At 62.0% G+C, this 96096-nt stretch carries 91 protein-coding genes and 2 tRNA genes (2 of these 93 cut by a window edge); 60 read left to right on the forward strand and 33 right to left on the reverse strand.

Translation table 11 applies throughout. The features are described 5' to 3' along the window. A protein-coding gene (locus FFI94_RS02110) for a Mur ligase family protein (protein WP_138871532.1) crosses the window boundary here: on the reverse strand, window positions 1–397 show its beginning. It extends 857 nt beyond the left edge of the window; only the first 397 of its 1254 coding nucleotides appear in the window; its start codon is at window positions 395–397; its stop codon lies off the left edge, out of view. 25 nt (window positions 398–422) lie between these two features. Then, window positions 423–1364, reverse strand: a complete 942-nt coding sequence (locus FFI94_RS02115) for an EamA family transporter (RefSeq protein ID WP_138871533.1) — start codon at window positions 1362–1364, stop codon at window positions 423–425. Window positions 1365–1436: 72 nt separating this feature from the next. Between FFI94_RS02115 and FFI94_RS02120 the strand changes: the two genes are divergently transcribed. Beyond that, on the forward strand, window positions 1437–2330 hold the full coding sequence (locus FFI94_RS02120; RefSeq protein ID WP_138871534.1) for a LysR family transcriptional regulator: 894 nt from the start codon (window positions 1437–1439) through the stop codon (window positions 2328–2330). Between the two features lie 72 nt (window positions 2331–2402). Here FFI94_RS02120 and FFI94_RS02125 read toward each other — a convergent pair whose 3' ends face one another. Continuing rightward, window positions 2403–2783 carry a PLDc N-terminal domain-containing protein gene (locus FFI94_RS02125; RefSeq protein WP_138871535.1) on the reverse strand — a complete coding sequence of 127 codons (381 nt, stop codon included), beginning with the start codon at window positions 2781–2783 and terminating at the stop codon, window positions 2403–2405. 210 nt (window positions 2784–2993) lie between these two features. Continuing rightward, window positions 2994–4802 carry a 2-isopropylmalate synthase gene (leuA, locus tag FFI94_RS02130; protein WP_138871536.1) on the reverse strand — a complete coding sequence of 603 codons (1809 nt, stop codon included), beginning with the start codon at window positions 4800–4802 and terminating at the stop codon, window positions 2994–2996. A gap of 47 nt (window positions 4803–4849) precedes the next feature. On the opposite strand from leuA, the gene FFI94_RS02135 reads away from it, so the two are divergent. The 5 genes from FFI94_RS02135 to FFI94_RS02155 are packed head-to-tail and all read left to right on the forward strand — an operon-like array spanning window position 4850 to window position 8762. Continuing rightward, window positions 4850–5068 (forward strand): hypothetical protein, encoded by a 219-nt coding sequence (locus tag FFI94_RS02135; protein WP_138871537.1) that lies wholly within the window; start codon window positions 4850–4852, stop codon window positions 5066–5068. 4 nt (window positions 5069–5072) lie between these two features. Next, the gene (locus FFI94_RS02140; RefSeq protein ID WP_138871538.1) at window positions 5073–5441 is read left to right on the forward strand and encodes a hypothetical protein; all 369 of its coding nucleotides are present in this window, start codon (window positions 5073–5075) and stop codon (window positions 5439–5441) included. A 38-nt stretch (window positions 5442–5479) separates the two neighbouring features. Then, window positions 5480–6406, forward strand: a complete 927-nt coding sequence (locus tag FFI94_RS02145; protein ID WP_260683811.1) for a hypothetical protein — start codon at window positions 5480–5482, stop codon at window positions 6404–6406. 49 nt (window positions 6407–6455) lie between these two features. Then, complete coding sequence (locus tag FFI94_RS02150) at window positions 6456–7721, forward strand: aspartate kinase (protein WP_138871540.1); 1266 nt, start codon at window positions 6456–6458, stop codon at window positions 7719–7721. Window positions 7722–7727: 6 nt separating this feature from the next. Beyond that, window positions 7728–8762 (forward strand): aspartate-semialdehyde dehydrogenase, encoded by a 1035-nt coding sequence (locus tag FFI94_RS02155; protein ID WP_138871541.1) that lies wholly within the window; start codon window positions 7728–7730, stop codon window positions 8760–8762. Between the two features lie 79 nt (window positions 8763–8841). Here FFI94_RS02155 and FFI94_RS02160 read toward each other — a convergent pair whose 3' ends face one another. Together FFI94_RS02160 and FFI94_RS02165 are read right to left on the reverse strand one after the other, a co-directional pair. Further along, a complete protein-coding gene (locus tag FFI94_RS02160; protein WP_138871542.1) occupies window positions 8842–9183 on the reverse strand; it encodes an Imm51 family immunity protein in 342 nt (113 codons plus the stop codon). 43 nt (window positions 9184–9226) lie between these two features. Next, window positions 9227–9874 (reverse strand): TetR/AcrR family transcriptional regulator, encoded by a 648-nt coding sequence (locus FFI94_RS02165; protein WP_138871543.1) that lies wholly within the window; start codon window positions 9872–9874, stop codon window positions 9227–9229. A gap of 155 nt (window positions 9875–10029) precedes the next feature. On the opposite strand from FFI94_RS02165, the gene FFI94_RS02170 reads away from it, so the two are divergent. After that, window positions 10030–10962, forward strand: a complete 933-nt coding sequence (locus tag FFI94_RS02170) for an oxygenase MpaB family protein (protein ID WP_138871544.1) — start codon at window positions 10030–10032, stop codon at window positions 10960–10962. Window positions 10963–11051: 89 nt separating this feature from the next. On the opposite strand, the gene FFI94_RS02175 is transcribed toward FFI94_RS02170, so the two are convergent. After that, a complete protein-coding gene (locus FFI94_RS02175) occupies window positions 11052–12368 on the reverse strand; it encodes an HNH endonuclease signature motif containing protein (protein ID WP_138871545.1) in 1317 nt (438 codons plus the stop codon). 249 nt (window positions 12369–12617) lie between these two features. Between FFI94_RS02175 and FFI94_RS02180 the strand changes: the two genes are divergently transcribed. Genes FFI94_RS02180 through FFI94_RS02190 form a run of 3 tightly spaced genes read left to right on the forward strand, consistent with a single transcriptional unit; the run spans window position 12618 to window position 16517 of the window. Continuing rightward, window positions 12618–14366 (forward strand): multicopper oxidase family protein, encoded by a 1749-nt coding sequence (locus FFI94_RS02180; protein ID WP_185993370.1) that lies wholly within the window; start codon window positions 12618–12620, stop codon window positions 14364–14366. Between the two features lie 38 nt (window positions 14367–14404). After that, the gene (locus FFI94_RS02185) at window positions 14405–15619 is read left to right on the forward strand and encodes a CaiB/BaiF CoA-transferase family protein (RefSeq protein WP_138871546.1); all 1215 of its coding nucleotides are present in this window, start codon (window positions 14405–14407) and stop codon (window positions 15617–15619) included. Between the two features lies 1 nt (window position 15620). Continuing rightward, on the forward strand, window positions 15621–16517 hold the full coding sequence (locus FFI94_RS02190) for a hydroxymethylglutaryl-CoA lyase (RefSeq protein WP_138871547.1): 897 nt from the start codon (window positions 15621–15623) through the stop codon (window positions 16515–16517). 14 nt (window positions 16518–16531) lie between these two features. Here the strand turns inward: FFI94_RS02190 and FFI94_RS02195 are convergent, their stop codons facing one another. Continuing rightward, a complete protein-coding gene (locus FFI94_RS02195) occupies window positions 16532–18307 on the reverse strand; it encodes a multicopper oxidase family protein (RefSeq protein ID WP_138871548.1) in 1776 nt (591 codons plus the stop codon). A 254-nt stretch (window positions 18308–18561) separates the two neighbouring features. Between FFI94_RS02195 and FFI94_RS02200 the strand changes: the two genes are divergently transcribed. Continuing rightward, window positions 18562–19113, forward strand: a complete 552-nt coding sequence (locus FFI94_RS02200) for a TetR/AcrR family transcriptional regulator (protein WP_138871549.1) — start codon at window positions 18562–18564, stop codon at window positions 19111–19113. 11 nt (window positions 19114–19124) lie between these two features. Here FFI94_RS02200 and FFI94_RS02205 read toward each other — a convergent pair whose 3' ends face one another. Both FFI94_RS02205 and FFI94_RS02210 read right to left on the reverse strand, forming a co-directional pair. Next, complete coding sequence (locus tag FFI94_RS02205; protein WP_138871550.1) at window positions 19125–20180, reverse strand: lipocalin-like domain-containing protein; 1056 nt, start codon at window positions 20178–20180, stop codon at window positions 19125–19127. Between the two features lie 10 nt (window positions 20181–20190). Beyond that, on the reverse strand, window positions 20191–21441 hold the full coding sequence (locus tag FFI94_RS02210; protein WP_138871551.1) for an oxygenase MpaB family protein: 1251 nt from the start codon (window positions 21439–21441) through the stop codon (window positions 20191–20193). Between the two features lie 183 nt (window positions 21442–21624). Between FFI94_RS02210 and FFI94_RS02215 the strand changes: the two genes are divergently transcribed. From FFI94_RS02215 to FFI94_RS02245, 7 genes are all read left to right on the forward strand, one after another. Beyond that, entirely contained in the window at window positions 21625–22149 is a 525-nt protein-coding gene (locus FFI94_RS02215; RefSeq protein ID WP_313905567.1) for a TetR/AcrR family transcriptional regulator, read from the forward strand. Then, window positions 22146–23630 (forward strand): NAD(P)/FAD-dependent oxidoreductase, encoded by a 1485-nt coding sequence (locus FFI94_RS02220; protein WP_138871553.1) that lies wholly within the window; start codon window positions 22146–22148, stop codon window positions 23628–23630. Before FFI94_RS02215 ends, FFI94_RS02220 begins: the two co-directional genes overlap by 4 nt. Beyond that, complete coding sequence (locus FFI94_RS02225; RefSeq protein WP_138871554.1) at window positions 23627–25342, forward strand: FAD-dependent oxidoreductase; 1716 nt, start codon at window positions 23627–23629, stop codon at window positions 25340–25342. The genes FFI94_RS02220 and FFI94_RS02225 overlap by 4 nt, the downstream gene beginning before the upstream one ends. Next, on the forward strand, window positions 25326–25973 hold the full coding sequence (locus FFI94_RS02230; RefSeq protein WP_138871555.1) for a hypothetical protein: 648 nt from the start codon (window positions 25326–25328) through the stop codon (window positions 25971–25973). The genes FFI94_RS02225 and FFI94_RS02230 overlap by 17 nt, the downstream gene beginning before the upstream one ends. A gap of 253 nt (window positions 25974–26226) precedes the next feature. Further along, a complete protein-coding gene (locus tag FFI94_RS02235; RefSeq protein ID WP_138871556.1) occupies window positions 26227–26715 on the forward strand; it encodes a Fur family transcriptional regulator in 489 nt (162 codons plus the stop codon). A gap of 50 nt (window positions 26716–26765) precedes the next feature. Next, complete coding sequence (locus FFI94_RS02240; protein ID WP_138871557.1) at window positions 26766–28217, forward strand: catalase; 1452 nt, start codon at window positions 26766–26768, stop codon at window positions 28215–28217. A 276-nt stretch (window positions 28218–28493) separates the two neighbouring features. Beyond that, a complete protein-coding gene (locus tag FFI94_RS02245; RefSeq protein WP_138871558.1) occupies window positions 28494–29483 on the forward strand; it encodes a TIGR03557 family F420-dependent LLM class oxidoreductase in 990 nt (329 codons plus the stop codon). On the opposite strand, the gene FFI94_RS02250 is transcribed toward FFI94_RS02245, so the two are convergent. Together FFI94_RS02250 and FFI94_RS02255 are read right to left on the reverse strand one after the other, a co-directional pair. Next, complete coding sequence (locus FFI94_RS02250; RefSeq protein WP_260683812.1) at window positions 29380–30729, reverse strand: sensor histidine kinase KdpD; 1350 nt, start codon at window positions 30727–30729, stop codon at window positions 29380–29382. The two genes, FFI94_RS02245 and FFI94_RS02250, sit on opposite strands and share 104 nt — an antisense overlap. Before the next feature lie 26 nt (window positions 30730–30755). Then, on the reverse strand, window positions 30756–31460 hold the full coding sequence (locus tag FFI94_RS02255; protein ID WP_138871560.1) for a response regulator transcription factor: 705 nt from the start codon (window positions 31458–31460) through the stop codon (window positions 30756–30758). Window positions 31461–31627: 167 nt separating this feature from the next. Between FFI94_RS02255 and FFI94_RS02260 the strand changes: the two genes are divergently transcribed. The 3 genes from FFI94_RS02260 (at window position 31628) to FFI94_RS02270 (ending at window position 34997) form a co-directional block, all read left to right on the forward strand. Beyond that, window positions 31628–32089, forward strand: a complete 462-nt coding sequence (locus tag FFI94_RS02260) for a light harvesting protein subunit alpha (protein WP_138871561.1) — start codon at window positions 31628–31630, stop codon at window positions 32087–32089. A gap of 242 nt (window positions 32090–32331) precedes the next feature. Next, complete coding sequence (locus FFI94_RS02265; RefSeq protein ID WP_138871562.1) at window positions 32332–33132, forward strand: metal-dependent hydrolase; 801 nt, start codon at window positions 32332–32334, stop codon at window positions 33130–33132. Between the two features lie 164 nt (window positions 33133–33296). Continuing rightward, window positions 33297–34997, forward strand: coding sequence for a cholesterol oxidase substrate-binding domain-containing protein (locus tag FFI94_RS02270; protein WP_138873557.1), 1701 nt, complete (start codon window positions 33297–33299; stop codon window positions 34995–34997). A 46-nt stretch (window positions 34998–35043) separates the two neighbouring features. On the opposite strand, the gene FFI94_RS02275 is transcribed toward FFI94_RS02270, so the two are convergent. Then, window positions 35044–36660 (reverse strand): DHA2 family efflux MFS transporter permease subunit, encoded by a 1617-nt coding sequence (locus FFI94_RS02275; RefSeq protein WP_138871563.1) that lies wholly within the window; start codon window positions 36658–36660, stop codon window positions 35044–35046. Between the two features lie 120 nt (window positions 36661–36780). Between FFI94_RS02275 and FFI94_RS02280 the strand changes: the two genes are divergently transcribed. Next, window positions 36781–37257 (forward strand): MarR family winged helix-turn-helix transcriptional regulator, encoded by a 477-nt coding sequence (locus tag FFI94_RS02280; protein ID WP_138871564.1) that lies wholly within the window; start codon window positions 36781–36783, stop codon window positions 37255–37257. A gap of 60 nt (window positions 37258–37317) precedes the next feature. Here FFI94_RS02280 and FFI94_RS02285 read toward each other — a convergent pair whose 3' ends face one another. Then, a complete protein-coding gene (locus tag FFI94_RS02285; protein ID WP_138871565.1) occupies window positions 37318–38349 on the reverse strand; it encodes an ABC transporter substrate-binding protein in 1032 nt (343 codons plus the stop codon). Window positions 38350–38517: 168 nt separating this feature from the next. Here FFI94_RS02285 and FFI94_RS02290 point away from each other — a divergent pair, with 168 nt between their 5' ends. From FFI94_RS02290 to FFI94_RS02300, 3 genes are all read left to right on the forward strand, one after another. Further along, window positions 38518–40074 carry an acyl-CoA synthetase gene (locus tag FFI94_RS02290; protein WP_138871566.1) on the forward strand — a complete coding sequence of 519 codons (1557 nt, stop codon included), beginning with the start codon at window positions 38518–38520 and terminating at the stop codon, window positions 40072–40074. A gap of 296 nt (window positions 40075–40370) precedes the next feature. Further along, on the forward strand, window positions 40371–41627 hold the full coding sequence (locus tag FFI94_RS02295) for an SIR2 family protein (protein WP_185993110.1): 1257 nt from the start codon (window positions 40371–40373) through the stop codon (window positions 41625–41627). 95 nt (window positions 41628–41722) lie between these two features. Further along, window positions 41723–43036, forward strand: coding sequence for a wax ester/triacylglycerol synthase domain-containing protein (locus tag FFI94_RS02300; protein ID WP_138871568.1), 1314 nt, complete (start codon window positions 41723–41725; stop codon window positions 43034–43036). On the opposite strand, the gene FFI94_RS02305 is transcribed toward FFI94_RS02300, so the two are convergent. The 3 genes from FFI94_RS02305 to FFI94_RS02315 form a co-directional block, all read right to left on the reverse strand. After that, window positions 43017–43340, reverse strand: a complete 324-nt coding sequence (locus FFI94_RS02305; protein WP_045066546.1) for a hypothetical protein — start codon at window positions 43338–43340, stop codon at window positions 43017–43019. The two genes, FFI94_RS02300 and FFI94_RS02305, sit on opposite strands and share 20 nt — an antisense overlap. A 104-nt stretch (window positions 43341–43444) precedes the next feature. Beyond that, window positions 43445–43518, reverse strand: a tRNA-Pro gene (locus tag FFI94_RS02310). Between the two features lie 54 nt (window positions 43519–43572). Continuing rightward, the gene (locus tag FFI94_RS02315) at window positions 43573–44541 is read right to left on the reverse strand and encodes a metallophosphoesterase (protein ID WP_138871569.1); all 969 of its coding nucleotides are present in this window, start codon (window positions 44539–44541) and stop codon (window positions 43573–43575) included. 57 nt (window positions 44542–44598) lie between these two features. Between FFI94_RS02315 and FFI94_RS02320 the strand changes: the two genes are divergently transcribed. Next, a complete protein-coding gene (locus FFI94_RS02320) occupies window positions 44599–45075 on the forward strand; it encodes a GatB/YqeY domain-containing protein (RefSeq protein ID WP_138871570.1) in 477 nt (158 codons plus the stop codon). An 82-nt stretch (window positions 45076–45157) separates the two neighbouring features. Here FFI94_RS02320 and FFI94_RS02325 read toward each other — a convergent pair whose 3' ends face one another. Continuing rightward, a complete protein-coding gene (locus FFI94_RS02325; RefSeq protein WP_138873558.1) occupies window positions 45158–47494 on the reverse strand; it encodes a transglycosylase domain-containing protein in 2337 nt (778 codons plus the stop codon). Between the two features lie 298 nt (window positions 47495–47792). Here FFI94_RS02325 and FFI94_RS02330 point away from each other — a divergent pair, with 298 nt between their 5' ends. Further along, the gene (locus tag FFI94_RS02330; protein ID WP_138871571.1) at window positions 47793–48119 is read left to right on the forward strand and encodes a WhiB family transcriptional regulator; all 327 of its coding nucleotides are present in this window, start codon (window positions 47793–47795) and stop codon (window positions 48117–48119) included. 17 nt (window positions 48120–48136) lie between these two features. Here FFI94_RS02330 and FFI94_RS02335 read toward each other — a convergent pair whose 3' ends face one another. Next, window positions 48137–49330 (reverse strand): ArsA family ATPase, encoded by a 1194-nt coding sequence (locus FFI94_RS02335; protein ID WP_260683813.1) that lies wholly within the window; start codon window positions 49328–49330, stop codon window positions 48137–48139. Next, window positions 49327–50343: an ArsA-related P-loop ATPase gene (locus FFI94_RS02340; protein ID WP_138871572.1), complete on the reverse strand. Its 1017-nt coding sequence runs from the start codon at window positions 50341–50343 to the stop codon at window positions 49327–49329. Before FFI94_RS02340 ends, FFI94_RS02335 begins: the two co-directional genes overlap by 4 nt. Window positions 50344–50396: 53 nt before the next feature. Here FFI94_RS02340 and FFI94_RS33535 point away from each other — a divergent pair, with 53 nt between their 5' ends. The 9 genes from FFI94_RS33535 (at window position 50397) to FFI94_RS02380 (ending at window position 57750) form a co-directional block, all read left to right on the forward strand. Then, the gene (locus FFI94_RS33535; RefSeq protein WP_092805866.1) at window positions 50397–50570 is read left to right on the forward strand and encodes a hypothetical protein; all 174 of its coding nucleotides are present in this window, start codon (window positions 50397–50399) and stop codon (window positions 50568–50570) included. Continuing rightward, window positions 50567–51037, forward strand: coding sequence for a RidA family protein (locus FFI94_RS02345; RefSeq protein WP_138871573.1), 471 nt, complete (start codon window positions 50567–50569; stop codon window positions 51035–51037). Before FFI94_RS33535 ends, FFI94_RS02345 begins: the two co-directional genes overlap by 4 nt. Continuing rightward, window positions 51037–51822, forward strand: coding sequence for an MBL fold metallo-hydrolase (locus tag FFI94_RS02350; protein ID WP_138871574.1), 786 nt, complete (start codon window positions 51037–51039; stop codon window positions 51820–51822). Before FFI94_RS02345 ends, FFI94_RS02350 begins: the two co-directional genes overlap by 1 nt. 146 nt (window positions 51823–51968) lie before the next feature. Further along, window positions 51969–53444, forward strand: a complete 1476-nt coding sequence (locus FFI94_RS02355) for a 2-hydroxymuconic semialdehyde dehydrogenase (RefSeq protein WP_138871575.1) — start codon at window positions 51969–51971, stop codon at window positions 53442–53444. A 46-nt stretch (window positions 53445–53490) separates the two neighbouring features. Then, entirely contained in the window at window positions 53491–54264 is a 774-nt protein-coding gene (locus tag FFI94_RS02360) for a 2-keto-4-pentenoate hydratase (protein ID WP_138871576.1), read from the forward strand. Further along, the gene (locus tag FFI94_RS02365) at window positions 54261–54713 is read left to right on the forward strand and encodes a RidA family protein (protein WP_138871577.1); all 453 of its coding nucleotides are present in this window, start codon (window positions 54261–54263) and stop codon (window positions 54711–54713) included. The genes FFI94_RS02360 and FFI94_RS02365 overlap by 4 nt, the downstream gene beginning before the upstream one ends. Further along, on the forward strand, window positions 54710–55231 hold the full coding sequence (locus FFI94_RS02370; protein WP_138871578.1) for a 3-hydroxyanthranilate 3,4-dioxygenase: 522 nt from the start codon (window positions 54710–54712) through the stop codon (window positions 55229–55231). The genes FFI94_RS02365 and FFI94_RS02370 overlap by 4 nt, the downstream gene beginning before the upstream one ends. Before the next feature lie 3 nt (window positions 55232–55234). After that, window positions 55235–56230: an amidohydrolase family protein gene (locus FFI94_RS02375; RefSeq protein ID WP_138871579.1), complete on the forward strand. Its 996-nt coding sequence runs from the start codon at window positions 55235–55237 to the stop codon at window positions 56228–56230. Between the two features lie 173 nt (window positions 56231–56403). Next, window positions 56404–57750, forward strand: coding sequence for an MFS transporter (locus FFI94_RS02380; protein WP_138871580.1), 1347 nt, complete (start codon window positions 56404–56406; stop codon window positions 57748–57750). 54 nt (window positions 57751–57804) lie between these two features. Here FFI94_RS02380 and FFI94_RS02385 read toward each other — a convergent pair whose 3' ends face one another. The 6 genes from FFI94_RS02385 to FFI94_RS02410 form a co-directional block, all read right to left on the reverse strand. Beyond that, a complete protein-coding gene (locus FFI94_RS02385) occupies window positions 57805–58731 on the reverse strand; it encodes a LysR substrate-binding domain-containing protein (RefSeq protein WP_138871581.1) in 927 nt (308 codons plus the stop codon). A 50-nt stretch (window positions 58732–58781) separates the two neighbouring features. Then, entirely contained in the window at window positions 58782–60056 is a 1275-nt protein-coding gene (locus tag FFI94_RS02390) for a carboxylesterase family protein (RefSeq protein ID WP_260683814.1), read from the reverse strand. Window positions 60057–60174: 118 nt separating this feature from the next. Continuing rightward, complete coding sequence (locus FFI94_RS02395; protein WP_138871583.1) at window positions 60175–60735, reverse strand: TetR/AcrR family transcriptional regulator; 561 nt, start codon at window positions 60733–60735, stop codon at window positions 60175–60177. Window positions 60736–60750: 15 nt separating this feature from the next. Beyond that, entirely contained in the window at window positions 60751–61221 is a 471-nt protein-coding gene (locus tag FFI94_RS02400; protein WP_138871584.1) for a nuclear transport factor 2 family protein, read from the reverse strand. Between the two features lie 129 nt (window positions 61222–61350). Beyond that, on the reverse strand, window positions 61351–62025 hold the full coding sequence (locus FFI94_RS02405) for a Crp/Fnr family transcriptional regulator (RefSeq protein WP_003943506.1): 675 nt from the start codon (window positions 62023–62025) through the stop codon (window positions 61351–61353). Window positions 62026–62304: 279 nt separating this feature from the next. Further along, window positions 62305–62568, reverse strand: coding sequence for a hypothetical protein (locus FFI94_RS02410; protein WP_138871585.1), 264 nt, complete (start codon window positions 62566–62568; stop codon window positions 62305–62307). Between the two features lie 80 nt (window positions 62569–62648). Between FFI94_RS02410 and nth the strand changes: the two genes are divergently transcribed. From nth to marP, 4 genes are read left to right on the forward strand one after another with little or no spacing between them, the layout of a single operon-like run. Then, window positions 62649–63425 carry an endonuclease III gene (gene nth / locus FFI94_RS02415; RefSeq protein WP_138871586.1) on the forward strand — a complete coding sequence of 259 codons (777 nt, stop codon included), beginning with the start codon at window positions 62649–62651 and terminating at the stop codon, window positions 63423–63425. 5 nt (window positions 63426–63430) lie between these two features. Beyond that, window positions 63431–64084 (forward strand): TlpA disulfide reductase family protein, encoded by a 654-nt coding sequence (locus FFI94_RS02420; protein ID WP_138871587.1) that lies wholly within the window; start codon window positions 63431–63433, stop codon window positions 64082–64084. Next, window positions 64081–64800 carry a CoA pyrophosphatase gene (locus FFI94_RS02425; RefSeq protein WP_138871588.1) on the forward strand — a complete coding sequence of 240 codons (720 nt, stop codon included), beginning with the start codon at window positions 64081–64083 and terminating at the stop codon, window positions 64798–64800. The genes FFI94_RS02420 and FFI94_RS02425 overlap by 4 nt, the downstream gene beginning before the upstream one ends. Continuing rightward, window positions 64797–65987 (forward strand): acid resistance serine protease MarP, encoded by a 1191-nt coding sequence (gene marP / locus FFI94_RS02430; protein WP_138871589.1) that lies wholly within the window; start codon window positions 64797–64799, stop codon window positions 65985–65987. Before FFI94_RS02425 ends, marP begins: the two co-directional genes overlap by 4 nt. A 4-nt stretch (window positions 65988–65991) precedes the next feature. Here the strand turns inward: marP and FFI94_RS02435 are convergent, their stop codons facing one another. Genes FFI94_RS02435 through nhaA form a run of 3 tightly spaced genes read right to left on the reverse strand, consistent with a single transcriptional unit; the run spans window position 65992 to window position 68688 of the window. Beyond that, window positions 65992–66924 carry an alpha/beta fold hydrolase gene (locus FFI94_RS02435; RefSeq protein ID WP_138871590.1) on the reverse strand — a complete coding sequence of 311 codons (933 nt, stop codon included), beginning with the start codon at window positions 66922–66924 and terminating at the stop codon, window positions 65992–65994. Window positions 66925–66934: 10 nt separating this feature from the next. Then, a complete protein-coding gene (locus FFI94_RS02440) occupies window positions 66935–67444 on the reverse strand; it encodes a phage holin family protein (protein ID WP_138871591.1) in 510 nt (169 codons plus the stop codon). Further along, entirely contained in the window at window positions 67441–68688 is a 1248-nt protein-coding gene (gene nhaA / locus FFI94_RS02445; RefSeq protein ID WP_138871592.1) for a Na+/H+ antiporter NhaA, read from the reverse strand. The genes FFI94_RS02440 and nhaA overlap by 4 nt, the downstream gene beginning before the upstream one ends. Window positions 68689–68900: 212 nt before the next feature. Between nhaA and FFI94_RS02450 the strand changes: the two genes are divergently transcribed. Further along, window positions 68901–70286, forward strand: a complete 1386-nt coding sequence (locus tag FFI94_RS02450) for an MFS transporter (protein ID WP_138871593.1) — start codon at window positions 68901–68903, stop codon at window positions 70284–70286. 55 nt (window positions 70287–70341) lie between these two features. On the opposite strand, the gene FFI94_RS02455 is transcribed toward FFI94_RS02450, so the two are convergent. Both FFI94_RS02455 and acs read right to left on the reverse strand, forming a co-directional pair. Next, window positions 70342–72024, reverse strand: coding sequence for a cytosine permease (locus FFI94_RS02455; RefSeq protein ID WP_138871594.1), 1683 nt, complete (start codon window positions 72022–72024; stop codon window positions 70342–70344). Between the two features lie 160 nt (window positions 72025–72184). Continuing rightward, window positions 72185–74116 (reverse strand): acetate--CoA ligase, encoded by a 1932-nt coding sequence (gene acs / locus FFI94_RS02460; protein ID WP_138871595.1) that lies wholly within the window; start codon window positions 74114–74116, stop codon window positions 72185–72187. A gap of 364 nt (window positions 74117–74480) precedes the next feature. On the opposite strand from acs, the gene FFI94_RS02465 reads away from it, so the two are divergent. From FFI94_RS02465 to FFI94_RS02485, 5 genes are all read left to right on the forward strand, one after another. Then, complete coding sequence (locus FFI94_RS02465) at window positions 74481–76097, forward strand: ABC transporter substrate-binding protein (protein WP_138871596.1); 1617 nt, start codon at window positions 74481–74483, stop codon at window positions 76095–76097. A gap of 125 nt (window positions 76098–76222) precedes the next feature. Continuing rightward, on the forward strand, window positions 76223–77149 hold the full coding sequence (locus FFI94_RS02470) for an ABC transporter permease (RefSeq protein WP_138871597.1): 927 nt from the start codon (window positions 76223–76225) through the stop codon (window positions 77147–77149). Then, on the forward strand, window positions 77142–78098 hold the full coding sequence (locus FFI94_RS02475; RefSeq protein WP_138871598.1) for an ABC transporter permease: 957 nt from the start codon (window positions 77142–77144) through the stop codon (window positions 78096–78098). The genes FFI94_RS02470 and FFI94_RS02475 overlap by 8 nt, the downstream gene beginning before the upstream one ends. A 5-nt stretch (window positions 78099–78103) precedes the next feature. After that, complete coding sequence (locus FFI94_RS02480; protein ID WP_138871599.1) at window positions 78104–79828, forward strand: ABC transporter ATP-binding protein; 1725 nt, start codon at window positions 78104–78106, stop codon at window positions 79826–79828. A gap of 56 nt (window positions 79829–79884) precedes the next feature. Next, window positions 79885–80637, forward strand: coding sequence for an oxidoreductase (locus FFI94_RS02485; protein WP_138871600.1), 753 nt, complete (start codon window positions 79885–79887; stop codon window positions 80635–80637). Window positions 80638–81022: 385 nt separating this feature from the next. Here the strand turns inward: FFI94_RS02485 and FFI94_RS02490 are convergent, their stop codons facing one another. Next, window positions 81023–81841: an HAD-IB family hydrolase gene (locus FFI94_RS02490; RefSeq protein ID WP_138871601.1), complete on the reverse strand. Its 819-nt coding sequence runs from the start codon at window positions 81839–81841 to the stop codon at window positions 81023–81025. A 334-nt stretch (window positions 81842–82175) separates the two neighbouring features. Here FFI94_RS02490 and ssd point away from each other — a divergent pair, with 334 nt between their 5' ends. The 7 genes from ssd (at window position 82176) to FFI94_RS02525 (ending at window position 86803) form a co-directional block, all read left to right on the forward strand. Then, window positions 82176–83276, forward strand: coding sequence for a septum site-determining protein Ssd (gene ssd / locus FFI94_RS02495; RefSeq protein ID WP_138871602.1), 1101 nt, complete (start codon window positions 82176–82178; stop codon window positions 83274–83276). Continuing rightward, window positions 83273–84475, forward strand: a complete 1203-nt coding sequence (locus tag FFI94_RS02500) for a TadA family conjugal transfer-associated ATPase (RefSeq protein ID WP_138871603.1) — start codon at window positions 83273–83275, stop codon at window positions 84473–84475. Before ssd ends, FFI94_RS02500 begins: the two co-directional genes overlap by 4 nt. Further along, window positions 84472–85260, forward strand: a complete 789-nt coding sequence (locus FFI94_RS02505; RefSeq protein WP_138871604.1) for a type II secretion system F family protein — start codon at window positions 84472–84474, stop codon at window positions 85258–85260. Before FFI94_RS02500 ends, FFI94_RS02505 begins: the two co-directional genes overlap by 4 nt. Before the next feature lie 71 nt (window positions 85261–85331). After that, window positions 85332–85841 (forward strand): type II secretion system F family protein, encoded by a 510-nt coding sequence (locus FFI94_RS02510; protein ID WP_260684455.1) that lies wholly within the window; start codon window positions 85332–85334, stop codon window positions 85839–85841. A 61-nt stretch (window positions 85842–85902) separates the two neighbouring features. Then, window positions 85903–86103 carry a DUF4244 domain-containing protein gene (locus FFI94_RS02515; RefSeq protein WP_138871605.1) on the forward strand — a complete coding sequence of 67 codons (201 nt, stop codon included), beginning with the start codon at window positions 85903–85905 and terminating at the stop codon, window positions 86101–86103. After that, window positions 86103–86453, forward strand: a complete 351-nt coding sequence (locus tag FFI94_RS02520; RefSeq protein WP_138871606.1) for a TadE family protein — start codon at window positions 86103–86105, stop codon at window positions 86451–86453. The genes FFI94_RS02515 and FFI94_RS02520 overlap by 1 nt, the downstream gene beginning before the upstream one ends. Further along, window positions 86453–86803, forward strand: coding sequence for an Rv3654c family TadE-like protein (locus FFI94_RS02525; RefSeq protein WP_138871607.1), 351 nt, complete (start codon window positions 86453–86455; stop codon window positions 86801–86803). The genes FFI94_RS02520 and FFI94_RS02525 overlap by 1 nt, the downstream gene beginning before the upstream one ends. Here the strand turns inward: FFI94_RS02525 and FFI94_RS02530 are convergent, their stop codons facing one another. Continuing rightward, window positions 86804–89092, reverse strand: coding sequence for a DEAD/DEAH box helicase (locus FFI94_RS02530; RefSeq protein WP_138873561.1), 2289 nt, complete (start codon window positions 89090–89092; stop codon window positions 86804–86806). A gap of 458 nt (window positions 89093–89550) precedes the next feature. On the opposite strand from FFI94_RS02530, the gene FFI94_RS02535 reads away from it, so the two are divergent. From FFI94_RS02535 to FFI94_RS02565, 7 genes are all read left to right on the forward strand, one after another. Further along, window positions 89551–89754: a cold-shock protein gene (locus FFI94_RS02535; RefSeq protein ID WP_033235953.1), complete on the forward strand. Its 204-nt coding sequence runs from the start codon at window positions 89551–89553 to the stop codon at window positions 89752–89754. A 118-nt stretch (window positions 89755–89872) separates the two neighbouring features. After that, a complete protein-coding gene (locus FFI94_RS02540; protein ID WP_138871608.1) occupies window positions 89873–90457 on the forward strand; it encodes a hypothetical protein in 585 nt (194 codons plus the stop codon). 146 nt (window positions 90458–90603) lie between these two features. Then, on the forward strand, window positions 90604–93531 hold the full coding sequence (topA, locus tag FFI94_RS02545) for a type I DNA topoisomerase (RefSeq protein WP_138871609.1): 2928 nt from the start codon (window positions 90604–90606) through the stop codon (window positions 93529–93531). A gap of 36 nt (window positions 93532–93567) precedes the next feature. After that, entirely contained in the window at window positions 93568–94797 is a 1230-nt protein-coding gene (locus FFI94_RS02550; RefSeq protein WP_138871610.1) for a DNA polymerase III subunit delta', read from the forward strand. Window positions 94798–94827: 30 nt separating this feature from the next. Further along, window positions 94828–94900: transfer RNA gene (locus FFI94_RS02555), tRNA-Thr, on the forward strand. A gap of 120 nt (window positions 94901–95020) precedes the next feature. Continuing rightward, window positions 95021–95620 (forward strand): RDD family protein, encoded by a 600-nt coding sequence (locus FFI94_RS02560; RefSeq protein WP_138871611.1) that lies wholly within the window; start codon window positions 95021–95023, stop codon window positions 95618–95620. A gap of 55 nt (window positions 95621–95675) precedes the next feature. Next, window positions 95676–96096, forward strand: partial view of a DUF2752 domain-containing protein gene (locus tag FFI94_RS02565; RefSeq protein ID WP_138871612.1) — the 5' portion only. Its footprint extends 5 nt past the window's final position; only the first 421 of its 426 coding nucleotides appear in the window; it begins with the start codon at window positions 95676–95678; its stop codon lies beyond the right edge, outside the window.

Genomic DNA, 96096 nt, shown 5'->3' on the forward strand with positions numbered 1-96096 from the left:
GCACGATCACTTCCGGGTTCACGGCGTCGGCCACGTGGGGAACGTGGAGTTCGTCGACTTCGAGCGCCGCGACCGGCGCGTTCATCCGGTTTGCCAGTGCCGCGACGATTCCGGCGTCCATGTTGGCGCCGTCGGCCTGCGTTGCCACGTCACCGAGCGTCGCGAGTGCCGCTGCCGTCATGCGCGTTGTTGTCGACTTGCCGTTGGTGCCGGTGACAACAACGGTTCGTTTTCCGCGCCCGAGTTGGGTCATCAGCGTCGGGTCGATCTTGAGGGCGATGAGCCCACCGATCATGGAGCCCTTGCCGCGGCCGGCTTTCTGCGATGCCCAGGAGGCCGTGGCGGCAGCGCGCAGGGCGAGCTTTCCGCGTGTCGTGATCGATAGTCCAGTTCCCACGGCCCGAGTTTGGCACAGCGCGCGGTCAGACTTCGAGTCGTGCAGGTGCTTGCCACGCCGGTGTGTTCGACGGAACAGCAGCCTTGGGGGTGCGTCGTATCTGGGCGGCACTTGCCCCGACGATCACGATGACGGCTCCCACCAGTGACAACGCGCTGGGATTCTCGTGCAGGAACAGCCAGGATGCGCCGATTCCCACCACCGGGACGAGCAGGGAGAGCGGTGCAACGGTGCCCGCGGGATAGCGTCCCATCAGGATGGTCCAGATTCCCGATCCGGCGATGGTGCCGATCAACACGATGTACGCGAGTCCGATCAGTGCCGGCCACCCGTCAGCGCTGAATGAGCTTCCGAGGGCATTCCAGCCCGCGCTCGGACCTTCGACGGCGGCGGACAGGGCAAGCATCGGCAGTGGGGGAATGACGCACATCCACAACATCAGGCGCATCGGATTTGGGTTGCCGACGGTACCGGCCGCGGCAAGGCGGCTGCCGAGGTTGCCAAAAGCCCAGGACAGACCGGCCAACAGCGTCAGGATCACCGGTAGCAAGGCAGCCTGGTGCGAGCGGTCCCAGCCGATCAGAGCCATGCCAGCCACGGCAACGCCGATGCCGGACACCTGCCACACGCTGAGCTTCTCGCGGAGCAGGAACGCGCCCAGTAGAACAGTGAAGGGAGCCGACGACTGCAGGACCAACGATGCGAGACCGGTTGGCATGCCCGTGTGCATTGCCCAGTACAGGAACACGAACTGACCGAAGCCGAAACCGAAGCCGTAGAGCAACAGCCATCGCGTCGGAACCTGAGGGCGCGGCACGAAGATCACCACGGGAATCGCGATCAGCAGAAAGCGCAGCGCGGCGAAGAAGTAGGGCGGGAAGTGGTCGAGTCCGACGCGGATCGCCAGGAAGTTCAATCCCCACATGATCGCGACGGTCAATCCGAGTAGGCGGTCGCGAGGAGTCATGGTGTCAATCGTGAGCTGTGCAAAGCATCAGGACAAGCGAATAAAGATGGACTATTAATGTAGTTTTTCTACATGGATGCAACCCGGTTGCGAGTGCTGCGCGAGCTGGCTGACAGAGGAACGGTGGGCGCCACCGCCGAGGCACTCTCCATGACGCCGTCCGCGGTCTCCCAACAACTCAAGATCCTCGCCCGCGAGGCGGGTGTGCCGCTCCTGGAACCGGACGGCCGAAAACTCAGGCTCACCGACGCCGGCCGGGCTTTGGTTCTGCGCGCCGACGACGTGGTGGCCGCTCTCGAACGCGCCGATGCCGAGATGGCGTCGTACCGCGGTTCGCCGCGCGGCAAGGTGCGGGTGGCGTTCTTCCCGTCCGGGGCTGCACTACTGCTGCCCCGGGTCTTGACGGCACTCGAGGGGTCAGGTGTCGACATCGATGCGTGCGACGTGGATCAGCCGGCGTCAGCGGTGCCGGGCCTTCTGGCCGATCACGACGTGATCCTCACCCATCGCGACGAACGCGCTGCGGAGACGTCGTTTCCGCGGGTGAGTGTGCGGTCCTTGATGCGTGAACCCATCGACTTGGTTCTGCGGCCGGATCATCCTCTGGCAAAGCAGGATTCGGTTCGGTTGGATCAGCTGGTGGACGAGAACTGGATCAGTGTGCGCGGTGGATTTCCCGTCGACGACGTGCTGATGTCAGTCGCGGCTGTTACCGGTGTGCAACCTCGCGTCGCGCATCGGATAAACGATTTCCGGGTTATCGAGGAACTGGTTGCCGCGGGGCACGGAGTTGCGTTGATGCCGCGACACGCGATCACGCATCCTGCGGTATCGAGGAAACCGATAGCCGGTGTGCGTGCTGCCCGGGTCTATGAATTGGCAACGCGATTGCACGGCGATCGAAGTCCGGCGATCTCGACGGTACTTGCGGCGTTCCGAGACGCCCAGCGGGCCGTCGGAGAATAAACAAAGCGGGAGCGACACGATTAGTGTCGCTCCCGCTTCGGTGGTGCAACCTGCAATTGAACCGAAGATGAATCAGGCTGCCAGAGCCTTGGCCTTCAGAGAGGCGAATTCTTCTTCGTTGATCGTGCCGGCATCGAGAAGTGCCTTCGCATCTGCGATTGCCTCGGCGGGAGACTTACCCGCAACCTCGCGAATGTAGCTGTCCTGTGCCTGCTTGACCTGCTGCGCTGCTTCCATCGAGCGCTGAGCCATACCGTCGCTCTTCACGATCAGGTAGATGAGCGCGGTGAGCCACGGAATGACGAAGAGGAAGAATACCCAGATGGCCTTCTTCCAACCTGAAGTCTTGTGGTCGCGGAAGAGGTCCGTAATGATCGAGAACAGCAGGATCAGGTATGCGATGAACGCAAAACTGACGATTATCACCCAGAGGAAATCCCAGAAGGAATCCATTGTCGAGCCCCATTTCACAGGTCGGATTTGTCTGAGATGAACTATCTCATGCGATGACCTCTTCCGCATCATCCCCAACGGATGAAAAGAACTGTAATGAATTCTTTAATATCCGGTTCAGGACGTTCGTCGTTCACGCGAATTCGATAGGCAGTTCAGACAAGTGTGGCTCCTATCCGAATCGGATAGGAGCCACACTCGACAGGTGTCCTAGCTAGCGCGGTTAACTGCCGAAACCACGGCACGCAGCGACGCCGTCGTAATCGAGGTGGCGATACCGACACCCCAGACGACGGTGCTCTGACCGTCGGGGCCAGTTACGGCGCACTCGACATAGGCGGCAGCCTGAGCGTCGTCACCAGCGGACATGGCGTGCTCGGAGTAGTCGAGAACCCGAACGTCGAAGTTAATGCTTCCCAGTGCGTCGACAAAGGCAGCGAGCGGACCGTTGCCGGTACCGGAGATCTCCTGCTCCTTGCCGTTCACCTTTACGATCGCGGTGATCGCATCGGTGCCGCCGTCTTCCTCGGAAGCGGTGACCTTCTGCTTCATGCGCTCGAGCGGGGTGATCGGAGCCAGGTACTCCTCGTGGAAGACGTCCCACATTTCCTTCGGCGAAACCTCGCCGCCCTCACCGTCCGTGATCTTCTGGACCGACTGCGAGAACTCGACCTGCAGACGACGCGGCAGCACCAGACCGTGATCGGCCTTCATGATGTACGCGACGCCGCCCTTGCCGGACTGCGAGTTCACGCGAATGACGGCCTCGTAGCTGCGGCCGACGTCCTTGGGGTCGATGGGCAGGTACGGAACCTGCCACAGAATGTCGTCGACGTCGGAGTTCTGCCCGTCGGCGTCGACCTTCATGGCGTCGAGGCCCTTGTTGATGGCGTCCTGGTGGCTGCCCGAGAATGCGGTGTAGACCAAGTCGCCGCCGTACGGGTGACGCTCGTGAACGGGCAGCTGGTTGCAGTACTCGACCGTGCGACGGATCTCGTCGATGTTGGAGAAGTCGATCTGCGGGTCGACGCCACGCGTGAACATGTTCAGGGCGAGGGTGACCAGGCAGACGTTGCCGGTGCGCTCGCCATTGCCGAACAGGCAGCCTTCGATGCGGTCGGCGCCGGCCTGGTAGCCCAGCTCAGCTGCAGCGACGCCGGTTCCGCGGTCGTTGTGGGGGTGCAGCGACAGGATGACGGAGTCGCGGCGAGCGAGGTTGCGGTGCATCCACTCGATGGAGTCGGCGTACACGTTGGGCGTGGCCATCTCGACCGTCGCAGGCAGGTTCAGGATTACCGGGTTTGCCGGTGTGGCGCCCAAGGTCTCGGTGACGGCGTCACATACTTCCTTGGCGTACTCCAGCTCGGTACCCGTGTAGGACTCGGGGGAATACTCCCAGCGCCAGTTGGTGTCCGGGTACTTCTTCGACTCGGCGAGCACCAGCTCGGCGGCGTCGGTGGCGATCTTCTTGATCGTGTCCTTGTCGGCGCGGAAGACGACACGACGCTGCAGGATCGAGGTGGAGTTGTAGAAGTGCACGATCGCGTTCTCGGCACCTTCACACGCCTCGAACGTGCGCTTGATCAGCTCGGGACGCGACTGCGTCAGCACCTGGATGGTGACATCGGACGGGATTGCTCCGTCTTCGATGATTTCGCGGACGAAGTCGAAGTCCGTCTGGCTTGCCGACGGGAAGCCGACCTCGATCTCCTTGTAACCCATTCGGACCAGCAGGTCGAACATGCGACGCTTACGTGCCGGGCTCATCGGGTCGATCAGGGCCTGGTTGCCGTCACGCAGATCCACCGCGCACCACTGCGGGGCACGGTCGATGACCTTGTCCGGCCAGGTGCGGTCCGGCAGCGTGACCGTTTCGACTTCTTCGGAGAAGGGACGGTAACGGAACGTGGGCATCGACGAGTTCTTCTGCGTGTTCCACGCAGGCTGGTCGGAAGGTGCCGGCTTGGTGGGAGGCGTGATGATGCGAGTGCCGGTGGTGAATGCGTCAGCGGGGGACATGGGGTGATCTCCAACGATTGTGGACCCGGCCTGATGACCTGTTGGTCATGACCGAAAGTCCGGAAGGCTTGGTCGACCGGCGCACACAAAACCCCGCGACGGGAGGCCAGTCTGGATCAGACCCCGTCGCGGCAACCAAGAAGGAGTGCGCGCTGCATGCTCTGCACTCTACTCCTGGAACGTCGGCGATCGAGGTGGGGTTCGGCGACATTCCGAAATTGTCGTTGTTCGGTGCTGTTGTTTCGTGCTCCGAAGTGATCGACTGATCGCATGGATGATCCTCGAATAGCCGTGGCGCGCGCGTACCTCGATGCGCTTCTCAGTCATGACGGCAGTTCAGTTCCGTTGGCTCCGGATGCAGTGCGGCACGAGGCGGGGATCAAAACCGGATTCTCGGGAAATCACTTGCGGCGCAGCCTGTCCGGTGGTCCACAGTTCCGTTTGGTGCGCGCGATTCGAGATGTGGAGTGGACTGTTGACGGCGAGAATGTCGTGGCTGCGTACCTCCTCGACGCGGGCCTGTTCGGCAAGAATTTGATGACGGTGCACGTGCACGAGACCTTTCGGATACCTACCGACGACCTCCGCATCCATCGCATCACCGCGAAGATCCGGCCCACCCGCGGCAAGCGCTCGTGACACGAGTGTTGCGCTGGATACTCTGCTGTGTCCTGATCGTGACCGGAGCGTTGAGCACCGCGGCGTCGGTGTTGGCGCTGTTCGTCCACACTCAGGTGAATGACACCGACAGTTATGTCGACACGGTCGCGCCGTTGGCGTCGGACCCCGCGGTGCAGTCTGCGGTGGCCGATCGACTGACGGAGGAGTTGACGCGGCGGCTGGACGGATTGCCGCAGATACTGACCGGCCCGACCGAAAGTGTCGTTCGGGAGGCGGCACTCGCACTGGTTTCGAGTGATCAGTTCGCGACACTGTGGACCGAGGCCAACCGTGGGGCGCACGCACAACTTGCCGCGGCGGTCACCGGCCAGGCAACGGACGGCATCGTGCGAGCCGACGAATACGGAACCGTCACCCTGTCTCTCGAGCCGGTCATGACGGAAGTGCGGACTCGTGTGTCCGACCGCGGATTCACCGTCGTCGATCGCCTCCCGGCATTTGATCCGCAGTTCGAGATCCTGCAATCCGACGAACTGGTGGCGGCACAGCGCTACTCGAACGCCCTCGATCGCGCTGCTTTGTGGTTGCCGTGGGTGGCCGCGCTCTGCGCCGTGATTGCCGTCGCTAGTGCGCCGAAACGAATGCGCGCACTCTCGCTGGTCGGGCTGGCAACGGCGGTCGCCATGATTGCCCTGCTCGTGGCGTTGACCGTCGTGCGTCGGGTTTATTTACACAATCAAGACATCGTGTCCCCGGATGCGGCAGTCGCGGTGTTCGACACCGTCGCGACTTCACTGGTCAGCAGTATCCGCATCCTCCTTGCCTGCGGAGTTGCCGTCGCAGTACTGGGTTACGTTGCCGGTGGTTCACGTTCCGCGACATCAATGCGAAAGGCGATCTCACAACAGTTCGGGCGTGAATCCGAGCCCGAGGTGAGGGCCGAGGTCAGTACGCGTCGGGAAGTCCCAGGACCACGTCGGTAAGCTCGACCTCTGGTATCTGTAAACAATTTCGACCTGGAGGTAGAAACGCGTGGCTCTCGTCGTCCAGAAGTACGGCGGATCCTCGGTGGCAACCGCCGAGCGCATCCGACGAGTCGCTGAACGGATCGTCGAGACCAAGAAGGCCGGCAATGATGTCGTCGTCGTGGTGTCAGCGATGGGCGATACCACCGATGAGCTGCTCGACCTGGCTCAGCAGGTGTGCCCTTCCCCGCCGGCCCGTGAAATGGACATGCTGCTGACCTCGGGTGAGCGCATCTCCAACTCCTTGGTTGCGATGGCAATTCATTCTCTCGGGGCCGAGGCTCGCTCGTTCACGGGCTCACAGGCCGGAGTCATCACCACCGGCAGCCACGGTAACGCCAAGATCATCGACGTCACCCCTGGCCGTGTTCGCACCGCGCTCGACGAGGGCTCGATCGTTCTGGTCGCCGGATTCCAAGGCGTCAGCCAGGACAGCAAGGACATCACGACGCTCGGACGCGGTGGCTCGGACACCACTGCCGTGGCGTTGGCAGCTGCTCTCAACGCCGACGTCTGCGAGATCTACACCGACGTCGACGGCGTTTACTCCGCCGATCCGCGCATCGTCCCCGACGCACACCGTCTCGAGACGGTTTCCTTCGAGGAAATGCTCGAACTCGCAGCGTGCGGTGCCAAGGTGCTCATGCTCCGCTGCGTCGAGTACGCCCGTCGCTACAACGTGCCAGTGCACGTCCGTTCGTCATACACCACCAAGCCCGGAACAATCGTGTCCGGATCGATGGAGGACATTCCTGTGGAAGAGGCCCTGATCACCGGAGTCGCGCACGATCGCGGCGAAGCCAAGATCACCGTTGTCGGATTGCCGGACACACCGGGACACGCTGCCAAGGTGTTCCGCGCTGTCTCCGATGCCGAGATCAACATCGACATGGTGCTGCAGAACATCTCCAAGGTGGAGACCAACAAGACGGACATCACCTTCACGCTGCCGACGGCTGACGGCCCGCGCGCGGTCGAGATCCTGACCAAGCGTCAGGATGACATCGGTTTCACACAGATCTTGTTCGACGACCACATCGGCAAGGTCTCCCTCGTAGGCGCCGGCATGCGCAGCCATCCGGGTGTCACGGCCACGTTCTGTGAGGCACTGGCCAAGGCCGACATCAACATCGACCTCATCTCGACTTCCGAGATCCGCATCTCCGTGCTGGTCAAGGACACCGAACTCGACGACGCCGTGCGCGTTATCCACGCAGCCTTCGGACTGGGCGGCGACGAAGAAGCTGTAGTACACGCAGGAACAGGACGGTAATTTCTGATGACAACAATCGCTGTTGTCGGTGCGACCGGTCAGGTCGGCATCGTCATGCGCACTCTGCTCGAAGAACGTAACTTCCCCGCAGACAAGGTGCGGTTCTTCGCATCGGCGCGCTCTGCCGGTAAGAAGCTGACGTTCCGCGGCGAAGAGATCGTTGTCGAGGATGCCGCAGCAACGTCCGACGAGGATCTCAAGGGCATCGACATCGCCCTCTTCTCCGCCGGTGCGACGCTGTCCCGTGCACAGGCTCCGCGGTTCGCCGCTGCCGGTGCGACCGTTGTCGACAACTCTTCCGCGTGGCGCAAGGATCCCGAGGTTCCCCTCGTGGTCAGCGAGGTCAACCCGCAGGACGCGAAGAACCTGGCCAAGGGCATCATCGCGAACCCCAACTGCACCACCATGGCAGCGATGCCGGTGCTGAAGGTTCTGCACGACGAAGCTGGTCTGCAGCGTCTGATCGTCTCCAGCTACCAGGCTGTGTCCGGCAGCGGCATCGCCGGCGTCGAGGAACTCCTCGGCCAGGTGCGCGCTGTTGTCGGTGACGCCGAGAAGCTGGTTCACGACGGCAGTGCCGTCGACTTCCCGGCCCCGAACAACTATGTCGCACCGATCGCATTCAACGTCCTGCCTCTCGCAGGTTCGTTGGTCGACGACGGCAGCGGCGAGACCGACGAGGACCAGAAGCTCCGCAACGAGAGCCGCAAGATTCTCGGGCTTCCCGATCTGTTGGTTTCGGGCACCTGCGTGCGCGTTCCCGTCGTGACCGGTCACTCGCTCGCGATCAACGCCGAGTTCGCCAACCCCCTCTCGGTCGCTCGCGCGAAGGAAATCCTCGCCGACGCTCCCGGCGTGGAATTGGTCGACGTTCCGACGCCGCTCGCCGCAGCTGGTGGCAATGCGTCGCTGGTCGGTCGCATCCGTCAGGACGAGGGTGTCCCCGAAGGCCGCGGACTCGCGCTCTTCGTCTCGGGCGACAACCTGCGTAAGGGTGCCGCGCTCAACACGATTCAGATTGCCGAGCTGCTGGTCGGCTAAGCATCCTTTTTGTCGGTGACCCCGCTTGTCAGTGACCCCGTGCCTTCCGGTGCGGGGTCACTGTCGTTTGTCGGGAGTTCTAGTCGAGTTCGGAGATCGCGACCAGCCCGCCGAGGTAGTCGGCATCCGAATACGCTTTGGCGAGAAGCACTCCGAGTTCGCCGAGAGCTTCGTTGTCGCCGCCGTAGGCAACAAACATGCCGGCCTCGGGGTCGGTGCCGAATCGGCCTTCCAGATGTGGTGCATCGCGGCCTACCACTGCGTGGGCGACCGAAGCCCAGTCGTAGCCGGAGCCTTCGAAGCCCTCTACCTGCTCGAATACTGCTGCCACCTTGCCGAAATGCTGGTCGGTGAGCATCAGTGACCAGTTGCCGGGAGATGTTTCGAAAAGCTGCAGCGGTTCGATCGATGGTGATGTCATGTGTGTATTGAAGCAGATCCGACCGACAGGTTTCAGTCGTGTGCTAACGCCCGACCGATTGTGCGAGAGCCACGGCAAAACTGGAAAGTCGTTCTCGGGTATAGGTTTCGGGGTCGCTGACGGCCAACCGCCCGAGCATTTCGGCAAACGACATCATGGTGTGTGCGAGGAGAACCGGGTCCAGCCCTTCGAGTTTCGGTTCGAGGGCAATCCCGGCGCGGGCCAGTTCTTCGGCGCGGGCGAAAACAGCTCCGCGAGAGAGCTTCAACAGGTCGTGATACTCGCTGGGCGCGTTCTCGACAGACGTGAGAATCAGGCGCCACCGCGTCGGGTTCTCGAGTACGGCGTCGACAAAGGCGCCGACGGTTCCGGCGTACGACGCCGCGGGGCCGAGTTCGCTCAGATCTGTCGGCATGGTTTCGAGCACCTGGGCGATGGCCCGCTCGTGCTCGCGGCGCAGGAGTGCGGCGACGAGATCAGTTCTGGTGTCGAAAACTGTGTAGAGGACAGGCTTGCCGACGCCGGCTTCAGCGGCCACTGCTTCCATGCTGAGGTTGTGCAGACCAACGCGGCCGGTGATCTGGAAAGCAGCGTCGAGTAGCTGTTCGCATCGTTGCTCAGGTGCCATGCGAGGGGCGTACTTGCGTCGCGGAGCGCCTGTCTGTGATTCGTCTGCCTGTGACCTGGTCATCGTGTGCCTCACCTCCGCTCCCACCCTAAGCTGCCAGCCACTTCGTTATGAATAATACGCAACCGTTGTATTCGTTGAGGTTGATTGCTACGGTGGCGTTGTATTCGAATGGGTAGGCCTGAACTGTGCATATGACATGAACGGGGAACCTCACAATGTCCGACCGGAACATGGATCGACCGCGCGAGGATTACGGCTTTTTCGGCCCAGGGTCACCCAGTTGGAAGATCTGGGCAGCCCCAACAGCACTGATCGGGTTCCAGCGGTCGGTGGTGCTCGAGCACTTCGACCCCTTCCTTGCCGCCGCGGTGGCCGACATGAGTGGCATCTACAGTGATCCCGCCGGTCGACTCGACCGAACGCTGGCCTACTTCCTCACCGTTGCCACCGCCGACGGGCGGACCGCACTGGCCTTGTCCGACCATCTCATGACTGTCCACGCCCAAGCGGCGGGAATCGAGCCGATCACCGGAACTCGTTACAGCGCAAACAACCCGGCGTCACAACTGTGGATCCACGTGACCGGTTGGCATTCGGTGCTCAAGTGTTACGAGATGTACGGGCCGGGTCCGCTCCCTGCTGTGGAAGAGCATCGGTACTGGGAAGAATGTGTGATCGCCGCGCAGTTGCAGACATGCAAGGCGTCCGACGTTCCCCGTTCCCGCGAAGAGGTGCGTGAGTACTTCGCAGAGGTCAGGCCGAGGCTGTGTACCTCTGAGCGTGCAAACCGGGCGATGCACTATTTGCTGAGAACACCCAGGGCGCACGGGAAGACGAGGTTCGCGACGTTCAGTCGATTGGTCGCGCCGGCAACAATCGCAACACTGCCCGGCTGGATGCGAACTATGGGTGGATTCGATCAACCGGCGTTGCTGGACAAGGCAATTGCACCGGCCGTGCGAACAGCCGTGCGCGTGGGTAGTTCGCCGAAGAATATGACCGCTGCTCTGAAAGTCATTGCGCCGATGACCGGCAAGGTGTTGGAGCGCCATCTGCGTGACGAGCGACCCCTCGTCCCGAGAGTTGTCACGCCGGCGGAAATTCGGGAGCGATTCCCGCGCGGCACCACAATGCCGCAACCAGTCTGATGGAATCCACTGCCTGTTGGCACCGCGTCGGGGGATCCTTCGATGCGGTGCTAGGCCGTGTTCTGTTGTATCCGAGTGGCTTTCACCCGTCAGGTTCGGTAGGTGTTGTTTGCCGGTCTCGGGTGTTGCTGCGGGTCGATCGCCGGCGGCGGAATGAACCAGGGTTTGTTGTCGGCGCCGATTCGGATTTCCCATTTTCCGATGTATCCGGCTTTGCGGTGCATGAGTCGGTGGTGTGAACGGCACAGCAGGACAAGGTTGTTCATCACCGTCGGCCCGCCGTTCGCCCAGTGTTTTATGTGGTGTGCGTCGGTCCAGGCTGGTACGCAATCGCAGCCCGGGAAGGCGCAGCCTTTGTCACGGGCGATCAAGGCGACGCGTTGTTCGGCGGTGACCAATCGTTTTCCGGGTCTGGCATCGAGTGGCGCTCCGTGGTTGTCGAGCAGGATCGTGGAGAGGTAGCAGTCGCAGCCGAGGAGTCTGGTCTGCGAGAGGGATAGTGGTCCCATCCACGGCATGTGGCCTACGTCGAGATCGGAGAGGTCCGGATCGAGTGAAGTTTCTTCTTCCGTGGCAGTTTCCTGCGCCGCGCAGTTGCGGTGTTCGGCGAGATCTCGGGCGTTGATGTGAACATTCAGATGTGGCCGCTGGCCGCCGTCGATACCGGTTTTTGCGCAATCGAGGTGGCGGCGGATCAGTTCGGTGAATCCGTCGGCTGTGCGTTTGGCTGCCGAACGGGCATCAGGGGTTCCGTCCGGTGCTGGGGTGGGCATGGTCAGGTTCGACAGGGCGGAGAGGAGCATTTCGCCGGTGACGGCGTCGAAATCGCCTCGGACGACAACCCGCCCGTTCAATGTTGTGGCGATGCGTAGTTCGTTGCGGTCGACGTCTTCGGCGGGTGGAATGTTGTCGGATTCGAAGAGTCGTTCCAGTGTTGCGATCACGTAGCGGATTTTGGTGGTGGTGGCTTCGACCCCGGAGGCGGCAGCCAGCAAGAGGTCGATGCACTGCGGTAGTGCGTCTTCGGGCATTCCTTTGGGTGGTGATTCGCAGAATGACATGATCAGTGCGGCGTGGTCGAAGGAGCAGTCTCCGTCGTCGAATCGTGCCGCTACCGTGGGGAATGTCCGTAGTGCGGCGCCGAGGGCGGCGATCTTGTTGCCGGCAGGGATTTGCAGCATGGTGTGTGCTGCCAGCCAGCGGCCGGTATTGCGGTAGCAGAGCACCTGATCGTCCGGGCGTAGGGAGAGTTCGTCGACGACGGCGACGCGGATTGCTTCGAGTCGCAGGATTTCGGTGCTTGCCTCGATTGCGGCGGCACGAAGGTCAGCTGCTGGCGCTTGCCACAGCCTGGCACGTAATCCCGCGGCAGAACCGGAAACCATATCTGATGTGTCGATGCTCATTGATGCCCCCCGAATGTGGATCCCCCGATCCTCATCACCTCATTGTAGTCGAACAAAAATTCGAGTCAATAGTTTTCTCGAACCCGCGATTCGAAATCTGTGTTTGACCTCGCCGCTGCGTGTTTGACCTCATCGCCCCAGGGGTAACCCGGTCCGGATGCCGTCAGCGATAGGGGGCCTGTAGTGGATGAGCCTGTGCACAAGCCGCACAAGATCCGTCGACGCTCGGTGCTGCAGGGCTTGGGATTGATGGCAGGACTAGGAGCACTGTCGGTGGGGTCCGCTTCAGCTCGGGAATCCGCACGTACAGCTTTGCCTGATATCGATCCGCTACGGCCACTCCAATTGCCGTCACCACGCCTGGAACCTTTTCGCGAGGCGCTGGTATTTCCGCCGACGATCGGCGGTAGCAATCTCGAGCTTCGTGCCGCGTCGTCGATGCACCGGTTCCATCCCGACCTGCCGCCGTCGCCGTCGCTGGGATACGGCGGGATGGACTACCTCGGGCCGACGATCGAGGCTCATGTCGAGCAATCGTTGACGCTGCGGTACGCCAACGACATCACCACGCATCCTCTTGCCGCTGATGTGGATTCGCGTCTGCACGGCCTCAGTGATAACGATCGGACGCAGGTTCCCACGTCGCTGCACCTGCACGGCGGCGTCACCGCGCCGCAATTCGACGGGAATCCCGAGTTGATTCAGCGTCCCGGCGAGGGGCTGGTGCACGAGTTCGGCAATGCCCCCGGCAACGGCAATCCCAGCGGTAGCGGTAATCACTGGTATCACGACCATGCCATGGGAATGACTCGGCTGAACGTCTACGCGGGCCTGGCCGGGATGTACCTGCTTCGTGATAACGATGACACCGGGGCGGCCGGTAATCCGCTCGGCTTGCCGTCTGGCGAGTTCGAACTGCCGTTGATTTTGCAGGACAAGGTGTTCACCTCCGACGGACGGCAAAGTGTCAGGTCGACGTGGACAACACCGCAGGGCGCCTGGGATCCCGCGACGCCCGGTGACGTGGGTGTGGTGAACGGCGTCGTGTGGCCCAGAATCGAAGTGGCGCGGGGGTTGTACCGCCTGCGTGTGCTCAATGCCGCGTCGTACTCGGTGTGGAATCTGTATTTCGGAAATCGTATGCGGTTCTGGGTGATCGGCTCGGAATCCGGATTGCTCGCGGCATCGGCGCCGACGGATCATGTGCGCTTGAGCCCGGGTGAACGAGCTGACCTCCTGGTCGACTTCGGCATGCTCGAACCCGGCACCAGTGTGGAACTGCGCAACGATGAACCGGTGCCTTTGGCTGTGGCGCAACGCGGTACGCAGGTGATGCCCCTGTTTGCCAGGTTCGACGTGAGCAGCGCGAAAGGGTTCACGGGGCCGGTGCCGCAGCAACTGAGTCCCGTCGCCTCGCCCGTGTCCGCGCCCGATGTGGTCCGCAATCTCACGATCATGCAACTGTCCCGGCCCTCGAGTTATCCGACGATCACCATGTCGCTCAACAATTTGCGGTACACCGACTCGGATATCGAATTGCCGCGTCAGGGAACCGTCGAGCAGTGGAATCTGATCAACGTGACGACGGAACCGCATCCGATTCACCTGCATCTGGTGACGTTTCGGGTCTTGGGTAGGCAGAACATCAACACGCCTGCGTACACGGCTGCGTACCCGTTGCCGGATCTCGGGACGCGTTGGACACCGTCGGCGGATGATTTTGTGACCTCGCCGCTGCGGGCGCCGGAAGTGTGGGAGACGGGCGCCAAGGACACCGTCATCGTGGACGCCAACTCCATCACTCGCATCATCGTGCGCTTCCCGACGGCTGACGAACTGGGCTTCGATCCGGACGCGACGTTCCCGCGGAGCGCGATGGCAGATCACAGCGGGCACGGCGGCGGCGACATGGGAGACCTGCAAGGGTACGTCTGGCACTGCCACATGCTCGATCACGAAGACCACGACATGATGTTGAGGTATCGGCTGGTGACGTAACCTTTCGTAGGGAGAGACGTTCCCACGAGGAGGCTGCTGTGTCGGAAGGTGTGCCCACCGGGCCCCTGGACGGATATCGGGTAATCGAGCTCGGCACGTTGATTGCCGGACCCTTCGCCGGGAAACTACTCGGTGACATGGGTGCCGACGTGATCAAGATCGAGTCGCCGGATCGTCCAGACCCGCTTCGCACCTGGGGACAGGCGGAGCAGGACGGTCACCGATTCTTCTGGACCGTCCACGCCCGCAACAAGCGGTGCGTCACGCTGGATCTGCGGGTCGACAAAGGTCGCGAACTGTTTCTGGATCTGGTCGAGCACGCGGATGTCGTCGTCGAGAACTTCCGGCCGGGCACCCTCGAAAAATGGGGTCTGGGGTTTGACGTGCTCAGCGAACGCAATCCGAAACTGGTGCTGGCCAGGGTATCCGGCTACGGGCAGACCGGTCCGAAGGCCAAGAGCGCCGGCTATGCCTCGGTGGCCGAAGCTGTCAGCGGTTTCCGGCACCTGAACGGATATCCCGGCCAGGCGCCGCCGCGTATCGCACTCTCGCTCGGAGATTCGCTCGGCGGGATGTTCGCCGTGCAAGGTGTGCTCGCGGCGCTGCTTTCCCGTGAGCGAACCGGTCGAGGTCAGGTTGTGGACGTTGCGCTCACGGAATCGTGTCTGGCAGTGCAGGAATCGACGATTCCCGACTACGATCGCGGCGGCATCATTCGCCAACCCTCGGGTACCAGGCTCGAGGGCATCGCGCCCTCCAATATCTATCAGACCTCCGAGGGGAACTGGGTGGTCATCGCGGCCAATCAGGACACGCTCTTCGTCCGGCTGTGCACCATCATGGGGCGACCGGAACTGGCGCAGGACGACCGATTCTCCAATCATGTTGCGCGCGGCAAACATCAGGACGAGCTCGACGAGTTGATCGGTGCTTGGGTCGCGCTGCAGGACCCCAGCAGTCTGGTGGAGCGTCTCACGGAGGTGGGAGTTGTTGCCGGACCGATCAATACCGTCGAAGACGTGGTCAAGGATCCACAGTTGATCGAGCGCGGAATGCTGGTCGGACACTACGACGACCGGATCGGTGAGGACGTCTTGGGCTTGGGGGTTGTTCCTACCTTCAGCGAGACACCCGGCACTGTGCGCAACGCGGGAGCGTCGACGCCGGGTCAGGACAATGCGTCCGTCTGGGGTGGACTCCTCGGACTTTCGGGCGACGAACAGGCAACGTTGCGCGAGAAGGGAGTGATCTGACATGACGGTTACGGAAGTCAGCATTCGTGAGGTGGGTCCACGCGACGGTCTCCAGATCGAGGCCCCTGTGCCGTTGTCGGAGAAGCTTCGACTTGTCGAAGCTCTTGTTGCAACCGGTGTTCCGCGCATCGAAGCCACGTCCTTCGTGTCACCGCGTGCTGTTCCGGCGCTAGCCGACGCAGAAGCGCTGGCAGCAGAACTGCACCGGTGGCCAGGGGTCGAGTTTTCTGCACTGGTCGCCGGAATCGGCGGAGCCAAACGGGCAGTAGCGGCGGGAATGGGAACCGTCGAATATGTCGTCTCGGCTTCGAATGGTCACAGTGAAGCCAATACTCGATCAACTACCGAGCAGGCCACCGAGCGAATCGGGGAGGTGGTCAAGATTGTTCACGACGCCGGTGGCCGGGTCGAGGTCATCGTCGCAACGGCGTGGGACTGCCCGTTCGACGGACCTACCGATCCTGATCGCGTGTTGCGGATTGCGGAGCAGGCCAGGAAATTCGGTGCCGATCAGTTCTCGATCGCGGACACTATCGGCACTGCAACTCCGGGGCGCGTCGGACGGCTGATCGATGCGGTTGACGCCCGGGTCGGCGACTTCAACCTAGGCGTCCATTTTCACAACACGCGAGGCAGTGGTCTTGCCTGCGCACTGACGGCGCTCCAGCACGGAGTTCGTAACCTCGACGCGTCCACGGGTGGGCTGGGTGGATGCCCGTTTGCCCCCGGCGCGAGTGGAAACATCGCCACCGAAGAACTGGTCTACATGCTGGGGGACATGGGAATAACGACGGGCATCGATCTGGACGCGTCCATCCGCGCGGCGGCCGTCGCGGAGGAGATTGTGGGTCATGGCGTTCCGAGCAACCTCCTGCGAGCGGGTGACCGCATCAGGTAGCGGGGGAGTCGAGGTCATCGGACCGTACGATATTTCAGCATCATGTCGTGGTCCTCGTGGTCGAGAATGTGGCAATGCCACACGTAACCCTGGATCTGTTGTGCCGCAGGGTGATGATCAGCATGGGCCATGGTGGGTAGATAGTCATCCGGGCTGAACAATGCATCCGGATCGAATCCGAGTTCCTCGGCGGTGGGAAATCGGACGATGATTCGGGTGACGGTGCCGCCGTCGACCCGCACGGTGTCCTTCCAGCCGGACTCCCAGGGCGCCGGCGCGATCATGGGGCCCCCGAGAAACCCGTCGACAGCAGGCGTCCACTTGGAACCGATCGGCGGTTGAGGATGTGCCGCTTGATATTCGAATGTCTTCAGAGGTACTCGTCCGAGAATGCGGAACATCACAAGGTGCAGGTGAATCGGATGTGGGTCTGGCGTGATGTTGACGATGTCCCATTGTTCTACGGTGCCCTGGCGGGGCAGTTCGATGTCGGTACTGTCGAAGCGCAGATTGTTGAGAGACATGATTGCGGGTGGTACGCGGACTGCGTACGGCTGCGAGACGGTCACGGTTCGGACCTGGGTGGGAACCTCGAGCGGCGGAAGCGCCGACGGTTGCCGTGCGCCACCGCGAAGCGAGTTCGGCACACTGCCGGTGAACCCGCGACGGGAATCGGCGACGAAACGGCAGAAGGCCGGCATTGTCACCTCGCCGAGCATCGCAGCTTGAAAGGGCGGTTGCTCGTCGTTGATCAATTCGACGGCATCACCTTCGCGGAAGCCGGAGAAGTCCACGAGCACGTCGATGCGTTCGCCGGGTGAGAGCCGAAAGCTCGCCGCACGCACCGGAGCGTCGAGCAGGCCATGTTCGTTGCCGATAACCGCGAAGTGCATTCCGTTGCTGAAGTGGAGGTTCCACACGCTGTACGACCCGGCGTTGATGATGCGGAAGCGGTACAGCCCCCGCGCGACATTCATTCGCGGCCAGACCTTGCCGTTGACCACACCGACGTCTCCGACGGCGCCGCCCTCCCAGGAACCTTGCGGGACGATCGGAGTCGAACGGATGGATTGATACCCGTCGGCTGTGAAGATCTTTTCCTGGAGAATCAGGGGCATCTCGTAGTCTTCGGCGGGTAGTCTCAGAGGGTTGCCGCGCCGGCCGGTGTCGAATTCGTCGCGCAGGAAATACTGACCGGCCAACCCGGCGTAGACATTCAATCGAGTGATGCCCATGGCGTGGTCGTGATACCACAAATGGCCCGCGTGCTGTTCGTTCGGAAAATGGTGTGTGATGCTGCGTCCGGGAGCAATGGCTCGTAGTGGATGCCCGTCGCTGCCGGGTGGTGTGACGCCGCCATGTAGGTGCAGCGACGACGGCGGCGCACGTCGGTGATCTTCGGTGACTCCGTGGATGCTGGTGTCCATGTCGAGCGCCAGTGGATGGTTTTCGAGTCGGTTGGTGAAATTCAGTGTGAGTGCCTCTCCGGCATGACATTCGATGGTGGGGCCCAGGTAGTTGTCACCGCCGAAGCCCAGCGATGGCACGGCGTCGAAATCTCGGTGGAATTGGTGGCGGTGTACCGCGGCGTCGAGCGAGAGTGTGGTTCCCGAAATAACACGCGGCCGCGGGAGTTCGTCGACGAAGGGCGTCATGGGAGGAGAGTGAAAGATCAGTGGACTGCGCAGTTCGCTCCGGGGTGGCGTACGGGTGGCCGACACCAAAGCTGCACTGGTTCCAGCGAGGCCGATTGCACGGAGCAATGCACGCCGCGTGAACTCGTGGCTCACCGTTCACGCCTCCTCCCAGAATGTATTACATACCACACCGTATGGTATGGACAGCGATGTTGCCTGCGGATCGATGAAATACACTTCGATGCAGCAGGATTCGAAACATGCGTGACTCTGGGGTGGTGGACACGGTGACCTACGGAGCGGGTTCATTGTCGAACGATCCGGTGATGCGATCGAACAACCGTAGGCATCTATGATCGACGTGTGAGAGTGAGAACTGAACGCGCCCGCGAGAACGAGCTGCTCTGATGGCGCGGGCCAACCGTCTGAGTGTCGAGAGTTGGCTCGACGCGGCCTTTGATCTCCTCGTGCGAGAGGGGGTTTCCGGGGTCAAGATCTCCACGCTGTGTGACGAACTCGGAGTCACCAAAGGTAGCTTCTACTGGCATTTCGACGATATCGGCGCACTGATGGAAGCGATGGCCGACTATTGGTGCGGCACACAGAACGACGCCGTGCGAGGGCTCGCGGCAATCGAATCCATTCCCGTAGAGCAGCGATTCGAGATGATGGCCCAACTACTGATCGACGAGCGCAATTGGTCGGTCGAGATCGCGGTACGCGAATGGGCGCGAAGCGACGAGAAGGTTGCAGAGGCTGTACGTCAGCTCGATCAACGGATCTTCGACATCATCCAGGAAGCACTGTTGGAGTTGAATTTCGACGCTGAAGGTGCGCGCCTGCGGGCGGGTGCTCTGGTGTATGCCGGAATCGGGTTTGTGCACGGCCGCGGCAGTCTCCCGACGCCAACCAGCGCTGAGCTCCGAAAGATCTTCACTCTGTTGACGCAGAAAAACTGACTATGTTGCCCTCACTTGAGCGCAACCATCTCGTGCAGAGTTGATCCCGTCCGCTCGATCGTTTCCCCGTCGATCGTCACCTTCAGTAAGAAGTCGGAACGGAAGCGGAAGTATCCGGGGCGGCCGAGAAGTCGATTCAGTATGGGCTTGACCAGTCGGGTTCGGGCTACCGGAACGTCAGCCAGGAAGTCGTGCGCATGAACTACCTCGCGCACCGTCAGCGTGAGATCCACCGAACCCGGAATGTGCAGACGCAGCGTCGACGGAAACGATCGATTCGCAACGTCGTGGAAAACCGCCGGCCCCTCGGTCATCTCCAGTTCACCGTTGCTCAGGACGACATCGTCACCGCGGGCCAACATCAGTGGCAGGGACCAATGCTCGCCGTATTTCTTCTGGGTGTGCACGGTGGCGTACACCAGTGAGAAATCGTCGACATACAACCGGCCCCAGTACCAGCGATCGATGATCCGCTTCATGTCCCCGACGCCCCAGTTGTGGTCGTGATAGCCGCGACCACGGGCATCGAGTGTGGCTGCGCCGATAGTGACGGTGCCCGTCACCGAGGCGCGCGGAGCGCCGACAACCCAGGCGAAGAACTCGGTGTCGCCGTAGGTGGTCTGTCCCCGGCCGGGCATCCAACTCGGTACCTCGTTGCGAAATTCGAGATCGAACACGATGTCCTCTTCTTCGAGATGCACTCTGTGCACCGGCAGGTCACCCGAATCGAATTCTGCTACAGCGGTGTTCGGGCCAATCCGAACGTCGCATCGTTCCGTTGACGCGCTGACGTCGGCGGCGGAATACGGTGTGACGACTTCCCGGCGCGTACCGTCCGGGGAGTAGACATGGATTTCGATTCCGGGTTTGCGATTGACGAGTTCACGCAGTTGAAGCATCGCAACCACGATGTGCCCACTGTCGAGATGCGCGTCGAAGTACCAGTGCTCGAAAGCAAATTTGTTGTCGGACGGGTGCGCACCGTTGTCGCTCGGGCGCGTTCGAGTGATCTCACCGTCCTTGCGTCCGGGTCCGTTCCACGCTTCCACGATATTCATGGTGGTCATCGAGCGACTCCTATCGGCGTAGTGCGCCGCTTGCATCGAATGCGGCCTCGCGGCCATTCATTTGGGCGTGGTACCAGTTTTCGCGATGCCTGACCATCGTCTTTTCCACGATTTTGCCGGCGCCGGGAACAAAGCGTCTGACCAATTCCATTGCGGTGATGAGCGGGAATCTCAGTAGGGGAATGAGTAGCCAGGGAATGACACCGGGCATCCGGTACTTCCGCCGTGTGCCCGGCGCCATGAACATCGCGGCGTACACCGAATTGATGCGAAAGTTATACGCCTCCCGTAACCGAGTGAGCCCGCGATGGCCGTCGCGCGGAGCAAAGGCTTTCGGGTAACTCTCGATCAGTTCGCTACCGTGCTTGCCGGAGTCGTACGACCTCGACACAATCGTCATGGCAAGAGCGCGTAGGGAATCCGTCGCGGTTTCCGGGTACCACGTGACGCGCACCCCCAGAAGGTGTCCCATGTACTTCTGGAAGTGGATCAGAGCCCGGACCTCGGATGGTGTGGTGTGGTAGCCGAGTGTCCATAGTGCGAGTCCCGGGGTGACGCTTCCGGCGATCAAGGTCAGGAGCATGTAGCTCTGACTGATCGGAAGCCCCCACTTCGAAGTATCCCATTCCGGGTGATTGGCTACTCGTGACCGCACGGACACGTGCATCACACGAACCTTGAGAGCGGTTGCGCGACCACCGGATCCAGGTTGGAGCAGTGCTCCCGGTTGCGACACGTCGATCCAGAATCGGCAGGTCTCGAGGAACCGTCGTAGTGCGTTGTCGCCCGCATAACCACCGGCGAGAGAGAGTGGGGTGGCAACTGCCGATTCGGTGTAGATCTCCAGTGTTTCCGCTCCCGCGAAACTGAACAGCATTGTGCCCCAGCGCCGCCAGATTGCCGCTCCCTGCTCGACCAGTGCCGGATCAACCCAGTCCGGTACCGTTTCGAATTCCTCGAACAGCACGCGCATGGATTCCGGAGCGTCAGGCAGGGCGTCGATACCGTGGGTGAGGGCGGTTTCGAGCATGGCGCGGCCGGCTTTCGCCCCGATCTCACCGTGGAAGACTTCTTCGACAAATCGTTCGGCGACGGGGTCTCCCGCGAAGAGGTCGTTGCAGAAGTGTTGTGCCTGTTCCGTGGTGGGGAAGATGTCACTGCCGGTCAGTTTTCTGACGATCGTGCGGGCGCGGGCGATTCCGGGTTTGCGTATGCCTTCCCAGTAGGGAAACGCGGTCGGTGTTCGATCACGTGCCGTCATGTCACCGCCTCGAAGCAGAGTCAGGATTGAACATACCCTACCGTATGGTACTGAGTGGGAACTCCGAAAGAATTATTTGAAGTCAGCCTGGACTGTTTTCTCTTTTCGATCTACAGTCATTGTGTGACCGAGACCACTTCCGATCTGAAAGCAAGCCGTACGCAGGCAGAACGCACGGCCACGATGCGCGGGCGACTGCTCGATGCGGCGATCGAATCGCTGGTCGAACTGGGTTACGCACGGACGAGCACCCAGGAGATCGCTCGCCGAGCGGGTGTCTCGCGCGGCACTCAACTCCATCATTTCCCGACCAAGGAATCGCTGGTCGTCGCCGCGGTCGAATATCTGGTGGACAAACGACTGGCGGAAATCCTGTCGGCGGAGGTGGATAGCGGCCGCGGTTTGGAGGTACTTGCCGACGCATTTTCCGGTCCGCTGTTCTACGCAGCACTCGAACTGTGGGTGGCGGCTCGCACCGACCCCGCACTGCATGCGGCGACCGTGCCGCTCGAGCGCAAGGTGAGCGAGGCTCTCGAATTCGGTAGCGCCGAAGTCTTCGGCGATCGCTTCGATTCCGAGACAGTCGAATTGACTGTCGAACTTGTCCGAGGGCTTGCGGTGTCCGCCCTGTTCCGTACCCCGGAAGCCGACGAAGCGCTGCGCGCGCGACTGCTGCCGGCCTGGCAATCCCGAGTGGAGAACAAGTGAAACTTCCCGAACATGTCGAAACGCTGATCGTCGGCGCCGGATTTGCCGGTATGGGCCTGGCGGCCAGAGTGCTTCGCGACGACCCGGCCGCGGATATCGTGCTGATCGAGCGCGCCGCCGACGTCGGTGGCACCTGGCGAGACAACACCTACCCGGGCTGTGCGTGCGACGTGCCGACGGCGTTGTACTCGTATTCCTTTGCGCCGAGCGCAGACTGGAGTCATACCTTTGCCCGTCAGCCGGAGATCTTTGCCTACTTGAAGAAGGTGGCTGCTGACACCGGTATCGGAGATCGAGTGGTTCTGAACTGCGAACTCGAAGCCGCGGTCTGGGACGAGGATATGGCGTTGTGGCACGTGCAGACTTCTCGAGGGGTGTTGACGGCCAAGGCTCTGGTGGCTGCGACCGGAGCACTGTCCACGCCCAGGGTTCCCGACTTTCCCGGTCTCGACCAATTCTCGGGAACCACTTTCCATTCCGCGACGTGGAACCACGAGCACGATCTGCGGGGCGAGCGCATCGCGGTGATCGGTACGGGTGCGTCGGCAGTGCAATTCGTTCCCGAAATCGTCGACAAGGCAGCTCATGTCGCCGTGTTCCAGCGGACTCCCGCCTGGGTTATTCCGCGGGCGGATAGATCACTTCCTCCACTTCAAAAGTCTTTGTACACCAAGGTTCCCGCTGCGCAGAAGGCTGTTCGCGGAACCGTCTACGGTTTTCGCGAGGCGCTGGGCGCGGCAATGTCGCACGCCACCTGGGTGTTACCGGCTTTCGAGATGGTGGCAAAGGCACATCTGCGGCGACAGGTGAAGGACCGCGAGTTGCGCCGGAAACTGACCCCCGACTTCACCATCGGTTGCAAGCGAATGCTCCTGTCCAACGACTGGTTGCGAACCCTCGATCGCGCGGACGTGAGCCTGATCGACAGTGGGCTCGTCTCGGTCACCGAAGACGGAGTGGTCGACGGGCACGGCATAGAACACAAAGTCGACACCATCATCTTCGCAACCGGATTCACGCCGACGGAACCACCTGTTGCACACCTGATAACGGGGAAGCACGGCGCAACGCTGGCCGAACGGTGGAACGGAAGCCCCAGCGCGTACAAGGGAACGACGGTCAGCGGCTTTCCGAATCTGTTCCTCATGTACGGTCCCAACACCAACCTCGGCCACAGCTCGATCGTGTACATGCTCGAGTCCCAGGCCGAGTACGTCAACGACGCGTTGAACATCATGAAGCGCGAGGGGCTCGACGCACTCGACGTAGATGAGTCGGCACAGGCGCAGTACAACAAGGGAGTCCAGCACGAGCTGAAGCACACGGTGTGGAACAAAGGCGGCTGCTCGAGCTGGTACATCGATGCCGAGGGGCGTAACTCGGTGCAGTGGCCGACGTTTACCTTCACATTTCGTTCCCTCCTCGGGAAATTCGATCGGGAGAACTACTCGGCCCGGAAGATCGAAAGCGTCGACGCATGAGCGCAACGCACTACGACGTCGTAGTCATCGGATCGGGGTTCGGCGGTAGCGTCGCCGCTCTTCGTCTGACGGAGAAAGGCTATCGCGTCGGAGTGCTCGAGTCAGGTCGCAGATTCTCCGACGACGAGCTCCCCGAAACCAGTTGGCGACTGCGAAAGTACCTGTGGGCGCCGTGGATCGGGTGTTACGGGGTTCAACGCATTCACCTTCTCCCGGATGTTCTGGTCATGGCAGGTTCCGGAGTTGGCGGCGGATCACTCAATTACGCCAACACCCTGTATCAGCCACCCAAGCGATTCTTCGAGGACCGGCAGTGGGCACACATCACCGACTGGCGAGACGAGTTGGAGCCGTACTACGACCAGGCAAAACGAATGTTGGGTGTGCGAACCAACCCGTCGTTCACTCCGGCCGACGCGGTGATGAAGGAAGTGGCCGAGGAAATGGGCGTGGGCGAGACATTCACGTCCACACCAGTTGGCGTCTTCTTCGGGGATGCCGGAGTGTCCGTGCCCGATCCGTTCTTCGGCGGGAAAGGGCCGGAGAGAACGGGGTGTACCGAATGCGGTGGCTGCATGACGGGGTGCCGCGTCGGCGCGAAGAACACATTGGTCAAGAATTATCTGCACTTGGCTGAAAATGCTGGGGCGCAAGTTCATCCGCTGACAACCGTCACCGATCTCCGGCCGCGTGATGCCGGTGGGTACCAACTGCTCGCTCGGCGGACGGACGGTATCCGAAAGCGCGAACAGGTTTTCACTGCTGATCAGGTAGTGGTGGCTGCCGGCACGTATGGAACAGCACGGCTGTTGCTCGGGATGAAGGAGTCCGGCGCGCTGCCGCGTCTGTCGAATGCGCTGGGCACTGTGGTTCGCACCAATTCCGAAGCGGTGCTTGCCGCAACCTCGAAGTCGCGTCGACGCGACTTCACGCAGGGTGTTGCCATCACGTCGTCGTTCCATCCGGACGATCACACGCACATCGAACCCGTGCGATACGGAAAGGGCAGCAATGCAATCGGCCTCCTGCAAACTGTTCTCAGCGACGGTGGTGGGAAGGTGCCGCGGATTTTGAAGACGCTGGCCGTGGCTGCGCGCCATCCGGGCGCCTTTGCTCGGTCACTGTCGGTGCGGAACTGGTCCGAGCGGACCGTCATTGCTCTGGTGATGCAGACGGACGACAATTCTCTCGAGCTGTCCAAGAACAAAAGAAGGTTCGGACGCTCGCTTACCAGTCGCCCTGGTCCCGGTGATCCGCCACCGACGTGGATTCCGCAAGGCCACACCGCTATTCGTAAAGTGGCGCAGAAGATCGACGGTGATCCGGGTGGTTCCATCGCCGAGATCGTGAATATTCCGATGACGGCACACTTCCTCGGCGGGTGCGCGATAGGCGACTCACCGTCTGCGGGCGTCGTCGATCCGTATCTGCGTGTGTACGGGTACAACGGGCTGCACGTGATGGACGGTTCGGTGGTGAGTGCCAATCTTGGTGTGAATCCCTCGTTGACCATCACCGCGCAAGCTGAGCGTGCATGCGCGCTGTGGCCCAACGCCGGCACCGATGACGCTCGGCCGGCGGTAGGGGCTCCGTATGTTCGCCTCGATCCGACGTTGCCGTCCAGCCCGGTGGTGCCCGAGCATGCTCCGGGAGCCCTGCGACTTCCCCTGATTCTCCGAACCGAGAAGGTGCCAGATGTGGAGCGTCCCTGAATCGACAAGCCAAGCCGCCGACTGGCCGGTGAGTGATCCGCCGCCGTGGCCCGCGCGTGTCCGGGCCACGTTGTGGTGGCATCGGAGCACGTCGGCGGCCCGTGAGCTCGGGCAAGGCGGCCGAACTATCCCGATGACCTTGGCGATGATGGTCGATTACTTGGACTCTCCGGTGGGGCCGTACCGAGAGATCCTGGCCAGTCCGGTGCTGCGGATGCCGGGTAGGCGGATCGGGCCGATGCCTCGGATGGGGGTGCCCTTCATCGCGGTGGATTCGGAAGCTTCGGTGCACGGTGGCCGCACTCATTGGGAACTGCCGAAGGTTCTTGCGCAGTTCGACGGGGATGTCCTCGGAAGTACGGCTGCGCAGGGGGACGGGTGGAAGGTGAACACCGCCGCCCGGGCAAAGGGGCCAACTCTGCCCATCGTGGGAGCTCTGGGTTTTGCGCAACCCACCGATGACGGGCGGTTGGCTCTCGCGTCGGCGCGGCTCGCCGGTCGGTTCCGCTACGCACGTGTCGACGTTGATTCCGTGGGGCCGACGTTGCCGAATTGGCTGGTAGCAGGCTCACATCATGGAATTGTCATCACGGAAGGAAAGATGAGGACCGGCCCCGCCAAGCGAAAATAGACCGAAAGAAGATGAAGGCCGCTCAGTGCAATGACTGGGCGGCCTTCGGCGTCGACGCCCCACAGGCGCCTCTCGGCGGTAGGTCGCTCGCAGCGACAATGGGGTGGGGCCCGGGGCTTGTTCGGGCGCCGACGAAGTGATCAACGGACTCGCGAGCCGTTTTGTTCCCGGACGCGGGCTGTGACCCGAGTCACGAATATGGTTAGGTAACCCTTTTCTTGACTAATTCCAGAAAAGGCGCATACTGGGAACCATGCATGACGACGGGCAGGATCTCGACCTCCGGGCGCAACTGCGTGCGGCCGGGTTGCGAGTCACTGCACCTCGTCTTGCAGTTCTGAATGCGGTTACAGCCCAACCGCATTCAGACGCAGATTCTGTTGCAGCGCAGGTGCGGCAACAGTTGGGATCCGTATCCACCCAGGCTGTTTACGACGTGCTGAAGGCATGCGTGAACGCAGGGTTGCTACGACGCATCGAGCCCGCGGGTTCGCCCGCACGGTTCGAGACGAGAACTGGGGACAACCATCACCATCTCGTGTGTCGTAGCTGCGGCAAGGTCGTCGACGTCGATTGTGTTGTCGGCCAAGCTCCCTGCCTGGAACCGTCCGATTATCACGGCTTCGAGATCGATGAAGCCGAGGTCGTGTTCTGGGGCCGTTGCAACGATTGCCTGACGAGTTCTGCCGAGTCGAACAATGTCTCCGACGCGGTTTCACAGAATCACGAAGCAGCCCGCTAACAGTACGGCCCTTTTGCCGCACAACCCCTTTGACTTTAGGAGGCTTTGCCATGACCAAGCCCACCACGAACAACTTCGGTATCCCGGTAGCCAGCGACGACGAGTCGTTGACCGCAGGTATTCAGGGACCGGTCCTGCTTCACGACCACTACCTGATCGAGAAGCTGGCCCAGTTCAACCGCGAGCGCGTCCCGGAGCGCGTCGTGCACGCCAAGGGCGGCGGCGCTTTCGGTGAACTTGTCATCACGAACGACGTCAGCAAGTACACCAAGGCCAATTTCTTGCAGCCCGGCAAGAAGACCGAATCGCTGGTGCGTTTCTCGACCGTCGCCGGTGAGCAGGGTTCTCCGGACACGTGGCGCGACCCGCGCGGGTTTGCCATGAAGTTCTACACCGAAGAGGGCAACTACGACCTCGTCGGCAACAACACCCCCGTGTTCTTCATCAAGGACGCCATCAAGTTCCCCGACTTCATCCGTTCGCAGAAGCGTCTACCGGGTTCGGGTCTGCGCGATCACGACATGCAGTGGGATTTCTGGACTCTGCGTCCCGAATCCGCTCATCAGGTGACGTGGCTGATGGGTGACCGCGGCATTCCGAAGACGTGGCGCAACATGGACGGCTTCGGCTCGCACACGTATCAGTGGGTCAACGCTGCCGGTGAGCGTTTCTGGGTGAAGTACCACTTCAAGACCGATCAGGGCATCGAGTTCCTGACGCAGGCAGAAGCTGACAGCCTCGCGGGCAGCGATCCCGATTACCACCGCGCGGATCTGTACAACGCCATCGAAGCCGGCAACTTCCCGAGCTGGACCATGAACGTCCAGATCATGCCGGTCGACGAGGCCGAGGGCTACCGCTTCAACCCGTTCGACCTCACGAAGGTGTGGTCCCAGAAGGACTACCCGCTCATCGAGGTCGGCAAGTGGACCCTCAACCGCAACCCGGAGAACTTCTTCGCGCAGATCGAGCAAGCGTCGTTCGAGCCGTCGAACGTGGTGCCTGGCATCGGATTCAGCCCGGACAAGATGCTCCTCGGCCGGGTGTTCTCCTACGCCGACGCCCATCGCTACCGCATCGGCACCAACTACGCCGATCTGCCGGTCAATGCGCCGAAGAACGAGGTGAACTCCTACTCCAAGGAGGGCGCCATGCGGTACAGCTTCAACTCGCCGTCGACACCGGTGTACGCGCCCAACTCGTACGGCGGACCGCACGCCGATCCGTCGGTTGCCGGTGACGAGGGCCTGTGGTCGTTCGACGGTGAAGCAGTACGCGCCGGATACATCGAACACGCTGAGGACGGCGATTTCACTCAGGCCGGAACCTTGGTCCGCGAGGTCCTCGATGACGCTGCGCGTGAGCGCCTCGTGAGCAACATCGTCGGCCATGCATCGGACGGAGTGAGCGAAGCAGTTCTGCTGCGCGTCTTCGAGTACTGGAAGAACGTGGACGCCGATCTGGGCAAGCGCGTCGAAGAAGGTGTGCGCGCCGGTCAGTAACGGGCGACCTCGCACGTAAGAATGCGGGCCGCTGCAAGGGAATCCAACTCCTTGCAGCGGCCCGCATTTTCTTGTTTTACAGCAGCCCCCACCAGTAGAACAACGTTGCAAGAATGAATTCGACGACAAAATCCACGACGATTCTCCTTCACTTCGACGTACATTCCATGATCCGCGCGTGCCGGCACTGTTTCGACTGAGGCTTCGGCGGGCAGTCGAGTCGTAGGACTGTCTGTGCGGTCCCTTGTGACACCTGGGTTCAGGAGAGGATCGGCCATGATGCGTATCGGCTGCACGTTGATGACGGAGCAGGCTGGGCCCAAGGACCTGATCCGGCATGCGGTTCGGGCCGAGCAGGCCGGGTTCGACTTCGAGGTGATGAGTGATCACTACTCGCCGTGGCTGACCGAACAGGGTCACGCCCCGTACGCTTGGTCGGTTCTCGGCGCGATTGCGCACGCCACCGGATCGGTTGATCTGATGACCTATGTGACGTGTCCGAGCATTCGATATCACCCGGTGGTGATCGCGCAGAAGGCGGCAACGATGCAGATACTCGCAGACGGGCGGTTCACGCTCGGATTAGGCACCGGCGAGTGTCTCAACGAGCACGTGGTCGGTGACGGATGGCCGTCGATCGATGCCAGGATGGACATGCTGGAAGAAGCAGTGGCCATCATTCGGGCTCTGCATTCCGGTGATCTGGTGAGCTGGAAGGGCGAGTACTTCGACGTTCAGTCGGCTCGTATCTGGGATCTGCCCGAAATTCCCGTCCCGCTCGCAATCGCGATGTCCGGGGACAAGTCCGTCGAGCGATTCGGGCCGATGGCAGACGATCTGATCGGTGTCGCACCGGATTCGCGGCTCGTTCATCAATGGAAACATGTGCATGGTCGCGCGTTCGGGCTTCCCCCGGCGCGCAAGGCCGTCGGCCAGATTCCGATTTCCTGGGATGACGATCGGGACGTCGCTGTTGCCCGTGCGCATCAGCAGTTCCGGTGGTTCGGCCTCGGTTGGCCGGTGAATTCCGAACTGCCGACCCCGGCCGGGTTTGCTGCGGCGTCGCAGTTCGTCCGCAAAGAAGATGTGGCAGAAAATATCCCGTGCGGTCCCGATCTCGATGCGATCGTCGAAGCCGTCAAGGCATACAAGGATGCGGGTTTCACCGATGTGGCGCTGATACAGATCGGCGGCGATACGCAAGACCGCTTTTTCGACGAGGCTGCAAAACCGCTGCTGGAGGCGCTGCACGTCGAATTGGGTTGATCGAGAAGGTCAATCGGGTTCCGCCGAGTGGGCTTGCGTCGAGTCGTGCGCTGCCACCGTGCAATTGAGCCTGTTGAGCGACAAGGGCGAGTCCCAGACCGCTTCCGGACTCGCCTGCGCCGGTTCCGCGAACAAAGCGTTCGAACATCGCTTCCCTCTCGGTTGGGTCTATCACGGCGCCGTTGTCGTCGACGAAGATCGTGGCGGACCCTCTGCTTGCCCCTGCTCGGACGGTGATCTCGACCGTGTCGGCGTGACCGTGCCGGACGGAATTGGTGACGGCGTTGGTCAAGACCAAACGGATTCCGGCCGGAAAGGCGTGGACTGAAAGCTCGTCCGGTGCAGTCAAACGAAAATCGAGCTGAGGGTGCAGCCGAGCGGCATCCGCGACGGCGCGATCGGCAACCTCCACCAGATCGACGTCGTCACAATCCTCGGGATCGGCCACGTCGCCCAGTGCCAGTGTCTCCAAATCGGTGAGGGTGCACTCGATCTGCCGTTGAGCGGCCAACAGCTCGCCCGCCAACTCGCGACGCTGGTCTTCCGTGAGTTCCAAAGTCGCGAGGACTTCCAGATCGGTGCGCATCGATGTCAGCGGTGTGCGTAGTTCATGGGCTGAGACTCGGGCGAAATCGCGAGCCGATTCCAATGCCTGCTCGGTGCGGCTGCGATCGAGTTCGATTCGACTGAGCATGCTGTGGATTGCTTCCGACAGTTCTTCGGCCTCGCGAGTCCCACGCACTGACGGTGCCCGGAGGGACAGCCCTTCGACGTCGAGATCATTACCGATCGCGCTGGTGGTTTCGGTCAACTCCGCAAGAGGCCGGACGGCTCGGCCGGTGAGGAACCAGCCGAGCCCGGCTGCGGCAAGAATCGCGATTACTGCCGCAGCCGCCACCTTGACCTGCTGCTCGCGGATCGCCTGGGTCAGTGGGTCTTCCGGGATACTGACAGCCAGTGCCGTGCCACTGTCGCCGGGCACGAGAACATCCCGACTGCGGACGTCGGTGGTGGCCAACGCGCTGATGGTCGTGGAATTGAATCCAGGGTCGACTACGAACGGTTCTGTTGTTGCGGACGGTGTTTCGATGAAGACCGGGCTCGGCGCACTCGCCGCGACTCCGAGGGTGAGGGAATCGAGGGTGCGTTCCAGTTGTTCGGAGCCGTTGACACGCAAGAAGACCGCGAACGCAATTCCGATCGTGGCAATCACGATTCCGGCGGCCAGACCCGAGGCGATAGCCACTCGAGTCTGTAGGGAGAACGGCCGCTTCATCGTTCGGCCCGCAGGACAAAGCCGACTCCACGGACAGTATGGAGCACCCGTGGGGCGCCGTCGATTTCGAGTTTCTTGCGTAGGTAGGTGACAAATACATCGACAACATTGGTATCGGCGGCAAAATCGTAACCCCAGACGAGGCGCAGAAGCTGGGACCGACTCAGCACCACACCGGCATGTTCGGCGAGGACGGAGAGTAAGTCGAATTCTCGTTTGGTCAGCTCGATTCTCCGGCCGTCGACGTGGGCGCGATGGCCGCGCAGGTCAACCGTCAGAGGTCCCACGACGATCGGGTGATCAAGAGTTGGGGCGCTTCGCGTCGTGCGTCGTAGCAAGGCGCGCAGTCTGGCAACAAGTTCCGCCAGTTCGAAAGGCTTGGTGAGGTAGTCGTCGGCGCCCGCCTCCAACCCGGCAATGCGGTCACCCACGGAGCTTCGGGCGCTGAGTACACAAATCGGGACGTCGTTGCCGATCGCCCGCAAGGCTGTCACCACCCCAACGCCGTCGAGGCCGGGCATGTTGACATCGAGAACGAGGGCAGACGGACACTGTTTGCTCACCGAGGCCAAGGCAGATCGGCCGTCGACCGCTGTTGCCGTGTCGAAGCCAGACAGTCGCAATCCACGTTCGAGCGAGTTCAGTACCTTTGCGTCGTCGTCAACGATCAGAATGCGCTCGCGTGTACTCACCCCAGCCATAGTGCCACCGGATTTCGGCCTGGGGCTTCACACCGAGCGAGGGCCACCGCATTCTCATCAACTCCTAAGAAACCGACAACAGATCTGCAGTGTTGGCTTCATAACCTCGGGTTTCTCGGCCGCGACCGCGCCGAGAATTCCAGAACGTCCGATCAGGGAGAACAACGATGACGCGATTGACAGTGAACGGCAAGCGGGCCCGCCGGACCGGTGTGGTGGTGGCGTCCGTGGCGGTACTCGGCATGGCCGCGGCGCCGGGAATTGCCTGGGCTTCCAACCCGATTTCCGACGGGTCGCCGGTGGCTGTGCGATCCATCGCGACCGCTCCGGCCGAGCTCGGTGGGGCGCCCGTAGCGTGTGGCGCCATGACTCCGATTTCCGACGAGGAGCTGCAGAAGCTCATCGACGAGGGCAAGGTTGTGCGCGCGGAAGAAACCGGTACAGCTGCAATCACGATCGAAGTACCGAGCGAAGCTGCGACATTCATTGCGAGTGAAGGGGTGCCGGCGCTGCCGACCGTCGAGTGGGCTCCGACAATCGAGGGTGCTCCGGCAGCGGTGCTCGACGTGGCCGGCGTCGCTCCGCTGGTAGAAGGGGTTGCTCTGTCTTGCACGGTCGCCGCGGGGTGACACGCGAATAAGCAGCAGGCTGACGAGCGAAAGGAGCTCCGCATGAACCTCTTTGACCTGGAACGGTACGACCGTACTGAACTCGAGATTCACGGCGGGGAAGTCTGTCGGTAGCCCTTGCTACGTTCGTGGCGGTCTCGGCGAGCATGCCGGGGCCGTCGCCGACGGCGTCATGTGTGTGGTGTCTTGTGTCGAGTTCTGCCGGCTCGATGTAAGGCGCGTTTCGAAAGGTGTTGTGTTTCATGGTCATGGGCCCCACCCACGCGATGTCCGGTGCTGCTGTGGGTCTGGTGGTTGCCGAACTCTTGCCGCTCGACTGGGGTGGGCCCACCTCCACTGCCGAAACGCTGACGTTTGCCGGGGTGTGCGCGGGTGCTGCGTTGCTTCCGGATCTCGACACGAGCCAGTCGACGGTTTCCCGGTCGTTCGGGCCGCTGAGCAAGGCGCTGGCGCAGGGTGTTGACGCGGTGTCGGTTGCCTTCTACCGGATCACCAAAGGCAAGAAGGACGGTAAGCGGCGCGGTGGCCACCGGACGCTGACCCATACGGCGTTGTTCGCGGCCGGGCTGGGCACCGGAGTTTCCGCGCTGGTTGTCCAGTTCGGAAAGCCGGCAATCATCATCACGTTGTTCTTCTGTTTGGGCTTGGCTATTCGCGGTCTGGCGGGGGACTTCGCGAAAGACAAGGGCTGGCTGGTCGTCTCCGCGTTGGCACTGGCCCTGTCTGCCGTGACGTGGCAGCAGTATCCCAGCGAAGCGGGATCCACCGGATTGGGCGTCGCGGTTGCGTTGGGATGTGCGACGCACTGTCTGGGCGATGCCATCACCAAGGAAGGCGTGCCATTTCTTGCGCCGCTCATTCCCCTGGGCGGTAAACGGTGGTGGGAACAGCGACTTCCGTCGTTCCTGTCGATACGCGCGGGCGGCAACCTCGAAAAGGTGTTGATCGGCCCGGCGCTCACGCTCCTCACGGTCTGGCTGATCGTGGGTGCGTTCGACGGTGCGACTGACGCCGTCTATGCGGTGTTCTCACCGACTCCGTAACTATTATTACGGAACCACTGGCATCGTAATGGAACTTGTTCTAGGTTCATCTCTACGTAAGTCCGATTCGGCAGAGACGAGTGCTCGTGGAACACAACGGTTCAGTGGAACAAAGTGCTGGGGATCGAACATCTCATGCCAGTTCGGTCAGTAGGCGAGGGTTCATGGCGGCCGGTGTCGGCGCCGCAGCGCTCGCCGGTCTGACCTGGTCACCGGCCGGAGCTGTGCCGTGGGGCCCACAATCCACGCTCGCTCCGCCGCCCGAGTTCCCGGCCGGTATCCCGCTGTCCCAGCAGGCCTACGCCAACTGGTCCAAGGAGATCATTCTCGATCAGGTGTGGACGGCAACGGCTCGGAACTCGGACGACGTGGTTACCCTTGCCAACTGGGCACACCGCAACGGGTACACGGTCCGCGCTCGCGGCACGATGCACGGCTGGAGCCCCCTGACTGTTGTCCCAGGTGCGCCGGTAGATCGAGTGCTGTTGGTGGACACGATGGTTCACCTCAATTCTGTCGACGTGCACAGCGATGGTGATCGCTCCCTCGTGACCGCTGGGGCGGGCGCCAGCATCGAGGCGATCCTCACGGCGCTGCAGAACCACGGCCTGGGTTGGGCCAACTCACCGGCCATCGGTGATCTGTCCATTGCCGGTGCGCTCGCCATCGGAGCCCACGGTGCGACCTACCCCGCTGCGGGAGAAACCATCACCCCCGGCCAGTCGTTCGGGTCACTGAGCAACCTGGTCACGGCCATCACCGTCGTGGCGTGGGACAGCAGTTCGAGTAGTTACACGCTCCGTGAATTCGATCGGTCCGACGTCGAGAGCACGGCATACCTGACCCACCTCGGGCGCACATTCGTCACTTCCGTCACCCTGCAAGCCGGTGAGAACTACCGGTTGCGATGCCAGAGTTTCACCGATATCCCGTGGCAGGAACTCTTTGCACCTCCGGGATCGCCGGGGCGCACCTACGAGAGTTTTGTCGAAGCCTCCGGACGCGTCGAAGCAATCTGGTTCCCTTTCACTGCAACTCCGTGGCTGAAAATCTGGACACCGACGCCCGTCAAACCGCCCCAGTCGAGGGAAGTGTTCGGGCCGTACAACTACTTCTTCTCCGACGCGCTCCCCGAGGCAGTCACCACCCCATTGGGGATGGTGGCCAAGGGATTACAAGCGGCCACGCCATTGTTCGGTGCTTCGCAATTCGGTGCCGTCGCTGCCGGATTGGTGCTCACCGACACCGACGACCTGTGGGGCTGGTCCAAGGACGTGCTGTTCTATCTGCGGCACACCACGGTGCGCGTCGTTGCGGGCGGCGGGGCGGTGATCACCAAGCGTTCCAACATCGCTCGTGTCATCCACGAGATGACAACCTGGCTGAACGAGCGGATGACGCACCTCGCATCGATGGGGCAATACCCCGTGAACATGCCTTTCGAAGTGCGACTGTGCGGCGTCGACGACAACGGCGAAGTCCTGGTGGACAGTGCCGGCGTGCCGGATCTGTCTGCGGTGCGGCCTCGATCGGATCGCGACGACTGGGACACCGCAATCTGGATGAATGTGGTCTCCATCCCTGGCACTCCGGGGCTGTCGGCATTCCTTCGGGACATGGAAAGGTGGATGGTCGCGAACTACTCCGGCGATTACGCCACCTTCCGGCCCGAATGGTCGAAGGGATGGGCATTCACCAACGACGCCGCTTATCAGGATGACGAATTCCTCACGCGCACAATCCCTGCGACCTTCCGGGCCGGCGGTGACGGAAATTGGGACTTCGCCCTTGCCACCTACGACAAATACGATCCGCACCGAGTCTTCAGCAACACCTTCATCGACCAGTTCATGCCGCCCGCCTGAATCTCACGGCGCCCGCCTAAATCTCACGGCGCCCGCTGTTTCTGTGTCAGCCGACGTCCGCGGCAGTCTTCGGTTCCTCCTCGGGTGAGGAGAGCGGCTTGTTCGGGATGAGCGCCGTGGCGATCAGACCCACCACGACAAATCCGGCCGCAAGGTATCCGCCGAGCGTGATGCCGTGAGTCATTGCAGACTGGGCAGCGTCGGCAACGAAGGCCGTGTTCGGTGAACCGGCCAGCGAGTCGATGGCGGCGCCGGCGCTGTCGGTGACTGCCCGCGTCAGCTGATCGGCCTGAGCTTGGTCGACACCGGATTCGGTGAGGTCGTTGTTCAAAGTGGAATTGAGCGTGCTGAAGAACACCGTGGTGAGGACGGCGATGCCCAGTGCGGATCCGAGTTGGCGGAACGCACTCTGAATGCCGGAGCCTTGACCGGCGCTCTGCTCGGGAATCTCTTCGAGCACGACGTTGGTGACCTGCGCCGTCGCAAAACCGACGCCGATGCCGTAGAAGAACAGCACTGCGGCGATGGTCCACCAAGGACTGTCCGTTGCAGCGATGAATCCGAGGCCGGCAAGGCCGAGCGCTTCGAGAGCCAGACCGAGACGAACCAAGCCCAACGGCGAGACCTTCGACGCCATCCCGAAGCTCGCACCACTGGCGACAAAGCTGCCGATGGCAATGGGAACCAGTGCGAGTCCGGCCTGGAGGGCGCTGTATCCGAGCGTGAACTGAAGCCAGAGAGGAAGCACCGCAACGATTCCGAACTCGCCGAGACCGATGATCAGTGTCGCGATGTTGCCGTTGCGGAACGACGAGATGGAGAACAACCGCACGTCCATCAAAGCCCGTGACGGATCGTCACTGCGGGTGAGCACGGTTTGACGGTAGGCGAATGCGCCGAGCGAGATGACGGCGAGAACTAGCGCGATCAGAACCGGCGACGGTCCGCTTGACCAGGACAGTCCGAACAGTTCGAAGGGTTCCTTCGTGGTCAGCCACCCGTACGTACGTCCCTCGACGAGGCCGAAGGCCAGCAGGCCCAGGCCGGCGATGGACAGTGCCGCTCCGGTGGCGTCGACGCGCCCAGCGGTGCAGGGCGACGGTGCGATGAACAGCACTGCGCCGACGAGAATGACCGCGACAAGTGGAATGTTGATGCCGAATGCCCAACGCCACGAAGCATGTTCGGCAAGCCAGCCGCCGAGCAAGGGGCCGAGAGCGGAGGCAGCGCCGATGGTGGAACCCCAGACCGCGAAGGCCTGGCCTCGGGCTTTGCCGGTGAACATCGCGTTCAGGAGCGACAGTGAGGTGGGCAGAATCATGGCGGCGCCTGCGCCCTGCAGGAATCGCGCCAGGATGAGCAGACCGCCGTTCGGTGCCAGGCCGGCCAGCAGGCTCGTTGCGCCGAACACGACGACTCCGGCTATGAAGATGCGACGGGCGCCGACCAGGTCGGCAACTCTGCCGACCAGAAGTAGGAGCGCCGCGAACACGATGGCATAGGACTCTTGGATCCATTGAGCCTGAACGGAATTGATTCCGAGATCCTCGATGATCGAGGGGACTATGACGTTGACGATGGTGGTGTCGACGACGATCAGTGCCACGCCGAGTGCAATGGCAATCAGGCCCAACCACTTGCGGGTGGTGGGTGAGATGTTCACGGATAAACCTCCATTGTGAAGTAACTTTATGATGAAAGTATATTTGAGACGGTAAGTTGTCAACGTGCGCGCTGGGCTCGACCGGCCGCCGTCTGGCACAGGAAAGGTGGGATCACCGAGGTGGAGGCACCGCGCGACATCGCCGTGGAGCGGGAGCGGCTGATGGACGAATTCCGTGCGTACGGTGCGACGTTCACCGAATTCAGCCATCGATTCGCGTCGTGGCTCGGCCTGCATTCCACCGACGCAACGGCTCTGATGGAAATCACGGCTGCCGAGGAGAAGGGTGCGCCGCTCTCACCCGCACGCCTCAGCGAGCGGATCTCACTGACGTCGGGCGCCACCACCGCGTTGCTCAACCGTTTGGAGAAGGCGGGGCACATCGTCAGGACCCGCGAGAATGCGGACCGTCGCGTGGTCACGCTGCACAGCAGTGCGCATGTACAAGATCTCGCGGACGAGTTCTTCGGGCCACTTGCTGTGCGACTCGACGCCATGATGGCGAAATACCCGCCCGAATTGCTGAGTCGGTTCGAGGAATTCCTCGTCGACCTGCACTCGACGATGAACGAACACCTCGAGCAGGACACTCGCTGAACAGAAAAGACCGCCGCTCGACTCCGGAGAGTCGGGCGGCGGTCTTGGCTTCGGTGACGGCTACTTGCCGAGCTTGGCTTGCAGGTCGTCGAGAACCAGGCCGGCACCTGTCGGGCCGAGACCCAGGAACCAGGTTTCGTCGCTGACCTCGCTGGCGCGACCGTCCTTGACGGCGTCCATCGTTGCCCACAACGGACCGGCGGTGACGGTGGTTTGACCGGTGTCCGCGGGGCTTCCGTAGCTCGAGTAGAAGATCTGATCGCCCTCAGCTTCGGTGATCGTCTCCGGGCTGACCTCGACGGCCAGTTCGTCGATGTCCTGGATTGCCGGGCGGGGGAGTCCGACGTCCTTCAGGATGACGCCGATGAAGGACAGGTTTCCGTACAGACGCAGCTTGCCGGACATGAAACGGACCAGCGAGATGGTCGGGGAACCGTCGATCGACGCGCGGACCTCGTCGGCGTGGGCCTGGTAGTCGTTGAGGATCTGCTCGGCCTTCGTTTCCTCTCCCAGGGCGTCACCGGCGAGGAGGAAGTTCTCCTTCCACGGGAATCCGGGGCGGATGCTGAAGACCGTCGGCGCGATCGCCGCGAGCTGCGGGTACAGCTTGTCCTGGCGCAGCTTGCTGCCCAGGATCAGGTCGGGTTTCAGCGCGGTGATCGCCTCGAGGTTGAGGTTGTTGGTGGTGCCCACGTCGGGGACGCCCACCAACTTGTCAGCCAGGTACGACGGCTGGCCTGCGGCGCTTTCCGGGCTGGCGATGCCGACCGGGGTGATGCCGAGCGAGAGCACCTCGTCGAGTTCGCCGCTGTCCAGGACGACGACGCGGGTCGGCTTGGCCTCGAGTGTGACCTCTCCCAGTGCATGAGTAACCGTGCGCGGGAACTCGCCGGGAGCGGCATCACTACCGAGCTTGGCGGTTTCGGTATCGGCAGTGCTGAACAGCTTGCCGCCGGTAGCAACGTCGGTGTTTCCGTTGGCGTTGCTTCCGGCGTCGGAAGTTCCACAGGCCGTTGCGGCAAATACTGTCGCCAGCGCAACCATGGCGACCCGGACCGACGTGCGGGTCCGAAATGAAGTACGAGTGAGCATTAGGCAAGGCTACGCTTGTGATATTGGACGCTTTTAGCTGGTCTCGGGACAATCGTCGCTGATCCCGACTAACGGAACCTACTCCGCAATTCGACTTCGACGACTCGGTAAAAGTGTTAGCTTCGCGAAAGACCTGCCAATTGTGTGCGAAGACACGTGAGGAACTCGATGACCCTGAACATTGCCGACCTGTTCGAGGCCGTTGCCGATGCAATTCCCGATCGAACACCGCTGATCCTCGAGGAAAAGCGCCTCACCTATCGGGAGCTCGAACTGCGGTCCAACCGATTGGCACACCACCTTCAGTCCGTCGGCGTGGAACCGGGGCAGCACGTCGGAATCCACATGAGGAACTGCGTCGAATATGTGGAAGCGCTACTGGCCTGCCTGAAGATCAGGGCTGTTCCGATCAACGTCAACTTCCGCTACACCGACGTCGAACTCGCATACGTCTATACCAACTCGAAGATGGTGGCATTGCTGGTCGAGGACGAATTCGCGGCAATCGCACTGCGCGTTGTACCGCAGTGCGCCGAGATCGACCACGTTCTGATCGTCGGCGACGAGTATGAAACGGCACTGGCCGCAGCGTCCGACATCCGGGATTTCGGGACTCGCTCAGACGATGACCATTTCATCATCTACACCGGCGGCACCACAGGTATGCCCAAGGGCGTTGTCTGGCGGCACGAAGACTTCTTCTTCGCTGCCCTGTCCGGAGCAAACCTCAGCGGGCCGCCGCGTCGTAGTCTCGAAGAAGTTGTGGATGCGGCGATTGCGAACACCAATCCCACCGTGCTGCTGCTCATTCCGCCGCTCATGCACGGAGCTGCCATCTACTCGCTGCTCACTGCCTTTCTGATGGGCGCGCCGCGAGTCCTGACCCGGAGCTTCGACCCCGCCGACGTGCTCCGGCTCGTCGAGGCCGAAAAGATCACCGGCATCACCGTTGTCGGCGACGCGATCGCCCGGCCCATCGCCGACGCGATCGCCGCTGCCGACGGTAAGTACGACATCTCCTCATTGAAGCTGATCGGATCCGGGGGTGCGCTGTTCTCGCCGAACCTCAAGGAAGAGTTGAAGTCCCGAATTCCCGGGCTGGTCATCAAGGACGCATTCGGCGCCTCGGAATCCGGCAACGACGGCGTCGTCGAGTTCAGCGAAGACGGAACGAAGCGAATTCGATCCAACCCCAACATGATTCTGGTCGACGAGGAATTGCGTCGCATCGAACCGGGATCGGATACCGTCGGCTACATCGCGCGAGCCGGACATGTGCCGATTGCCTACTTCGACGATCCGGAGAAATCAGCCGCGACGTTCCCGGTTGTCGACGGTGTCCGGATGGCAGTCCTCGGCGACATGGGAACGATGGAAGCGGACGGCACAATCGTGCTGCTCGGACGCGGTTCCATGTGCATCAACTCGGGTGGTGAGAAGGTGTACCCCGAAGAAGTGGAGCAGGCACTCAAGACTCACCCAGCGGTTTTCGATGCCCTGGTGGCGGGTGCACCCGATGCGAAATTCGGTGAGAAAGTGGCGGCGGTCGTCCAGATCCGGCCAGGCTTCGACGACGTGGAGCCAGGCGCCTTGTCCGAGCACTGCCGGATTCATGTGGCGGGGTACAAGATTCCGCGTTCGATAGTTCTGGTTCCGGAGATTCTTCGCTCACCGAGCGGAAAAGCAGATTACCGTTGGGCGAAGGAAACCGTCGCCAGGTTGTAAGCGCCGCGCAGCGGTTTTGCAGAAGACCTGTGCTGGAGCTCGCTGGGAGTTGTGTGTGACTGGGAACGATGCAGGTGCGGGTCATGTGTTTGTCGTTCGTGGTCGGCTCCAATCGGTGGACTGGGATGCCGCTGTCGTGTCTACGAGCGGTAATTTTCTGCCACGCAGGCATTGGTGGCCGGTACTTGGACTCGTCGAGCCGCTCGAGAGTGCACCACCCGGAGGTCGTCGGGGTTCGGTCCTTCCCCAAAGAGGGGCGTCCAGCTTGGCTGTTGAATGTCGCTTCGCGGATATCGGTGGACTGGTTGGTGGAGGGTGTCTACGAAGTCCTTGATGCGATTGCCGAAACTGGAATTCAGCCGGGCGGTAGCCGAGTTAAACCGCTAGTCGCATTGCCGACGTTCGGAGTGGGTTTGGGTGGTAAGGGCGCAGTTCGTGGCCAGGTGATCAAGGCATTGATCAACGCCGCTACCGTATGCGCTGACAAGTACGACTTCGATATTGCCTTTGTTGTCGCCAATTCTGCCGATTACGCTGCCTACCAATCGGTTCGGCGCGGATATCTGCGCAGTGCCGGAGTGCGGCCGCAGGTTCAGCAGTTGGCGGACCGATTACACGCCGGGGATGTCTCTTTGCTGTTGGGCGCCGGAGTCAGCATTCCCGCAGGCTTGCCGTCGTGGGACAGTCTGCTCGACCGGATTCGAAACGAAGCGCTTCCCGCTATCGACGCCGAACTCTTCTCCGGCCTCGGAGTTCTCGATCGTGCACAACTGTTGTCCAAGGCGTTGCATCCACGCGGATTGGGTATCAGCGTTGTCGAATTGACCGGGGGTGACGCCAAGCCGACGCTGTCACATTGCCTACTTGCTTCACTAGGTGTGACCAAAGTGGTTACTACCAACTACGACTCGCTCTACGAGAAAGCATTCGAATCTGCTCACGGTCCGGGTTCGATTTCGGTGCTACCGAGGGAAGAAGCTACCGCAGGTCGCCCCTGGATACTCAAGATGCATGGTGACAGTGGAGATCCCGACAGCATCGTGCTGAGTAGGCGCGACTTTGTCAGATACGACGCAGAGCGCCGTCCATTGGGATCAATTGTCCAATCGTTGATGGCTACCGGGCACCTAGTTGTCGTCGGTGCTTCCATGACTGACGACAACGTGCTCCGTCTGGCCCATGAGGTTCTTGCTCTCGACGAACACAACGGCCGGCAGCGAAAGCTCGGAACAGTGATAACACTGCGTCAAGACGACCTGCGAACTGAATTGTGGAGGAACGACTTCGACTATGTCGCAGCGTCGGATGCAGATAGCGATTCTACGGCTGCTCGTGATCTCGAGATATTTCTCGACAACCTTGCAATTTTGACAAGTGTCGACACGCCATACCTTCTGGACGTGAATTACAGCGGATTGCTCGAAGGTGAAGAGATTGCACTCGCTGATTCGTTGCGTGAAGTCACCAAAATGGTCCGTTCTCTACCGGAAGAGAGTCGCGAACGATGGGGAATCCTGGAAGCCGCCCTGCGCGGGCTTGGCGCTGAACCGTAGGTCAGCACGTCTCGCGAGCGTGAGTACGGCATGATGTGCTCACGGTTAGTTTTTATGTGCCCGTTTCACTATGAGTCCGACGTCGGAGATACGCCATGCCTACCAAACAGCTGACTTCGGTGGATTTCGAATTGATTCCGGCGAATATGGAAACCCGGTCTACGGATGTCCTGACGATTTTCCTGTTCGATTCCGGTAGTTCGACTCCGCTCGACAAGAAGGAACTACTCGAGTTTCTCGGAGATCGGGCGTCGCGGATTCCGGAATTGCGGTGGACCGTGACCACAGTTCCCGGCGGATTCGGGTTTCCTTATTGGGTCGACTCCGCACCGTTCGATATTGCCGAGCACGTCGAAGATCATGTCGAAATATCTTCGTGGAAAGGTGTTTTCGACTACTTCGGCGACATTGCCGCACAGATCGTCGATCCCTACGAATGCCTGTGGCGACTGCATGTCGTTCGAGGTGTTCGCGATGCCCCCGGGGTGCAGGGCGAAGCAACCGTCGTGATTCTCAAGGCGTCACACGCGCTAGGTGACGGGCACATCTACAACGCCATTGTTCACGACCTCTTCTCGTCCACGGATCTACCCGAATTCGTTCCGGAACTCACGACGCCGAACCCGTGGTGGTCGTCTCTGAAGGGGCTCCTCGGAACTCCGCGACAATATGTCCGCGCTTTTCGTGCTCTGCCGGAAACCCGGAAATACGACGCGCCGGATTCCGGTGGTGGCGCCGTGACCTTTACGGATAAGCGTTCGGCCACGGCGATCATGCTCGATCTGGTGGCGATTCGCGAAGCCAAGAGAATGTGGCCAGGGGTGACGGTGACCGCAATCGCCCAGACGATCATCTCGTTGTCACTGGAAGAATATTTTGGTGACAAGAGCCCGCGCTCGATGCAGGTGATGTCCGGCGCACCCGCAGGGGCCGAGGTGCGCGGGCAAAATCATATGGGTTGCTATCACGTCGATTTGGCGATGGACAAAGAAGATATTGCGGAGCGGCTTCGTGCGATAACCACGAACAACGATGATGGCAAAGCTGGATATCCCGACGCTTATCGAGCGGTTCGTACGCTGCAATACGAACTGCCGGCAATCGCAATCAGACCTGCATTGTCGTCGGAACCGAAACTGGGAACGGTGGCGAGCAGCGTCAACCGTGGCCCTGCCGTCATGACACTGGGCGATTCCAGGATTGTGTCGACTGCGTCATTTCCGTACGTGTCGCCGCGGAGTCCGTTCAACCACGGGATCTATTCGGTGGGTGACGTGCTCGCGATCTCAGTCCTGAGCGGAACTCCCGACAGTGGTGACATCGATGTCTACGCCGCTGTCCTGGAGAAGAATGCAGCCCGCGTCCTGGCCTGCCTCGAGGAACGAAGTACTAAAGCCACGGCTCGATAGGCTTCTTCACCCACATGATCTTCTCGTCGGCGTGCGTGCGCTGCGCCTCGGCGCGATCAGGGTGCGCCGCAGCCCACTGATCTTTTTCGTCGATGAGACCGGCTGCGATGGTCCAGGTCTCCCGGGTACTCGGGGGATTCGCATCGGCCGCCCGAGCCAACTTGCGTAACCGGTCGTCGGGCATGTCCAGGAGTTCGGCGGCAGTGATCCCACGATTCCACGCGAACTTGGCCAGACCCACCGCCTTCTCGCGTCGACTGCGACTGGCGATGTCGTTGTGTGCGAAGTCCTCGTTCTTGCCCATGGGTAACCACCTCCTGGAGAGCCTGTACAGCCTGGAGAGCACCGTACAACAAAAGAAGGCACCTTCTCCGCGAGGAAAAAGTGCCTTCTTCAAGTTCTTCACTGTCGGGGTGGCGGGATTTGAACCCACGACCTCTTCGTCCCGAACGAAGCGCGCTACCAAGCTGCGCCACACCCCGTGTCGAACCTCGGTTAGCTTACAGCACGAAGTCGGCAGGCATTAAATCCGCAGGTCAGTTGCGTAGAACCGGTGCAACAGACTGAGCGGAACCGCGCTCGGAGGAGTGCTCCGGTTCGCGACCGGTGGAGGGCACCAACGTCAACAGTGTTGCTTCGGGTCGGCAGCAGAAACGCACCGGAGCCCACGGCGAGGTTCCGATACCGGCCGACACGTGAAGCTGTGTGTGGGCGCCCCACTTGGACGGCCCCTTCACCCGGGAGCGGTCCAACTCGCAGTTCGTCACCAGTGCGCCGTAGAACGGCAGGCACAGCTGTCCACCGTGTGTATGGCCGGCGAGAACGAGGTCGTAGCCGTCCTCGGCGAAGCGATCCAACACCCGCGGTTCGGGGGAGTGCGTCAAACCGAGCTTCAGCTGAGCCAGGGGATTGGGCGGGCCCGCGATGGTGTCGTAACGATCGCGCTTGAGATGCGGATCGTCGACGCCGGCCGTGGCGATCTTGATGCCAGACACCTCGAGTTCGCGTCGCACATGCGTCACGTCGAGCCAACCACGCTCGGTGAATGCAGCCCGCAGATCTCCCCACGGCAGTGGATCGCCCGTGATGCGCTTCTTCTTGTCGAAGAGGTAGCTCAGCGGGTTCTTCGGCTTCGGGGCGAAGTAGTCGTTGCTGCCGAACACGAACAGGCCGGGACGGGCGAGCAGATCGCCGAGTGCCTGGACAACTGCGGGGACACTGCGCTGATGCGACAGGTTGTCGCCGGTGTTCACCACGAGATCCGGATCGAGGCTTTCGAGTTCGCGCAACCAGTTCTGCTTCAACCGCTGGTTAGGCATCATGTGCAGATCACTGAGGTGGAGAACCCGCAACGACGACGACCCCGGCTCGAGTACGGGCATCGTCACCTCGCGCAACGTAAAAGCATTGCGTTCGATGCCGGATGCGTACCCGATTCCGAGTGCAGCGACGCCCGCGGCACCAAGTGCGGTGCGGGTCAGGTTGGTGCGGAACTGGTCAGACACCAGTCAAGGATATAACTAAGGGGACGAGAGGCGGGGCGTGCGCGTAGCGTTTCCCTCATGTCCGACACGACAGCAACGCTCAAAGACAAACTCCGTTCCGACATGGTCGCATCCATGAAGGCCAAGGATCCGCTTCGCACCGGCACTCTTCGGATGCTCATCGCAGCAGTTCAGACCGAAGAGGTCGCCGGTAAGGAAGCACGAGTCCTCACCGACGAAGAAATCATCAAGGTTCTCGCCAAGGAATCGAAGAAGCGCGGGGAATCCGCCGAAATTTACACCGAGAACGGCCGCGGTGAACTTGCCGCGAAAGAGCGCGCCGAAGCGCAGATCATCGACGAATACCTGCCGACGCCGTTGACCGACGCAGAACTCGTCGACGTCGTCGACACCGCGTTGGCGCAGGTAGCCGAGGAACTCGGTGAACGTCCGGGAATGCGTCAGATGGGTCAGGTCATCAAGGCCGCCAGTGCTTTGGCCAAGGGCAAGGCTGACGGCGCACGTATCTCCGCTGCCGTGAAGTCTCGCCTGTAGGCATCACCGCCGATAGAAAACGGCCGCACCCTCACGAGGGTGCGGCCGTTCTCTTATGTAGTTGCCAGCGCGTATGTAGTTGCTAGCGCGGTGCCGGTGAATCCGGAGCCGGCGACGCTGGTGATGCCGGATCTGGTGAGCCGTCCGGCGACGCCGGTGCTACCGGCGCCCGTACCGACCCGTCACTGATGTAGATCGTGATGGTGGAACCCGGAATCGCCGAGCCCGACGGAGATGCGCCGGTGACAGTGCCGGCACGCGCACCCGACGCCGACGTCACCGCGTTGACGGTGAATCCCGACTCCTGCAGGCGGGAGGTGGCAGCAGACTGGCTCAGGCCGACAACCTCGGGAACCTGACCGTTCTGCGAACCGCGGGCGTACTTCGGGTCGATCGGCGGCAGCGCCGTGGGACCGAAATTGTTGGCAACCGGCATCATCGCAGCAAACCAACTCCGCGCCGGTTCGGTACCGCCGTACAGGTTTCCGCTGTAGCACGGGCGCAGCGGAGTCGAGCAGATCTCACCCGGGGTCGGGGAGTCGCCGAAGATGTAGACGGCCGCGGCCAGATTGTTCGTGAAGCCGAGGAACGCCGAAGACTTGTGAGTCTCCGTGGTACCGGTCTTACCGGACATCGGCAGGGTCCATCCGGCGCTGCCGGCGGCACCCGCAGAGGTACCCGCACCCACGTCGTCACGGCTGAGTGCATTGGCGAGGGTATCGGCCAAACCGGGCTCGACTACCTGCTCGCAGCCTTGTTCCGTGACCGTCACCGGCTTGCCGTAGCGGTCGACGACGGAATCGATCGGGCTGGGCGGGCACCACTTGCCGTGCGACGCCAACGTAGCCGCGACGTTGGACAGTTCGAGCGGATTGATCCAGGTCGGGCCGAGTGTGAACGAGCCGAGATTCTGTTCCTTCTGGAAGTCGGCCATGCTGCGATCGTCGAATCCCGACGTGTTGGGTTCGGCGTACGAACGCAGACCGAGACGCACGGCCATATCGACGGTCGGCGTCACACCTGTTGCCGCGATGAGCTTCACGAACGCGGTGTTGGGCGACTGCGCGAGCGCATCCGTCACCGACATCGTCGCCGGATAGTTACCGACGTTCTCGACGCAGTACGTGGACACCGGACATCCAGCGGCGCCGCCACTACCGAAGCCCTTGGCGTCGAAGCGCCGGGGGACGTCGAGTATCGCGTCGATGCCCAAGCCCTTCTCCATGGCGGCGGCGGTGGTGAAGACCTTGAACACCGAGCCGGCGCCGTCACCGGACAGCGAATACGGCTGGGCCAGGACGGTTTCGCTGGCTTCGGCGTCGAGACCGTACGTGCGGCTGCTGGCCATCGCCACAACCTTGTGCGAGTCCTGGCCTGGACGAATCACGCTCATGACGTTGGCGATGCCGTCGAGGTCCGGCTTGGCGTTTGCGTTGAGACCCGCCTTGGTGGAGGCCTGAACCGTCGGGTCGAGCGTGGTCTTGATGAGGTAGCCGCCCTCGTTGATCTGCTCGCGACTGATCCCGGCGTCCGAGAGGTATTTGAGTGCGTAGTCGCAGAAGAATCCACGGTCACCGGCTGCGATGCATCCACGCGGCAGCGTATTGGGAGTGGGGAGAACGCCCAGCGGCTCGTCTTTGGCTGCCCGGAACTCGTCGGCCTGGTCGGGGATATTGGTGATCATCGTGTCGAGCACGGTGTTGCGGCGCTCGGTGACACCTTCGACGTTGGTGTACGGGTTCAAGGCCGAACTCGACTGAACCATGCCGGCGAGCATCGCGGACTGCGGAATACTGAGATCTTTGGCGTCGACGCCGAAGTACGTCTGAGCGGCATCCTGGATTCCGAAGGAACCGTTACCGAAGGGCACGAGGTTCAGGTAACGGGTGAGGATCTCGTCCTTCGTGAGTTCCTTGTCCAATGTGAGTGCCATCCGGATTTCGCGAATCTTGCGAGCCGGAGTGGTCTCGATTGCAGCACGGCGTTCGGCGTCGGTTTTTGCGACGACCAACAGTTGGTAGTTCTTCACGTACTGCTGATCGAGCGTCGACGCACCCTGCTGGACCTCGCCGGAGGTGGTGTTGGTCAGGAAGGCGCGCAGCGTTCCCTGCCAGTCCACTCCCTTGTGATCCGGGAATCGACGGTCCTCGATGGAGACGATCGCCAACTTCATGTTGTTCGAGATCTGGTCACTCGGGACTTCGAACCGTCGCTGCTCGTACAGCCAGGCGATGGGATTGCCCGCCGAATCGACCATCGTCGAGACCGCAGGGACAGTGCCGTCCACCAGTTCGGCAGAAACGTTGTCAACCGTGTCCGCGGCTCGGTTGGATGCGAATCCGAGTCCGCCTGCCAGCGGAAACATCACTCCGGCAACGAGGACACCGGCCAACGCCGAACTTCCGGCGAGCTTCGCCACTGTTTTTGCAATCGACACGATCTACAGAGTACGTGTGCGCACCCACTGGGCGTGGCACGGAAAGAATTCGTGCCGGATAAAACGTCCTGAACACCCGGTTTGTACTGCCGTACCAAAAAAGGTGGACGGCCGTCTTGCGTCTGGGCGTTTCTTTACCTAAATTGTGTGAACGGTGTGATTGATATAACACTCGATCACGAATGTGTCTCAGCTTTCGTCGTGATATTCGCGACGGAGCGGAGATGTTGTGCTGCTCGCCCTCGAGGCGACGGACATACTTTGTAGAGGGGACCAGAGAATGTACACAGCCACCCCGAGTAGCCGTTTGGATGTCGAACAGGCAGAGGCTCGCATCGCCTGGGTAACGCAGGCGCGCTGCCGCGAAGTAGATCCGGATCAGCTTTTTGTTCGAGGTGCCGCGCAACGTAAGGCAGCAACAATCTGCCGACATTGCCCGGTCCTGATGCAGTGCGGAGCCGACGCTCTCGACAACCGCGTCGAATTCGGAGTGTGGGGCGGCATGACCGAACGCCAGCGACGCGCTCTCCTCAAGCAGCACCCCGACGTCGACTCGTGGTCCGAATTCTTCGAGGACCGGCGTCACCAGCAGTCCGCTGCTGTCTGACTAGCCCTTACGAGCGACTAGCCCTTACGAGTGAGCTGATCGCCCACGGCGCGCAGTGCCTCGAGGTCGGACACCTCGAACGGTAGTGACGGAACGCCGATCAGCGGCACCCTCGGATGAGCTGCGGTAAACCGGCTCAGCAATGCCACCTCACGTTTGGCGATTGCTGCGCGGTGAGCATGAATACGGAGCACCGCCTCCGTCAGCGCCTCGGCGTCAGTCGGATTTTCCTTGGCTGCGAGTTTGTCTGCGGCTGTTGCCGCGTGATCAGCAGGCAGCGCAGTCAGAGTTGGATGCGTTCGGTTCAGCACCAACCCGGCCAGCGGCATCGAATCCCCGGCCAGTCGGTCGACGAAAAACGCCGCCTCCCGCAACGCGTCGGGTTCCGCAGCAGCGATCACCAGGAAATGGGTGCCCGGCTGGCGAAGAAGCTCGTAAGTCTTGGTGGCGCGCTCGCGGAAACCACCGAACATCGAATCGAGCGACTGAACAAAGGCCGACGCGTCGGCGAGCATCGCGCTTCCGACGATCGTCGACACACCTTTCAGCGCCAATCCCATCGCACCGGCCACCAGCTTGGTCAAACCTCGCCCCGGAGCCGAGAGCAACCGGATCATCCGGCCGTCGAGGAACGTTCCCAGCCGCTGCGGAGCATCCAGGAAATCGAGTGCGTTCCGGGACGGCGGCGTATCCACGATCACCAGGTCCCACTTGTCGTTCGACGCAAGCTGTCCCAGCTTCTCCATCGCCATGTACTCCTGAGTTCCGGAGAACGACGTGGCAACGGTTTGGTAGAAGGGGTTCGCGAGAATCTGCTGAGCCTTGTCTGGGCTGGAATGCTCGAGCACCATCTCGTCGAACGTGCGACGCATGTTCAGCATCATCGCGTGCAGTTCGCCCGTTGCCTCGGGGCCGAGTTTCACCGGTTGCGGTGTGTTGTCGAGTTCCGCGACGCCCAGAGCCTGAGCCAGCCGCCTCGCCGGGTCGATCGTGAGAACGACGACGCGTCGGCCCTGCTCGGCCGCCCGCAGTGCCAACGACGCTGCTGTGGTGGTCTTGCCGACGCCGCCGGCGCCGCAGCACACCACAATTCGTGCGGTTGGATCGTTGATGATCGCCGAGATATCGAGTACCGGAGCGCTGCGGCGACCGGTTCTGGAACTGCCGGCCACGACGTTGTCAGTGACCGCGTTTTCTGTGGTTTCGGTCATCGGACACCCTGTTCCATGAGGTATTCGGCCAATTCGTACAGCCCGCCCAGGTCGACTCCGTCGGCCAGAGCCGGCAAGTGCAGTCGGGCGCCGTCGATCTCCTGCAGTTTCTCCGAACTGGATTCCTGCGCTTCGAGAACCGATGCGTGCTCGATGGTCTCCGTCAGCAGTCCGGCGAAGTCGTCGTCCGACAATTCGAGGCCGACATCCGTGAGCGTCGACCGGATCGCCGCCGCATCGATTTCGCCGGCCGCAGCCCCGGCTAGCGCGCCGTCCGGCAGGAACTTCGGGCTGGTGCGGTTGACGATGATCGCGCCGAGATTGAGCTCGTCTCGTGCCAGCTCCAAGGCGGCATCCGCGGTTTCCTGCACGGGCAGGGCCTCGAGTAGCGCCACCAGATGCACCACCGTTTCCGGTGAGTGCAGCAGCCGCACGACGCCCTCGCTCTGCGAATGCACCGGCCCGCCCTTGGCGAGATCGGCCATAGCCTTCGTGACGTCGAGAAAACTACCGATCCGGCCCGTCGGTGGGGCATCGACGACAACGGCGTCGTACACCCGCTTCCCGGTTCGATCGGTGCGGATGACGCACTCCTTGATCTTGCCGGTGAGCAGCACGTCACGCAGGCCAGGGGCAATGGTGGTGGCGAACTCGATGGCGCCGAACTTGCGCATCGCGCGGCCCGCGAATCCCAGGTTGTAGAACATCTCCAAGTACTCGAGGAAAGCCGTCTCGATGTCGACGGCCAACGCCATCACCTCACCGCCACCTTCGGCAGCTGCGACCTTCGTTTCCTGCGGAGGCAACGGTGGCACGTCGAAGAGCTGCGCAATTCCCTGGCGACCCTCCACTTCCACCAGCAGAACGCGTCGGCCGCCTTCGGCTAACGCGAGCGCCAAGGCGGCGGCTACCGTCGACTTACCGGTTCCGCCTTTGCCCGACACAAAATGCAGGCGGGCCTTCGATGCAGACTCCGGCCAGCTCTTGCTCAGCTCATCTTGGGATGCGACCACACCGCGAGCCTATAAGTCTGGGGCCGAAGATGTGCGCGGGATAGGCTCACCACATGAGTGAATTGACTTCCTGGGAATACACCGTTACTCCGTTGCTGGTCCACAACCCGAAGGCCATCCTCGACAATTGGGGCGTCGACGGCTGGGAACTGGTGACGGTTCTTCCGAGCGCGTCGGGCGAACAGCACGTCGCGTACCTCAAGCGTCCGAAGGTCGCCGGCGCATGACCGAAACAACGCAGACCTGGTCAGCGCGTCTCGCGGAACTCGGCATCGAGCTGCCCGCAGTTGCGGCGCCGGTCGCTGCCTACGTCCCTGCGGTTCGCAGTGGTGATCACGTCTACACGTCCGGCCAGTTGCCTTTTGTCGAGGGAAAGCTGTCGTTGACGGGCAAGCTCGGTGCGGATGCGTCGGATGAAGATGCAAAGGCCGCCGCGCGTGTCTGTGCCCTCAACGCTCTTGCCGCGATCAACGCCCTGGTCGGCATCGACAACCTGGTTCGTGTCGTCAAGGTCGTCGGATTTGTAGCTTCTGCTGAAGGTTTCACCGGTCAGCCCGGCGTGATCAACGGCGCCTCCGAATTCCTCGTCGAGGTCTTCGGCGACGAGGGCATTCACGCCCGCTCCGCTGTCGGTGTTGCAGAACTTCCCCTCGGCTCCGCTGTCGAGGTGGAACTGATCGTAGAAGTTCGCTGATGACAACGGTTCATCCCGCATACGCGCAGCTTCGCCGCGTCACCGATATCGCGTCCGTCATGCTCGAGAACAACCCGGGCATGATGACGCTCGACGGCACGAACACCTGGATTCTGCAGGCGCCGGGCAGCGACGAATATGTCGTCGTCGATCCCGGTGACAACGACGAAGAACACCTGCAGCGAGTGGCCGGAGTCGGCCAAGTGGCGTTGGTCTTGATCACGCATCGGCACTTCGACCACACCGGCGGTGTGAGCCGTCTTCATGAATTGACCTCGGCGCCAGTGCGTTCCGTTTCTCCCGAGTTCCTGCGCGGCGACGGCACGACGCTTGTCGACGGCGAACTCATCGAGGTTGCCGGGCTGCGCCTGCGTATCGTGGCGACCCCCGGCCATACCGCGGACTCCGTCTCGATCGTCATCGAGAACGAAGGCAGCGTGCTGACCGGCGACACGATACTCGGCCGTGGCACAACGGTTCTCGATGATTCGGACGGCGATCTGGGGGATTACCTCGCGTCGTTGCATGCGCTCATCGAGCTCGGCGACGGGCGAACCGTTCTCCCCGGACACGGTCCGGAACTGCCTGACCTGCACGAGATTTCAAAACAGTATCTCGCGCATCGCGAGGAGCGGCTCGATCAGGTGCGGGCTGCGTTGGCCGTGCTCGGCAATTCGGCATCGGTTCGTGAGATTGTCGAGCACGTCTACTCGGACGTCGATCCCAAACTGTGGCCGGTTGCGGAAAAATCCGTCAACGTGCAGTTGGCGTATCTGCGTCGCTGAAGTGCGTAGTCGTTGAAGTTCGTAGTCGCCGAAGTTCGTAGTCGCTGAGCTGTATAGCGGAACTGCCGCCCGTTATACCTATCCAGGTATAGCTGACGGCAGTTTTTGCATTTGTTTGATATGGGCTCGGGGCCAATAGTTGGTCCATGACCTCACACTGCGACGGATGGATCCGCAACTACGTGGATGGCTCCTATGTCGAACCCGACGCGTCGTCGAGCTTCGACCAGGTAGACCCCGCAACCGGCCGTGTTCTGGCCAAGGTCCACGAAGCCGACCGGGCTCTGGTCGATCGGGCCGTGACCTCCGCCAGGCGTGCCCTGGACAACGGTTGGGCGGATACACCGGTCCGCGAGCGCACCGCGCTGCTGCGACGGGCCGCCGATCGGATCGAGGAGCGATTCGAGGAATTTGTCGCCGCAGAAATGGCGGACACCGGCAAGCCGATCACGCAGGCCCGCGAACTCGACGTTGCGCGCGCCCTGACGAACTTCCGCACCTTCGCCGACATCGTTGCCGCGGCCGGCCAGGAATCGTTTGTCACCGATCTTGCCGGCGGCAAGCAGGCGCTGAACTACGCGATCCGCAAGCCGCTCGGCGTGGTTGCCGTCATCGTGCCGTGGAACCTGCCGCTGCTTCTCCTGACCTGGAAGGTTGCGCCCGCCCTGGCATGCGGAAACTCGGTGGTGGTCAAGCCTTCCGAAGAGACCCCGGCAACAGCGTCGTTGCTGGCGGAGGTGCTCGAAGAGGTCGGCCTGCCTGCCGGCGTCTACAACGTTGTCCACGGGTTCGGCGCGAATTCCGCGGGCGAGTTCCTCACCACTCACCCCGGTATCGACGGAGTCACCTTCACGGGATCGTCGGCAACCGGTTCACATGTCATGAAAACTGTTGCCCCGCGGGTACGCCCGGTCTCGTTCGAACTCGGCGGCAAGAACGCCGCGATCGTGTTCGACGACGTCGACATCGACGAAGCGCTGACGGGCCTGACCAAGTCGGTGTTCACCAACACCGGCCAGGTCTGCCTGTGCACCGAACGGGTGTACGTGCACCGCAGCATTTTCGACGACATCGCCGGTGGACTCGTGGAGCGAGCTGCCGGTTTGCGTCTGGGCGACCCGACACTCGCTGCGACGACGACCGGACCCCTCATCTCGCAGGCGCACCGGAAGAAGGTTCTCGACTACTTCGAGATCGCCGAGCAGGAGGGCGCAAAAGTGTTGACCGGTGGCGGTATTCCGGATCTCGGGCAGAATCTGGCCGGCGGATCGTGGATCGAACCCACCCTGTGGACGGGCTTGACCAACAAGGATCGCGCTGTGCGGGAGGAGATCTTCGGACCCGTCGCGGCACTGATTCCGTTCGACACCGAGGCCGAAGCGATCGCCTTGGCGAATGACACCGAGTACGGCCTGGCGGCATCGGTGTGGACCAACGACTTGCGTCGTGGACACCGCGTCGCTCAGAAGATGAACGTCGGAATCTCCTGGGTCAACACGTGGTTCACCCGTGAGCTCCGGTCTCCCTTCGGCGGCATGGGTCTGTCCGGCATCGGGCGCGAGGGCGGCGAGTCTTCGTTGCACTTCTACACCGAACCGACGAATGTGTGTGTGCAACTGTGAAGATCGAAGCAGCAGTAGTTCAGTCCCCAGAAATGAGCGAGGCGTGATGACAGCCCCAGAAGACACCGTATTCGCGCTCGCGCGTCGCCTCGACGACGCTGCGCAGAGTCGCACCGACACCCCGAGCCTCGCCGATGATCACACCATCGACATCGACGACGCGTACCGGATTCAGAACCTTCTCCTCGAACGCCGCACTGCCCGTGGCGAATCCGTTGTCGGTGTCAAGCTCGGCTTCACCAGCCAAGCGAAGATGGCACAGATGGGTGTCTCCGAAGTGATCGTCGGGCAGTTGACCGATGCGATGGCGGTGGACAACGGCGGTGATCTGGACCTGTCGGCGTTCATCCACCCCAAGATCGAACCCGAAGTCGCGTACCGACTGTCGAAGGACGTCGATCTCGACGACCCGAGCGTGGACATCGAGTCCTGCGTCGACGCGGTGGCTCCGGCGATGGAGATCATCGATTCGCGTTACCGCGACTTCCGGTTCACCTACACCGATGTTGTCGCCGACAACACCAGTGCTGCCGGGTATGTGATCGGCCCGTGGCAGCCGCTGCGCAGTGCCGCGAACCTGGTGGTGCGGATGGAGGTAGGCAGCGAAACGGCAACCGGCTCGACGGCAGCGATACTCGGAGATCCCGTACGTGCGTTGCAGGCCTTGGTGGATATCGCGCGCCGACGCCGAATTCCGTTGCGCGCCGGGTACGTGATCTTGGCCGGCGCGGCGACTGCGGCTGTGCGACTCGACGAGGGAGTCGCACAGTGCAGCATCGACGGACTTGGCACCGTCACGGTGAGAGGTGTGAAGCGATGAGTGGGGCGCAGGTCATCGAGAAGCTGGCCAAGCCGCGCGGAAAGTTCCCGCACGTCAAGGTGGTCGGAGACTTCGTCTACGTCTCCGGCACCAGCTCGCGTCGGCCCGACAACACGTTTGTCGGCGTCGAGGTCGACGAGATGGGCACCACGGCGCTCGATATTCGGGCGCAGACACGCGCCGTCATCGAGAACATCGCGGCGATCCTCGCCGAAGTGGGCGGAGAACTGAGTGATCTGGTTCAGGTCACCTCGTACCTGGTGTCGATGAACGACTTCGGCGGCTACAACGAGGTGTACGCCGAACTGTTCGACGAAAACGGTCCGACGAGAACCACAGTGGCAGTTCACCAACTGCCCCACCCGCACCTGCTCATCGAAATTTCCGGCGTGGCGTACGTGCCCGCCGCCAAGCGCTCAGCGTCCGAAGATACGGAGAATGCATCATGACCACGATTCCTCCCGTCATCGACTTCAAGAAGTGGATCGACGACAACCGCCACCTGCTGCAGCCGCCCGTCAACAATCAGACGATGGCGCTGGGAGACGACTTCATCGTGCAGGTTGTGGGCGGCCCCAACCAGCGAACCGACTACCACCTCGATCCGTACGAGGAGTGGTTCTATCAGGTCGAAGGTGACATCCACGTCAATGTCATGACTGACGACGGACCGGTGCGAGTCGATATCCGTGAAGGTGAAAGCTGGCTGCTGCCGGGAAATCTGCCGCATTCACCGCAGCGCCCCACCGCGGGATCGATCGGCCTGGTGATCGAAAGGGTGCGGCAGGAAGGAACATTGGAGCACTTCCAGTGGTACTGCCTTGAATGCAACCACAAGATCTACGAAGTCGAACTCCAAGTCCGCGATATCGTGGCCGATCTTCCCCCGGTCTTCGTCACGTTCTACGAGAGTGAAGACGCTCGCACATGTGACCAGTGCGGCACGCTCCATCCCGGCAAGGGCTGAGCGATGAGCAACATGATCGACATTCACACCCACTACGTGCCGAATGGGTGGCCCGATCTCACCGGCGACGCCGGCCCGGACGCGCCGTGGCTGAAGGTGGAGTCGGAAACCGAAGCCATGATCATGATGGGCACCAAGGAGTTCCGCCGTATCCAGTCCGATGCCTGGGACGCCGAAGTGCGCCTTCGTGACATGGATGCCGACGGCGTCCACACGCAGGTCGTCTCGCCGACACCGGCATTCTTCAACTACGGCAGAACAGGCGAGCAGGCCGATCGCATCTCCCGGATCTTCAACGACCTGGCACTCGAGATCGTCGAACCCGCTCGAGATCGCCTCATCCCGTTCTGTCAGGTTCCGTTGCAAGACACCGATGCCGCGTGCCGTGAACTCGAACGGTGCATCGCCAACGGGCACCGGGGTGTCGAGATCGGCAATCACGTCGGCGACCTCGATCTCGACAGCGAAGGCGTCGTGACGTTCCTGCAGCACTGCGCGTCACTGGATGTTCCTGTGTTCGTGCATCCGTGGGACATGGCGTCCTCGCCGCGCCTGGATCGGTGGATGGCGCAGTGGCTCACCGCCATGCCCGCAGAAACGCATCTGTCGATACTCGCGCTGATCCTCGGCGGCGTGTTCGACAAGATCGACGACCGGCTCAAGATCGGATTTGCCCACGGTGGTGGATCTTTCGCGTTCTGGCTCGGCCGGATGGAAAACGCCTGGCACGGCCGCAACGACATCATCGGTACATCGGAGTTCCCGCCGTCGCACTACCTGGGCAGGTTCTACGTGGATTCCGTCGTCTTCGACGACCGTGCACTGCGACTACTGGTCGACACGGTAGGCGTGGACCGGGTGATGGTGGGAAGTGACTACCCGTATCCTCTCGGTGAGCGGCCGGTCGGTGAGGTGGTGCGCAAGAGTGAGTTCCTGGACGATACTGCGCGCCAACTGATTTCACGGGGAAATGCGGAACGCTTCCTGGGGATCTGCTGATCCTTCAGCTATGCCATTTCCGGTATGACGAACGGTGATTTCGGCATTTGTGAGTCATGTCTCAAGTGAGCATAATTCAGGCAACCCATATTTCAGGCAACCTTTGAAACTCGCTCGACAAAAACAGAATTCACCTTCCGTCCTGCCCCTCATCCAATCGATAGGTATCCGCGATGACCACAAGCGTAACCAGTGACGGAAAGCCGTTGCCGGAGAAAGCTGCCCGCAGCCGGGTTGCCATGGCAACCCTCGCCGGGACAACTCTCGAATGGTACGACTTCTTTCTCTACGGAACAGCAGCAGCGCTGATCTTCAACAAGCAGTTCTTCCCGAGCCTGAGTCCGACAGCCGGCACCCTCGCAGCCTTCAGTACCTTTGCGGTCGGCTTCATCGCGAGGCCTGTTGGCGGCTTGGTGTTCGGGCACTTCGGTGACCGGATCGGTCGCAAGGCGACGCTTGTGGTGTCTCTGGTGATGATGGGAGTCGGGTCCACGCTGATCGGGCTCATCCCGAATTACGATTCCATCGGATTCTGGGCGCCGGTACTACTGGTAGCGATGAGAGTCGTCCAGGGCATCGGTCTCGGCGGCGAGGGTGCCGGTGCCACGCTGATGTCGATGGAGCACGCGCCGGCCGGGCAGAAGAACCTGTATGCGGGTTTCCCCCAGATGGGCACGCCCGCCGGACTTGTTCTGGCCAACGGTATCTTCCTGACCACCAGTGCATTGATGTCGGACTCGGCATTCGAATCGTGGGGTTGGCGTATACCGTTCCTGCTCAGCTTCGTTCTGGTGGCGATCGGTCTGGTGATCAGGTTGCGGGTTACCGAATCGCCCTCGTTCGCCGGAATCATGGAGAAGGGTGAGATCGTTCGGTTCCCGCTGCGTGAGTCGCTCAAGGTCGGGTTCCCGCGGTTGTCACTGACGCTGGCCGCGTGCTTGGCGAACTCCGCCGTGGCTTACGCCTTCATGGTGTTCACCCTCTCGTACGGAACTCAACACCTTGGCTACGACAAACAATTCCTGGTGCTCAGCGTCACCGCGGCAGCAGTCCTGTGGTTCGTCTCCATCCCGATCTGGACCAAGGTGGCCGACAAGTACGGTCGACGGCACATGTTCATCGGCGGATCCGCAGCAATCCTGTTGTGGTGCATCGTGTTCTTCCCGCTGCTGAACACCGAGAACAAGGTTGTTGCGGTCGTGGCGTTCCTGGGAATGGGCCTGATCATTCCGGTGACCCATTGCGTTCAGGGAAGCATCATTGCGGATACGTTCCCGGCCAAGGTTCGATACTCGGGTTCGTCGTTGATTCTGCAGAGTGGTGCGATTCTCGGCGGCGGACTGGCTCCGATGATTGCGACAGCTCTGCTGGACGCCACGGGATCCTCTGTGGGCGTGACGTGGTACCTCGCGGCGATCTGCTCGATCAGCCTGGTCGGCGCGATAGCACTGTTCAAGGTGGTGCCCGACTCGTCACGCGGATTGCAGCACGAAGAGGTTCGGGTGGCAGAAAACGCCTGACGTGTAACGATATTCGAAAGCCCGCTCCCGCGCCGGGAGCGGGCTTTCGAGCTTTCACTGGTTCATGAGTTCTTCCGCGAAACTGCGTAACGACGCGATCAGAGCCTGCGCCGACGGACTGGACGTCCTTGTCGCCGACGACGTGAGACCCACACTGTGGCCGATGGGGTCCAAGGTGATCGGGAGTGTGGTCAAGCGGGTGTCGTCGCGATGAATCAGACTCGGAAGAACTGCGATCATGTCGGTTTCCAGTAACAGCTGTCGCACAGTGAGGAATGACGTTGCCTCTACCCGGTTCTCGGGCAACGGGAGACCGTTCGTGGCGAAGAACTCCTCGAGTTCACGTCGGAGCACCGTCTCGACGCCGGGCAGGATCCAGGGGAACTCGCGAAGCTCGTCGAGGTGCACGTCATCGCGACTGGTCAGTGGATGATCCACTCGGGTAACAAGTTCAACCGACTCGGCATAGAGATTGCGCCTGACGGCTCGGTCGTCTGTCGGTGCTGTGAGTCGGCCAACGATGAGGTCGATACGTCCGGCCTCCAGATCGGTGAGTAACTGCTCCGGAGTGCCCTCTCGGACGATCACGGTCAGTAGCGGGTGCTGGACCTTCAGTCGCGCGATGGCCCCGGGCAGCAGAACGTTGGAGCCGGCGAGATGTGTTCCCACGATGACTGTTCCGCGATTGGCGTCGGCAAGCTCGACGACGTGCCGGCCCGCTTCGGTCAGCTGCGCGATCACTGCCCGGGCGTGGGTGGTGAAAGCCTCACCGAAAATTGTCGGGGTGATGCCGCGTGGGCCACGGTCGAAGAGCGAGACACCGAGAATGGACTCGATATCGTGCAGACTACGCGTTGCGACCGGCTGCGTGATGTGAAGTGCAGCAGCGGCACCGACCACACTGCCCTGACGGCTCAATGCGTCGACGAGCAGGAGATGGCGGAGTTTGAGTCGCCCGTCGAGGAGCTTGGGCATGTCCATGGAGCAATCCTAGACGGGATTTCTCCTGGTGGGTAGGCGCCCGAAGTTGCTCAGGAGAAGGTGATTCCGATCGGCTGGGCCGATGTGTACTTCTCCCACGTTTCGCTGCTGTCCGGACTTCCCGTGTGCGCAAACGTTGTCCAATGCCGGCGCACACGACGGCCAAGTGCGTCGATGCTCGGCCAGTCGCTGCTGCCCAGCATCGGCGAGCGATGCCATGACTGCTCGGTTCCCAGCACGAAGGGTAGTTCGATGCAGTGAGTGGCGCCGAAGACGTTGTCGGTCGGTGTCCAGTCGAAGCGATACGTGTACACCGACGCACCGGCTTCGGTGAACGCGTCGGCCAGCTCCATCGCCGGTTCGGCAAACATGTTCTGTGTCAGTGCTTTTTCGGCGACGCGTTCGGGATCGGGTGCTCCGGCAACGTCGCGCAGGAAAGCGGATCCCTCGTCGCGGGTGTATCCCACGATGACGTCCGGCGCTGCGCCAAAAGTCCGGGCCACCGGTGCCAACTCGGCGATCGGTGCAAAAGGCGGTTGAACGACGTTGGGAGACCGTCGGCTGAACTCGATTGCCGTGCCGCGGAATGCGTCGAGAATGTGGGGGAGCGGCGCGGTTCGCGGATCGCCGTCGAGCAGTCGGGCAAATGTCTTGCCGTTCTCGATTGCCGCAGCTTGCGTGAAGTTGAGGTCCGTGCGCGGGGTGCTCTGCAGAATTGCTCGATGAAACAGAGTTCGAGAGTTGTTACTGCTCAACAGGTTAACGATGGAATGAGCGCCGGCGGACTGGCCGAACACAGTGACGGAATCGCGGTTGCCGCCGAATGCCTCGATGTTCTCGCGTACCCACTCGAGCGCCGTGATCTGATCGTGGACCCCGAGGTTGCCTTCGGTGACGCCGTCGAGAAGGAGGTATCCGAGCACGCCGACGCGATAGTTGACCGACACCACGACGACGTCGCCTTCGGACGACAACGAACCGCCGTCGTACCAGGGTAGGGAGCCGCCGCCACTGGAGTATCCACCGCCGTGCAGCCACACCATGACGGGTCGGCTTCCGGTCAACGAGGGGGTGGTGATGGTGACGGTGAAGCTGTCTTCGCTCTGCTCCGGATCGGGGTGCGGTGGTCCCATGATCCGTTCGAGACGTGAAGGTGGTTGGGGGAACACCGTTCCGGGAGCTGTGGCGTCGAACACGTCGGAGAACGGTTCCACTGGCCGCGGTTTCTCGAATCGCGAGGCGCTGGCATAGGGAATCGCACCGAAGTAGTACGACCCGTCACGCTTTCGGCCGCGGACCTTCCCCGAAGTTGTGGATGCGATCACCGTCTCAGACTCGGGCAATGGGTTCCCTTCTCCGTGGGCCTGTCGGTTCGAGAGTGCATTGTCGAGCATGCCAGCTGAATGCCGCGGCACAAATGCCTTTGTGGTCGTGCGGTATGCATTACGGCGAGAGGGCCTGTACCAGTCGATCTTCGAGTCGCATCGTCACCCGGCTGTACGCGGCGTCGTCATCCAGTGCTCGGGACATCACGATCGCGCCTTGGATCCCGGCCACTGCTTCTTCGGCAAGTCCGGTGGAATCATCGGTGCCGGCAAGCGCGGTTGTCAGTCCGGCGATCCATTCGTCGAAGTAGGTTCGCACCCTGGCGCCGAAGCGGTTTCGTTCTTCGCCGAGTGCAAATGCGCCGAACAGGCAAATGCGTTCCCCTGACCGAAAATAGTCGGCCACAGTAGCGAACATGCTCGCGATGCGCTGCGCCGGTGGAACCGACTCTGCTCGAAGCGGTTCGAAGACCTCGGTGCGAAACCATCGGTCGACCTCGTCGAGTACTGCCTCTGCCATCTCTTCCTTCCCGCGCGGAAAGAAGTTGTAGAGGCTGCCTTTGCCCAAACCGGTGTGTTCGGCGATGATCGCCAGACTGGCTCCGTCGAACCCGTACGTTCGGAACACGCCCGCGAGGGCGGGGATCGTGTCGGAGCGTTCAGCTACCTGTCTCGCCATGTGATCATCCTTTCATCACAGGCCCAGCTCCCTCAGGCCCGGATGATCGTGCGGGCGTGGTCCGGTCGAGTCCCAGAAGAACTTTCGCTCCGATTCCGCGATGGGGACGTCGTTGATGCTGGCGTGACGATGGTGCATGAGGCCGTCGGCGTCGAACTCCCAGTTCTCGTTGCCGTAGGAGCGGAACCACTGCCCGCCCCGGTCGTGCCACTCGTACGCAAATCGAACCGCGATGCGGTTGTCGCCGTGAGCCCACAGTTCTTTGATCAGGCGGTAGTCCAGTTCACGGTTCCATTTCTCGGTCAGAAGTTCGACGATCTCGGATCGGCCGGTGACGAACGTCGACCGATTGCGCCACCAGCTCTCCGGTGTGTACGCCAGTGAAACCTTGTGGGGGTCGCGTGAGTTCCATCCGTCCTCGGCAAGGCGAACCTTCCAGGTTGCGGTTTCGTAGGTGAAGGGCGGAATGGGTGCTCGCACAGTCATGATGCGACCTCTCGATTCGGATGTGTACCTATCGGTACAAACTGTACTGATAGGTACAATCGAAGTCCAGAAACAATTTCGGCCGCCCCCACCGGAGTGGGAGCGGCCGAAAGAGCCGAAAAGGAAGAACTAGCGTGCGCGACGAGCCAGACGCTCGGAATCCGAGATCAGGACGCTCTTGCCTTCGAGGCGCAGCCATCCGCGATGAGCGAAATCGGCGAGCGCCTTGTTGACGGTCTCACGAGAAGCGCCGACCAGCTGGGCGATCTCTTCCTGCGTGAGGTCGTGAGTGACGCGCAGTGCGCCACCTTCCTGAGTGCCGAAGCGCTGCGCGAGTTGCAGCAGTGCCTTGGCGACACGGCCGGGGACGTCCGTGAAGATCAGGTCCGCGAGTGTGTTGTTGGTACGACGCAGGCGACGTGCGAGAACGCGGAGCAGCTGCTCGGCGATTTCGGGGCGCTGCTGGATCCAAGCCTTGAGAGCGTCGCGGTCCATGCTCACGGCACGAACCTCGGTGACGGTGGTGGCCGTCGAGGTGCGGGGACCGGGGTCGAAGATGGACAGTTCGCCGAACATGTCGGACGGACCCATGATCGTCAGCAGGTTCTCGCGACCGTCAGGTGAGCGTCGACCGATCTTCACCTTGCCGGACACGATGATGTACAGGCGGTCACCGGGTTCACCCTCGTTGAAGATGACATGTCCACGGGGGAAGTCGACGGGCTGCAGCTGCTTGGTCAGCGCCGCTACCGCTGAGGGCTCGACTCCTTGGAAGATGCCGGCTCTTGCCAGGACGTCGTCCACGTGCGCTCCTTGTTGGGATTTGTTCGTTTGTGGTGTCATTTTTTGCGCTATCTAACTTTGTACCCGGTTGTGCTTGGTTTGTACGCACGAACCGCCCACACGCAGGCGTTCGCTCGTGCGAGCGAGACGCTGCGTCCGACACAATCCGTGTTGAATACAACAGGTACGGCATCGAAGTCTACGTCCCACGCGCTCGGCACGAGTGATTGATGCCACGAAAGCGTCGAAATTATCCTGATGGCGAATAAAAGTGACTACCTTGTATGACTCGTCGATCGCCTAGCGGGTAGGCAGTTCGCCGCCGCCCGATTGCCGCGGAGCGCTGGCTGATCGACCCTTCCGGCGCAGGTGGAAGCGGGCAAACGCGTGCGGGAACCCATCGGTGGCCAGCGACGCGACGTCGTCGGGACCGGCCTGATCGAGGAACTCCGCCACTTCGTTCTCCCGAACGGAGAGTCGACGCAATCTCCGTTCGACCCGCTCCATGGCCAGCGCAAAAAGCATCAACAGCACTGGGAAGAGAATCACGGCGAGTCCTTGCATAGAGGAAAGTAAACACGGCCAATATCTCGGAATCGACACGACCAAATGTCATGTCGGGGCGTATCCGTACAGTTGTTTGAGTGCAGACCACCCCGACCGAGCGCTCAGCGACCCGCCGGTCTGGCGGCTCTCGCGGCGAGGAAACCCCGTTGGCGCTCGTCCGTCGCGCGCGCCGGATGAACCGGAAACTAGCCGTCGCCTTCCCCCACGTGTACTGCGAACTCGACTTCACGACGCCCCTCGAGTTGACGGTGGCGACCATCCTGTCGGCACAGTGCACTGACGTCCGCGTCAACATGGTCACCCCAGCTCTTTTTGCCCGTTATCCCGACGCCAAGGCCTACGCAGAAGCCGACCGGACCGAACTCGAGGAGTACATCCGGTCAACCGGCTTCTACCGGAACAAGGCCAACTCGTTGATCGGATTGGGTCAGGCACTGCTCGAGCGTTATGACGGCGAAGTGCCCAACAAACTTGCCGACCTCGTGACGTTGCCGGGAGTCGGTCGCAAGACAGCCAATGTGGTTCTGGGAAATGCGTTCGACGTCCCGGGAATCACCGTCGACACCCACTTCGGACGACTGGTTCGTCGGTGGAAGTGGACGGACGAAGAAGATGCCGTCAAGGTCGAACATGCCGTCGGGGCATTGATCGAACGTAAGGAATGGACCCTGCTGTCACATCGTGTGATTTTCCACGGACGACGCGTCTGTCATGCGCGTAAGCCGGCGTGCGGAGTGTGCGTGCTGGCCAAGGACTGCCCGTCGTACGGCCTTGGCCCCACCGACAAAGCGGAGGCTGCCGCGCTGGTGAAGGGTCCGGAGACGGAGCATCTGCTCGCTCTGGCCGGGTTGTGACCCACATGTCCAATGCTGCTCGGTGGTCCCTTGTCGTGCTTGCGGTTGTTGTTGCGCTCGCTGTTGCGATCTGGCCGCGCGGGGGAGAGGACACCCCGGTTTCGACTGGCGGTTCCTCGACGTCCGCTTACCAGCCGCCGACGTTCACGCCGTCGTCCGAATCGCTCGATCAGCTTCGCGGGCAAGCCGGACTGGCAGCGTGCCCGACGCCTACCGCCGAAGCTCCGGCCGGCGCCGCGCTCACCGGAATCACTCTCGACTGTGTTTCCGACGGAAGCTCTGTCGATCTTGCTGCCGCGCTGGGAGGTAAGCCCGCGTTGCTGAACCTGTGGGCCTACTGGTGCGCGCCATGCGCCGAAGAACTGCCGCATTTGCAGGAATTTGCGGATCGCGCGGGGGACAGTGTGACTGTGCTGACCGTGCATTCCGATCCGAACCAGGAAAATGCTTTGACCCGACTGATCGACTATTCCGTTCGCTTACCCGGCGTTCAGGACGGCTCGAGCAAGGTGCAGATAGCCGTCGGCGCGCCACCCGTGCTGCCGGTCTCGGTGCTCATTCGTCCCGACGGAACCGTCGCGAAAGTGTTGCCTCAACCGTTCCGCAGTGCGGATGAGATAGCTGCCGCCACGGCGCAGTATTTGGGAGTTGTCGTATGAGCTCATCGGTTCCCGAATGGTTACGTGCCGTATCCAGCACCCAGCCCACTGATCCACATCGGCTCAACCCGGTGCTCGACCGTCGTCCGCCACGCGGGACGGCAACCCGGCCCGCTGCGGTACTCGTTCTCTTCGGAGGATCCCGGGAAGCCGATCCTCTGTGCCTCGGTGGGATGCCGGACGACGCCGACGTACTGCTGACACAGCGGGCGTCGACCATGCGTCAGCACAGTGGGCAGGTCGCCTTTCCCGGCGGCGCCGCCGACGAAGGCGACGACGGTCCGATCGGCACAGCGCTGCGCGAGGCGCAGGAAGAAACAGGTCTCGACCCGAGCGGGGTACTCCCGCTGGCGACGCTGCCCGAGATATTCATTCCACCGTCCGGATTCGACGTGACTCCGGTGATCGCCTATTGGGAAAATCCGGTGACCGTGGGCATCCAGGATTCCGGCGAGGTCGGCCGCGTCGCACGGGTTCCGCTGCGCACTCTGCTCGACCCGGACAACCGCTTCCAGGTACGTCACCAGGCCGGGTACCAAGGCCCGGCGTTCACGGCCGACGGCATGCTCGTATGGGGTTTCACTGCCGGAATACTCGCGGGGCTCTTCGAGGTGTCCGGCTGGGAAATCCCCTGGGATCATCACGACGTGCGTGACCTGGACACAGCGCTCGCAGAACTGGGCGAAGACATCGAAGATTCGGCGGTTCCCCGATGACAGGTTCGCGGTGGGTCGATCTTGCGATCGTGGTGGTGGCGCTCATCGCCGCGACATCGGGATGGCGTCAGGGCGCGGTGGCGTCGGCGTTGGCCTTTGTCGGTGTGATTCTGGGTGCTGTTGCCGGAATTCTCCTGGCACCGCATGTCCTGGTGCACGTAACCGAGGGCAAGTTGCGCATCCTCGCCGGTATTTCACTGATCGTCGTTTTGGTGATCATCGGCGAAGTTGCCGGCATGGTTCTGGGCCGAGCCGCGCGTAGCGGTATGCATTCCCCGGCCGCGAGATCGGTGGACAGTGTGATCGGCGCAGGGCTTCAAGCCGTTGCCGTGGTGGTTGCCGCGTGGCTGCTGGCCATTCCGCTGACGTCGTCGTCTCAGCCCAACGTCGCAGCAGCAGTCCGCGGCTCGAACGTGCTGGCCGGTGTCGACGACCTCGCGCCGCAATGGTTGAGGCAGATTCCGGCGGAATTCTCGGCGCTGCTCGACACATCGGGATTGCCCGATGTCATCGGTCCGTTCGGCCGCACACCCATCACTGAAGTGGAAGCACCCGACGCGAGTGTCCTGGCGAGCCCGCTGGCCGCTCAGTTGCGTCCGAGTGTCCTGCGCATCAACGGCGTCGCGCCGAGCTGCCAGCGTGCACTCGAAGGTTCCGGGTTCATCGTCGCTCCTGAGCGTGTCATGACCAACGCGCACGTCGTGGCGGGTACCGAGAGCATCACCGTCGACACGATGCAGGGCGCACTCCCCGCTCAGGTTGTGCTCTTCGACTCCTCCGTCGACATCGCGATCCTCGCGGTGCCTGGACTCGAGGCGCCGGTTCTGCCGTTCGCAGCACAACCCGCTCAAACCGGGGACAACGCACTGGTGCTCGGATATCCGGGTGGTGGTCCGTACACGGCCAGCGCGGCTCGTGTCCGCGAAATCCTGAACCTCAACGGCCCGGACATCTACAAGGCCGGCACCACACAACGTGAGGTGTACACGGTTCGTGGATCGATTCGACAGGGGAATTCCGGTGGGCCCATGGTCAACGATCAGGGCGAGGTGCTCGGCGTCGTGTTCGGCGCTGCCATCGACGACAGCGACACCGGGTTCGTACTCACTGCCAATGAGGTCTCGCGCCAACTCGCCATGGCGGAAAGCGCGTCGACGCCCGTCTCCACCGGCGTCTGCATCCTCTGAGTAGCTAGTCGGCTGCCAGGAAGTCCCGGAGCGCGTCGTTGACGCGCTGTGGGGCTTCCCAGTGGGCGTAATGACCGACTCCGGGGACGGGGTGCAACTGTTCGCCAGGCGCCCAACGCCGACCGCGTCGGATTGTCCGAGTGAGAATGTACGGGTCGAGTTCGCCGTGTATCTGCAGGATCGGAATGTGCAGAGTCTGATCCATCAGACGCATGAACCGGCGTCCCTCGGTGCGGAGCTGACTTCGGAACGCCCACCGCTGGTACTCCAACGTCGAGTGCGCGACCCCCGGGATGCGAATCGCCGAGCGCAATTTCGATACAACGTCGTCGAACTCGGTCTGCTCGGGCCAGCCAGGACCCGAGCGCGAACGCACCAGACGCTCAACTTCGGCTCCGTTGTCGGCTGTCAGACGCCGTTCCGGGCGGAACGGAAGCTGATTCGCGAGGAACGACGGGAAGAGGGCCTTGCGCTGATAGCGGTCGCGGAGGACTGATTGTTTGAGCGCGTGCGGATGCGGCGACGACACCAGAGCGATCGACCGAACCAGACGTGGATGCAGGATCGCTGTTGCCCAGCACACCAGGCCGCCGTCGGCATGACCGATCAGCGTGGCCTTGCCGTATCCCATCGCCCGGATCAGCCCGGCCACATCGCCGGCCAACGTCCAACCGTCGTATCCGCGTGGCGGTTTGTCGGAGTCGCCGTAGCCACGCAGATCGATGGCAACTACTCGGAAGCCCTGGGTGGACAGTGCCGTCAGCTGATGACGCCACGACCACCAGAAGTCGGCAAAACCGTGCAGGAGAACAACCAACGGAGCATCCGGCTCAGCGTCGCCGACCTCGACGACGTGAAACCGGATGCCGTTGGCGTGAATGTCCCGGTGAATCCAGGGGCCGTCGAATCTGACGGTGGATGGATCTGGGGCTGACACAGCTGCTTCGTTACCTGCGCGCGTTGAAGTCGACCGACGGCTTTGTGTCGTCGTGGCTGCCGGGAATGACGCTCTTCGCGGCCTTGAGCGATTCGATCGTCTTCTCGGGAGCCCGCAACTTGCGAACCCGCAGATAACCGAGAAGCGCCAGTACCGCGGTGGTCAGCACCATGATCAGGAACACGATCAGGAACGCGGCCCAACGCTCGAGCCAGACGCTGAGCAGTTCCGCCAGGAAAAAGAAGAAGAAGAAAGAACTGAACAGCAGAACAGTGAAGGCCAGAATGAAGAAGACGCTGCCCTGCAGACCCTTCTTGACCTCACCGGTGACTTCGGCCTTGGCAAGCTCGACCTCGGCACGCACCAGTGTCGAAACCTGAGCCGTCGCATCCCTGACCAGCGCGCCGATCGAGGCCTCAGCCGGTGTCCGGGCGTCTACGTCGGTGAGAGGAATGGACGACACCGTGTTCGGCACCCCATCTCCGGTGAAGCGTTGGCTCTCTCCGTTGGTCACGCTCACTTGTCGACCTCTCCAGGTAGTTCTCTCGCGTCTGTGGCTCTGGCATCGGCCTCGGCTCGCGCCGCATGAACCCGTCCACGTCGCCACAGCAGCGCTGATCCGATCAGCGACGCTATCAACGATGTCACGAGAACTGCGGCCTTCGCTATTTCGGCCTCACTGCCATCGCCGACCCCGTCCAGTGCGAGGTCTGCTACAAGCAGGCTAACGGTGAACCCGATGCCACCGAGCACTGAGAGGGCAAACATGTCTCTGTGTTCGAGTGTCTTGGGTTTCGTGGCTATGCCCAATTTGATCGCGAGCAGGGAAATTCCGAAGATTCCCACAGTTTTGCCGACGAGGAGGCCGACAAAAACGGATTGCCCGACGGGATCGGTGAAGATGTCGCCGAGAACCTCGGCGTTGATGGGAACGCCGGACGCGAACAGTGCGAACACCGGAACGCAGAAGCCGGCGGAGTACGGCTGGATGCGATGTTCGAGTCGGCTGCCGGGGGCGTATTCCTCGTCCTTGTCGCGGACAACGCGAGTGAGTAGACCGAGTGCGACGCCGGCGAGGGTGGCATGGATACCGGCCTCGTGCATCGAATACCAAGTGAGCAAGGCAAGCGGCACATAGAGGAACGGCGTCGTGATGCGTTTGTGCTGGGCGTAGGCGTACACGGCCAGCGCCGCCGCGGCGGTGAGTAGCCACAACATCGCGATCGACGCGGTGAACAGCACCGCGATCAAGATGATGGCCAGAAGGTCGTCGACTACCGCAAGGCTGAGCAGGAACACGCGGGCACTGGCCGGAATCCGGGAACCGGTCAGGGCGAGGACGCCGAGGGCAAACGCGATGTCAGTGGCGACGGGGATCGCCCAGCCCTTGTCCATCCCCGGAGTGCCGAAGCCGATCGATGCCGCGATGAGCGCGGGAACGAGAACTCCGCCACATGCTGCGATGATCGGAAGCGCTGCGGCTTTGCGATCGGAGAGCTCGCCGACAACTAGCTCGCGTTTGAGTTCGAGCCCGGCCACGAAGAAGAAAATGGCCAGCAAACCGTCTTGCGCCCAGGTGCCGAGACTCAGGTTCAGATGCAGTGACGACGGTCCGATCTGGAAGTCGCGCAGCGCGAGGTAACTGTCGCCGAGCGGTGAATTCACCCAGATCAGAGCAATGGCGGCGGCGATCAGCAGGATCGAGCCGCCGACGGTTTCGGTGCGGAGGTATCGGGACAGTTCGGAACGCAGTGTGGAGATCACGCGGGTGCAACGCCTTTGTTCGGTTGGCAGACATGTGGACGCGACGAATCACGTGCCGACCAGACTTCCCGGCTCACCTTTACGGAATTTTATCGCGGATTCGGTCCAAAACCCGAATTTGCGCGGGAAAACGCGCAGGGTGTTCAATTCCTACTGACTGAGATTCATCCCACCAATTGGGCAATGTTCGTATAGCTGCAGGAGCACCACGCGTGAGCACGTCACTGAGTAAGAACCCGCCGACGCCAGCCGGCGGTGAAACTGTCGGCGGCGTACCTCGCCGCCGGATCGTTGTCGCGAGCATGATCGGCACGTCGATCGAGTTCTACGACTTCTACATTTACGCAACAGCAGCGGTGTCGGTCTTCCCGCTTCTGTTCTTCCCCAAAGGCAACGACACCACCGCGCTCCTCGCGTCGCTGGCGACATTCGGTCTGGCTTTCGTGGCGCGTCCGCTCGGCTCGATCCTGTTCGGTCACTTCGGCGACCGGGTGGGCCGCAAGGCGACACTCGTCGGCTCGCTCCTCACGATGGGCGTCGCAACCTTCCTCATCGGCCTGCTGCCGACTTATTCTCAAGTCGGTTTGCTCGCCCCAGCACTACTTGCCCTGATGCGCTTCTGTCAGGGGCTCGGCCTCGGCGGTGAATGGTCCGGAGCAGCACTGCTTGCCACCGAAACCGCGAAGGAAGGCAAACGCGCCTGGGCGGCCATGTGGCCACAGTTGGGCGCACCCATCGGCTTCTTCCTTGCCAACGGACTCTTCCTGACCATCTCGTTGATGATGGACCACGACAGCGCGAACCCGGACCTCGACGGAGCATTCCTCTCGTGGGGCTGGCGAATTCCGTTCCTGCTCAGCGCAATCATGGTGATGATCGGCCTGTACGTGCGTCTGCGGCTCGAGGAAACGCCGGTGTTCGCCCGCGCAGTCGAGCGCGGCGAGAAGGTCAAGACACCCCTCGCCGAGGTATTCAAGACAAGCTGGCGTCAGCTGATCATCGGCACGTTCGTCATGCTCGCCACCTACACGCTGTTCTACCTCATGACCACGTGGGTCCTGAGTTACGGAATCGGCAAAACCGCAGCGGAAGGTGGCACGGGAGCGGGCTTCAAGTACACGGATTTCCTTGTCCTGCAGCTCATCGCGGTTGTGTTCTTCGCAGCTGCCGTCCCGGTCTCCGGGTGGCTGGCCGACCGCTACGGTCGACGGATCACGCTGCTCGTCATCACCGGAACCATGATGCTGTTCGGCCTCACGTTCGGACTCTTCCTGCACACCGACGGGATGAGTGACGGCCGCATGCTGGCCTTCCTCGTTGTGGGCATGATCCTCATGGGTCTGACCTTCGGACCGATGAGTGCTGTTCTCCCGGAACTGTTCCCGACCAACGTCCGATACACCGGTTCCGGTATCGCCTACAACACCGCAAGCATCCTCGGTGCGGCAGTAGCGCCGTTCATCGCGGTCTACCTGGTCGACCACTACGGCGTCGGCTGGGTCGGGATCTACCTACTCGTCGCGTCGGCTCTGACGTTTGTCGCACTGCTCGTCATGCGGGAGACGAAGGACGAATCGCTCGATGATGTAGGGGCGTAACCCTGCTGTGCGCCTTTATTAACCGCGGGCGGTTAATAAAGGCGCACAGCAGTTTTCAGAACTGGGCCGGCAAGACGTGTTTGCCCGTTTTGTCGGTGCTCAGCGCTAGCGAACTGATGTATTGCTTCTCGCCGTTCGGGCCGGGAATGTTCGACGCAAGCATGTCGGGACGCTCGAACTCGATTCCGCTGACACAGCACATCAGCGTTTCACCCGACGGGTTTCCGTACTCGTCGAACATCGGCAGGTCGATACCGTCGTCGGTGCGTCGTAGGTAGTACTTGCCCTTGGTGGCGATGGCCAGGATCGGGGGCATCACGAGTGCGATCGCGATGGCGACGATCGGTGAGAACGGCTTGATTGCCGAACCGAATGCGCCGAAGAACACCAGGATCGAGATGCCGGCAGCGAGCAGCATCGACACGAAGCCGACCGGATTGACGTCGTAGAGCATTCCGCGTCGGAACTCGGGCACCTTCGGGGAGAGCTTCAACCAGTACTTGTTGATTGCGATGTCGGACGCGACCACTACGACCCAGGCGATGCCGCAATTGGCGTAGAAGCCGAGGATGGTGTTGAGGAATTCGAACATGTTGGCTTCCATCAAGATCAGTGCGATCGCCAGGTTCACCAGAACGAAGATCATGCGTCCCGGGTAGGTCTTGGTGACGCGGGTGAACGAGTTGGTCCAGGCCAGCGAGCCGGAATACGCGTTGGTGACGTTGATTTTGATCTGGCTGATGACCACGAGGATCACGGCCAGTGTCATGGCCAGCCAGTGCGGCATCATGTCCTGGTAGATCTCGAGGAACTGGTGCACAGGCTGGTTGGCGATCGAAGAACCGTCGACGACGTTCGCGATGATGTATACGGCCAGGAACAGTCCGACGATCTGTTTGAACGCGCCGAAGACGACCCAGCCTGGTCCGGCGAGAATCACTGCGGCCCACCAGCGGCGAGTGTTCTCGGGGGTCTTGGGCGGCATGAACCGTAGGTAGTCGATCTGCTCGGCGATCTGAGCGATCAGGGACAGACAAACACCAGCGGCCAGCATCACGGATCCGAAATTGATGCCCTTGCCGTTCGCTCCGTCCTCGCCGCCGAACGCGAAGAACGCGCTCACCGAATCGGGGTGCTTGAACAGCAGATACAGGAACGGCAGCACCATCATGACCAGCCACAACGGTGTGGTCCACACCTGAAGCTTTGCGAGAGCTTTCATTCCGTAGATCACCAGTGGGATGACCATCAGAGTGGAGACGGCGTACCCGATCGAGAGTGGAATCCCGAGCCCCAGTTTCAAACCCTGGGCCATGATCGAACCCTCGAGTGCAAAGAAGATGAACGTGAACGTCGCAAAGATGACGTTGGTGACCACCGAGCCGTAGTAGCCGAAACCGCTTCCGCGCGTGATCAAGTCGAGGTCGATATTGTATCGCGCGGCGTAGTAGGCGAGTGGAAATCCGGTGGCCATGATGACAACGGCAAATACCGCAATTCCCCAGAGTGCGTTACCGGTGCCGTACGAGATGCCGATGTTGGCACCGATCGAGAAGTCCGCGAGGTACGCGATTCCGCCGAGTGCGGACGTCGCAACAACGCCGGTTCCCCATTTGCGGTAGCTGCGTGGAGCAAATCGGAGGGTGTAGTCCTCCAATGTTTCCTTCAGTGCTGTGTTCTCGCCGGCTCGAGTCGTATTCGGTGCTACGCCGGACGGTCGCTCGTTGATTGCTGTCATGACATCACTCCCCCTTGTGTGTGCTGCAGGCACTCAACTTAGGGAGCTGTCATTACGTGGGCATGATTGAAATGTGTCGCCCATGTTGCGGAGGGGGCTTCGCCTTGTGCGCCTTTGTCAACCGCGGGCGGTTGACAAAGGCGCACAAGGCTGCAGGGCTCTACTTACCGCGAATTGCGTCGAATACCTTGGGGTCGACCAGGGTTGAGGTGTCTCCGAGGTCGCGGCCTTCGGCTACGTCGCGTAGGAGGCGGCGCATGATCTTGCCGGATCGGGTTTTCGGGAGTTCCGGCACGATGGTGATCTGGCGGGGCTTGGCGATCGGGCTGATGTCGGTGGAGACCTGAGCCTTCAACTCTGCGATGAGGACCTCGCCCGTGTTTTCGACGCCTTCACGCAGGATGACGAACGCGACGATGCCCTGTCCGGTGGTTTCGTCGGCGGCGCCGACGACGGCGGCTTCAGCGACGCCGTGGTGGTTGACCAGTGCCGATTCCACTTCGGAGGTGGAGATGCGGTGGCCGGAGACGTTCATGACGTCGTCGACGCGGCCGAGGACCCACAGGGCGCCGTCCTCGTCGTACTTGGCGCCGTCACCGGCGAAGTACCAGCCTTCTTCGGCGTAGCGGGACCAGTAGGTGTCGCGGTAACGGTCCATGTCGCCCCAGATGCCGCGGAGCATCGCCGGCCACGGCTCGTCGAGGACGAGGTAGCCGTTGCCTCCGGGGCCGAGGGGCTTGGCGTCGTCGTCGACGATCTTGGCTGAGATGCCGGGGAGCGGCGCCATGGCGGATCCGGGCTTGGTGGCGGTGATACCGGGCAGCGGGGAGATCATGATCGCGCCGGTCTCGGTCTGCCACCAGGTGTCGACGATGGGCGCTTTGTTGCCGCCGATGACCTCACGGAACCAGCGCCACGCTTCGGGGTTGATGGGCTCGCCGACGGAGCCGAGGAGGCGGATGGACGACAGGTCGTGGGCGTCGGGGATCTCGCGGCCCCACTTCATGAAGGTGCGCACGAGGGTGGGTGCGGTGTAGTAGATGGAGACGCCGTACTTCTCGATGATGTTGAAGTGGCGGTGCTCGTCGGGGGAGTTGGGGGTGCCTTCGTAGACGACCTGGGTGACGCCGTTGGAGAGGGGGCCGTAGACGATGTAGGAGTGTCCGGTGACCCAGCCGATGTCTGCGGTGCACCAGTAAACGTCTTGTCCGGCTTTGTGATCGAAGACGTTGTGGTGGGTGTAGGAGGCTTGGGTGAGGTATCCGCCGGAGGTGTGGATGATGCCCTTGGGCTTTCCGGTGGTGCCCGAGGTGTAGAGGATGAACAGGGGATGTTCGGCGTCGAACGGTTGCGCTTCGTGCTCGGGCGATGCCTGTGCGACGGTCTCGTGCCACCACAGGTCGCGGCCGGGCGTCCACTCGACGTCGATGCCGGTTCGGTTGACCACCAACACGTTCTGTACCGAGTCGGCGCCGGCGACGGATTCGTCGACCGCGCTCTTGATGGGTGCTGCGGCGCCGCGTCGCCACTGACCGTCCACGGTGACAACGAGTTTGGCTTGTGCGTCGTCGATGCGTGAGCGCAGGGCGGTGGCGGAGAATCCGGCGAAGACGACCGAGTGGGTTAGTCCGAGGCGGGCGCAGGCGAGCATGGTGACGATCGCTTCGGGGATCATCGGCATGTAGATGGCGACGCGGTCACCGGCGACGAGGCCGAGGTCGGTGAAAGTGTTTGCGGCGCGGCTGACTTCGGCGAGGAGGTCGTTGTAGGTGAGGTCGCGACTGTCGCCGGGTTCGCCTTCGAAGTGGATGGCGACGCGGTCACCGTTGCCGGCGAGGACGTGGCGGTCGACGCAGTTGTAGGCGACGTTGAGTTTTCCGCCGACGAACCACTTGGCGACAGGGGCGTCGGTCCAGTCGAGGACGTCTGTCCATTTCTCGTGCCAGTGAAGGCGCTCAGCCTGATTCGCCCAAAAAGCAAGGCGGTCGGTATCTGCGGCAGCCTGCAACTCCGGTCCAGCGTTGGCGGCCGCAGCGAACTCTGCGCTCGGCGGATATGCCTGGGGGACGTCTGTTTCGGCTGCGCTTGTCATGGCTGACGGCCTTCTTTCCACTTTGATCGACACTTTTCTGACTCCGTGTGAGGGTAGTCACAAGCTCGCGCAAACGCACCGTTGCATCACGTTGCAACGCGTTGTCCTGCGACGATCGGTCGAATTGCTGCGACGGGTGGTCGCTTCCGCCGACGAATGAGTGTGTCCGAATTCAATTACCCCCAAATTTCCAACAATGGGGGCGGTGCGCGCTTCGCGTTCGATGTGTCTATTGTCAAACCATTATTCGACCACAACTCGAAGTTACGTTCACTTTCAGTTGTTGGCGACACGACGCCGGCAGTTACGGCTGTCGGCAGGCCACGAGGATGCTCGGGGTCTATTAGATGTGGAAGGAATTCCTTTGCGTATCTCACGCATAGCGACCGGCGCGGTCGCGCTCGGAATGACGGCAGTGCTGATCACGGCATGTTCGTCCGGCGATTCGTCGGGCGGATCGTCCAGCGGCGTCGTCAACGCCTGGGCGGGCGAGCCCCAGAACCCGCTCATCCCCACGAACACGAGTGAGAACCAGGGCGGTCGGGTTCTCGACTCCCTGTTCGCCGGTCTCGTTTCGTACACCGCCGCCGGCGGCACGGAGAACGAGGTTGCCGAGTCCATCGAGAGCACCGACGGTCAGAACTTCACCGTCAAGCTCAAGGACGGTTGGACCTTCACGGACGGCACCCCCGTCACTGCGAAGTCGTTCGTCGACGCGTGGAACTTCGGCGCCCTCTCCACCAATGCTCAGCTTCAGGCTTCGTTCTTCGATCCGATCCAGGGCTACGACGAAGTTGCCGCCGAGGTTCCGACGGCACAGACGATGTCGGGTCTGAAGGTCGTGGACGATTCCACCTTCACCATCGAACTCAAGCAACCCGAGTCGGCGTTCCCCGATCGCCTCGGCTTCACGGCGTACTACCCGCTGCCTGAGGTCGCGTTCACGGACATGACCGCGTTCGGTGAGAATCCGATCGGCAACGGTCCGTACAAGCTCGACGGAACCGGCGCGTGGCAGCACAACGTCCGCATCGACACGGTCGTGAACCCGGACTACAACGGCAACCGCAATCCGAAGAACGCCGGCGTCGACTTCATCATGTACAACAACCTCGACACGGCGTACACCGACCTTCTGGCCAACAACGTCGACGTTCTGGACCAGGTTCCGCCGAGTGCCGTCACGACCTTCGAGACGGACCTGGCCGGACGCACGGTCAACCAGCCGTCGGCGACCATCGAGACGTTCACGATCCCGGCTCGTCTGCCGCACTTCAGCGGCGAAGAGGGCATGCTCCGTCGTCAGGCGATCTCGATGGCGATCAACCGCGATCAGATCACGCAGCAGATCTACAACAAGACCAGGACGCCTGCGCTCGACTTCACCAGTCCCGCAATCGAGGGCTGGAACGACTCGCTGACCGGTAACGGCAACGTGAAGTTCGATCCCGAGGCAGCTAAGGCTGCTTGGGCCAAGGCCGACGCCATCGCACCGTGGTCCGGCAGCTTCGAGATCGCCTACAACTCCGATGGTGGACACCAGGAATGGGTCGACGCCGCGTCGAACAGCATCCGCAACACCCTCGGCATCGACGCGAAGGGCAAGCAGTACGCCACTTTCGCTCAGATCCGCACCGAAGCCACCAACCGCACCATTCAGAGTGCATTCCGCTCCGGCTGGCAGGGTGACTACCCGCAGCAGTACGGCTTCCTGGCACAGAACTACCAGACCGGTGGCAGCTCCAACGACGGTGATTACTCCAACCCCGAGTTCGACCGCCTCCTGCGCGAATCGGCCGGCCAGACCGATCAGGCCAAGGCTCAGGATCTGCTCGACCAGGCTCAGGAAGTCCTGCTCAAGGACCTGCCTGCAGTTCCGACGTGGTACCGCAACGCAGCCAGTGGATGGTCGGAGAACGTCTCCAACGTGACCATCAGCTGGAATGGCATTCCGGTCTACGAAGACATCGAAAAGAACTGACGCGTAGAACGATCCGCATCTGAAACGTGAGTTCGGGGCGGCAGGCGCCCTGCCTGCCGCCCCGAACTCGTGTTCACACCGGACTGTCCGCTGACGTACACGATCATCGACAAGGAGGTGATCCGATGCTCTGGTACATCGGTCGCCGAGTGCTTCAAATGATCCCGGTTTTTCTCGGGGCCACTCTTTTGATCTACGCCATGGTCTTCCTGCTTCCCGGTGATCCGATTGCCGCGTTGGCGGGCGACAAGGCGCTCAGTCCGGCTGTTGCGCAGCAGCTTCGGGAGCGCTACCACCTCGATCTCCCCTTCTATCAGCAGTACCTGCTGTACCTGAAGGGCATCTTCACGCTGGACTTCGGCACGTCGTTCTCCGGACGGCCCGTCAGTGAAGTTCTGGCACAGGCATTTCCGATCACGATGAAACTTGCCTTCATGGCACTGATCGTCGAGACCGTCTTCGGTGTCGGCTTCGGCCTCATCGCCGGCCTGCGTAAGGGCGGATTCTTCGACAGCACCGTCCTGCTGTTCAGCCTCGTTCTCATCGCCATCCCGATCTTCGTGATCGGCTTCCTGGCCCAGTTCTTCATCGGCGTCAAATGGGGCATCGTCCCGCCGACGGTCGGTGGCAACACCAGCTTCAAGAATCTCCTGCTCCCCGCCCTGGTTCTGGGTTCGGTCTCGTTCGCTTACGTACTGCGACTGACCCGAACGTCCGTGGCGGAGAACCTGAGTGCCGACTACGTGCGCACCGCCACCGCCAAGGGACTTTCCCGCGGACGAGTGGTTCGCGTGCACGTGTTGCGCAACTCGCTGATCCCCGTGGTCACGTTCCTGGGTGCCGACCTCGCAACGTTGATGGGCGGCGCCATCGTCACCGAGGGCATCTTCAACATCAACGGCGTCGGCGGCACGATCTACCAGGCGGTGACCAGAGGTGAAGCGCCGACGGTGGTTTCATTCGTCACCATTCTCATCGTGGTCTACCTGATCGCAAATCTGCTCGTCGACCTCTTGTACGCCGCGCTCGATCCGAGGATCCGCTATGTCTGAGACCGTGAAGACCGGACGCGCCGTCCGGCAAAGTCATTTCGTGGCACCGCCCGAAGTTGCGGCACCGGGGGAGACGGACGCCGTCAAACTCGATCAGGCGCCGACGAGTATGTGGACCGACGCGTGGCGCGATCTGCGCAAGCGTCCCCTGTTCATCATCTCGACGATCATCATCCTCGCGGTCATCGTCATCGCAGCGTTTCCGGGCTTGTTCACGAACACCGATCCGCGGTTCTGCGACCTCACCTACAGCATGCAGGGACCGACCTCCGGCCACTGGTTCGGTTTCGACCGCCAGGGCTGTGACGTGTACTCGCGCACCATCTACGGTGCTCGCGCATCCGTACTCGTGGGCGTCGGCGTCACTGCGTCGGTGCTGGTGATCGGAGTGATCTTCGGCGCGCTGTCCGGGTTCTACGGCGGTTGGACCGATTCGATTCTCTCCCGCGTCGCCGACATCTTCTTCGGGATCCCGCTGATCCTCGCTGCCATCGTCCTGATGCAGCTGTTCACCGATCGCACCATCTGGACCGTCGTCGGCGTCCTGGCGCTCTTCGGTTGGCCGCAGATGGCAAGAATTGCTCGAGGCGCGGTGATCTCGGCGAAGAACAACGACTATGTCATGGCTTCGGAAGCGTTGGGTGTCTCGAAGCTCAAGACACTGATCCGGCACGTCATCCCGAACTCGTTGGCGCCCATCATCGTGGTGGCCACCATCTCGCTCGGCACGTACATCGTTGCCGAGGCGACGCTGTCCTTCCTCGGTATCGGGCTTCCGTCCACCGAGGTTTCGTGGGGCGGCGACATCAGCAACGCTCAGGTGACGCTGCGTCAGGGTTCGACCATTCTGTTCTACCCGGCAACGGCTTTGGCGATCACCGTTCTCGGATTCATCATGATGGGTGACGCTCTGCGCGACGCCCTCGATCCCAAGTCGCGGAAGCGGTGAGCACGATGACCACCAAGGAAACTCTTACCTCGGAGGAAACTCCGTTGCTCGAGATTCGTGATCTCGAGGTGTCGTTCCAGTCCAATTCCGGTCCGGTTCCGGCAGTTCGAGGCGTCAGCCTGACCGTGTATCCGGGTCAGACGGTCGCCATCGTGGGCGAATCGGGCTCCGGTAAATCCACCACCGCGCACTCGATCATCAATCTGCTTCCCGGCACCGGCAAGGTGACGGCAGGCGAGATTATCTTCGACGGCAAGGACATCTCGAAACTTTCGGAGAAGGACTTCGTCCACATCCGGGGCAGTCAGATCGGTTTGGTTCCGCAGGACCCGATGTCGAATCTGAATCCCGTGTGGAAAGTGGGCTTCCAGATCGAGGAAGCTCTGGCCGCCAACGGAATTGCCAAGGGCAAGGCAGCCAAGGTTCGGGCCGCCGAACTGCTCGAGGAGGCCGGCCTCGCCGAAGCCGAGAGCCGGTTGGGACAGTACCCGCACGAGTTCTCGGGCGGTATGCGTCAGCGCGCACTCATCGCGATCGGGTTGTCCGCTCGTCCGAAACTCCTGATCGCGGACGAGCCGACGTCGGCACTCGACGTCACCGTCCAGCGTCAGATCCTCGACCACCTCGACGGTCTGACTACGGAACTCGGCACCGCCGTTCTTCTCATCACTCACGATCTTGGCCTGGCCGCCGAGCGGGCCGAGCATCTGATCGTGATGAGCAAGGGCCGCATCGTCGAATCCGGTCCGGCACTGGAGATTCTGAAGCGTCCACAGCATCCGTACACGCAGAAGCTGGTCGCAGCTGCGCCGTCCTTGGCGTCGAAGCGACTCAGTTCCTCGGTGGTGCGCGCCGAGATTCGAGAACAGGCGGAAGAGGTTGCCGAAGCCGTCAAGGCCGAGGAAAGTGCGTCAGAGTCCTTCGGCAAGGCGACCGACGACGTTCTCGTAGTCGATCATCTGACCAAGGTGTTCAAGCTGCGCAAGGGTTTCCGCAAGACCACCGACTTCACTGCCGTGAACGACGTGTCCTTCAAGGTCCGCCGCGGAACCACAACGGCGATCGTCGGTGAATCGGGTTCCGGTAAGTCGACGGTCGCGCAGATGGTCCTCGGCTTGCTCGAGCCCACGGCAGGCAACGTGGTCTTCGACGGTCAGGACGTGGCGAAACTCGGCGCAAAGGAAACTTTTGCGTTCCGTCGCCGAGTGCAGCCGATCTTCCAGAACCCCTACGGCACACTCGACCCGATGTACTCGATCTACCGCACGATCGAGGAGCCGCTGCGTACCCACAAGGTCGGGACCAAAGCCGAGCGTGAGGCTCGCGTCCGTGAACTTCTCGACAAGGTGGGTCTGCCTCAGTCGGTCATGCGACGGTTCCCGAACGAGCTCTCCGGCGGACAGCGTCAGCGCGTTGCAATTGCGCGCGCGCTGGCTTTGCAGCCGGAGGTCGTGATCTGCGACGAGGCGGTCTCCGCTCTCGACGTGCTCGTTCAGGATCAGATCTTGACCCTGCTGAATGACCTGCAGGCAGAGTTCGGGTTGACGTACCTCTTCATCACGCACGACCTGGCCGTGGTTCGCCAGATCGCGGACAACGTGTTGGTGATGTCGGGTGGTTCGATCGTCGAATCGGCACCGATCGACGACGTGTTCGGCAATCCGCAGCAGGACTACACCCGTAAGTTGCTCGACGCGATTCCCGGCGGGTCCATCAAGCTGGGAAGCTGACACAACAGGTAGGTGGGCAAGTCCGCAGAGGGGCTGCAAGGGTACCGTCGTTGATCGTGACGGACCCCTTGCAGCCCCTCGTCGATCTCTCCGGTGTTCGCGCCGCCGCCGATCATGCGCGTGACGCTCTTGGTGAGGTACATCGGCACAAGACCAACCGGCGCGGATGGCCCACGACGGCTGCCGAAGCTGCAGTTCGTGCTGCTCGGGCGTCTGCGTCCTTGGCGGGAGGGTCGACGGAGTTGCCGGCAGAGGGGATGGCCGGTGACCCGATTCTCGCCGGAGCGCTGCGCGTTGCGCAGGCGCTGGACGGTGACGGTCTGCCGCTGATGGAGTCCACGTGGAAGCGGGCGCCGCTGCAGGCTTTGGCGAGGTTGCACCTACTCGCGGCAGCAGATCTGGTCGAGGATCCCGACGAATTGGGGCGACCTCGCATCGATCCGGGCGTCGGTGAGCGTCTCGACGCTCTCGCCCAACTGGTGACGGGCGGAACTTCGGCGCCGGCTCCCGTTCTTGCGGCAGTCGTGCACGGCGAATTGCTGGCACTGAGCCCGTTCGGTACCGCCGACGGCATTGTGGCGCGCGCCGCGTCCCGACTTGTTGCGGTCTCGTCCGGACTGGATCCACATAACCTCGGCGTCCCTGAGGTCAGTTGGCTGCGTAGGCCGCAGGCGTACTCCGACGGAGCTGCGGGATTTGCTTCCGGTCGTCCGGAAGGTGTCGGCAGTTGGGTGATCCTGTGTTGCGGCGCGCTCGAGGCTGGTGCTCGTGAAGCAGCGTCGATTGCCGACGCTGCCAGTCCGAGCTAGATCCACACCGAGCTAGAGCACATACAAAACGGGCGGCGCTGCCGATTATCGACTTCGCCGCCCGTTAGCACGGACTACTCGTTACCAAGCGTGCTCGGTGGGTTGTGTGGATGGCCTCGGCGAGGGATCGCCATTTTGAGGTCGTCCCCGCAACTTGTGCGAAGTCCTCGCTCAAATTGAACGAATCTCGCAGGCCCACAACACTTCTGCCCTTATAGTGGCTTGTGCTCCGCGTGGGTGCCCTAGTGCCCGTGCTGGGAATCCGGGTTGGGGAAACGGTCCTTCTCTTCCGAGCCGTTCCTGGCCTTCCGTTCTTCCGTAACTCCTTTGTACCCTGTGTTGCGGCTCACAGCAAGTATCAATTTTTGTTTGTGGGCTTGAAGTTTCACCGTTTTCGGCGAAGTAGTGCAAACGTCACAACACCGGCTGTCACGGCTCCGATTCCGAGTGCCGCAGTAGTTGCCACAGCGGTGCCCGACTGAGCTGACAGCCGAGCACGAAGCGAGACCGGATTCGAGAAAGTCAGTATGGGCCAACCGTTTCCGGCTGCTGCCTTGCGGAGTGCGCGGTCCGGGTTGACGGCACTCGGGTGTCCGACGGCCTCGAGCATCGGCAAATCGGTGATCGAGTCGGAGTAGGCGTAGCTCGCGGCGAGGTCGTACCCGTACTCGGCTGCAAGTTTTTCCATGGCTTCCACTTTGCCGGGGCCGTAGCAGTAGAAATCGACCTCGCCCGTGTAGTGACCGTCCTCTTCCTTCATCGACGTCGCGACCGAGTGTGTTGCTCCCAGCGCGCTGGCGATCGGAGCGACGATTTCCTCGCCCGACGCAGACACCACGATGACATCGTGGCCGCGCAACTTGTGGTCCGCAATCAGGTCGGCGGCCTCGGCGTAGACGAGAGGATCGACGATGTCGTGCAAAGTCTCCGCGACGATCGACTTGACCTGTTCCACATCCCACCCGGCGCACATCGCGGTGATGTGTGCACGCAAGCGCTCCATCTGATCGTGATCGGCGCCCGAGAGGAGGAACAGGAACTGCGCGTAGCTGCTTTTGAGAACCGAGCGCCGGTTGATCAATCCCTGAGCGAAGAACGGCCTGCTGAAAGCCAACGTGCTGGATTTGGCTATGACGGTTTTGTCGAGGTCGAAGAAAGCGGCAGTCCGCCCGGTTGTCAGTCCATTCCCAAGCTTGTCGGTCACAGCTACCGAGGATAGTCCGACGATAGGTTCGGTTGCGTCATCGCAACCAGGAAATCATCGGAGACACTTACGAATCATCGCTGTTCAGGCTTGCATTTTCCGCACGACACCGGTGTAGGATTACCGCAGTTCGACTAGCTCGGACTTCTGTTCAGCCCAACCCCCCGGGGCTGAACAGACAAAGACAACCCCCGCCTCCCCCCAGGCGGGGGTTGTCGACTTTCTCGGGTGTTTTGACTTTCTCGGGTGCGGGAGTTATCCACAGGACCCGAGTTGTCCACAGCTCGATTCGGCTATCTGTTCTTTGTCGCCGACAACGCGCAGGCTCGTGCCCATGAACTTGACTACTTCAGGGGAATCAGGGCACGTCGACGCGGATGTCCTTGTGTTGGTCGAAGATCCGCTGATTCTTGCCAGCGTGCGGCGCGTCGTCGCTGCCGTTGATCAATCGGCGGACGAGGGGCCGCAACCGGTGTCGCGGCAGCAATGGAACCGAGCGTCCGCGGTGGTGCTCGACATTGCACACGCCAGGGCGTGTTCGAGCCGTAACCCAAGGCGTCCACGCGTCTTCCTCGTCAGTGAGTCCGAACCGACGCTCGACGAGTGGAAATACGCCACCTCGATCGGCGCCCAGGCGGTGTTCACCCTGCCTGCGGACGAGAATGCGTTGGTTGCGGTGCTGGCCGAGCATTCGGTGAGCCGGGGCGAGGCCACCGTTGTGGCAGTTGTCGGCGCGTGCGGTGGAGCTGGTGCCTCGGTGAGCGCCGCTGCGATCGCCTTGGTATCGGCTGCTCGTCGTATCCCGACGATGCTTGTCGACGTCGACGCACTCGGTTGCGGCGCCGACGTAGTGCTCGGTGTCGAGAATGTTCCGGGGGTGCGTTGGGCAGCGTTGACAGTCGAGGGTGGGCGATTGTCGGCGGAAGCGCTTCGTGATGCTCTGCCTGCGCGCGGGCAGCATCTGCGGGTGCTCTCGAGTAGTCGAGGGGAGATCGGTGGTCCTTCGGTCGCAGCGCTCGGGGCGGTGCTCGATGCCGGCCGACGATCCGGTGGTCTTGTCGTGTGCGATGTTTCCGGTTGTCGCGGCGCCCCGGGTGAGGCCGTGTTGGAGGCGTCGGATGCGGTCGTCATGATTGTTCCCGCAACGGTGGCTGCGTGTGTCGCTGCGGAAAAGGTGGGAATATGGGCGGCGCAACATAATTCGAATATCGGGGTGGTGGTACGAGGGCCAGCTCCGGGTGGCCTCCGCGGGGCCGACGTCGCGAACCTGCTCGGATTGCCGTTGATCGCAGTTGTCCGGGGACACCGCTCGCTTGCGTCGATGCTCGAACGCGGTGGGCTGGAACTACGACGCAAGTGCGCCCTGACTCTCGGCGCTGACGCGATTCTGGACAGGCTCGCGGCTGGTCCACGTTCCTGGAGTTCTGCAGCATGAGAGAACTGGTCACGGCTGAACTGCTCGATCGGGTCCGCGATCGGTTGACGATGTCGACAGCCGCGGAGCCGACCGCGGCGACGGTCGCAGACGCCGTCAGGGCGGAGTCCGCCGGAGTGCTCGGTGATACCGATCTGCTCGAAGTTGTGCGAATTCTCCAGACCGAGCTGACCGGCGCCGGGCCGCTCGAGTCTCTGTTGCATGAACCAGGAGTCGCGGACGTCCTGGTGACTGCTCCGGACCAGGTGTGGGTCGATCGCGGAGTGGGGTTGGAACGAACGGGTGTGAAATTTGCCGACGAGGCAGCGGTGCGACGCCTCGCAGCACGGCTTGCCCTGTCGGCCGGAAGGCGACTCGACGACGCGCAACCGTGGGTCGACGGCCGGTTGCGCGGAGTCGGCGACGGGCATTTCGGCGTCCGATTGCACGCTGTTCTCGCGCCGGTCGCGCAGGGCGGAACGTGCTTGTCTCTACGGGTGCTCAGACCGGCGACGCAAGGTCTTGACGCATTGTGCGCTCGGGGTGCGATCGAACCGGAAGCCCGCTCGCTGCTCGATCGAATCATCATGTGCCGTTTGGCCTTTCTTGTGATCGGCGGAACCGGCGCAGGCAAAACGACCTTGCTGGCGGCTGTGCTCGGGGCGGTTGATCCCAGGGAACGGATCATCTGTGTCGAGGATGCGGCCGAATTGGCTCCGCCCCATCCGCATGTGGTTCGCCTCGTCGCACGGGCCCCGAACGTGGAGGGCGTCGGCGAGGTGACGGTACGCGATCTCGTGCGACAGGCGTTGCGGATGCGACCCGACCGTATTGTCGTCGGGGAAGTGCGGGGAGCCGAGGTCATCGACCTTCTGACTGCCCTCAACACAGGTCATGACGGTGGGGCAGGCACCATCCACGCGAACTCACCGGAGGAAGTGCCGGCGCGGTTGGAGGCGTTGGCCGCGTTGGGAGGAATGAATCGAAATGCATTGCACAGTCAACTTGCGGCCGCCGTCCAGGTGGTTCTGCACGTGCACCGCTCCGCCGACGGTTCCCGGCGACTCGAGCAGATCGGGGTCGTCAACCGCGGCGCCGACGGGTACGTGCATATCAGCCAGGCCTGGCCGGCTGCGGGTCCGGGCCGCGATCAACTCGAGCGACTGCTGCGGCTCCGTGATCGGGACGGGCTGAGTAATCGGGACGGACTGCCGGCATGAGCGCCGCGCTACTGCTGTGTGCTCTGTCGGTCATGGTTGCTCCGACGGTGAATTCGCGTTCCAGGCTTGTCGAATTCGCAGATTCGCGGGTGACGGCATCGTTCGCCGTGCCGTGGACGCTGATTGCCGCTGCACTGCCACTAGGCCTGAGTGCGTTGTTCGGAGGTATCTCTGCATTGATTGCCGCCGCGATTGCAGTGGGAACTGCGCTCTTTCGTGCTCGGCGGAAGAAAACAGCCTTGGCGCGGGACTCGGAGCTGACGCTGCTGCTTGCCGGCTTGGAGATCCTGATTGCAGAGTTGCGGATTGGTGCGCATCCGGCATCCGCGTGTTCCGTTGCCGGCGAGGAGTGCTCGGGGGCAGTCGGGGAAGTATTTCGTCGAGGTTCGGCGCGAGCTCGGTTGGGTGGCAGTGCAGCCGACGCATTTCGATCCGACGGTTCGCTCGTCGACCAGGAGTTGAGCCGTGTCGCGTCAGCGTGGTCTGTCGCTGAACGATACGGTCTGGCGCTGGCCGAGCTTCTGGGAGCAGTACGGACGGATATGTTGGGTCGCAACCGTTTCCGTCAGCGTACCGAAGCTGGACTTGCAGGTGCACGAGCTACGGCGACGGTACTGGCAGGTTTACCGGTCCTCGGCATCGGGTTAGGTGAGTTGATGGGGGCGGCTCCGTTGCAGGTGCTGTTCGGGGGTGGGGTTGGCGGACTGATGCTGGTCGCCGGAACGGGATTGGTAGCTCTTGGTCTGCTGTGGACCGACAAGATCACGTCGAAGGTGACGTCGTGATCTGGCTGGGAGTAACGGCGATCGCGTTGTCGTTGTGGATGGTTCCGGACACGCGAATGTCGCTGCCACGCATGGCAACAATGTTCGACAGAGCGGCCGGGGATACAGTTCTGCAGGATGAGCCATCGGCTCGCGATCCTCTCGCAGTCGCAGCAAGTTTCGACCTGCTGGCCGCATGCCTTCGAGGCGGCTTACCGGTTGCGGAGGCGGTGGGAGCTGTTGCCGACACAGCGCCGACACCGATGGATCGCACTCTGCGGCGGGTATCGGATCTGCTCACACTGGGTGCCGATCCGGACGTGGCGTGGAGTGAAGCTGCACTGGACCCCGACACCGAATCGCTTGCCCGGCTGGCCCGCCGGTCGTCACGCTCGGGAACTTCGCTGTCCGTCTCGATGGCGGAACTTGCCGAACGCCGTCGAGATGACGCGGAGGACGCTGCTGCCGCGTCTGCCGAACGCGCGGGCGTGTTGATCAGTGGTCCGCTCGGACTCTGTTTCCTGCCTGCGTTTCTCGCGCTGGGGATAGTGCCCGTGGTGATCGGATTGGCGTCGTCGGTACTCGGTGACGGGCTTATCTGAGAAGAACCCGCGATTCTTCCGCGGCAGAACAACTGTCGTGGACTTACAGGAGGGGAAAACGATGTTCGAATTGATGGGAAAGTTGTCGGCGAGGTTGACGTTGCTCGTCGCCGAGGACGACGGAATGTCCACCGCAGAATATGCAATCGGAACTATTGCGGCTGCGGCGTTCGGGGCCGTTCTCTATTCAGTGGTCACTGGCGATTCCATAGTATCTGCGCTTACCGGGATCATCGACAAAGCGCTCAAGACAGCCGTGTGATGTTGTCCACGAGGAGCATCCGATCCGATGGCGGCGCAGTCACGGTCGAAGCGGCAATTGTGCTCGCCTCGATAATCACCGTGGTGGTGCTGTGCGTCGGCGCGGTTCTGGCGGTGACCATGCAGATTCGGTGCGTGGATGCTGCTCGTGAGGCGGCGAGGTTGACGGCCCGTGGTGATCGGGACAACGCGATCACCACGTCGCGTCGAATCGCGCCCACCGACGCCCGGATTACCGTGCAGATCGTGGACGGATTTGCCGTGGCGGTGGTGAGCGCCGACAGCGTCTTGCTGCCACTGTTGGACATCACCGCAGAAGCAGTAGCTGCTGTCGAACCAGGAGTGGACTGATGACTTTGCAGGCAGACGACGGTATCGCAACGGTGTTTTCGTGTATTGCGCTTGCCGGGATTGTTGCGGTGACCGGTGGGCTTCTGCACGTGGGTTCGGCGGTCACCGCTCGTCACACTGCCCAGTCGTCTGCGGATCTTTCGGCATTGGCGGGGGCCGGCGCGCTCGAGCGCGGTGTGGAGGCCGCCTGCGCCGCGGCAACCGACGTTGCGACGCGGATGCACACAGTGCTCGCGGAGTGCACTGTCGAGGACTGGGATGTCATTGCCCGGGTGCGGGCGCCGGTATTGTTGTCCCGCTTCGGTATCGGTGATGCGGAGGCGTCGGCGCGTGCCGGTCCTGTCGGCTAGTCAGCTGATCGTGTCGATGATTGCCGTCAGAATCTTCACGGCGCCGTCCTTGTCGAGTGGATCGTTTCCGTTGCCGCACTTGGGGGAGTAGACGCACGACGGGCAACCGTTGGCGCATTCGCACGAGGTGATCGCGTCGCGGGTTGCGGTGAGCCAGCGTGAGAGTTCACTGTGGCCGCGGTCGGCAAATCCCGCGCCACCGGCGTGTCCGTCGTAGACGAATACCGTGGGCAGGCCGGTGTCGGCGTGGATTGCCGTTGACACGCCGCCGATGTCGCCGCGGTCGCAGATGGCGACCAGTGGGAGGAGTCCGATCGCTGCATGCTCAGCTGCGTGCAGCGACCCGGGGAACCGCTCCGGCGAGATGCCGACGGATTCGAGTAGTTCCGGCGTGATCGTGTACATCACGGCTCGGGTCTCCAGCGTATGGGCCGGCATATCCAATTCGATGGAATCGAGGACTTCGCCGGAATTGAGGCGTCGTAGGTATCCGACAACCTGATGGGTCACTTCGACGCGCACAAGTGCCACGGTGATGTCACCGTAATTCTTGTGTTCGAGTTGTTCGGTGATGATGATTTCGGTTGTCTCGCGCGCCGAGGTGGTCCAATCCGGATTTTCCGTATGGACCAATGCCAGACCGACTTCGAGATCGAGTTCGTCCACCACATACGCGTCACCCTGGTGAATGTGGACCGCGCCGGGGTGGACGGTGGCGGGCGCACGTCCGGTGTCGACGGTTCCCAGCATCCGCCCGGACTCGCCGTCGACTATTGCTACTTGGGTGCCGATACCGCCGCGGATATCCAGCGAACCGTGCGGGTTGGCGTCTGCGGTGATGAACCAACCGTGGGTGCGTCGCCTGATCTTGCCCTCTTCGGCGAGCTTGCTGAGGACGTCGATTGCTCCGAACGAGCTGACCTCGGCGTCGGAGAGTGGGAGTTCCATTGCTGCGCAAAGCAATTGTGGTCCCAGGATGTAGGGATTTCCGGGGTCCGTCACGGTGGCCTCGACGGGTTTCTCGAGGATGGCAGACGGATGGTGAACTAGGTAGGTGTCGAGGGGATCGTCTCGAGCGATCAGGACAACCAGCGAGCCCTCACCGCGTCGTCCGGAGCGCCCGGCCTGTTGCCAGAACGAGGCAACCGTGCCCGGGAAGCCTGCTACGACAACGGCATCGAGCCCGGCGATATCCACGCCCAGTTCCAGGGCGTTGGTTGTTGCCGCGCCGAGTAGTGTGCCGTCCGCAAGTGCTGCTTCCAGTTCCCGGCGGTCTTCGGCGAGGTATCCAGCCCGGTACGAGGCGACTCGCTCGGCCAGATCGGTGTCGACTTCTGCGAGTAGTCGTTTGGTGGTCATGGCGGTCAGTTCCGCGCCGCGTCGTGAGCGCACGAAGGTGAGTGTGCGGGCGCCTTCGATCATCAGATCCGCCATGATCCGGGCGGCCTCGGCGCCGGCGGGGCGACGGACGGGGCTGCCGTTCTCACCGGTGAGCGCCGGCACGAGCGGAGGCTCCCAGAGTGCGACGGTTCGTGGTCCGTGGGGTGACCCGTCGTCGGTGATCTCGGTGCAGTGCGCACCGATCAACCGGGAAGCCGCTATTCCGGGGTCCGCGGTGGTGGCGCTGGCCAGGATGAAGGTGGGCTCGGCGCCGTATCGGGCCGCGATGCGTCGCAGTCGGCGAACGATGAGGGCGACATTCGATCCGAAGACACCGCGGTATGAGTGGCATTCGTCCACGATCACGTATTTCAGATTGCGGAAGAAGTGCGCCCAGCGTTGATGGGTGCGGAGCAATGAGATGTGCAGCATGTCAGGGTTTGTGAACAACCAACGGGAGTTTTCGCGCGCCCACGTGCGCAGTTCCTGTGACGTGTCCCCGTCGTACGCGCTCGGATTGGTTCCCCGTAGTTCGGCGTCGAAGTCGGTGAGGGACAGCACGGCCCGCAGTTGGTCGCTGCCGAGAGCCTTGGTGGGGGAGAGGTAGAGCGCGGTGGCGAGAGGATCCGACGCCATCGCCGTCAGGACGGGGAGTTGGTATGCCAGCGACTTTCCCGAGGCGGTGCCGGTGGCGACCACAACATGGTTTCCGCTGTGTGCAAGGTCCGCGGCAGCGCGCTGGTGGATCCACGGAGCGGTCACACTGTGCTCGCGAAGGGAACGGACCACGCTGGGGTGCAACCACTCCGGCCATTCGGCGAACCGGGCCTTGCGAGCTGGTAGTTGAGCGGTAAAGGTCAGCGGATCTTCGTTTCCGCTCACGCCGGCTACGACACGACCGAGGAGCATCTGCCCGTAGGTTTCGCTGGGCGCCGCGTCGGGATCAGGAAGGCTGGAGGCTGCGTTCACGTGATTCTCCGGGATCGGCGTTCGGGTGTCCCGACAGTGCGAAACTGCCGTTACCTGCAGTTTTGATGATACGCATCGGCCGGTGGATGTGGCGGCACGGGGTGGCGGCGGACTGAGGAGGGCGAAAACAGGTGATTTCGGTAGCAAATTCTTAACGTATTTCGACTGTTGTGCACGCGCAGAACATGGTTGACTGACAACCGGTCGCAGCTTCTGTGTTCGTAGGCTTGAGAAAGTGCACGCTCGCAGGATCTTTTGTTGCGGACGTGGTGCTCTTGCCCTTTCCTGCGAGGATGCAAGCCTGGGGGGAAATCAGCTGGTACTGCGGCCGGAACGGGCCCGGTGGATTGAAATAAGCGCAGTTCATCGAATCCGGTGTTAGAAAGAGAAGGAAAAGCATGGCACAGGGCACTGTGAAGTGGTTCAACGCTGAAAAGGGCTTCGGCTTCATCGCTCCCGAAGACGGTTCCGCAGACGTCTTCGTTCATTACTCCGAGATCCAGGGCAACGGTTTCCGTACCCTCGAGGAGAACCAGCGTGTGGAGTTCGAGGTAGGGCAGGGCAACAAGGGGCCCCAGGCGACAGGCGTTCGCGCAGTCTGATTCTTACGAGCAAGACAAGGTCTGTCCCCCATTGCTTCGCCGCAATGGGAGACAGACCTTTTTGTATTGGTCCCCCTAATTTATGCCGCAACGGTCGTCGTGCCCTACGTTGCATTCTGTGAGCCAACTGTCCTTTTTCTCCGCCGAGTCGATTCCCCCTGCCGTGACGGACCTGGCCGGCATGCTGGCCGGACACGGTCAGGTGGTGACAAACGAAGATCGTGCTCGGATCTCGATCGTCGTAGATCGAGACTGGCGGGCGCAGGCCATCGCCGAACTGATTGCGCAATGCGGACTCGGGGCGGAAGTGACACGCAGTGATGAGGGAAGCCCGCTCGTGCGAACTCAGGCGACGCCGGCACTGCTGCCCCTGTCCGTGCAGTGGACCAAAGGCGCCGTGAAGTCGGTGCCTTCTGGATGGGTTCCGAATCCCCGCCAGCTCCGGGTCTGGGCAGTTTCGTCCGGCAGAATGGAAGAAGACGGCGAACGCTTCGTTTTCGGCCTCGATCCGCATGCGACTCAGACTCACGCGCCGTTGGCGCAAGCCTTGATGCGAGTTGGTATCGCACCTACTCAGCTAGGCAACCGGACGCCCGGTCCTGGGCTTCGGATAGCGGGGAAGAAGCGGCTGACCAAGCTCGTCGAATATCTGGGTGAGGCACCCCGTCACGTGGACATCGAGGCCGCCTGGCCGCATGTCTGACGGTGCCCATACTGTACTGATCTGCACGAATGTCTTGCGGGTATGTCACTCTGTAAAGAGAGACACGGGGTATAACTTGCTCCACACGTCTAGTTCTGAAGAACTGCCGACGGCAGTGATCGTCCAAAGGAAGGTTCGGGCAGCAGGTGGCTAAAGCGGACAACGGCAGCGGTCAGGGAGCGTCCGGTAACCCTCGTCGCCTCGTGATCGTCGAGTCACCGACCAAGGCGCGCAAAATCGCTCCCTACCTCGGTAAGGACTACGTAGTCGAGGCATCGGTCGGTCACATTCGCGACCTGCCGCGCGGCGCGGCGGATGTTCCGGCCAAGTACAAGGGCGAGCCATGGGCCCGTCTCGGCGTCAATGTCGATCACGACTTCGAGCCGCTCTACGTCGTCAGCCCGGAGAAGAAGGGCAAGGTCGCCGAACTCAAGTCACTCTTGAAGGACGCCGACGAACTCTTCCTCGCAACTGACCCCGACCGCGAGGGTGAGGCCATTGCGTGGCATCTCCTCGAGACCCTGAAGCCCAAGATTCCGGTTCGTCGAATGGTCTTCCACGAGATCACCGAACCGGCAATTCGCGCCGCTGCCGAAGACACCCGCGAGCTCGACATCGACCTCGTCGACGCTCAGGAAACCCGCCGTATCCTCGACCGTCTCTACGGTTACGAGGTCAGCCCGGTTCTCTGGAAGAAGGTCATGCCGAGGCTCTCGGCGGGCCGCGTCCAGTCGGTTGCTACGCGTGTCATCGTTCAGCGTGAGCGTGAGCGCATGGCGTTCAAGTCGGCTTCGTACTGGGACATCTCCGCCACGCTTGATGCCGGCGCCGACGCCAGCCCACGCAGTTTCGGTGCGCGTCTTGTCTCGGTCGACGGCTCCCGCGTTGCTTCCGGTCGCGATTTCGGACCGGACGGAAAGCTCAAGGGCAATGCCGTCACCGTGCTGGACGAGGCGTACGCGCGTCGACTGGCCGAGGCTTTGCACGGCGTTGACCTCACGGTTTCGTCCGCAGAAGACAAGCCGTACACGCGCAAGCCGTACCCGCCGTTCATGACGTCGACGCTGCAGCAGGAAGCTGGTCGCAAGCTTCGCTTCACGTCCGAGCGAACCATGCGTATCGCGCAGCGTCTGTACGAAAACGGCTACATCACCTACATGCGTACCGACTCGACGACGCTTTCGGAGTCGGCGATCGCTGCTGCTCGTGCGCAGGCCACCGAGTTGTACGGCCCGGAATACGTCCACCCGACGCCGCGTCAGTACACCCGCAAGGTCAAGAACGCGCAGGAAGCGCACGAGGCAATCCGTCCCGCCGGCGATGTCTTCCAGACGCCGGGGCAGTTGCACTCCAAGCTCGACGCCGACGAGTTCAAGTTGTACGAACTCATCTGGCAGCGCACCGTCGCTTCGCAGATGGCCGACGCTCGTGGCACCACGCTGACGCTTCGCATTTCCGGCACCGCCGGTACCGGCGAGGACTGCACGTTCTCCGCTTCGGGTCGCACCATCGTGTTTGCGGGCTTCCTCAAGGCTTACGTCGAGAGCGTCGACGAAGAGGCGGGCGGTCAGTCCGACGACGCCGAATCCAGGCTTCCGGTGCTGGTCAAGGGCCAGGAAGTCACGGCGACCAAGCTCGATCCCGACGGTCACAGCACCAACCCGCCGGCGCGATACACCGAAGCCAGCCTGATCAAAACCCTGGAAGAGCTCGGTATCGGCCGACCGTCGACGTATTCGTCGATCATCAAGACGATCCTCGACCGTGGGTACGTCTACAAGCGTGGCAGCGCATTGGTTCCGGCGTGGGTTGCCTTCGCCGTAGTCGGTCTGCTCGAGGCGCACTTCGGCCGGCTGGTCGACTTCGACTTCACCGCAGGCATGGAAGACGACCTCGACGCTATTGCCGGTGGACGTGAGCAGCGCGGTAACTGGCTGAGCAGTTTCTACTTCGGCGGCGAGACCGGTGCCGAAGGTTCGGTCGCCCGCGAAGGCGGCCTCAAGAAGATGGTCGGCGTCAATCTCGAGGAGATCGACGCCCGCGAGGTCAACTCCATCCGACTGTTCGACGACGCCGAGGGCCGTGAGGTTCACGTGCGTGTCGGCCGATTCGGTCCGTACCTCGAGCGCATGGTTCAGAATCCGGACGATCCCGAAGGCGATCTGATCTCGCAGCGGGCCAATCTCCCCGATGACCTGCCGCCGGACGAGCTCACCCCCGAGTACGCCGAGAAGCTGTTCGCGACGCCTCAAGAGGGCCGCAAGCTGGGCGTCGATCCTCTGACCGGAAACGAGATCGTCGCGAAGGAGGGCCGCTTCGGTCCTTACGTGACGGAGATTCTCCCCGAACCGCCGGCCGAGCCGGAGCCGGACATCGTGCCGGTGCCGGAACCGAAAGAGATCAGCGCGGGCACCACGAAGACTGCGGTGAAGAAGGCCGCAGCCAAGAAGGCTCCCGCGAAGAAGGCCGCCAAGAAGGTCGCTGGTCCCAAGCCCCGAACCGGATCGCTGCTCAAGTCCATGGACTTGGCGACGGTCACGTTGGAGGACGCACTTCGGTTGCTGTCCCTTCCGCGCGTTGTGGGTGTCGATCCCGAGAGCAAGGAAGAGATCACCGCTCAGAACGGCCGTTACGGTCCGTATCTGAAGAAGGGCACCGACTCGCGTTCGCTGGCCGACGAAGAGCAGATGTTCACGGTCACCCTCGATGATGCGCTCAAGATCTATGCCGAGCCCAAGCGTCGTGGACGTCAGGCGTCGGCTACTCCGCCGCTGCGTGAGCTGGGTGTCGACCCGGTCAGCGAGAAGCCGATGGTGATCAAGGACGGTCGTTTCGGTCCGTACGTCACCGACGGTGAGACCAACGCCAGCCTGCGTAAGGACGACGCCGTCGAATCCATCTCGGATGCTCGTGCGTCGGAGTTGCTCGCTGACCGTCGTGCGCGCGGACCGGTGAAGAAGAAGGCTTCTGCCAAGAAAGCTCCGGCCAAGAAGGCCGCTGCGAAGAAGACCGCCGCCAAGAAGGCCCCGGCCAAGAAAGCGGCTGCCAAGAAGGCTCCGGCGAAGAAGGACTGAGCCGGACTCGTCGGTGCCGACGGTTAAGGTTTTTGCATGAGTACTGATGTGGCCGAACGTGGTGTGTTCGGTCGGCTGGTAGGTCAGCACGACGTCGAGCAGAGTTTGCGAGCCGCCGCGCTGTCCGCCAGGGGCGACTCCAGCGGATCCGATATGACCCATGCGTGGCTCTTCACGGGGCCTCCTGGATCAGGTCGGTCCGTGGCGGCGCTGTGCTTTGCTGCGGCCCTGCAGTGCACGTCGGACGGCGAACCGGGATGCGGTCAGTGCCACGCGTGCACAACCACGATGGCCGGAACCCACGGTGACGTACGACGGATCATCCCCGACGGATTGAGCATCAGCGTCAAAGGCATGCGCGAGATCGTCAACATCGCGTCGCGTCGGCCCACGACTGGTCGTTGGCAGGTCATCGTCGTGGAGGACGCAGATCGATTGACCGAGGGCGCTGCCAATGCGCTCTTGAAGGTTGTCGAGGAGCCGCCGGACCGTACGGTGATCCTGCTCTGTGCTCCCACGACGGACCCTGAGGACATGTCGGTCACACTGCGTTCGCGCTGTCGCCATTTGGCTCTGGTGACGCCGTCTGTCGAATCGATCGCCCAGGTGTTGATCAAGCGTGACGGTTTAGCCCCCGACCAGGCGAGATTTGCCGCATCGATAAGTGGTGGTCATGTCGGCCGAGCTCGGCGCTTGGCCACCGACGATGTCGCGCGAGACGAACGTGCGCGTTCGCTCCGGCTGGCCTTTGATGCCGCGTCAGCATCGACGGCGTACAAAGCAGCCGAGAACTTGGTGAAGTCGATCGAGTCCGAAACCAAGACACTGTTCACCGACGTCAAGGAACGTGAACTCGAAGAACTCAAGGTCTCGCTCGGTGGTGGCGGAACGGGTAAGGGCACAGCCGGCACGCTCCGGGGGTCTGCCGGACTGATCAAGGAACTCGAAGCGCGGCAGAAATCGAGGGATACGCGGGCCAAGCGTGATCTTCTCGACCGGACGCTGATCGATCTTGCCGGCATGTACCGCGACGCTTTGTCGTATGCGCTCGGATCGTCGTCCACGTCCACTCATCCCGATATGGCCGAGCGGGCTTCCGATCTGGCTTCGCGGACGTCTCCGGAAGGTCTGTTGAAGTGCATCGAAGCAGTGCTTGCCTGCCGCGAAGCTGTCGATTTCAACGTCAAGTTGCAGTGGGCTCTCGATGCGATGGTGGCGAGTATCGGCGAAGCCTTCCGACCCCCGTTTTCGCGTTCCGGGGGTTGACCAGTTAGACTCGCCATCGCCGAAAGGCACGCTGCCTTAGCTCAGTCGGTAGAGCATTTCACTCGTAATGAAAAGGTCGAGAGTTCGATTCTCTCAGGCAGCTCGGCCAAGAGCCCCGCACCAGGAAATTCTGGTGCGGGGCTCTTGTCGTTTATCCGATAAATGCTTGATGGTCGGTTTATCCTGTTCCTGCATACACGCGCCTGAGCAGGGGAGTATCGCCATGTCGGAGCAGAACTGGGGACCTGGCGAGCAGCCGAACCAGCCACCGCAGTACGGGCAGCCGCCGCAGTACGGACAGCCGTACGGGCAGATGCCTCCCGTGTCGCCGCAGGGATACGGGCCACCGCAACCGGCCTATCCGTACGCATCATGGCTGTCGCGTGTGGGGGCGTATTTGCTTGATTACTTCATCGTGCCGCTACCCGGAGTGATCGTCGCGATCATCGGTGCGGTTATGGCGTTCGCCGGAGCGGAGGTCACCACGTACGACGACGGGACCGTGACTACGGAGGGCGCTAACGGGGTCGGACTCTTGGTCATGGGAGTCGGCATCGTTCTGATCTTGCTGATCGAGGTCTGGAACTACGTCTTCCGCCAGGGCAACACCGGCCAGTCATTGGGTAAGAAGTGGCTGGGTATCTCAGTGGTCCGCGAATCCGACGGAGTTCCGTTGGGGCCGCCCATGGCTCTTCTGCGGTGGATATTGGAAGCGATCCTCGGCGGGGCGTGCTTCCTCAACTACCTGTGGCCACTCTGGGATTCCAAGAGCCAGTGCTGGCACGACATGATCGTTCGGTCCGTTGTTATTCGAGCGAGATAGATCGGGTTCGCGTGGCCACGGCTGTTAGTGGTCACCAGCTTCTACAGTGGATCGTATGAATACCGAGACCTCCGTGGTGCGGGGCTGGCGGGCGCTGAGCGCTCCGGCCGGCGTCGCCGTAGCGGGGGTTTCGGCCTTCACGCTTTTGCACGTCCGAGATCCGCACAATTCGGGAAGCTACGGGATCTGTCCGATGTATGCGTTGACAGGTCTGTGGTGCCCCGCGTGCGGTGGCCTTCGAGCAGTCAACGATCTGACGAACCTTGATATCGGTGCGGCGCTGTCGAGCAATGTCCTGATTGTTCCGTTCATTGCGGTACTTGTTGTCGCCTGGGTCCGGTGGATTGCCCGCAGATGGAACGGGTCGACGGATCGGATGATCGTGCTTCGGCCGGCCATGACAATTGCGGTACTCGGAACCCTTGTTGCCTTTACGGTTGTGCGAAACACCCCTTGGGGTAGCTGGCTCGCGCCGG

Source organism: Rhodococcus sp. KBS0724 (genome assembly GCF_005938745.2).
Lineage (GTDB): Bacteria > Actinomycetota > Actinomycetes > Mycobacteriales > Mycobacteriaceae > Rhodococcus_F.

Bases quoted from the DNA above. Each gene is read 5' to 3' on its own strand.
- FFI94_RS02115 (WP_138871533.1), bottom strand. From the start codon at position 1,364: ATGACTCCTCGCGACCGCCTACTCGGATTGACCGTCGCGATCATGTGG.
- FFI94_RS02120 (WP_138871534.1), top strand. From the start codon at position 1,437: ATGGATGCAACCCGGTTGCGAGTGCTGCGCGAGCTGGCTGACAGAGGA.
- FFI94_RS02125 (WP_138871535.1), bottom strand. From the start codon at position 2,783: ATGGATTCCTTCTGGGATTTCCTCTGGGTGATAATCGTCAGTTTTGCG.
- leuA (WP_138871536.1), bottom strand. From the start codon at position 4,802: ATGTCCCCCGCTGACGCATTCACCACCGGCACTCGCATCATCACGCCT.
- FFI94_RS02135 (WP_138871537.1), top strand. From the start codon at position 4,850: ATGACCGAAAGTCCGGAAGGCTTGGTCGACCGGCGCACACAAAACCCC.
- FFI94_RS02140 (WP_138871538.1), top strand. From the start codon at position 5,073: ATGGATGATCCTCGAATAGCCGTGGCGCGCGCGTACCTCGATGCGCTT.
- FFI94_RS02155 (WP_138871541.1), top strand. From the start codon at position 7,728: ATGACAACAATCGCTGTTGTCGGTGCGACCGGTCAGGTCGGCATCGTC.
- FFI94_RS02160 (WP_138871542.1), bottom strand. From the start codon at position 9,183: ATGACATCACCATCGATCGAACCGCTGCAGCTTTTCGAAACATCTCCC.
- FFI94_RS02165 (WP_138871543.1), bottom strand. From the start codon at position 9,874: ATGACCAGGTCACAGGCAGACGAATCACAGACAGGCGCTCCGCGACGC.
- FFI94_RS02170 (WP_138871544.1), top strand. From the start codon at position 10,030: ATGTCCGACCGGAACATGGATCGACCGCGCGAGGATTACGGCTTTTTC.
- FFI94_RS02175 (WP_138871545.1), bottom strand. From the start codon at position 12,368: ATGAGCATCGACACATCAGATATGGTTTCCGGTTCTGCCGCGGGATTA.
- FFI94_RS02180 (WP_185993370.1), top strand. From the start codon at position 12,618: ATGGCAGGACTAGGAGCACTGTCGGTGGGGTCCGCTTCAGCTCGGGAA.
- FFI94_RS02190 (WP_138871547.1), top strand. From the start codon at position 15,621: ATGACGGTTACGGAAGTCAGCATTCGTGAGGTGGGTCCACGCGACGGT.
- FFI94_RS02200 (WP_138871549.1), top strand. From the start codon at position 18,562: ATGGCGCGGGCCAACCGTCTGAGTGTCGAGAGTTGGCTCGACGCGGCC.
- FFI94_RS02205 (WP_138871550.1), bottom strand. From the start codon at position 20,180: ATGACCACCATGAATATCGTGGAAGCGTGGAACGGACCCGGACGCAAG.
- FFI94_RS02210 (WP_138871551.1), bottom strand. From the start codon at position 21,441: ATGACGGCACGTGATCGAACACCGACCGCGTTTCCCTACTGGGAAGGC.
- FFI94_RS02215 (WP_313905567.1), top strand. From the start codon at position 21,625: ATGCGCGGGCGACTGCTCGATGCGGCGATCGAATCGCTGGTCGAACTG.
- FFI94_RS02225 (WP_138871554.1), top strand. From the start codon at position 23,627: ATGAGCGCAACGCACTACGACGTCGTAGTCATCGGATCGGGGTTCGGC.
- FFI94_RS02230 (WP_138871555.1), top strand. From the start codon at position 25,326: ATGTGGAGCGTCCCTGAATCGACAAGCCAAGCCGCCGACTGGCCGGTG.
- FFI94_RS02235 (WP_138871556.1), top strand. From the start codon at position 26,227: ATGCATGACGACGGGCAGGATCTCGACCTCCGGGCGCAACTGCGTGCG.
- FFI94_RS02240 (WP_138871557.1), top strand. From the start codon at position 26,766: ATGACCAAGCCCACCACGAACAACTTCGGTATCCCGGTAGCCAGCGAC.
- FFI94_RS02245 (WP_138871558.1), top strand. From the start codon at position 28,494: ATGATGCGTATCGGCTGCACGTTGATGACGGAGCAGGCTGGGCCCAAG.
- FFI94_RS02255 (WP_138871560.1), bottom strand. From the start codon at position 31,460: ATGGCTGGGGTGAGTACACGCGAGCGCATTCTGATCGTTGACGACGAC.
- FFI94_RS02260 (WP_138871561.1), top strand. From the start codon at position 31,628: ATGACGCGATTGACAGTGAACGGCAAGCGGGCCCGCCGGACCGGTGTG.
- FFI94_RS02265 (WP_138871562.1), top strand. From the start codon at position 32,332: ATGGTCATGGGCCCCACCCACGCGATGTCCGGTGCTGCTGTGGGTCTG.
- FFI94_RS02270 (WP_138873557.1), top strand. From the start codon at position 33,297: ATGGCGGCCGGTGTCGGCGCCGCAGCGCTCGCCGGTCTGACCTGGTCA.
- FFI94_RS02285 (WP_138871565.1), bottom strand. From the start codon at position 38,349: ATGCTCACTCGTACTTCATTTCGGACCCGCACGTCGGTCCGGGTCGCC.
- FFI94_RS02290 (WP_138871566.1), top strand. From the start codon at position 38,518: ATGACCCTGAACATTGCCGACCTGTTCGAGGCCGTTGCCGATGCAATT.
- FFI94_RS02300 (WP_138871568.1), top strand. From the start codon at position 41,723: ATGCCTACCAAACAGCTGACTTCGGTGGATTTCGAATTGATTCCGGCG.
- FFI94_RS02305 (WP_045066546.1), bottom strand. From the start codon at position 43,340: ATGGGCAAGAACGAGGACTTCGCACACAACGACATCGCCAGTCGCAGT.
- FFI94_RS02320 (WP_138871570.1), top strand. From the start codon at position 44,599: ATGTCCGACACGACAGCAACGCTCAAAGACAAACTCCGTTCCGACATG.
- FFI94_RS02330 (WP_138871571.1), top strand. From the start codon at position 47,793: ATGTACACAGCCACCCCGAGTAGCCGTTTGGATGTCGAACAGGCAGAG.
- FFI94_RS02335 (WP_260683813.1), bottom strand. From the start codon at position 49,330: ATGACCGAAACCACAGAAAACGCGGTCACTGACAACGTCGTGGCCGGC.
- FFI94_RS33535 (WP_092805866.1), top strand. From the start codon at position 50,397: ATGAGTGAATTGACTTCCTGGGAATACACCGTTACTCCGTTGCTGGTC.
- FFI94_RS02345 (WP_138871573.1), top strand. From the start codon at position 50,567: ATGACCGAAACAACGCAGACCTGGTCAGCGCGTCTCGCGGAACTCGGC.
- FFI94_RS02350 (WP_138871574.1), top strand. From the start codon at position 51,037: ATGACAACGGTTCATCCCGCATACGCGCAGCTTCGCCGCGTCACCGAT.
- FFI94_RS02355 (WP_138871575.1), top strand. From the start codon at position 51,969: ATGACCTCACACTGCGACGGATGGATCCGCAACTACGTGGATGGCTCC.
- FFI94_RS02360 (WP_138871576.1), top strand. From the start codon at position 53,491: ATGACAGCCCCAGAAGACACCGTATTCGCGCTCGCGCGTCGCCTCGAC.
- FFI94_RS02365 (WP_138871577.1), top strand. From the start codon at position 54,261: ATGAGTGGGGCGCAGGTCATCGAGAAGCTGGCCAAGCCGCGCGGAAAG.
- FFI94_RS02370 (WP_138871578.1), top strand. From the start codon at position 54,710: ATGACCACGATTCCTCCCGTCATCGACTTCAAGAAGTGGATCGACGAC.
- FFI94_RS02375 (WP_138871579.1), top strand. From the start codon at position 55,235: ATGAGCAACATGATCGACATTCACACCCACTACGTGCCGAATGGGTGG.
- FFI94_RS02380 (WP_138871580.1), top strand. From the start codon at position 56,404: ATGACCACAAGCGTAACCAGTGACGGAAAGCCGTTGCCGGAGAAAGCT.
- FFI94_RS02385 (WP_138871581.1), bottom strand. From the start codon at position 58,731: ATGGACATGCCCAAGCTCCTCGACGGGCGACTCAAACTCCGCCATCTC.
- FFI94_RS02395 (WP_138871583.1), bottom strand. From the start codon at position 60,735: ATGGCGAGACAGGTAGCTGAACGCTCCGACACGATCCCCGCCCTCGCG.
- FFI94_RS02400 (WP_138871584.1), bottom strand. From the start codon at position 61,221: ATGACTGTGCGAGCACCCATTCCGCCCTTCACCTACGAAACCGCAACC.
- FFI94_RS02410 (WP_138871585.1), bottom strand. From the start codon at position 62,568: ATGCAAGGACTCGCCGTGATTCTCTTCCCAGTGCTGTTGATGCTTTTT.
- FFI94_RS02420 (WP_138871587.1), top strand. From the start codon at position 63,431: ATGTCCAATGCTGCTCGGTGGTCCCTTGTCGTGCTTGCGGTTGTTGTT.
- FFI94_RS02425 (WP_138871588.1), top strand. From the start codon at position 64,081: ATGAGCTCATCGGTTCCCGAATGGTTACGTGCCGTATCCAGCACCCAG.
- marP (WP_138871589.1), top strand. From the start codon at position 64,797: ATGACAGGTTCGCGGTGGGTCGATCTTGCGATCGTGGTGGTGGCGCTC.
- FFI94_RS02455 (WP_138871594.1), bottom strand. From the start codon at position 72,024: ATGACAGCAATCAACGAGCGACCGTCCGGCGTAGCACCGAATACGACT.
- acs (WP_138871595.1), bottom strand. From the start codon at position 74,116: ATGACAAGCGCAGCCGAAACAGACGTCCCCCAGGCATATCCGCCGAGC.
- FFI94_RS02470 (WP_138871597.1), top strand. From the start codon at position 76,223: ATGCTCTGGTACATCGGTCGCCGAGTGCTTCAAATGATCCCGGTTTTT.
- FFI94_RS02475 (WP_138871598.1), top strand. From the start codon at position 77,142: ATGTCTGAGACCGTGAAGACCGGACGCGCCGTCCGGCAAAGTCATTTC.
- FFI94_RS02480 (WP_138871599.1), top strand. From the start codon at position 78,104: ATGACCACCAAGGAAACTCTTACCTCGGAGGAAACTCCGTTGCTCGAG.
- ssd (WP_138871602.1), top strand. From the start codon at position 82,176: ATGAACTTGACTACTTCAGGGGAATCAGGGCACGTCGACGCGGATGTC.
- FFI94_RS02500 (WP_138871603.1), top strand. From the start codon at position 83,273: ATGAGAGAACTGGTCACGGCTGAACTGCTCGATCGGGTCCGCGATCGG.
- FFI94_RS02505 (WP_138871604.1), top strand. From the start codon at position 84,472: ATGAGCGCCGCGCTACTGCTGTGTGCTCTGTCGGTCATGGTTGCTCCG.
- FFI94_RS02510 (WP_260684455.1), top strand. From the start codon at position 85,332: ATGGCAACAATGTTCGACAGAGCGGCCGGGGATACAGTTCTGCAGGAT.
- FFI94_RS02515 (WP_138871605.1), top strand. From the start codon at position 85,903: ATGTTCGAATTGATGGGAAAGTTGTCGGCGAGGTTGACGTTGCTCGTC.
- FFI94_RS02520 (WP_138871606.1), top strand. From the start codon at position 86,103: ATGTTGTCCACGAGGAGCATCCGATCCGATGGCGGCGCAGTCACGGTC.
- FFI94_RS02525 (WP_138871607.1), top strand. From the start codon at position 86,453: ATGACTTTGCAGGCAGACGACGGTATCGCAACGGTGTTTTCGTGTATT.
- FFI94_RS02530 (WP_138873561.1), bottom strand. From the start codon at position 89,092: ATGCTCCTCGGTCGTGTCGTAGCCGGCGTGAGCGGAAACGAAGATCCG.
- FFI94_RS02535 (WP_033235953.1), top strand. From the start codon at position 89,551: ATGGCACAGGGCACTGTGAAGTGGTTCAACGCTGAAAAGGGCTTCGGC.
- FFI94_RS02550 (WP_138871610.1), top strand. From the start codon at position 93,568: ATGAGTACTGATGTGGCCGAACGTGGTGTGTTCGGTCGGCTGGTAGGT.
- FFI94_RS02560 (WP_138871611.1), top strand. From the start codon at position 95,021: ATGTCGGAGCAGAACTGGGGACCTGGCGAGCAGCCGAACCAGCCACCG.